Here is a 114733-nt window from a genome sequence, read left to right on the forward strand (position 1 = left end):
CATATCGATCGCCACCGCCCGGCTGAGGCTGAACCGCAGCGCGGACGCGGAATAGCGCAGCTCCCAGTTGCGGTCGTCGGTGGTCACCACGGTGCCGGTGCGCAGCCGCCGCTTGACCTCCGCGCCGGGTAAACCACTCGCCGCCTTCGTCGCGTCGTACAGGGCGCGCTGCACCTCGGCGATATTGGGAATCGGAATGTCCGGCGGCAGTACCGAATCCAGCACGTGGTCGTCGCGCAGGTAGGCGTGCGCCAGCACATAGTCGCCGATCGCCTGGCTCTCCCGCAGCCCGGCGCAGTGGCCGATCATCAGCCAGGCGTGCGGGCGCAGCACCGCGAGATGGTCGCAGATGGTTTTCGCATTGGACGGCCCGACGCCGATATTCACCAGCGTGATACCGCGTTTGCCCGGCGCCATCAGATGCCATGCGGGCATCTGATGCTTCTGCCAGCCGAGATCGCCTGGTACATCGGTGTTTTCGGCGGTGATGACGCCGCCGCCCGCGCAGGACAGCGCATCGTATGGGCTGTCCGGATCGGCGATGCGCTCGCAGGCCCAGCGCACGAATTCGTCGACATAGCGGTTGTAGTTGGTGAACAGCACGAACGGCTGGAAATGTTCGACCGGCGTCCCGGTGTAGTGGCGCAGCCGGGCCAGCGAGAAATCGGTGCGCAGCGCGTCGAAGTGGTTGAGCGGGAACAGATCTCCCGAATTGAATATGCCGTCGGCGGTCTCGTCGCCGATATTCGCCAGGTCGGTGGTCGGGAAGTGCCGCGCGATGGCGGCGCTCAGCGACCGGTCCGGTACCAGCGAATCGTCGATGACGTACGGGAACGGAATCTCCTGCCGCGAGGGCAGCACCTCGATCCGCACCCGGTAGTCCCGTTCGATCGTCGCCAACTGTTCGGCCAGGTAGGAGCGGAACAGGTCAGGGCGGGTGACGGTCGTCGCGTAGCTGCCGGGGCGGGTGAATCGGCCCCATGCGCGCGATCTGTTCTTCGGCTGTTCCGCCCCATCCCAGCTCAGGCGCAGTTCCGGATAGACGAACAGTCCAGCGGCCCGCGCGCTCGGGTCCGGCGGGGTGCCGTGTTCGACGAATTCGGCCAGCGCCTGACGCAATGCGGCGATCGATTGCCGGTACAGCCGGTCGAGGGCGTCCAGCGCTTCGGCTCCGGTCAGCGCGGTGGGCACGGTGGCTCCTTCGGGTCGTTCGAAGTACTAGTCGGTCTGATTCGACCCTATGCGGGTCGCATCGCCGACGCACACCCGTTCGGCTTCGGCCCGAAAATAGGTGGAGAGTCCGGGAATGCCCGGTTATCCTGATCCGTTCTATATTCGGGAAATCCGGAACGGGGAGGTCCGATGGTCAAGGTGAGTGAGCGCGCGCCGAGCGGTGCGACGCTCGAAAATCCAACGGAGCGCGCCGATCTCACCGCCTGGCGGCGGCGGGACGCGCTGCGGCGCAGCAGTGCGGCCCAGCCGCTGCCGAACAAACGGCGGTATCGGCGGGGGAGTAAGCATCGCAAGGCGGCGTTGGAGGCATGAGGGCCCGGTCCGGAGGGACCGGGCCTTTTACGTTGTGGCGCAAGGCGGTTCAGGCACGCGGGCGTAGGGCCGCGAACTCGTCGGTGACCCGGATGCCCGAGTCGGTGTAGCGGTACACGGCGGCCGGTCGCCCGCCCGCGCGGCCGGGGGCGCGCGTCTTGCCAGTGGGGGTTATCACATCACGGCGGGTGAGCACGCGCTGCAGGTTGGTCGTGTCGACGTCGTAACCCAGTGCTGCGCAATAGATTTCGCGCAGTGTCGACATGGTGAAATCGGCGGGAGCCAGTGCGAAGGCGATATTGGTGTACGAGAGTTTGGCCGCGAGGCGGGTGCGGGCGTGCTCGACGACGATGCCGTGGTCGAAGGACATGGCAGGCAGCGCGGAGACCGGATGCCACGCGGTATCGCCGGGGAGTTCCGGCTCGGCGGTGAGCGGGACGAGGCCCAGATAGGCCGACGCGATGCGCCGCGGTCCCGGGACGCGGTCCGGCGCGCTGAAGACCGAGAGTTGCTCGAGGTGTGCCAGCTCGCGCACGTCGACCTTCTCGGCGAGCTGGCGGCGCGCGGAGGTGTCGAGGTCCTCGTCATCGCGCAACCGACCGCCCGGTAGCGACCAGGTGCCCTTCTGTGGGTCGAGCGCGCGCTCCCAGAGCAGTACCGCCAATTCGGGGCGCTGGGTGCGTTGCAATGTCTGCGCCGCCGGGGAGGAAATGTTCTTACCTGCGGTGATGTCGGCGGGGAAGCGGCGAACCTGGAACACCGCGGTGAGCGTTTCGTGGATGGTGCTACTATGGGGCACGTTTTCGATTATAAGTCGAAAACCTGGTTTGGTGCGAATCGGCGCTGTCGCCGACCGCACGAGGAAGGGAGCCATCATGGCGACTTCGGCTACGAAGCAGGCGCCCCCGCTATCGGGGCAGGTGTTCGACGGGCCCGGCGGATACACGGGCGTCGAGGCGACCCCCGAGTGGGCGAACGAGGTCAAGCGACTCGCCCGCGAACGCAACGCGACGATCCTGGCGCACAACTACCAGCTGCCGGAGATCCAGGATGTGGCCGACCATGTGGGCGATTCGCTCGCCCTGTCCCGCATCGCGGCGGACGCCCCCGAGGACACCATCGTGTTCTGCGGCGTGCATTTCATGGCGGAGACGGCGAAGATCCTCAGCCCGGACAAGACCGTCCTCATCCCCGACCAGCGGGCGGGCTGCTCGCTGGCCGACTCCATCACCGCCGCCGAATTGCGGGCCTGGAAGGCCGAATTCCCGGACGCGGTGGTCGTGTCGTATGTCAACACCACCGCGGAGGTGAAGGCGCTCACCGACATCTGCTGCACCTCGTCCAACGCGGTGGACGTCGTCGCGTCCATCGATCCGGATCGCGAGGTGCTGTTCCTGCCCGACCAATTCCTGGGCGCGCACGTCAAACGGGTCACCGGCCGGGAGAATATGCACATCTGGGCGGGCGAATGCCATGTGCACGCGGGCATCAACGGCGACGAACTCACCGAGCAGGCGCGCACCCACCCCGGTGCCGAACTGTTCGTCCACCCCGAATGTGGTTGCGCCACTTCGGCGCTGTACCTGGCGGGGGAGGGCGCGTTCCCTGCCGACCGGGTGCACATCCTCTCGACCGGCGGCATGATCGACGCCGCCAAGGCCGCCAAATCGAATCAGGTGCTGGTGGCCACCGAGATCGGCATGCTGCACCAGCTGCGAAAGGCCGCGCCCGGCATCGACTTCCAGGCCGTCAACGACCGGGCCTCGTGCAAATACATGAAGATGATCACCCCGGCCGCGCTGCTGCGCTGCCTGGCCGAGGGGCGCGACGAGGTGCACGTCGATCCGGAAACCGCTGCGCGCGGCCGTGATTCGGTGCTGCGGATGATCGCGATCGGCAATCCCGGTGGTGGTGAGTGAGATATGGATATCGGGACGATCGCCTGGGAGGCCGAGGCGGATCTGGTGGTGGTCGGCGGCGGCGTCGCCGGCCTCACCGCCGCCCGCACGGCATCGCTGCGCGGCCTGCGGGTGCTCACGCTCAGCAAGGGCGGGCCGAACGACACCTCGACCCAATACGCCCAGGGTGGGATCGCGGTCGTTGCGCCGCACGGGGATTCGGTGGACTCGCATCTGCAGGACACCATGGAGGCCGGGGCCGGGCTCTGTGATGTCGATGCGGTGCGGTCCGTCGTCTCCGGCGGACGCGACGCCGTCGCGGCGCTCACCGATCTGGGCGCCGTCTTCGATCTCGGCCGGGACGGCCGGATTTCGCGCACCCGCGAGGGTGGGCACAGTGCGCGGCGCATCATTCACGCCGGCGGTGACGCCACCGGCGCGGAGGTGCAGCGCGCGCTGAACGCGGCCGGGCTGCCCGTGCTGTTCGGCGCGGCGGTCTGCGAGATCGTCACCGGTGCCGACGGAGTGTGTGGCGTTATCGCGGTGTCCGACAAGGGTTTCGGATTGGTGCACGCCCCCGCGGTGCTGCTGGCCACCGGAGGTCTCGGACAGTTGTACGCGCTGAGCACCAACCCGCCGGGCGCCACCGCCGACGGCATCGCGCTGGCACTGCGGGCCGGGGCGGCCGTCGCCGATCTCGAGTTCCTGCAATTCCATCCGACCGTGCTGTACACGCCGGGCGGGCTGGGCCGACGGCCGCTGATCAGCGAGGCGGTGCGCGGCGAGGGCGCGGTGCTGGTCGACGCCAACGGCGATTCGGTCACCGCGGGTGTGCATCCGCGCGGTGATCTGGCGCCGCGTGACGTGGTGTCGCGAGCCATCGCCGCCCGCATGCGGCTGCTCGGCGTCGACCACGTGTATCTGGACGGGCGCGCGATCGACGGTTTCGCACAACGCTTTCCGACGATCACCGCATCCTGTCTGGCGGCGGGCATCGATCCGAGCGTCGATATGATCCCGATCGCACCGGCCGCGCACTACCAGTGCGGCGGCGTGCTCACCGATACGGACGGACGCACCGAGGTGCCCGGCCTCTACGCCGCCGGTGAGGTGGCACGCACCGGCTTGCACGGCGCGAATCGCCTGGGCTCCAACAGTTTGCTCGAGGGTCTGGTGGTCGGCGAGCGTGCGGGCGCCGCGGCGGCCGAACGGCGCGGGATTCGCGCGCGAGTGACCGAAATCACCTGCACCGCAGGGGATTACGTCGACCGTGCGGACCTGCAGCAGCTGATGAGCTCGCATGCCGCCGTGGTGCGCGAAGGCGACGGGCTCGCGGTGGCGCTCAAGGCCATCGACGCCGCCGCGCGGCCCACCCTCACCCGGCCGGACGACGATGCGGCACACCAGATTTCGGCACTGGAGGACGCCGCGCTCACTCTCACCGCGCGCGCCCTGCTCACCGCGGCGACGGTACGCACCGAAAGCCGCGGCTGCCACACCCGATCCGACTATCCCGGCCGCGAGGATTGGCTGCGCCAGAGCCTGCCCATCCGGCTGACCCGCGAGGGTCGCCCGCAGCTCGCCGCCGCCCGGCCGCCCGCGAAGCCATAGGAGTGCCCCATGACCCTCGATCCGAATATCGACCGCGACGAGGTGCTGCGGCTGATCCGCACCGCACTCGACGAGGACCTGCGCTATGGGCCCGATATCACCACTGCCGCAACGGTTCCCGCCGACGCGGTGGTCAAGGCGGCGGTGGTGCCCCGGCAGCCGGGGACCGTCGCCGGGCTCGATGTCGGGCTGCTGGTGCTCGACGAGGTGATCGGCGCGGGCGAGTACGAGATCACCGACCGCGTTCCCGACGGAACCCGGGTGCGGCCCGGTGAATCGGTGCTCGGGCTCGTCGCGCCGACCCGCGGGTTGCTGACCGCCGAGCGCACCATGCTCAACCTGGTGTGTCACCTGTCCGGCATCGCCACCGCCACTGCCGCCTGGGTGGACGCGGTGGCGGGCACCGGCTGCGCGATCCGCGACAGCCGGAAAACGTTGCCCGGCTTGCGTTCCCTGCAGAAGTACGCGGTGCGGGTCGGCGGCGGCGTCAACCACCGGATGGGGCTCGGCGATGCCGCGCTCATCAAGGACAACCACGTCGTCGCGGCCGGTTCGGTGGTCGCCGCGCTGCGCGCGGTGCGCGAACTGGCGCCGAATCTGCCCTGTGAGGTCGAGGTGGACAGCCTCGAACAACTGGACGCGGTGCTCGCCGAGAACGTGGAACTCGTTCTGCTGGACAACTTTCCGCTCTGGCAGACGCAGGCGGCCGTGCAGCGGCGCAACGCGGTCGCACCCGCGACGAAGCTGGAATCGTCGGGCGGGCTGACCCTGGAATCGGCCGCCGACTACGCCCGCACCGGCGTCGACTATTTCGCCGTCGGCGCGCTCACCCATTCGGTGCGCGTGCTGGATCTCGGTTTGGATATGTAGCACAGCTGGCCGCCTTCGCTGAGAAGTGAAGGCGGCCAGCATGTTTCGTGCTTGTTAGCTGTAGAAGTAGTACCAGCCCGCGCCCTCGGGCTGGTTGGTGAGGTATCGGCAGGTGTAAGCGATGCCGGGGTCGCCGCCGTGGTTGGAGTGGTTCATATCCTCCGCCGTCTGGCACTGCCCCTGGCTCGGTTGCGGTCCGTGCCATGATCCGGCCGCGGCCGCTGTGGCCGCGGTGCCGACCCATATGCCGGACACCATGAGCGCACCGGCGACGATTTTCTTGAACACGGTGAAGCCTCCTTCGATCGAGATCACTGCGGCAACGCTATCGATCTCGACCGGGAGAATCCGTGGTCCTGACAAACAGTGGCAGTAGCTATGGCAGTCTCTGCCTGAAGGGATTTCGCAGATGAGCACCCGCTATGACCGAACCGGCCGCACGTATTCGCGGACCCGCCAACCGGATCCGCGCATCGCCGCCGTGCTCGATGCCGCATTGGACGGTATGGCCTCGGTCGCGAATATCGGCGCGGGCACCGGATCGTACGAACCCGCGACCACGGTGGTCGCGGTCGAGCCGAGTTCGGTGATGATCGCCCAGCGCGGGCCCGGCCTGGCCCCCGCGATCCAGTCGGTGGCCGAAAACCTGCCCATACCAACCGATTCCGTCGACGCGGCGCTGGCGATCCTGACCGTGCACCACTGGTCCGATCTCGCGGGCGGCCTGGCCGAACTGCGCCGGATCGCGCGCCGCCGGATCGTGCTGCTCACCTGGGATCACACCGTCACCCGCGAATTCTGGCTGCTGCGCGAATATCTGCCCGCCGCGGCGGAAACCGATGCGGCCCTTGCCGTTCCGGTGCCGGAGCTGGTCGCGCTGCTTGGCGATGCGACGGTCACGCCGGTCCCGGTTCCGCACGACTGCCTGGACGGGTTCGCCTGCGCGTACTGGCGTCGCCCCGAGGCGTACCTCGACGAGACCGTCCGCGCCGGTGCGTCCATGTTCGCGCTCACTCCAGAATCGCGGATGCGAGACGGCCTGGCGGCCCTGCGCGCGGATCTCGACTCCGGCGTCTGGGCCGCCCGGCACGCCGATCTGCTCGACGCGCAGACCCTCGACCTCGGCTACCGCCTGATCACCGTGGATCTCTGATTCCCTGCCCCGGTATGCGGGACCTACGTCAGGTGTGGACCGGTGCGGGCGATCAGTGGGTCGCGTCGGGCGCGCTGGCGATATCCGCGCTGGCCGCGTCGAAACTCGTTGTCGCACCGCGGTGGACCGGTGCTGCGCATGAGGCGCTGCGGATCGCGACCCTGGTCGTGCTGATCCTGTGCGTGGCCTGATACCTGGTGCTGCTGGTCGCCGAGGTGGCCCGCCCGCGCAACCGCTACGACATTCGCCGCTGGGCCACCGTGTTCCCGCTCGGGATGACCGCCGTGTCCACCCTGAATACCGGTGCGGCAGCGGGTATTCCGGCATTTTGGCCGATCGGCGATGTGCTGCTCGTCATCGCGGTCGGCGCCTGGCTGCTCACCTGCGCCGCACTCTGGAAAGCCCGCAGACCCGCGCGGTCGTGAAATCAGGCGGTGAGTTCCCGCTCCAGCGGGGTGCGGAAGCGCGGGATGGCGCGGATGTCGCCGTACCAGGCGGCCATTCGCTCGGCCTCGGCTTCGATCATCGTTTTCGCTTCGGCGCCGACATCTTCCAGCAGCCGGTAGACGATTTCGCCGTCGGGCCGCTGCGCCCAGCCGCCGACGATACGGCCGTCGGACCAGATGGTGGGGCCGACATTGCCGTTGCGGTCGAAGAGCTGCGGGCCGTGCGGGCCGAGGAACCAATCGCGGGATTGCCAGCCCATCGGCGTCGGGTCGAGGGCGGGCAGCAGCGCGACCCAGGGATCCGGCGGGGCGACCGGTTCCAGGTCGTCGGCCAGTAGCACCCCGGTGTCGCCGTCGAGATCGACTGTCGCCGTGTCGATTCCGGCGAGTGCCTGACGAACCTCGCCGAGCGTCCAGCCGGTCCACCATTTGATATCGGAGATCGGCGCCGGACCGAATGCGTCCAGCCACCGCCGGACCAGCTCGGTCCTTGCCTCCGCCGCGCCGAGCCGCGCAACCCCTTGCGGCAGCCATGATTCGATCGGCGCCCAGGTGTATTGGCTGCTGGCCCAGGTGCCGTTGGGTCTGCCGCGCACGATGCGGCCCTCGACGCCGAGGATGACCAGCACCCAGGTGGTAATGCTCGTCGGGCGCGAATAAGCCTTGCCCGGTGCGGTATTCACCTGCGTGCGCAGCCGCGGCACGTCCTTGCTCAGCTGGGCGCCGGTCGCCGAGCCGCGGGCCAGCAGCGCCTGATGGGTCTCCGCCTCGACCTCGGCCAGCCAGGCGGAAATATCGCCGCTGACGACACCCGCCTCCGCGAGGTAGCGCCCGTATACCCGGCGTTGCTTGTCCGCCAACGCATTCGCGCACGAGGCCTGCAGCACCGGCACCGAATCCGTCGGGACGACGAACATGGTGCGCCGCATGGCGAGCATGCGCAGCAGCGTGCGGTCGTCGTAGAGCGCCTTCTCGACGTGGCCCGGTTCGAGCGCGCGGCTGCGCGCGGCGACCGACAGGTGCACGGTGGCCGGGTCGGTGGCGTGCAGCGCGACCAGCGATGCGGCGATATCGGTCACCGAGTCGGTCCTGGTCGCGGCGGTGAGCCGGTGCCGGATGGCCAGCCGGGCGCGGCGCTCGGCCGCATCAATCGAACGCATAGGCGAATCGTAGTCAGTCGGCGGGTTCCCAGGCGCGAATCAAATCCAGCAGGCCCGGAAATCGTGCGTCGAGATCCTCGATGCGCACCCGGCTGCGCCGTTCCAGGCCGTACTGCTGCTGCCTGGTGACGCCCGCCTCGCGCAACACCTTGAAGTGGTGCGTCATGGTGGATTTCGGCCGGTCGATGCCGAACCAGCCGCAGGTGCGGTCGGCGTCGGGAGATTCGAGCAGCAGGCGCCGCACCATGGCCATCCGCAGCGGATCGCTCAGCGCGCCCATGATGTGTTCGAGCCGCAGGTCGGCGCGCGCGGGCTCGGGCAGCGGGCGGCCGGCCGTGCGGTCCTGGGCGGCGGTGGCGGGCATCGCGTCTCCTGAATTCGTGAACTTCTTGTACGACTTCTATCGTACAAGGTGCTACAGTTCGAATCCTGTCGTACTAGTACGAGAAAATTCGAACTTGTGGAGGATGGAATGACGACGACCCTGGCCCGCCCGTCCGCGGTGGACCTGCCGGCCCGGCGCGGCCTGATCTGGCTGTCCGCGTGGCCGGTGCTCGCGGTGTTCGTGCTGTCCAATGCGGCGACCCCGCTGTACGTCGTGTGGCAGCGCGATATGGGTTTCTCCTCCGGTGTGCTGACCGCGATCTTCGCCTGCTACATCGTCGGCCTGCTCGGCGCGCTGCTGGTGGCGGGCGTGCTTTCGGACCGGATCGGCCGTAAACCGGTGCTGCTGCCCGCGATCGGTCTCGCGGTCCTGGCCTGCGTGCTGTTCGCCACCGCGAATTCCGTTGCGGTATTGGCGCTTGCGCGACTGCTGACCGGCATAGCGGTGGGCGCGACGGTGTCGGCGGGTATGGCCGCGGTGACCGATGTCGGCGGTCCGGCGCGCAAACCGCTTGCCGCACTTGCCGCCTCCTCGGCGATGGTGCTCGGCGCCGGCTCCGGCCCACTGCTCGCCGGGCTGTTCTCGCAGCGGCTGCCGTGGCCGACCACGACCGTCTTCCTGTTCGAAATTGCGCTGCTGATCTCGGCTTTCGCGGTGGTTGCCCGGCTGCCGCTGGCGAAGGGGGCCGGTGGGCGCGGCGCCTGGATCCGCATTCCCGCAGTGCCCGCGCAGGGGCGCACGCCCGTGCTGCTCGGTATCGCGGTGTTCGCGCCGGGCATCACCGCGACCTCCTTCGTCCTCTCCCTCGGCCCATCGGTGCTGGCGCGTCTCGGGGTCGCCGATCGAGTGGTCGCGGGCGCGCTGGCCTTCGTGATGTTCCTGGGCGCCACCGGAATTCAGTTCGCGGTACGGCGCTTCCCGGTGCGCGTCATCCTGCTCGGCGGCGCGGCGGCCGCGGTGGCCGCGATGGCCGCGCTGGTGCTCGCGCTGCAGGCGGGCTCGGTGGCGCTGTTCGCGGTGGCGGCCGTGCTCGCGGGCGTCGGGCAGGGGATGGGACAGCTGGGCGGGCTGACCGCGATCAGTGCCGCGGTGCCGGGGGACCGGCTGGCCGAGGCGAACGCGGCGCAGAACATCGGCGGATACGTGCCGGCCGCAGCGCTGCCGCTGGCGACCGGATTCCTCGGTGACGCAATCGGTTTGCCCGCGGCCGCGACCGTCTTCGGCGGCGTGGTCGGCGTCGCGGCGCTGGCGGGCGCCGGTTTCGTCGCGACGCGCCGGTCGAAATGACCCGATGATTATTCGCGCCGGTGGCGGGCCTGTCTTCGATCTGCCATGCTTCCCGATACATCCGATGAATCGGGCTGGCCGCGGCTAGGAGCGTGACGAAATGCGGTGCAGATCAGTGATATTCGTCGAGCGGCGAGTGGGAATCCGATGAGCACGACGGAATTCGGCTGCCCCTATGGCACGGCGCCCTATGTGAGCTATTCCCAACTGGATGCCCTGCACGAAATGCAGCATCCCACCACCGATTCCCCGCTGGAGATGCAGTTCATCCTGATCACCCAGGTGAAGGAGCTGCTGTTCCGGATGGCATACGTCGATCTGGACGAGGCACGGAATCGGTTGCGCGCCAACGATTGTGCGCAGGCCTGCCGCGCGTTGGCGAGGGTGAGCCGGGTGCAGCGGGTGCTCCAGTCGTCCTGGGATTACCTCAACGGCATGTCGGCATCCGAATTCCTCGGATTCCGGCATGTGCTCGGCAGCGCCTCCGGCAACCAGTCGTTCATGTACCGCGCGCTGGAATTCATCCTGGGTAATAAGGACGACGAAAGTCTGGCCTACATCCGGCAATTCGGCCCATTGGCGCCGATACTCGCCCGCGAGGTCGCCGAACCGAGCCTGGACGACGAGGTGATCGCCTACCTGGGCCGGACATTCGGCGCACTGCCGACACCGAGCCGGCCGGCGCTCGAGCCCGCGGTGGAGGAGGTCTGGCTGGCGGTCTACCGGGACCCGAACCGCTACCCGGAGCAGTATGCGCTGGCCGAGGCGCTGCTGGAGGTGGCATACCAGTTCGCGCACTGGCGCTCGACCCACCTGCTCGTGGTCGAGCGCATGCTCGGCGCCAAACCCGGCACCGGGGGCACCGCGGGGCTCGACTGGCTGCGCCGGATCCGCGACCACCGCTTCTTCCCCGAGCTCTGGGCGGTCCGAACCCGGATGTGACCGCGCGCCGGAACAACGGCCGCGGCATCCGCGGTTGACTCGATGGACGGCGACGATAGGGGAGATATGAGCACACCCGGCTACCACTGGAGCGGTGCGGAGGTGGATCTCGACGCGTACCTGGCCCGGATCGGCTACACCGGTGAGCGTCTGCCGACCGTGCGCACCCTGCGCGAACTACACCGCAGGCACACCACGACGATCCCGTTCGAGAATTTCGAGATCATCCTCGGCCGCGGTATCCCGCTGGACCTGGAGACGGTGCAGGACAAGCTGATCCGCCGCCGCCGGGGCGGTTACTGCTACGAGCACGTCACGCTGTTCGCGGCCGTGCTGGAGCGGCTCGGCTTCGGCGTCACCGGATTCGTCGGCCGGGTGGTCATGGGGGCGCTCGGCGCACCGCGCCCGGCCACCCACGCGCTGTTGCGGGTCACCACCGCCGACGACGACCGGATCTGGCTGTGCGACGTCGGATTCGGCTCCGGGCCGCTGGAGCCGTATCAGCTCTGCGACGATATCCGCGAATTCCGCTCGGGCGATTGGCGGTTCCGGCTGGAATTGACGAAAGGCGAACTGGGCGAAGACTTTTGGTTGCTGCACCAATTCGGGGAGGACGGCTGGATCGTGCGCTATACGTTCACCACCACGCCGCAGTACCCGATCGATTACGCGGTCGGCAACCATTATGTGTCCACCTCGCCGCGCTCGCCGTTCACCACCCGGCCATACGCGCAGCGCTTCCACCCCGACCGGCATGTCGTCGTCGACGGCACCACCCTGACAACCCGATTCCCGGACGGCAGCGCCGAATCGACGACCATCGACCCCGCCGACCTGCCGAAAATCGTGAACGAGTTGTTCGATATCGAACTCGACGCGACCGATGTCGCCGCATTGACGCAGCGCTGGCTGATCCCAAAATGAGGGAATAATGATCGCGGGCGCCGGACGCCCCGTGGGTATGGTCGAGCGCGTGCGCAACCGTATTCGCATCGTGACCGTATTCGCGGCCGCCGCGCTGGTGCTGCCCGGCTGTTCGTCGTCGGGGCCGGATCAGCCCAAGACCGTCGCCCAGCAGTTCGCCGACGCGCTGACCCGCGACGACGTCGCGGGCGCTGCGGCGCTCACCGACGATCCGAAGACCGCGGCGGGCGTGCTCGGCCCGCTCTACGACGGCCTCGGTAAAGATGTGAAATTCGAGGTCCGCGAGATCGGGAAGGATGGCGCGTTCACGTTGTCGGCCGCCTGGAAGCTCGGGCAGGACGGCAAGCAGCAGTGGACATACACCACCTCGGGCGCCGCCGCCGACAAGAACGGCTGGAAGGTGCGCTGGAATCCGGTCACCGTCGCGCCCGGACTCGACCAGGGGCCGCTGAGCTACGGCCCGGCCTATCCCGCGAAGCCCGCGCGCGTCCTCGATTCCGCCGGCGGTGAACTGCTGTCCCAGCAGGTGGTCACCCTGGTGAATGTGGCGCCGGGCACCGACACCGCGGCCGTCGCCGCACTGCTCGCGCCGATCTCCTCGGATGTCACCGCGGCCTCGGTGCAGTCGGATATCGCTGGGGCGCAAGGGAAACCGGCCACCGTGATCACGCTCAGGGAATCGGATATCGGACCGATCCGGGACCGGCTCGCGGCCATCCAGGGCGTCACCCTGGCACCGCAGACCCGGTTGTTGCCCGATAAATCGGTGGCCTCGCAGACGCTGTCCGGACTGTCCGATCTGTGGCAGCAGGAGATGAACGCCGCCGCGGGCTGGGCGGTGCGCGCGAAAACCGCCGACGGCAGCACCGTTCGCATCGCGGGCGCGGACGCCCAACCGACGCCCGACATCACCACCACGCTGGACAGCGGTCTACAGCGGGCCGCCAAGGCCGCGCTCGCGTCGATCGACCAGCCCGCCGCGATCGTCGCGCTGCAACCATCCACCGGAAATGTGCTGGCCATGGCGCAGAACGCGGCGGCGGACGACAAGGGCCCGATCGCGCTGACCGGGCTCTACCCGCCGGGTTCGACATTCAAGACGATCACCGTATCGGCCGCACTGCAGGCGGGCATCGTGACACCGAATTCCACCGTCGGCTGCCCCGGCAAGGCGAATATCGAGGGCCGCACCATCCCGAACGACAACAACTTCGATTTGGGACAGGTCCCGCTGCACACCGCGTTCGCCCGCTCGTGCAATACGACCATGGGCAAGCTGGCCGTGCAGCTGCCGCCGGACGGTCTCACCAAAGCGGCCGCTCAGTTGGGTCTCGGCATCGACTACGTCACGCCGGGCCTCACCACCGTCACCGGCAAGGTGCCGACCGCCGACACCGCCGCCCAGCGTGTCGAGGCCGGAATCGGTCAAGGCCAGGTGACGGCGACACCCTTCGGGATGGCGTTGGTCGCCGCGTCCATCGCGCGCGGCTCGGTGCCGACGCCGACAGTGGTGGCCGGGCAGCCGGGTAAGCCGGACCGCGCACCGGCGCCGCTGCCCGCGAACATTCCCGAACAGATCAAGCCGATGATGCGCGAAACCGTCACCGACGGCACCGCCACCGCATTGCGGGATATCCCAGGGATTTTGGGGAAGACCGGCACCGCCGAGTACATCGATGACAAGCACGCGCACGGCTGGTTCGTCGGGATCGACGGCGATCTCGCCTTCGCCGTCTTCATCAGCGACGCCGGATCGTCGACTCCGGCGGTGGCCGCCGCTGGGCGAATGTTGCGTGCGCCACGCTAGAAAACGCGCCACGCCGGATCCGGCGTGGAGGATGCGCTGAGGCCCGCTACACTCGTTCGCGGACCACGCATGTGGTCAACACGCGGGATGTCACGATTTCGAGAAGGTTCGGAGTAGGCGCCATCGATACCGGTCAGTTGATCGCGGAGCATTACCGCCTGGTCGAGCGGATTGGTAGCGGCGGCACAGGCGTTGTTTGGCGTGCCGTCGACGAACGCCTGCAGCGCTCGGTGGCGGTCAAGCAGATCCACGTCAAAGCCAGTCTCCCCGAGGGGGAGCGCGACGTGTTGCGCCAGCGGGCCATCCGCGAGGCGCGCAACGCGGCGCGATTCCAGCATCCGAACGCCATCGTGGTGTTCGACATCACCGAGCACGACGGCGATCCGTGCCTGGTCATGGAGTACCTCAAGTCGCGCAGCCTGGCCATGGTGCTATCCGCCCAGGGCACGCTGCCGCTCACCCAGGTCGGCCGGATCGGCGAACAGGTCGCCTCGGCGCTCATCGCCGCCCATCAGGCGGGCATCGTGCACCGCGACGTGAAGCCGGGCAATGTGCTGCTCGACGATCACGGCACGGTCAAGATCACCGACTTCGGCATCTCCAGGGCCACCGGCGATGTCACGCTCACCGAGACCGGCCTGATCTGCGGCACCGCCGCCTATCTCGCGCCGGAATGTGCGCGCGGCGCCGATCCGAGCCCGGCCTCCGACGTGTTCTCGTTGGGCGCCACGCTGTTTCACGCGCTCGAGGGCGAACCGCCCTACGGCGCCAACGCCAATCCGCTCGCCGTGCTGTACGCGGCCGCCAACGGTCAGGTCACCGAGCCCAGGAATGCCGGTCCCGCAACGGATTTCCTGCTGCAGCTGCTCAGCCCGGAACCGCAGGATCGGCCGACCATGCGGGCCGCCCGCGACTATCTGGCCGCACTCGCCGACGCGGGCCCGGTGCCCGCCGCGGCCGGATTCGTGCCCGCCAGTGAGGCATTCACGCGCCAGCTGCCCGGCGCGGCGCACGGCGCCACCCGCACCCTGCGCCCCTCCGCCGCGGCGAACAACGGCCAGACCGAACGGATTTCGCGTCCGCTACCCGTCGCGCCACCTCGCCCGCCGCGACGCAACGGCACCGCGCACCCGAACACCGCGACGCACCCCCAGGCCGCGTCCCACCCCAAAACCCAAACCCACCACCGCCCCGCACCCGCCCCCAAATCGGGCGGCAAGCGCAAGGCGGTACTGATCGGCTCGCTGGTCGGCGCCGTCGTCGCGGCGATCGCCATCGCGGTCGCGTCGCTGAACAGCGGCGGCGGTAGCACGCCGACCGTGCAGGCCGGAGTGCCCGCCACCTCGGCAGGCGGTTCGGTCAGCCCGACCACCAAGGCCGCCGTCGGCGATACCAAGAGCGTCGGTTCGGCGGATACGCGGCAGGCGATCGACGACACCAAGCGCTTCTACGACACGTTGACCGAATCCGATCCCAGTAACGCCTGGAATCAGCTGACGCCCGCCGCCCAACAGGTTTACGGCAGCCAGCAGGCATTCCTGACGTACTGGAAGCAGAACCAGGTGAACACCTTCAACACCATCACGCCGGTGAACAGCAGCGGCAGTACCAATTCCGATGGTTCGGTGGAGATCCGGGTCGCCAGCGTGACCTACGAAAACGGGCAGACCAAGTCCGTGGTGCTGCGATTCGTCAAGGCGAGTAACGGCAAGTTGCTCATCGACACCGACACCCGCGTCTGACGATCACCTGGCTCGCCGCGTTGTCGGTCAGCGGTGACGCGTAGGTGCCGTCGAGGACAGCGGAGGCGACGAGCCAACGGGCGACGCGGATCAGCTGTTCGGGCGGACACCTGCTGATCGATAACGACACCCGCTGGCCCGATGGGCTGCGCGGGCGTATCGCCGCGCTTCCTCGAGCGTCGGCTTATCCGTCGGATGTACCGCGGATTCGTAACTCATTGTGCGGCACTCGGATTCCGGTCCAGTCGGCGGTGTGGGCCGTGGTTTCGGTGAGGGTGGTCAGTAGGTGCAGGGCGGTTTCGGTGGCGGAACCGGGTTCGGTGGTGTGCATGATGAGCGCCTGGTCGGGATCGTCTGGGAGGCGCAGGGTTTCGTAGCCGAGGTCGAGTCGGCCGACCACCGGGTGGCGGTAGGTGTAGCGGCCGTGCGTCTTGTCCTTGAGTTCGTGTCTGGCCCACAGGGTGCGGAACTCGGGGAGCGGTCGCTCAATTCCTCGATGAGCGAAGCGATTCCGGCGTCGCCCGGATTGCGGGCCGAATCGAGGCGCAGATATGCGACCACGTCGGCGGCCTTCGCGGGCCAGTCCTCGTACAGCTCACGCATCCCCTCGTCCAAGAAGACGAGTCTGGCCAGATTGCGTTCACGCGGTGGCAGCGCGCCGAAATCGGTGATGATCGCGGCCGCCAACGCATTCCAGGCCAGCACGTTCGTGCCGCGGCCGACGATATAGGCGGGGACGTCGGCGGCCGTGTCGAGCAAACGGCGCAGCCCGGGCCGCACCCGCTGTTCGGACTCGGGTTCGGCGCCGGACCACGGCCGGGCCAGACGGTAGAAGTGTTCGCGCTCAGTGGGATTCAAGCGCAGCGCCTGCGCCACCGCGTCCAGCACCGATTCGGAGAAATGCATGGTGCGGCCCTGTTCCAGCCGCACATAGTGGTCGACGCTCACCCCGGCCAGCATCGCCAGTTCCTCCCGGCGCAGACCCGGCACCCGGCGGCGGGCCCCGTGTTCGGGCAGGCCGACCTCCTTCGGGCTCAGGCGAGCCCGACGGGACCGCAGGAATTCCCCCAATTCGGCGCGACGATCCAAACTCATGATCACCAGTATCCGGGAGCCGCCGATCCGGATCCTGGTCGTGCCGTGCCCAGGCTTACGCGGCGCTGTTCACCACGCTCGAGAGCGCCGAATGTAGTGATCACCGCCGGAACGGTTCCGGCAGATAGGGAGCTGTCACCAATGACCCTGCACGTCGTCGCCGAATTCCGCGCCGCAACCGGCCAGGAGGACCGCCTGCGCACCGCGTTGGAGGCCATGATCGAACCGACGCTGTCCGAGGCGGGTTGCCTGGCGTACCAGCCATATATCGATCCCAATGACGCGGCGCACATGGTTCTCGTCGAGGAATGGACGAGCGAGGCGGCGCTGGACGAACATTTCGCCACCGCACATTTCGCCCATGTGGCGGAGGTGCTGGAGCGGATCCTCGCCGAACCGTTCGTGCTCAGGAAGCTGGTCGCGGCCTGATGGCGACGGGGTCGTCCGTGGTGCGGGCGGCCCCGTCGACATACCCTCGTTGCCATGGAAACCCCGGCGGTCGAGCAGGATATCCACGACATCGCCATGTCACTGCCCGAGGTGACTCGGCTGACCCATGCGGGGGATCTGCCGGTATATCAGGTGAAGCGGAAGTCGTTCGTATTCTTTCGCGGTGCGCGGCCGGACGCGGTCGATCCGGAGACCGGTGAGCGGCTGACGGACGTCGTGTGTTTCTTCGTACCGGATGAACACGAGAAGCGGGCGTTGGTGGACGGAGACGGTCCGTTTTTCACGACACCGCATTTCGACGGGCATGCGTCGGTGTTGGTGCGGTTGTCCGAGTTACATCGGATCAGCCGGGACGAACTATCCGAAATCATCACCGATGGATGGTTGTGCCGTGCGCCGAAACGATTGGCGGCGCGCTGGCTGGCCGAGCATTCCGGAGAATAATTTCGGTACAGGTCCCGCAATCGTTGTCGGCTCGAAGATCTTGGTCCCGGGCCTCCGGACGGCGGTATATGAAGAAATCGGCTGTCGCGAAGTCGGACTTTCCGGTTCGCCCGAAGAAGATGCTCGTCTCCAGGCCGGATCGCCAGCGGTTTTCCGGGTCGTTCGACGTGGCAAGTTCGGCCCATCGGTCGAGACGGCGACGTTCAACGAACGCACCGTCCACCACCCGCACCGGATAACCCCTGGCACCCGCCCGATACTCTGGTACCGGAACCGAGCGGCAAAAACCGACCGTTCGGCGTCGTAACGCCAGTAGACAAGGATCGTGGACCACATGACATCCCGCATCGAGCTCGCCCGCGTCGATCTGCGCGGTCGCACTCCCTCCGTTGCCGAGCTGCGCGCCGCGCTGCCGCGCGGGGGAGTCGACGTCGACTCGGTGCTGCATCAGGTGCGTCCGGTGGTGGAGGCGGTGCGTGAGCGCGGCGCGGCCGCGGCGCTGGAGTTCGGCGAGCGGTTCGACGGGGTGGTCCCGCCCTCGGTGCGGGTGCCCGCGGCGGAGCTGGAAGCGGCGCTGACGCAACTGGATCCGGCGGTGCGCGCGGCGCTGGAGGAGTCGATCGCGCGGGCCCGCAAAGTGCACGCGGATCAGCGCCGCACCGATAAGACCACCGAGGTGGTGCCGGGCGGCACGGTGACCGAGCGCTGGGTGCCGGTGGAACGCGTCGGGCTGTATGTGCCGGGCGGTAACGCCGTGTACCCGTCGAGCGTGGTGATGAACGTGGTGCCCGCGCAGACCGCTGGCGTCGGCTCGCTGGTGGTGGCCTCGCCGCCGCAGGCGCAATTCGGCGGGCTGCCGCATCCGACGATTCTGGCGGCCGCGCGGTTGCTCGGCGTCGAGGAGGTCTGGGCGGTGGGCGGCGCGCAGGCCGTCGCGCTGCTGTCCTACGGCGGCGTCGACACCGACGGGACGCAGTTGGAGCCGGTGGATCTGATCACCGGGCCCGGCAATATCTATGTCACCGCGGCCAAGCGGCTGTGCCGCGGGCTGGTCGGCATCGATGCCGAGGCAGGCCCCACCGAGATCGCGATTCTGGCCGACGCCACCGCCGATCCGGTGCACGTCGCGGCCGACCTGATCAGCCAGGCCGAACACGATGTGCTGGCCGCCAGCGTATTGGTCACCGACAGCGCGGAATTGGCGGATGCGGTCGATGCCGCGCTGAATATCCAACTGGCCGTGGTCAAGCACGCGCACCGGGTGCGAGAGGCGTTGTCCGGCAAACAGTCCGGCACCGTGCTGGTGGACGATATCGAGCAGGGGCTGCGCGTGGTGAACGCCTACGCGGCCGAACACCTGGAGATCCAGACCGCCGATGCGGCGGCCGTCGCGGCCCGGGTGCGCAGTGCCGGTGCGGTTTTCGTCGGCGCGTACGCGCCGGTGAGCCTGGGCGACTACTGCGCGGGCTCCAACCACGTGCTGCCCACCGCCGGATGTGCCAGGCACTCTTCGGGTTTGAGCGTGCAGACCTTCCTGCGCGGCATCCACGTCGTCGAATACACCGAGGCGGCGCTGAAAGATGTTGCCGGGCATGTGGTCGCGCTCGCGAACGCGGAAGATCTGCCCGCGCACGGCCAGGCCGTGACCGCGCGATTCGAGGCCCTCGCATGACACTCACCGTTCCCGGCTCGGGCATCACGCTCGACGACCTACCGCTGCGCGACAACCTGCGCGGCAAAAAGCCGTACGGCGCACCGCAATTGACGGTTCCGGTGCAGTTGAACACCAACGAGAATCCGCACCCGCCGAGCCGGGCGCTCATCGACGACGTCGCCGAATCCATCCGGACCGCCGCCGCCGACCTGCACCGCTATCCGGATCGCGACGCCGTCGCGCTGCGCACCGACCTGGCCGCGTACCTCACCCGCCAGACCGGCGTCACCTTGGACGCGGCCAATGTCTGGGCGGCCAACGGCTCCAACGAGATTCTGCAGCAGCTGCTGCAGGCATTCGGCGGGACCGGCCGCAGTGCACTGGGTTTCGTGCCGTCGTATTCGATGCACCCGATCATTTCCGAGGGCATCGACACCGAATGGATCGAGGCCGAGCGCGGCGCCGACTTCTCCCTCGACATCGACTACGCGGTGGCCGTCATCGCCGAACGCCGCCCCGATGTGGTGTTCGTCACCAGCCCGAACAATCCGACGGGCCACAGCATTTCGCTGGACGAACTGGAACGGATCCTCGCGGCCGCGCCCGGCATCGTCATCGTCGACGAGGCATATGCCGAATTCTCCGGTGTGCCGAGCGCCATCGGCCTGATCGATCGCTATCCGGCCAAGCTGGTGGTCACCCGCACCATGAGCAAGGCGTTCGCCTTCGCCGGCGGACGGCTCGGCTATCTGGCCGCCGCGCCCGCCGTGATCGATGCGCTGCTGCTGGTGCGGTTGCCCTATCACCTGTCGGTGGTCACCCAGGCCGCCGCCAGGGCCGCGCTGCGGCACGCCGACGAAACCCTCGCCAGCGTCGCGGAATTGGCGCGGCAGCGGGACCGGGTGGCGGAAGCGTTGCGCGCCTTGGGTTTCGAGGTGATTCCGAGTGATGCGAACTTCCTGCTGTTCGGCCGCTTCACCGATGCGGCGCAGGCGTGGCAGCACTACCTGGACGGCGGCGTGCTGATCCGCGACGTCGGCATTCCCGGCTTTCTGCGCGCCACCATCGGGCTGGCCGCGGAGAACGACGAATTCCTGCGGGTGAGCGGCACACTCGCCGCCACCGACCTGACCGTTCGATGAATCCGCCTGTGGAGGAATAGATATGAGCCGTACCGCGCGGGTGGAGCGCGTCACCAAGGAATCGAATATCGTCGTCGAACTGGACCTCGACGGCACCGGGCGCACCGAGATCGCCACCGGCGTCCCGTTCTACGACCACATGCTGACCGCGCTCGGCGCGCACGCGAGCTTCGATCTCACGGTGCGAGCCGAGGGCGATATCGATATCGAGGCGCACCACACGGTGGAGGACACCGCCATCGTGCTCGGGCAGGCGCTCGGACAGGCGTTGGGGGACAAGAGCGGTATCCGCCGCTTCGGCGACGCGTACATCCCGATGGACGAGACCTTGGCGCATGCGGTGGTCGACGTCTCCGGACGTCCCTACTGCGTGCACACCGGCGAACCGGATCACCTGCTGCACGCGGTGATCCCCGGATCCGGGCCCGGCGCACCGTATTCCACGGTGCTCAACCGCCACGTCTTCGAATCGATCGCGTTGAACGCGCGCATCGCCCTGCATGTGCGCGTGCTGTACGGCCGCGACCAGCACCACGTCACCGAGGCCGAATTCAAGGCGGTGGCAAGGGCTTTGCGTGCCGCGGTGGAACTCGACCCGCGAGTCAGCGGTATCCCGTCGACGAAGGGCGCACTGTGACAACGAAATCCGTCGTCCTGCTCGACTACGGTTCGGGCAATCTGCACTCGGCCGAGCGCGCGCTGGTCCGGGCGGGCGCTCAGGTCGAGGTCACCGCGGACGCGACCGCGGCCCTGGCCGCCGACGGCCTGGTGGTACCCGGCGTCGGCGCCTACGCGGCCTGCATGGCCGGACTGCGAAAAGTGCGGGGCGAGCGCATCATCGGTCAGCGCCTGGCCGGTGGGCGTCCGGTGCTCGGTATCTGCGTCGGCATGCAGATCCTGTTCGAACGCGGCGTCGAATTCGGGGTGGAAACCGAGGGCTGTGCCGAATGGCCCGGCGTGGTGGAGCGCCTCTCCGCCCCGGTGCTGCCGCATATGGGCTGGAATACGGTGTCCGCGCCGTCCGACAGCGTCCTGTTCGCCGGACTCCCCGCCGACACCCGCTTCTATTTCGTGCACTCCTACGCCGCCCAAACCTGGGACCTCCCACCCAGCGAACACTTCGCCAACCCCAAACTCACCTGGACCGAACACGGCGTCCCGTTCCTCGCCGCCGTCGAAAACGGAGCCCTCTCCGCCACCCAATTCCACCCGGAGAAATCCGGCAACGCCGGAGCCCAGTTGCTGCGCAATTGGATCGAATCGATCTGAGCCGCCCCGCTACGATCTGATCCCGCGCGGATTCGCCATGACCTGTCTTGATTGCGGGTAACACCAACAACCTTCTTGATACATTGGTGCGCATGGAGATCGCGCAGGAGGGTGCGGCGGGCAGGCTGCGCGCGCTGCCCACTCGGCTGGTGAATCAGGTTGCCATCGTGGCGAATCGGGCGACCGACCGGGCGCTGGACGCCACCGGTTCGCGGCGGTACCACTACGCGATCCTGGCCACGCTCGGTGAATTCGGACCGGCCAGCCAGGCCGATCTCGGCAGGCACACCCGCATCGATCGCAGCGATGTGGTGGCCGTGCTGAACGATCTGGCCGTGCGCGGCTATATCGAACGCAGCCCGGACCCGACCGACCGCCGCCGCAATATCGTCACCATCACTCGGGCGGGCACGGAGCACCTGACCGAGATGGATCAGCATCTGCAGGGCGCGCAGGACGAACTGCTCGCCGCGCTGAACCAGGAGGAGCGCGCCCAACTCGTCCGGCTGCTGGTCCGCATCCTCGATGATCATTCCCGCGGCTGAGTTCGATTCCGCCGTGATCACGGTCCGCGAGCTCCTGATCTTCACCCGGCGGCCCGCATCCGGCATTTCCGCAGGCCGGAGGTGGGACGCGCGAGGCGGCCGACTAAGCTGAACAGTCGTGAGTCTTGTGCTGCTACCGGCTGTCGATGTCGCCAATGGAGAGGCCGTGCGCCTCGTGCAAGGGGAGGCGGGTAGCGAAACCAGCTACGGCTCCCCGCGCGAAGCCGCGCTGGCCTGGCAGGAAGCCGGCGCCGAATGGGTGCATCTGGTGGACCTGGACGCGGCGTTCGGTCGCGGCTCGAACCGGGATCTGCTGGCCGAGGTGGTCGGCGAACTCGACGTCAAGGTCGAACTGTCCGGCGGTATCCGGGACGACGAAACGTTGAAGGCCGCGCTGGCCACCGGCTGCGCCAGGGTGAACCTCGGCACCGCGGCGCTGGAGGATCCGCAGTGGTGCGCCCGCGCCATCGGCGAGTACGGCGAGCGCATCGCGGTCGGGCTCGATGTGCGCATCGTGGACGGTGAGCACCGACTGCGCGGCCGCGGCTGGGTCAGCGACGGCGGCGACCTGTGGGAGGTGCTCGAACGCCTGGAGCGCGACGGCTGCTCGCGGTACGTGGTCACCGACGTCACCAAGGACGGCACCCTGACCGGTCCGAACCTGGACCTGCTGCGCGAGGTGTGCGCGGCCACCGACGCGCCGGTCATCGCCTCGGGCGGCGTCTCGACGATCGCCGACCTGGTCGCGATCGCCGAGCTGGTGCCCGACGGCGTCGAGGGCTCGATCGTCGGAAAAGCCTTGTACGCGGGCCGTTTCACGCTGCCCGATGCGCTGGCCGCGGTGCGCTGAACGTCGATGACTGCGGCTTCCGAACTACCGGCGCTGCTCGCCGTCGCGAGCGAAGTCCTCGACGCGGTGCGCCCGCGTTTCCTCGAGGGTGTCGGCGCACCTAGCGCGGTGACCAAGGGCCGCAACGACTTCGCCACCGAATTCGATCTGGAGTTGGAGCGCACCGTCTCCGAGGAACTGGCCCGGCGCACCGGAATCGAGGTGCACGGTGAGGAATTCGGCGGGCCGCAGCTCACCGCGGGCACCGCGTGGGTGCTCGACCCGATCGACGGAACCTTCAATTACTCACAGGGACACCCGCTTTCGGGCATGCTGCTGGCGCTGGTGCGCGACGGCGAACCGGTGCTCGGGCTGACCTGGCTGCCCATGCTCGACCGCAGATACGCCGCGGTGCGCGGCGGTCCGGTGCTGCTGGACGGGCAGGCGCTGCCGCCGCTGCCGCGCGGCAAACTGGCCGAGGCGATGATCGGATTCGGCACCTTCAACGTCGATTCCAAGGGCCGCATCCCCGGACAGTTCCGCTTCGACCTGCTCGGCCCGCTGAGCAGGCTGTCCTCCCGAGTGCGCATGCACGGGTCGACCGGAATCGATCTGGCCTTCACCGCGTCCGGAGTGCTCGGTGGCGCAGTCGTTTTCGGCCATCACCCGTGGGATAACGCCGCCGGTGTCGCGCTGGTGCGGGCCGCGGGCGGCGTTGTCACCGACCTGTCCGGTGAGCCGTGGACCATCACCTCCGGTTCGGTGCTCGCCGCCGCGCCCGGGGTGCACGAAGAACTGCTCGAGCTGATCTGCACGGTCGCAGAGGAAGATTTGAGGAACGACGAATGACACCGCCGCGTGAATGTCAGGCCCGGAGGCGGCAGCTTGCGTAACCACGGAGGGACCATGAACGCGGCAAATCAAACACTGGCAGTGCGGGTGATTCCGTGCCTCGACGTCGACGCGGGCCGGGTGGTCAAGGGCGTCAACTTCGAAAACCTCCGTGACGCGGGCGATCCCGTGGAACTGGCGGCCGCCTACGACGCGCAGGGCGCCGACGAGCTGACCTTCCTCGACGTCACCGCGTCCACCGGCGACCGGGGCACCATGATCGATGTGGTGACCCGTACGGCGGAACAGATTTTCATTCCGCTCACCGTCGGCGGCGGCGTGCGCACGGTCGAGGATGTGGACCGGCTGCTGCGCGCGGGCGCGGACAAGGTTTCGGTGAATACCGCCGCGATCGCCAGGCCCGAGGTTTTGCGCGAGATGTCGGAGCGGTTCGGCTCGCAGTGCATCGTGCTCTCGGTGGACGCGCGCACGGTGCCCGACGGGCAGCCCGATACGCCGTCGGGCTGGGAGGTCACCACGCACGGCGGTAAGCGCGGTACCGGGATCGATGCAGTCGAATGGGCCGTGCGCGGTGCGGAATTGGGTGTCGGCGAGATCCTGCTGAACTCGATGGACGCCGACGGCACCAAGGCGGGTTTCGATCTGCCGATGATCCGCGCCGTGCGCGCCGCGGTGACGGTGCCGGTGATCGCGAGCGGCGGCGCGGGCGCGGTCGAACATTTCGCGCCCGCCGTGCACGCGGGTGCCGACGCGGTGCTGGCGGCGAGCGTCTTCCACTTCGGCGATATGACGATCGGTGAGGTGAAGAACGCGATGCGCGCGGAGGGCATAGTCGTCCGCTAGCGGGAATCGGCCCGGCGGGAATGTCATCGGATCGACGCGGTTACATCAGGGATGACCATCGGAATCGCGTTGTCCCCCTTCACCCTCAACAACTCCGATAACGCCGTCGACGCCGCCGTCGCATTCGGGCGGGAGGCCGTCGCCGCCGGACTGAGCTCGGTTTGGTTCGGTCAGTTGTTCGGCCAGGACAGCATCGCGGTGGCCGGTACCGTCGGTCGTGAGCTGCCCGAGCTGGAGGTGGGTACCTCGGTGGTGCCGATCGGGGGACGGCATCCGCTCGTCGTCGCGGGCCAGGCGCAGACCGCGCAGGCCACCGCGCACGGCCGGTTCACCCTCGGCGTCGGAACCGGCGGGCGGGCCGCGGCCGAATCGGCCTTCGGCATCACATTCGATCGCCCGATCGCCTACCTGCGCGAATTCCTGACCGCGCTGCAACAGCTGCTGGAGACCGGCACCGCCGACCTGCACGGCGAAATCCTCACCGCCGCACCGCCTTTCCCGGCCGATGTGGCGGGCGCGCGGCCGCGGGTTCCGGTGCTGGTCGCCGCGATGGGACCGCAGGCGTTGCGTGTCGCCGGTGAACTCGCCGACGGCACCCTGCCGTATCTGATCGGTCCACAGGTGCTGGCGAAGCATATCGTCGAACCGATCAATGCCGCCGCCGAGCGGGCGGGCCGTCCCCGGCCGCGCATCGCCGTCATGGTCACCGCCGTGGTGACCTCGGATGTCGAGGCGGCCCGCGCACAGGCCGAGCAGTCCATGGCCTTCTACGACGAGGTCCCGTCCTACCGGCGGGTGATCGAATTGTCCGGCGTGCGGCGCGCCGCGGAGCTCGCGGTGATCGGTGACGAGGAAACCGTCGCGGCGCGCATCGCGGAATTCTTCGACGCGGGCGCCACCGACGTCATCGTCGCCAGCACCGACCTGAATGGTGATGCCGACCGGTTGCGGACTTGGCGACTGCTCGGCGAACTGAACAGCAAACCTCGGGCATAGTCCGTGCGGCGTTGTTGTTATAAAGAGCTATGACTTTGGACCCCGCCATCGCCACCCGGCTCAAGCGCAATGACGCGGGCCTGGTCGCCGCCGTCGCACAGGAACGCGGCACCGGTGCGGTGCTGATGGTCGCGTGGATGGACGACGAGGCGCTGGCCCGGACGCTGGAAACCCGTAAGGCGACCTACTATTCGCGTTCGCGTCAGGAATATTGGGTGAAGGGCGAGACCTCCGGGCACACCCAGTACGTGCACGAGGTGCGGTTGGACTGCGACGGCGACACCGTCCTGCTCGTCGTCGACCAGGAGGGCGCGGCCTGCCACACCGGCACGCACACCTGCTTCGACACCGACGTACTGCTGGCCGACCTGAATCCCGCTGTGCAATAAGGGATTTCAGGTTCGTCCGCGGTTTTCCCTGCTGTCCTCGGCGAGCGCGTCGGCCAGTTGCGCGGTGAGCAGCTCGCTGAGGTCGGCCAGCTTCTGCTTCTGGCCGGCGTCCAGACCGTCGAACACCAAGCGGCGCACCGCCTCCAGATAGCCGGGCGCCGCCTCGACCACCTTCAGATAGCCGTCGTCGGTGAGCACCGCCTGGACGCCGCGGCGTCCGGTGGTCGCGGTGCGCTGCGCCCAGCCCATCCGCTCCAATTTCGAAACGACATGCGACAGTCGTGATAGCGATGCATTTGCCTTGTGGGCCAGGTCACTCATCTGCAACCGGTGTCCCGGCTCCTCGGACAGCAGGGTGAGTACCCAGTACTCGAAATGGGTGACCCCGGATTCGCGCTGTAATTGGGTATCCAAAGCGCCTGGTAGACGTGTCATCAGCGCCACGATCGCGCGCCAAGCTCGTTGTTCGATGGGGTCGAGCCATTTCGTCACTGTGTGCCCTCTTTCAAGCCAAGTGACGTGGTTTTGGTCGTCCGCCTAGCGGTTATTGGAATGCATATTCACTGTCACCCGTGGAGACGAGTTTGCCACGGCTTCGCTCGACCGTCATGGAGTTGCTGGCTGACGTGAGGTCACTCACATACCTGCCTGGCGTGTCGCCTCCGTGTCACCGCTGTCGGCGACCGGTGCGGGAGCGGCGACCTGCGCGGGCGGCGGTGCGACCCGCTTCCCGGCACGACGTTTGCGCCAGCGTCGCCGGATCACCAGGAAGGCGGTGAGCAGGAACAGCACCGCGGCGGCGATCGCACCGGCGAGCGAGGCGCCACGGAACGCGGGCGCCTCCACATCCATGATCCGCTTACCGGCCTGGGACGCGCTGCCGGTGCCGAGCACGATGGTGAGCGTCATCAGATTGGGTATCGCGGCGAGTATCGCGATCACCCCGGCCGCGCCCGCCAGCACCTTGCCCGCCCGCCGCCGCCAGATCAGAACCGCGAACAGCAGCAGGAAAAGCGTGATGGCCGTGCCCAATCCGCCGTACGCGAGACCCCACGCGATGCCCTTGCCGAAGCTCTTGCCGACCAGATCGCCGACGCGTTGAGCCCACCATCGCGGGATGAAGGCGGCCAGGATGAAATAGGCAACGAACAGCACTGCGACGAATGCCAGACCCCCGACGATGCGCGCACGCCAGCGGGCCCAGAACGATTTCGGTTCTGCGTAACTGTCGGTCATGGCTTCCAGCGTAGGCTGCTGACCAGCCGAAACGATGCTATCGGCGGCGCGTTTTCAGGCGGCGCGCTCGCGCAGGAAGGTCAGCGCCTCATCGGCGTGCACATTGGCGCGCAGTTCGCCGGTGATGATCTTCAGGATTTTCCGGTCGGCGCCGATGACGAAGGTCTGCCGCTTGACCGGAGCCAACCTGCCCAGCAGGCCGCGCTTGACGCCGAATGCCGCGGCCACCTTCCCGTCGGCATCGGAGAGCACCGGGTAGCCGAGCCGCTGTTTGTCGGCGAATCCGGCCTGGGTGTCGACGCTGTCGGTGCTGATCCCGGCACAGGACGCGCCGAGCGCGGCGAATTCCCCCGACAGATCGCGGAAGTGACAAGCCTCGGCGGTGCATACGGGGGTGTTGGCGGCGGGGTAGAAGAACAGGACGAGCGGACCGTTCGCGAGCAGCGCGTCCAGCGAGCGCACCGTGCCGGTCTGATCCGGTAGCTCGAATTCGGGGGCGAGCTGACCTATCTGCATGAACTGGACAGTACACCCGGATGCGGCGAATGCCGGGCCGTGCGGTGCCGTCGTCGAATCGGGTTGCCGCCGAACGCCTTCGGCGGCAACCCGGTGCCCTCACGCACCGATGAGCGCGGCCACCTCCGGATTCTTGATCTCCATGACATCGAGGATCCCGTGTGCCCGCAGGAACGGCTTGAGCTCGCGAATCCGGTCGCTGTGCGTGGCGTACTCGTCGGGGAAGTGGTTCTTGTCCAACGCTTCCAGTGCCTTCACATAGGTGACGAAGGAGGCCAGGGCATTGACCGTTGTCGTGCCCTGGCCGCCGCCCATCTGGCTGAGCCCGACCATGCGGGGCATCGAGCCTGGGGCGGCGTGCCGAGGGCCCTCCGGGGCCACCGGTTGCGAGGGGTACATCGTTTGTTGACTCCTCTCGTAAGTGGGTACCGCGCGAATTGGAACTGGAGATATCGAACGGAGCGAGTGTAGTGACGCCGGACACAGCGGTGTGCGGGCACGTACGAACCGAGCAGTTGTTTTCACCTGGTCCTGCCTGATTTGCCGCACTCTCGGTGTGTTTGCCACACTCCCTGGTCATCGCCGCTCGCGCGGCGGACCACCCTCGGAGGGTGCGCCGCCCAGCCTGTCGGACCGTACTGGGATGATGGGCCAATGCACGGCGCGTCGACTCCAACCACAACGACCCGCGAACAGTTCCATCAGCTGGCCGCGGAGCACCGGGTGGTCCCGGTGACCCGAAAGGTGCTGGCGGACTCCGAAACTCCGCTCTCGGCCTATCGCAAGCTGGGTGCCGGGCGGGCGGGCACCTTCCTCTTCGAATCTGCGGAGAACGGACGCTCTTGGTCCCGCTGGTCGTTCATCGGCGCGGGCAGTCCGTCGGCGCTCACCGTGGTGAACGGCGAGGCGGCGTGGCTCGGCAATATCCCGGTCGACGCGCCGTCCGGCGGTGACCCGCTGCGCGCGCTGCACGAGACGCTGCAGCTGTTGCGGACCGAGCGGCTGCCCGGTCTGCCCCCGCTGACCGGCGGCATGGTCGGCTACCTCGGCTACGACACGGTGCGCCGGATCGAGCGGCTGCCCGAACTCACCGTCGACGATCTGCACGTGCCCGAAATGGTGCTGCTGCTCGCCACCGATCTGGCCGCCTTCGACCACCACGAGGGCGCGATCACGCTGATCGCCAACGCGGTCAACTGGAATGGCACCGCGGACCACGTCGACGAGGCATACGACGACGCACTGGCCCGGCTGGACCGGATGACCGAAGCCCTTGCCGCCCCGGCGGTTTCGACGGTGTCGGTATTCGAAACGCCGGAACCGGAGTTCCGGCGCAGGCGCACCTCCGACGAGTTCGGCGCCGGGGTGCGGCGGCTGGTCAAGGAGATCGAGGCGGGCGAGGCCTTCCAGGTGGTGCTCTCGCAGCGGTTCGAAATGGATTACGACGGCGATCCGCTCGATCTGTACCGGATGCTGCGGGCGTCCAATCCGAGTCCGTACATGTACCTGATCCACGTCCCGGACGGTGACGGCGGCACCGCCTTCTCCATCGTCGGCTCCAGCCCGGAATCGCTGGTGACCGTGAAAGACGGTGTGGCGACGACACATCCGATCGCGGGCACCCGGTGGCGCGGCGCCACCGAGGAGGACGATCTCCTGCTCGAGAAGGCGCTGCTCGCCGACGAGAAGGAGAACGCCGAACATCTGATGCTCGTCGACCTCGGCCGCAACGATCTGGGCCGGGTCTGCCTGCCCGGCACGGTGCGGGTCACCGAATACCGGCACGTCGAGCGGTACAGCCACGTCATGCATTTGGTGTCGACGGTGTCGGGCAGGCTGGCGCCGGGCAATATCGCGCTGGACGCCGTGAAGGCCTGTTTCCCGGCGGGCACGCTCTCCGGCGCGCCCAAGGTACGCGCGATGGAGCTCATCGAGGAACTGGAACCGACCCGGCGCGGTGTTTACGCCGGAGTGGTCGGCTATCTCGACTTCGCGGGCGACGCCGACACCGCCATCGCCATCCGCACCGCACTGCTGAAAGACGGTGTGGCGTATGTGCAGGCGGGCGGCGGCATCGTGGCCGACTCACAGCCGGAGTACGAGGACAACGAGTCGCGCAACAAGGCCATGGCGGTGCTGAAGGCGGTCGCGGCGGCCAGAACGGTGCGCGCGTACGCCGAGGGCGCGCACGGTGAGTGAGCCCGGTGCGGCGCAGGGCAAGCGCCGCTATCCGGTGGTCCCGGTGCTGCTGCTCGCGGTGGCCGCCGGGCTGATGTGGCTGTCCTCCCGGCTGACCTGGGTGACCATCCACTCCGAGGACGGACTGACCGTCGCGCGCACCAACGATCTCAACGGCGGCACCTGGTTCGGCGCGCTGACCCCGCTGGCACTGGTCCTGCTCGCCGCCATCGCGGCGGTGCTGGCGACGCGCGGCTGGCTGCGCCGGATCTTCGGCGTGCTCATCGGTCTGGTCGCGGCGGTCACCGCGGTGCCCGGATTCGCCCTGCTGCTAGGCAAGGGCGCCACCGCGGACCGGGCCAAGGCGCTGGCCGAATTGCCCGGCCGCGCAATGGTTACCGATGTGCTGACCCATCCGTTCCCGCCGTCGCTGACGCTGCTCGCGACGGTGGCGGCGGGTGCGGCGGCGGTGTTGCTGGCCAGGATGCCGGAGCAGACGGCGCGGCTCTCGGGCAAGTACGACAACCCGGTGTTCCGTCGCGCCGCCGCCACCGCGGAGGTGGCCAAGGGGCAGACGCAGGGCGAGGTCACCGAACGGGTGCTGTGGGATGCGCTGGACGCGGGCGCCGACCCCACCGCGGACGACGCCGGTGTGGATCCGAAACCCCATGGGGGATCGGGCGATTCGGCGGGCGACGGCGATCGTGCCGAACGCTGACCGGTGCGGCTCGGGCCGCCGCGTCGCGGCGGTGAGCAACGTTCGCGCAGGTAAGGCGGGCAAACACAACCCCGCCGTCAGAGCGAGACGGATAGCCATTTATTCTTTGTCAACATCGGTGAGACAGCGCCTGGGGGGACACTCAGGCAGCAAGTCCGTCTCCCCAGAAAGGATTCGAGCCAGATGACGGTCCTCGACTCGATTCTCGACGGGGTCCGCGCGGATGTGGCCGCTCGGGAAGCCCTCCTGGATTTCCAGGCGGTGAAGGCCGCCGCGGCCGCCGCGCCAAGGCCACTCGATGCGCGGGCCGCGCTCCTGGAGGACGGTATCGGCGTCATCGCCGAGGTCAAGCGGGCCAGTCCGTCCAAGGGTTCGCTCGCGGATATCCCGGATCCGGCCAGTCTGGCCAAGGCTTACGAGGACGGCGGCGCGCGCATCGTCAGCGTGCTCACCGAGGGCCGCCGGTTCAACGGTTCGCTGGACGATCTGGACGCGGTCCGCGCCACGATCGATATCCCGATCCTGCGCAAGGATTTCGTGGTCGGGCCCTATCAGATCCACGAGGCGCGCGCACACGGCGCCGATGTCATCCTGCTGATCGTCGCGGCGCTGGAGCAGGACGTGCTGTCCTCGCTCATCGACCGCACCGAATCGCTGGGGATGACGGCGCTGGTCGAGGTGCACACCGAGGAGGAGGCCGATCGTGCGCTGGAGGCGGGCGCGTCGGTGATCGGGGTGAACGCCCGCAACCTGAAGACCCTGGAGGTCGATCGCGACGTGTTCGCGCGCATCGCGCCCGGCCTGCCCACCGAGGTCATCCGGATCGCCGAATCCGGTATCAGCGGCACCGCCGACCTGCTGGCGTACGCGGGTGCGGGCGCGGATGCCGTCCTGGTCGGCGAGAGCCTGGTGATCAGCGGCGATCCGCGGGCGGCCGTCTCCGAACTGGTCACCGCGGGTACGCACCCGTCCTGCCCGCGCCCGGTGCGGCGCGGCCGGTGACCGCGTCGCACGAACGAAATGAGCGAGCTATGAGCACATCCCGTCCGGGTGAGGTGCGCGTGACCGAGCGAAGCGAGGGAACCATGGGCACAGCACCATCGGTCGCGACGCGGCCGAGCGCTAGCGAGGACGCGTCGTGACCGCACTGCCCACCGCGAGTTCCGGCGTTCACGAGCGCAGTGGTCACGAGCCGGATGTCGGCGGCCACTGGGGCCGGTACGGCGGGCGGCATGTGCCGGAGGCGTTGATGGCGGTGATCGAGGAGGTCACCGCCGAGTACGAGAAGTGCCGGCTGGATCCGGCGTTCCTGGACGAGTTGGACCGGTTGCAGCGCGATTACACCGGCCGTCCGTCGCCGATCTTCGAATGCAAGCGGCTGGCCGAACATGCGGGCGGCGCGCGGATCGTGCTCAAGCGCGAGGATCTGAACCACACCGGCTCGCACAAGATCAACAATGTGCTCGGTCAGGCACTGCTGGCCAAGCGGATGGGCAAGAACCGGGTCATCGCCGAGACCGGCGCGGGTCAGCACGGCGTCGCCACCGCCACCGCATGTGCGCTGCTCGGCCTCGACTGCGTGATCTACATGGGCGCGGTCGACACCGCGCGGCAGGCGCTGAACGTCGCGCGCATGAGATTGCTCGGCGCGGAAGTGATTTCGGTGACCACCGGATCGCAGACGCTCAAGGACGCGATCAACGAGGCGCTGCGCGACTGGGTCAGCAACGCCGATGACACCTACTACTGCTTCGGCACCGCGGCGGGCCCGCATCCGTTCCCGATGATGGTGCGCGATTTCCAGCGCGTCGTCGGGCTGGAGGCGCGCGCCCAGATCCAGCAGCTGGTCGGGCGGTTGCCGGATGCGGTGACGGCGTGCGTCGGCGGCGGATCCAATGCCATCGGCATCTTCCACGCCTTCATCGACGATCCCGGCGTCCGGCTGATCGGTTACGAGGCGGCCGGTGACGGTGTCGAAACCGGAAGGCACGCGGCCACTTTCACCGGCGGCTCACCGGGTGCCTTCCAGGGCGCCTACTCGTACCTGCTGCAGGACGAGGACGGCCAGACCATCGAATCCCATTCCATCTCAGCGGGTTTGGACTATCCGGGCGTCGGCCCCGAACACGCCTACCTCAAGGACATCGGCCGCGCCGAATACGCGCCGATCACCGATGCCGAGGCGATGGACGCGCTGCTGCTGCTCTCGCGCACCGAGGGCATCATTCCGGCCATCGAATCCGCGCACGCCGTGGCGGGCGCGCTGAAGCTGGGCCGGGAACTCGGCAAGGGCGCGGTCATCCTGGTGAACCTGTCCGGGCGCGGCGACAAGGATATGGATACGGCGGCGCGCTGGTTCGGGCTGTTCGACGAGCAGAACGGAAGCCACGAGTGAGTCAGCAGTCCCGTCTCGCCAATACCTTCGCCGCCGCGCGAGCCGAGAACCGGGCCGCGCTGATCGGCTACCTGCCCGCGGGCTATCCGGATCTCGCCGGATCCATCGAGGTCTGCCGGACGATGGTCGAATCCGGTTGCGACATAGTGGAAGTCGGTGTCGCCTACTCCGATCCGGTGATGGACGGCCCCACCATCCAGGCGGCCGCCGACCAGGCGCTGCGCGGCGGGGTGCGGGTGCGCGACGTGTTCTCCGTCGTCGAGGCGATCACCGCGGCGGGCGGCCAGGCCGTGGTGATGAGCTACTGGAATCCGGTGCTCAAATACGGTGTTGACCGCTTCGCGCGCGACCTCGCCGCCGCGGGCGGCGCGGGCATCATCACGCCGAACCTGATTCCGGAGGAGGCCGACGACTGGTTCGTCGCCTCGTCAACGCACAATCTGGACCGCATCTTCCTGGTCGCGCCGTCGTCCACCGAGGAGCGCCTCGTCAAGACGCTGGAGGCCAGCCGCGGCTTCATCTACGCCGCGTCCACCATGGGCGTCACCGGCGCCCGCGACATGGTCTCCTCGGCCGCTCCCGCGCTGTGCGCGCGCATCCGGGCACACTCCGATATCCCGATCGGCGTCGGCCTCGGCGTGCGCAGCGGTGCGCAGGCCGCCGAGATCGCCGGGTACGCCGACGGAGTCATCGTCGGCTCGGCGCTGGTGTCCGCGGCGGCATCCGGACTCGACGCGGTGCGCGCGCTCACCGCCGAACTCGCCGAAGGCGTCCGGGCGGCGACAGTACGGAGCTAGGGGTCCGTCTGGCCATCCGACCTCCCAGCGGCAGCCGTCGGCGGGACTCTCGGCTACGGTGGGGCCGTGACTTTTCCAGTCCTGGCAGACAGTGTCCTGACCGACGGCGATGTGCTGGCCTATATACCCAGCCCGTCGCAGGGCGTATGGCATCTCGGGCCGCTCCCGCTACGGGCATACGCGCTGTGCATCATCCTCGGCATCGTCATCGCCATCTGGTGGGGTGAGCGGCGGTGGCGGGCGCGCGGCGGGCAGGCGGGCGCGGTGCTCGACGTCGCGATGTTCGCGGTGCCGTTCGGCCTGATCGGCGGGCGGCTCTACCATGTGGCCACCGACTGGCAGAAGTACTTCGGCGCCAACGGCAATCCGGCCGACATCATCAAGATCTATCAGGGCGGCCTCGGCATCTGGGGCGCGGTATTCCTCGGCGGCATCGGCGCCTGGATCGGCTGCCGGGTGTACCGAATTCCGTTGCCCGCCTTCGCCGATGCGATCGCGCCCGGCATCCTGCTGGCCCAGGCGATCGGCCGGCTCGGCAACTACTTCAACCAGGAGCTGTACGGCCGCGAGACCACCGTGCCGTGGGGTCTGGAGATCTATCGCCGATTCGACGCGAACGGCAAGCTGGATATGCTCAACGGCACCTCCACCGGCATCGTCGACAAGATCGTGCATCCGACCTTCCTGTACGAGCTGATCTGGAATGTGCTCGTGGTGATCGCACTCGTCCAGTTGGACAAGCGATTCCGGATCGGGCACGGCAGGCTGTTCGCGCTCTACGTGGCGGGCTACTGTTTCGGCCGGTTCTGGGTCGAGCTGATGCGCGACGACGAGGCGACGCATATCGCGGGCATCCGCATCAATTCCTTCACATCGGCGCTCGTATTCCTCGCCGCCATCGCCTATTTCGTCTTCGCGACGAAGGGCAGGGAGAAACCGGAGTCGCTGCAGCCCGGTGCGTCCAAGCGGCCGTGGCCGTGGCAGTTCGGCGCACTGCGCGCGGCGGATGCGGCAAGCGAATCGGCGGAAACCGCTGCGGCCGAATCGACGGAAACCGTTGCGGCCGAGGAATCGTCGGATGAAAAGCCGGAACCGGCCGAACCCGATAACGCGGACGTCTCCGAAAAATCATCGGACGAACCCGAGAAGGAACCCGTCAAGCCCGCTGGCGACGAGACCGCGTCGGCCGAAAAGGATTCCGCCAAGGCGGATACCAATCCGACCGGTTAACCCATTCCGGTCGCACCGCGATATCCGGACCGGACAACGGATTTGGCTTCGCCGAAGTGGAAGTAGGTACACACTTCGAGAAGACAAACTCGGTCGATTCCGGCAAGAATGTCCCCTGATCTTCGCGGGGCCGTCTTGCTGCTCGGCAGATCAGTCACGCCGGGGGCCAAGCAGAGGGTTCCTGCACGAATGAGGAGGACATGAGTGACCGACCCTTACCAGCAGAACAATCCGGGATTCGGCGGCCCGCAGTACGGGCCGCCCGGTACGGGGCCGGATCTGAACAAGCAGCCCGATAATTCGGGTGCGCAGTACGGTCAGCCCGCCAACCCGTACGGCCAGCCCGGCTACGGGCAGCAGCCCGGCTACGGGCAGCCCATGGACGGGTACAGCCAGCCACAGCCCGGCTACCCGGCTCCGTACCAGGGCCAGCCCGGGTTCAACCCGAACGATCCGGAGGCGCCCTACGGCCGCAACCAGCAGGGCGAGCCGCTGTCGGATAAGCAGAAGCTCATCGCGGGTCTGCTGGAGATCTTCCTCGGTGCGTTCGGCGCGGGCCGGTTCTACCTCGGCTACACGGGCCTCGGCATCGCGCAGATCGCGGTCGTCTGGCTCACCTGCGGTATCGGCGGCATCTGGCCGTTGATCGACGGCATCATGATGCTCACCGGCAGCGTCCGCGACGTCAACGGGCGTCCGCTACGCGACTGATATCAGGCCGCTACCCGATGGGCACCGCCACCGCGGCGGTGCCCATCGTCGTTTCCGGGGGCCATTACCAGCTCCGGGGAGAATCGCCGGTATTCGGCGCGGCGTGAGCGCAATACTGTTCGACAAAACCGACCAGGCGTACTCTGGGCCGGATTTGTGTGCCGTGTGCGGGACTCGGCCCGCGCACAGAAGAGAGGGATCCCGTGCGTCGCAAGCTGTTCGCCGTCGCCATGCTCGCCATCGTCGCCGCCACCGGGCTAAGTGCCTGCGGCAAGAGCGATCCGAACGTATTGAAGATCGGCACGGAAGGCACCTACAAGCCGTTCAGCTTCCAGGGGCAGGACGGCAAGCTCACCGGATTCGATATCGAGGTGGCCCAGGCGATCGGCGGCAAGCTCGGCAAGAAGGTCGAATTCGTGCAGACGCCGTGGGACGCGATCTTCGCGGGCCTGGAGTCCAAGCGCTTCGATCTGGTGGTCAACCAGGTCTCGATCAATGACGACCGTAAGGCGAAATACGCTCTCTCCCAGCCGTATACGACCTCCGACGGGGTGATCGTCACCCGCGCCGACAACACCAGCATCACTTCGCTCGCCGATCTGAAGGGCAAGACCTGCGCCCAGACCGCGACCAGCAACTGGGGCAAGATCGCGACCGACGCCGGCGCCAAGGTCGAGACGGTCACCGATTTCGGCCCCGGCATCCAGCTGCTGAAGCAGGGCCGGGTGGACGCCGTCATCAACGACACCCTCGCCGTCGGCGAATACACCAAGACCACCGGCGACACCTCGCTGAAGGTGGCGGCCAAGACCGGAACGACCACCCAGCAGGCGGTCGCGGCGCGCAAGGGTGACGCGCTGATCGACAATGTGAACAAGGCGCTGTCCGAGTTGCGCGCCGACGGCACGCTGGCCAAGATCTCGGATAAGTACTTCGGCACCGACGTCACCAAATAACCGGTGGACGACCGCACTCGGGAGCTGATCCTGCACAACCTGTGGCCGATGCTGCAGGCGACGCTGGACAAGACCCTCCCGCTCACCGCGATCAGCTTCGTCATCGGCCTGGCGATCGCCCTGTTCGTCGCGCTGGCCCGGATGTCGCCGATATGGCCGGTGGCCGCCGCCGCCCGGTTCTACATCTCGATCATCCGGGGCACGCCGCTGCTGGTGCAGCTGTTCATCGTGTTCTACGCGCTGCCGCAGTTCCAGATCGTCATCGATCCGTTTCCGGCGGCGGTGATCGCGTTCAGCCTCAACGTCGGCGGTTACGCGGCCGAGGTGGTGCGCGCGGCGATCCTGAGCGTCGCGCACGGTCAGTGGGAGGCGGCGCAGGCTGTCGGCCTGTCGTATCCGCAGACGATGCGGCTGATCATCCTGCCGCAGGCCGCGCGGATCGCGGTGCCACCGCTGTCCAATACGCTCATCTCGCTGGTGAAGGACACCTCACTGGCCTCGACGATTCTGGTGACGGAATTGCTGCGGGTGGCTCAGGTGGCGGCCGCGCCGACGTTCGACTTCTTCGCGCTCTACGGCGTCGCCGCTATTTACTACTGGGTAATTTGTTTGATTCTCGGTTTCGCGCAGACCCGGCTGGAGACGCGTTTGGCCAGGCACGTTGCGCGATGAGCAGCGCTTCGTATGTTCCGACAAAGCGAGTTCGTATTTTTCACCAAGCTTTCACCCAGGCCACGACGGGTCCACTCGAGCACACCGGACTAGGCTCACACCCGTGATGCGACGGACGAAGATTGTGTGCACGCTCGGCCCGGCTACGGCCACCGAGGACCGTATCCGCGAACTCGTCGAGAGCGGCATGGATGTGGCCCGGCTGAATTTCAGTCACGGTGAGCATGCCGACCACGCCGAGAACTACAAGAAGGTGCGGCAGGCCTCGGATCACCTCGGCAGAGCGGTCGGCATCCTGGCCGACCTGCAGGGACCGAAGATCCGGCTGGGCCGGTTCATCGATGGCCGCACCGTATGGGCGACCGGCGAAGAGGTGCGCATCACCGTCGACGATGTCGACGGCACCCACGACCGGGTCTCCACCACCTACAAGGAATTGGCCAAGGACGCCAAGCCGGGCGACCGGCTGCTGGTCGACGACGGCAAGGTCGGGCTGACCGTGCTGCGGGTCGACAAGAACGACGTGGTCTGCCGGGTCACCGAGGGCGGCCCGGTCTCGAACAACAAGGGCGTCTCGCTGCCCGGCATGGATGTCTCGGTGCCCGCGCTGTCCGAAAAGGACATCGAGGACCTGGAATTCGCGCTGAAGCTGGGCGTCGATTTCATCGCACTGTCCTTCGTGCGGTCCCCGTCGGACGTCGAGCTTGTGCACGACGTGATGGACCGGGTGGGCCGCCGGGTGCCGGTGATCGGCAAGCTGGAGAAGCCGGAGGCCATCGACAACCTGGAGGCCGTGGTGCTGGCCTTCGACGCGGTGATGGTCGCGCGCGGCGACCTCGGCGTCGAGCTGCCGCTGGAGCAGGTGCCGATCGTGCAGAAGCGCGCGATCCAAATGGCAAGGGAGAACGCCAAACCGGTCATCGTCGCCACCCAGATGTTGGAGTCGATGATCGAGAACTCGCGCCCGACCAGGGCGGAGGCCTCCGACGTCGCCAACGCGGTGCTCGACGGCGCCGACGCGGTGATGCTCTCCGGTGAGACCTCGGTCGGCAAGTACCCGATCGAGACGGTGCGGACCATGGCCCGCATCGTGCACGCGGTGGAGACCGAATCGACCCGGGTCCCACCGCTGACCCACGTGCCGCGCACCAAGCGCGGCGTCATCTCCTACGCGGCCCGCGATATCGGCGAGCGGCTCAATGCCAAGGCGCTGGTGGCGTTCACCCAATCCGGTGATACGGTGCGCCGCCTGGCCCGGCTGCACACCCCGCTGCCGCTGCTCGCGTTCACCCCGCTGCCGGAGGTGCGCAGCCAGTTGGCCTTGACATGGGGCACGGAAACGTTCATCGTTCCGACGGTGGACAGCACCGACGCCATGATCAGGCAGGTCGATCAGGCGCTGCTGTCGATGGAGCGTTATCAGAAGGGCGATCTGGTCGTGATCGTCGCGGGCTCGCCGCCCGGCACGATCGGCTCCACCAACCTCATCCACGTGCATCGCATCGGCGAGGAGGACCACTGATTTGAGCGGATCCCTAGGCGGTTCGGTCGGCGTCGCGCCGACGGGGAATGCGGATCTCGACGTGCTGCTCGGACTGCTGGACCTGGAGCAGGTCGACGAGGATGTCTTCGTCGGCCTGCATCCGGAGAAGGTGTGGAGCCGCACCTTCGGCGGCCAGCTGGTCGCCCAGGCCATCATGGCCGCGGGTCGCACCGTCGGCGATCGGCCGGTGCACGCGATCAACGCGCATTTCGTGCGCGGCGGCGATGTGAAGCGGCCGATCGAATACCGGGTGGACCGCCACCGGGACGGCCGTTCGCTGGCCAATCGCACGGTGACCGCCACTCAGGACGGGCAGGAGCTGTTCGTCATGCTGGCGGCGTTCCAGGACTGGGGTAAGGGCCTCGAGCATGCGCATGCCCGGCCCGAGGTGCCGGATCCGGAGACGCTGCCCCGGGTGGAGGAGAGCTTCGAAGGCTTGGAGGACAAGCTGGAGATGTTCGTCAACGCCCCGCATCCGATCGATATGCGCTACACCAACGATCCGGCGTGGATCATGAAGGGCACGGGGGAGCGGCTCAACCACAACCGGGTGTGGATGCGCGCGGACGGCAGGCTGCCCGACGATCCGCTGATTCACGTTGCGATGCTTGGTTATTCGTCGGACACCACGGTGCTGGATTCGATCATCACCACGCACGGGCTGTCCTGGGGCCTCGATCGGATCATCGCGGCGACGGTGAACCACTCGATCTGGTTCCACCGGCCGTTCCGCTTCGACGAATGGGCGCTCTACGCAACGGAATCCCCGGTCGCGGCCGGGTCGCGCGGGCTGGCCACCGGCAAATTCTATTCGCGCAGTGGGGATCTGCTGGCGACGACCGTGCAAGAGGGCGTCATCCGGCATTACCCGGCGCGCCGCTGATCCGGCGCTAGTGCGCCAAATACTCGGAGAGACGGGCCGAGTCGTAGGTTTCGCGATGCCTGCAGCGGATGGTCCACGGGATGGTGGTGCTGGGCGGGGGCGGGGTGAGGGCCGAAATGCCAACGGCCAGCTTCTGTTCCAGCGCCGCCACATTCGCCTCGGTGAGCCTGCTGGCCGGACCGACGAGGCTGATGGCGATCTCGTAGGTGCGCCAGCCGTCCGGCGTCGCGCCGGGATGGTCCATCCGCCACTGGGTTTCGAGCAGGACATGGGCGGCGTCGTCGGCGTCGACGGGTAGCGTGAACCGCCACGCGAACACCTCGCGGTTGCGTAGGTGCTGATCGACCACCTCGCGGACCGATTCCACGACGCGGTCCAGGGTTTCCGTTGTCACATAAACATGGAGCGAAACATCCGAAATTCGTTTCGGCATGTCTGATTCCTGTCCTGTGTCGAACCATCCAACGGCGGAAGTTTATCCGCGGGGAGTGTAATCCCTTTTCACCGGAATGCGTCAATCCCACTCTCCGTTGGCGCACAGGGGAACAGCCGACCGCCGGTACCGGAATCTTTCGCCGCGCGGGTATTTCGGCCGGTCAGTACCGGATTCCGGTGCCGCTATCGCATTCCGGCGCGCTGGGCGGCGAGGAATGCCGAGAGCGGCGCCTGCCTGGAGTTCGGTTGGATGACGAGTCCGGGTACTTCGCTGTCCACCAGATGGGTTTGTTCGTGCGGCGCGAGCGCGAGCAGCAGCGGCACCAGCGCATCGGCGATGCGGTCGCCGACCTCGCAATAGGCGGCCTCGGACAGGCCGACCGGATCGGCGATGCCCTCGCGGCCCACCAGCGAGAGATCGTTGCGCGCCCCGTGTAATTCGGCGATGGTGCGCGCGCCGGTCACCTTGGCGATTCTGGCGGCCTCCAACAGCGTGTAGGTGCGTGGGGCGGATCCGAATGCCATATCAATGGATTGGTCGCGCAGCTGCTGGGTCATGGCCAGGACGAGGTCGGCTCGGTCGATCAGTTCCGGCTTCAGCTTGCGCGCCTTGAAGTTTTCCGGGTCGGCGCCGAGACCGGTGATCGCCTGCGCGGCCAGCGGTTCGATCGGAAAGCCAACCAGCGCACGGGTTCCCGCGCTTTCCGCGGTCAGGCCGGGCAGATTGTGTTCGACCGCCAACGCTCGGGTGAGCCGCTCGGCGATCGCCGAACGACAGACATTGCCATTGCAGACGAACAGGACGTGCATACCGATACGGTAAATCGCTCGATACCCAACTCGAAGTCGGATAACCCCGAATCACACGTTCCGTAGGACAATTTCATCTGGCCTTTGCGTGCCGTACACGCGAGACGGGCGGACCGCGGCGGTCTCCGGGGTCTGTATTGCGACACCGGACAATATCATTCGGTGATCATGATCGAATCTACCCGGCGGCATCGCGAATGAAACGTTCCGGTTGAAATTGTGGGTGGCGTCACTCGGAATCGGTTCCGTAATAGGCGGATTCGCTGACCACCGGATCCGCCCTCGCCGGTTCGCCGTGCACCCGGCCGCGGGTGGAGAACATCCGGCCGCGCGAATCCAGGACCGGTGCGAAACGGGCCAGCCCGACCTCCGGGGCCATATCGTCGTACATCGCGTCGATGCCGCCGCGCGCGAAGTAGGCCTCGTGCCACAGGCCGGTGCCGCCGGAGTCGCGCAGGAAGGCCTGCCACCAATCCCGGTGCGGCGCCGACCGAGTCCAACGTTCCAGGCTGTCCAGGTCGCGCCAGTACTGGCGGGCGCCCCAGTGCGGCGGGAACAGCGACCAGATCACGTCCTCATGGTGCAGCAGCCCATCCGGCCGATCCCGGTGCGACCGATAGAACTTCGGCCCGATGCCGAGCAGCCGCAGCATGCCGCGCGGCTTACGCACCCGCATACCGAGATAGATCACCACCAGATCCGGATAGCCCGACAGGTCGACGGTCGTCCTGTTCACTCGCATCGCATAGACCGCCTTTCGCGTACCCGCACACCGTGGCTCCGGCCGGGCGCGGTGAATCGTCCGCAATCGATTGTCGCCGGATCCGGTTGGAGATACGGGCGCGGTGAGGGGCGGGTTCGAGGATTCGGACCCGCCCTTCGAAGCCGGTCAGTGCGCCGGTGGGGTGAAAACCAGGAAGCGGTTGCCGTCCGGGTCGAGCAGGTCGGCGAAGATCAGGCCATTCTGTGTCGTTCTCGGCTCGGACAGCGCCTTGCCGCCCAGTTCGGCGGTGCGGGCGCAGACGGCGGCGACGTCGCGGACCATGACGCCGAAGGTGGCGTGTGGGGTATCCCCTTCCTCGAGCGCGGTGATTCCACCGCTGGGCGCGGCCGAGCCGGGGTATTTGACGGTCCGGTAGTCGGGGCCGCTGCCCGGGTCGGCGGTCGCGGTCCAGCCGAACAGATCACCGTAGAAGCGTTGTGCCGCATCGGGATCGGCGCTGCCGATCTGGAACCAGGTGACCGTGTCGAACGGGGGCGTTGTCATCGAAAGCGTCTCCTCTGCATCGCTGCGCGGCCGGAATGCCTGCGCCCGTTCAGCTTCGGCGCTCATGGCGACAACCCTATGTCGGTGTTTCCGCCGAATTTCCGACTACAGCGCCAGCCTGCTCGCCGCCACATCGGCGGGCAGGTCGTCCGGATACCGGATCGCCCGCGGCGTGAACTTGACGTCCATCAGTTCGGCGGACTGGATCCGGTCCAGCCGGAACAGCCGGGTCTCCTCCCGCAACCGGCACCACCCGATCACATACCACCCTTCCCGCCCCAGCATCAGCACCATCGGTTCCAGCACCCGTTCACTGACCGCCCCGTACCGGTCCACATACGACATCGCCACCGGCCGCTGCTCCGCCACCGCCTGCCGCACCACCCCCGCACACCGCCCCGGCTCCGCAACCACCACCGGCTCCAACATCTGCACCCGCCCCGCCAACTCCCGCGCCGCCCGCACCCCCGCCTCCGGCATGGCCGCCAAAATCTTCCCCAACGCACTGGCCCCCGCCGCATCGAACGGCGTCCCCCGTGTCCGCCCCAGCGCCACCGCGACAGCCACCGTCTCCGCCGCCGAAAAATTCAAGGGCGGCAACGACATCCGCTTATCAATCGCATACCCCCCACCCCGCCCCACATCGGCGTAAATAGGCACCCCAGCCTGCTGCAGCGCCGAAATATCCCGCTCCACCGTCCGCACACTCACCTCGAACCGCCCCGCCAACTCCCGCGCACTCAACCGCCCCGGCGCAACCCCCCGAAGCTCCTCCACCAACGCATAAAGCCGATCAGTCCGGTTCACCCGTCGAGTGTCCCCGGAACCACCGACATCTCAGGAGCCGATGCTCTCCGGTTCCGCGCGGGCCGAGCGAGAATCCGGCCAAAGCCACCAACATTCCAGAGTCCATGCCCCCTACGGTTCCGTGCGAGCCGAGCAAGGAGCCAGCCGAAGCCACCAACATTCCGGAGCCCATGCCCCTGCGGTTCCGTGCGAGCCGAGCAAGGAGCCAGCCGAAGCCACCAACAATCCCGGAGCCCATACCCCCTACGACTCCGTACGGGTCGCTTTCGACAGAGATACCAGTCCGGGGTCTTACCTGAGCAGTGCTGGGCGCGCCGCCTGCCGTACCCGACTTGCTCTACCGCGGCTCAGCCGCATGTTCTCGTCCCGGTGAGGTGAGGACTGGCTGTGGTCCGGTCCAAAGATCCAATCAAGCCCCCCAACCACTTTCACGCAAGCTTCGGAGTGATCGGCCCGTCGGTTGGGCGGTCGCGTCACTACGACGACGTAATCGCCCGAGATAGGCACGTGGCCCGTTGGCATCCGGCGTTCCGATCCCCACTTCGCGCAAGCTTCGGAGTGATCGGCCCGTCGGGTGGGTGGTCGCGTCGCTACGACGACGTAATCGCCCGAGCTGGGCACGTGGCCCGTTGGCATCCGGCGTTCCGATCCCACTACGAATCCCGTTGTTCCCGCACACCTTTCAGCATCTTGCGCACGCAATATCCTGCGCGAGAGGCCAATTGCCACGCGCGAACCTCACCACCGGTATGTCGCCCGCCGACACTCCAATTACCTACGCGCCCAAAGCTAAACAAAAGGTCCCCACACCCTGTGTCAGAAGACACACCGCCCGCCACGCCGCGAACTTTCGCAAACAGGGTGCGCCAGCGACAAACAGGGTGCGCCAGCCACGACCGAGTGCGGCAGCGATGAACGGATGCGCCAGCGATGAACGGATACGGCAGCTATGAACGAATGCGACACCACCCAACAGACAGGCGCACACAGACCCAACGCCAGCCGATCCAACCGAAACCCACAAGCACTCAATACGAGCAACCAACCGCAACCAAGCCCAAGCCCGCATCGAACAGCCAATCGCAACCCCAACAGAAGGGGGTCCGGGGGCAAGCCCCCGGGCGGGGTCTGGGGGTCGCACCCCCAGAAGAAAGGACGAGGCACCACAAAGGTGAGCGATTTGCGCGAACATGCGTCGCCAATGGTGCCGAGTGTGGGACTCGAACCCACACGTCCTTTCGGACAACGGTTTTTGAGACCGTCGCGTCTGCCAGTTCCGCCAACTCGGCGCACCGGGTGACGACTATAGCGGGTGGAGGGCGAAAACACCGAATGGGTTGCGTCGGTGTGCGCCACGGCACGGTTTGCGCAGGGTATATGCGTTCTATGCGCAACTGAAAGGTACTCTTTACATCACTCGATTGCGCGATGACGGGTCGTCGGTCCGTAGGGCTCCAACGGCTTGGCGTTCGGCGTGTCGGGACAGGCATCGGAACCAGAGGGGTCTACCTATGAGTGAGCGGACTACAGCAGGGGGCGCCGGCGTGAAGCGGGAAGCCGGGGCGAAGCGGGTCGTTGTGGCCGAGGACGAGGCGCTCATCCGGATGGATCTGGTGGAGATGTTGACCGAGGAGGGCTATCAGGTTGTCGGTGAGGCGGGTGATGGTCAGCAGGCTGTCGACCTAGCGGTGGAGCACCGGCCGGATCTGGTGATCATGGATGTGAAGATGCCGCGTCGGGACGGTATCGATGCCGCGGCGGAGATCGCGTCGAAACGTGTTGCGCCGGTGGTGATTTTGACGGCGTTCAGCCAGCGTGATCTGGTGGAGCGGGCGCGGGATGCCGGGGCGATGGCGTATCTGGTGAAGCCGTTCACGAAGTCGGATCTGGTGCCGGCGATCGAGTTGGCGGCGAGCCGGTTCCATGAGATCACCGCGTTGGAGAGCGAGGTGGCCAATCTGGCCGATCGTTTGGAGACGCGGAAGTTGGTGGAGCGGGCGAAAGGCGTCTTGATGCAGACGCAGGGGTTGTCGGAGCCGCAGGCGTTCAAGTGGATTCAGCGGACGGCGATGGATCGGCGGACGACGATGAAGGCTGTCGCGGAGGTCGTCTTGGAGAACTTGACGCCACAGTGACAAGTTCCAGCATCACGGCTGGAAATTTTACGTACCGGAAACCTCGCGGCGAAGAACAATTCGTTGCAATGTCATCGACATGATCCGAATGTGATGCGGATCTAACGTGCCAACGCTATGTTCTGACCGGGCCGACAGTGGTCGGTCCCCTCTCGGTGATGCCGGGGGGAGCACAGGACGTAGAGGTGAAACGTGCTTAGTTCGACATGGCGCGGTCGTACGACGCTTGGTGTGCTGGCGGTCGGCGCTGCCGCGGCGCTGGTGCTGACGGGTTGTAGCAGTAAATCGACCGGTAACGACAACAAATCTTCCGGCACCAGCGAGGGCGCTTCGAGCGGCCTGTCGATCCAGCCGGTGGCTCAGGTGGACAAGGACGGTAAGCAGGTCCCGAAGTCCGAGACCGCGAAGGCCGCCGATCCGGCCGGTGATGGCAAGGCCACCTGTGCTCCCGGTGTGACCATCGCGTTCGCCGGCGCGTTGACCGGCCCGAACGCGCAGCTCGGCATCAATATCAACAATGGCGCGAAGCTGGCTATCGATCAGCACAACAAGGCGAATCCGAATTGCAAGATCGAGATCAAGTCGTTCGACACCGAGGGTGATCCGCAGAAGGCCACCCAGGTGATTCCGCAGATCGTCAACGACAAGTCGATCATCGGTCTGGTCGGTCCGGCGTTCTCTGGTGAGACGAAGGCGACCGGCAAGATCCTCAGCGATGCGGGTCTGGCCTCGCTCACCGCGTCGGCCACCAACGCGACGCTCACCCAGAACGGCTGGACCAGCTTCTTCCGTGGTCTGGCCAATGACGACACGCAGGGCCCTTCGGTGGCGAAGTACCTGGTGAACACGGCGAGCTACAAGAAGGTCTGTGTCATCCAGGACAACAGCGATTACGGCACCGGTTTGGCGAAGTCGATCACCGAGGGTCTCGGCAGTGCGGCCGATTCGGCGTGCGCGGCCAGCATCAAGGCCGGTGACAAGGATTTCTCGGCGACGGTGACCAAGGTGAAGGCGGCGAATCCGGATGCCGTCTTCTACTCGGGTTACTACGCGGAGGGCGCGCCGCTGGCCCAGCAGTTGAAGCAGGGTGGCGTGAAGGCCGTGTTCGTCGGCCCGGACGGCACGAACGACCCGCAGTTCATCGCGCAGGCGGGTAGCGCGGCCAAGGGTGCGACGCTGACCTGCCCGTGTGGTCCGGCTCCGGAGAAGTTCGCGAAGGACTACCAGGCGTTCAACAACATGGCGTCGGGTGTGTACTCGGTCGAGGCCTACGATCTGGCGACGATCCTGGCGAAGGGTATCGATGCGGGCAAGGTGACCCGGCCCGATCTGCTCGAGTTCGTGCGCAACTACGAGGGTGACGGACTGGCGCGGCATTACAAGTGGAGTGCCAACGGCGAGCTCGCCAACGCGCTGATCTGGATTTACACGGTCAAGTAGCCAAGTAGCCCGACACGAAATCGCGCAGCACGTATGGGGTCGCGTGAATCCCCATACGTGCTGTTTCGTAAAGGGCGAATAAGCGAGGGCGAATAAAAGAATGTTTTCCACAGCAGTCGGCGGCGTTGTACAACTCGCTGCCGGATCGATCGACTTCAACTATCAAGGGGTGATCGATCAGTTCTGGCGACTGACCGTCGACGGATTGTCCTACGGTGCCATCTACGCACTCGTCGCTGTCGGCTATACCCTGGTCTACGGCGTTTTGCGGCTGATCAATTTCGCCCACTCCGAAATTTTCATGCTCGGTTTGTTCGGGCAGTATGTCGGGCTGATGCTGCTGGGCTTCTCGCCCAGCGGTGATGTCTATTCGCAGGGTGTCATCCTCACCGTCACCTATCTGGCCTTGGCGATGATCATCGGCATGGCCGTATCCGGCGGCGCGGCCGTGGGTTTGGAGCGGGTGGCCTATCGGCCGTTGCGCAAGCGGGGGGCGAAACCGCTGATCTTCCTGATCACCGCGATCGGCGCGTCGTTCGTGATCCAGGAGATCGTGCACTTCGTGATCCCGAAGATCTGGCCGGATCTGGGCGGCACCAACGCGCAGAAGCCGATCATGCTGGTCGAACCGTCGATCCAGTTCAGTTTCGGCGGCGCGGATATCACCAACGTGACCATCGTGATCGTGGTCGCCGCAATCGTTTTGGCGCTGGCCACCGAGATCCTGATCAACCGGACCAAGTTCGGCCGCGGCATCCGGGCCGTGGCACAGGATCCGGATACCGCGACCCTGATGGGTGTTTCGCGGGAGCGGATCATCATGCTGACCTTCCTCATCGGCGGTGTGCTGGCCGGTGCGGCCGCGCTGCTCTATTCGATGAAGATTCCCAACGGCATCATCTACTCGGGTGGGTTCATCCTGGGTATCAAGGCGTTCAGCGCCGCGGTGCTCGGCGGTATCGGCAATCTGCGCGGTGCGCTGCTCGGTGGGTTGCTGCTCGGTCTGGCCGAGAACTACGGCCAGATCCTGTTCGGCACCGAATGGCGTGACGTCGTCGCATTCGTGGTGCTGGTGCTGGTGCTGATGATCCGGCCGACCGGCATCCTCGGCGAAAGTCTCGGGAGGGCACGAGCATGAGTGTGAAAACCGCTGAGCCGCAAGGCAAGAACGCACCGGAGGTGCCGGAGAAGCACGGCGTCGGTGACGCGCTACGCAGCTGGTGGTCGGGTCTGTCGCGGCCCGCGCAGTGGGGGATCGGCGTTCCGGCGATCATCCTGCTGGCCCTGCTACCGCTGTATCCGCCGCCGTTCCTGGACACCCCGGGTACCAGTTTCGGCGGGGTGATGGCCCAGTTCGCGATGTACGCGCTGATCGCCGTCGGTTTGAATGTCGTTGTCGGACAAGCGGGTCTGCTCGATCTCGGCTATGTCGGCTTCTACGCCGTCGGCGCGTACACGGTGGGCCTGCTGACCAGTCCCAACAGTCCGTGGAATCAGACCGACGGCTGGCTGCACAAGGATTGGGCCTGGCTGGCCTGTCTGCCGCTGGCCGCGGCGGTCACCGCGGTATCCGGTTTGATCCTCGGTTCGCCGACGCTGCGGTTGCGCGGCGACTATCTGGCGATCGTGACCCTCGGCTTCGGTGAGATCGTCCGGCTGCTGGCCGACAACCTCGGCGATGTCACCAACGGCAGCCTCGGGCTGTCCGGTATCGCCTATCCGCACGTCGGCGAGTCGGCGACGAAGCAGAACGGCGTGTTCTCCGCGGGTAACGTCGGAAATGCGAACAGCTCCAACATCTTCGATAAGGCGAACTCCGGAATCTGGTGGTACTGGGTCGGTATGGCGCTGGTGATCGTCGCCCTGCTGATCGTCGGGAATCTGGAGCGCAGCCGGGTCGGCCGGGCCTGGGTCGCCATCCGGGAGGACGAGGACGCGGCCGAGATCATGGGGGTGCCCACCTTCAAATTCAAGCTGTGGGCGTTCATGATCGGCGCCGCGATCGGCGGTCTGTCCGGTGCGCTGTACGCGGGGCAGGTGCAGTTCATCAATCCGACCGGCTTCAACGTCATCAACTCGATGCTGTTCCTGTGCGCGGTGGTGATCGGCGGTCAGGGCAACAAGCTCGGTGTGATCGTCGGCGCGTTCATCATCGTGTACCTGCCGAACCGGTTGCTCTCGGTGCAGGCGGTGGGCCAGAGCGTGCTCGGCTATGTGATGCTGATCGTGACGATCGCGGTGATCGTCGCGCTGGTCATGGTGTGGCGCAGGCGGATTCGTGATGCGGAGAACCGGGTCAGGTACGGCTATCTCGGCGGCGTCGCGGTCGTGGTCGTCGTACTGCTGGTGATTCTCGGCAATGTGCTGAAGTTCCACGAGCAGGGCGCGCAGTCGCTCGGCGACTTCAAATACCTCTTCTTCGGCATCACGCTGATGGTGTTGATGATCTTCAAGCCGCAGGGTCTGTTCCCGGTGCGGCAGAAGCTGCTCACCTTCGGGCGTCAGGTGTATCAGGCCGTGCGCAAACCGTTCGGCGCCAAAGCGATTGGAGCGCAGGGATGACCGGGCCTGGCGCGGGTGGCGCGCTGTTCGACAACGAGGATATGGCGGCGGGCTACACCCAGGAGCAGACGGAGTCCAGCGCGGGCGTCGTCGATGTCTCGGCGGTCGCCCCGGAGCTCGCCGATGCCGAAACGGTCGCGGAAGTCGTCGCACCGCATCGGGATATCGAGACCGCGGTCGGTGAGCCGCTGCTGCGCACCGAGGGTCTCACGGTCAAGTTCGGCGGCCTCACCGCGCTCGACGACGTGAGTTTCGAGATCCGCCGCGGTGAGATCCTCGGGCTCATCGGACCCAACGGCGCGGGCAAGACCACCTGCTTCAACGCGATCACCGGCGTGTACCGGCCGTCGGGCGGCACGGTGTACTTCGACGGCAAGCCGCTGACCAAGACCAAGCGCAACGCCATCACCAGGCTCGGTATCGCGCGCACCTTCCAGAACATCCGGTTGTTCGGCGAGATGACGGCGCTGGAGAACGTGGTGGTCGGCACCGACGCCCGGCACCGCACCTCGGTGCCGGGCGCGGTGCTGCGCACCCCGCGACACCGGCGGGAGGAGCGCGACGCCATCGAGCGCGGGATGGCGCTGCTCGAATTCGTCGGCATCGCGCCGCGGGCGGTGGAGAAGGCGCGCAATCTGCCGTACGGCGATCAGCGCAGGCTGGAGATCGCCAGGGCGCTGGCCACCGAACCGAAGCTGCTGTGCCTCGACGAGCCCGCGGCCGGCTTCAACCCCAGCGAGAAATCGGCGCTGATGGATCTGATCCGCAAGATCCGCGACGACGGTTTCACCGTGCTCCTGATCGAGCACGATATGCGACTGGTGATGGGGGTGACCGATCGGATCGTCGTGCTGGAGTTCGGCCGCAAGATCGCCGATGGGCTGCCCGCCGACATCCGGGACAACCCGGATGTCATCGCGGCCTACCTCGGTGTGCCCGACGACGAAATCGAGCAGATCCTCGCCGAGCCGACCGGCGGACAGGAGCAGTGATGGTGCAAACGAAGCCGAACGAGCAGTCCAGCACGTCGCAGTCGCAGTATTTGCTCGAGGTCGACGACATGGTCGTCAACTACGGCAGAATCCAGGCGCTGCACGGGATTTCGCTGCAGGTGGCGCCGGGTGAACTCGTCACCCTGCTCGGCGCGAACGGCGCGGGCAAGACGACGACCATGCGCGCGCTGTCCGGCCTGCTGCCGCTCACCCGGGGGCGAATCCGGTTCGAGGGCCGCGACATCACCAAGATGAAGGCGCATGAGCGGGTGGGTCTCGGGCTCATCCAGGCGCCGGAGGGCCGCGGTGTCTTCCCCGGGATGACCGTGCAGGAAAACCTCGATATGGGTTGCTACTCCAGGGTTTTCAAGGAGAAGGCGGAATACGCGAGAACCCTGGGCTGGGTGCTCCACCTGTTCCCGCGCCTGGCCGAGCGGCGTAGACAGGTCGGCGGCACGCTGTCCGGCGGTGAGCAGCAGATGCTGGCCATCGGACGGGCGCTGATGGCCCGGCCCCGGCTGCTGCTGCTCGACGAACCGTCGATGGGGTTGGCGCCCATGGTGATTCAGCAGATCTTCCGGATCATCAGCGAGATCAACCAGCAGGGCACCACGGTGCTGCTGGTGGAGCAGAACGCGCGCCAGGCGCTGGCGCGCAGCGATCGCGCGTACATCCTGGAGACCGGTGAGGTCACCAAGACGGGATCGGGGCGGGAACTGCTCACCGATCCCGCCGTGAAGTCCGCCTACCTCGGCGTCGCGTAAAGCCGCTGCGGTGACGTCGCCTGCTCGGGCATGATCGGTTTCATGAACGGGCACGACGAATTGATCAGTCTGGCCGATCGCTACTGGGATAGTTTCCTGGAAGCGTTCCCGAGTCAGGCGACGTTGCTGGGGGACCGGCGGTTCGACGACCGCATCGAGGACCCGTCGGAGGCCGCCGAACAGCGGCTGCTCACCGCGCATCGCGGGTTGCTCGCCGAGGTCGACGCCATCGATCCGGCCGGTCTCGACGCCACCGATCGGGTGACGCGCAGCCTGCTGCGCGCCGAGCTGACCGGTTCGGTGGACCATCTCGAGTGGCGGCCGGTGGAGCTGGCCTCCGACCAGATGGACGGTGTACACGCGGAACTGCTGATGATCGCCCCGCAGACCAACGCACCCGAACCGGCGAACGCGCTCGCACTGCTGGAGCGCTACAAGCAGTTCGGGACCATGCTGGATCGGGCCGTGGAGCGATTCCGCGCCGGGCTGGCCGCGGGCCGGACGCCGCCGCGGATCACCATCGAGCGTTCGCTGAATCAGCTGGACGGCTACCTCGCCTCCGATATCGCATCGGATCCCTTTGCCTCCCTTGGCGGTCCGGCGAACTGGGACGGCGAGGCGGCCTGGCGCGACCAGCTCGTGGACGTGGTGCGCGACGGTATCCGTCCCGCCTTCCAGCGCTATCGTGACGCGCTGGCGGCGGATCTGCGCCCGGCCAGCAGGCCGGACGATAAACCGGGCCTGTGCTGGCTCGGCGGCGACGGCGAGGATATCTACCGGCGCGAACTGCGCAGGCACACAACGCTTCCGGATCTCGGTGCGGAGGAGATACACGAACTCGGGCTGTCCGAGCTGAAGCTATTGCGCGACGAGTACGCCGAGGTAGGGCAGCGGCTGTTCGGGACGGGCGATGTCGCGGAGATCTTCCGCAGGCTGCGCCAGGATCCGGCGCTGCGCTACACCAGCGGCGCGGAGATCATGGCCGACGCGCGTGCCGCGCTGGCGGCGGCGAATGCGGAGATGGGCAACTGGTTCGGCAGGCTGCCGCGCGAATCATGCGACATCGTCGAGATTCCCGAATTCCTGGCGGCGGATTCGCCTGCGGCGTACTACTTTCCGCCCGCGGCCGATGGTTCGCGACCCGGAGCGTACTTCGTCAACGTGCACGACCCGGCGAGCAAACACCGTTACGAGACAACGTCCATCGCCTACCACGAGGCCATTCCGGGCCATCATCTGCAACTGACCATCGCCAACGAACTCGACCACCTGCCGCGCTTCCAGCGGCAGTCCTTCGCGAACACCGCGTTCGTCGAGGGTTGGGCGCTGTACACCGAGCGCCTCGCCGACGAAATGGGTTTGTACGCCGACGATCTCGGCCGGGTCGGGATGCTCGCCGGTGATTCGTGGCGGTCCTGCCGCCTGGTGGTGGACACCGGACTGCACGCGAAGGGCTGGACCAGGCAGCAGGCCATCGACTTCATGATCGCCAACGCGCCGGTGGGCGTGCAGGAGATCACCACGGAGGTGGACCGCTACATCGGCATGCCGGGTCAGGCCGTCGGCTACAAGGTCGGGCAGCTCGAGATCCGCCGCCAGCGCAGGCAGGCCGCCGAGCGGCTCGGCGCGGCCTTCGATATCAAGGCGTTCCACGATGTGGTGCTCGGCTCGGGTTCGGTGAGCCTGCCGGTGCTCCGGGAACTCGTGGCGACGCTCTAGCAACTCGGCCGGAGAGACGCCGATCCCAACTCGGTGGTGTCGGCGTCTCCCCTTGTCGGTGCCGGTCCCTAGACTCATGCGCGTGAGTTCACCGACGACTGCTGAGCGTTCCGCCACCGCGTCCGGGACGGACCGGCCGACCCTGCTGCTGCTGGACGGGCATTCGATTGCCTACCGCGCGTTCTTCGCGCTGCCCGCGGAGAACTTCAAAACGGTCACCGGGCAGACCACCAACGCGGTGTACGGCTTCACCGCGATGCTGATCAACCTGCTGCGCGACGAGAAGCCGACGCATATCGCGGCCGCCTTCGACGTGAACCGCAAGACCTTCCGCACCGAGGCGTACCCGGAATACAAGGCGAACCGCAATGCCACCCCCGACGAATTCCGCGGGCAGGTCGAACTCACCAAGGACGTGCTCGGCGCGCTCGGCATCGCGGTGATGGCGATCGAGGGCTTCGAGGCCGACGACATCATCGCCACCATCACCACGCAGGCGGTGGCCGAGGGCTTCCGGATTTTGATCGTCTCCGGTGACCGCGACTCGATCCAGCTGGTCAACGACGATGTCACGGTGCTCTATCCGCGCAAGGGCGTCTCGGATCTCACCCGGTTCACCCCCGAGGAGGTGCAGGCCAAATACGGTCTCACCCCGAATCAGTATCCGGATTACGCGGCGCTGCGCGGCGACCCGAGCGATAACCTGCCCGGCATTCCCGGCGTCGGGGAGAAGACCGCGGCCAAGTGGATTCGCGAATACGGTGATCTGAACACGCTGGTGGACAAGGTCGACGAGGTGAAGGGCAAGGTCGGTGACGCGCTGCGCGCCAACCTGAGCAGCGTGGTGCTGAACCGTCAGCTCACCGAGATGGTGCGCGACGTCCCGCTGCCGTACACGCCGGAGCAGCTGGCGCAGGGCCCGTGGGATCGGGAGAAGATCCACCAGCTGTTCGACGATCTGGAATTCCGGGTGCTGCGCGACCGGTTGTTCGAAACCCTAGCGCCGCCGGAGCCGGAGGCCGAGGCCGGATTCGAGATCAGCGGTGCGGCGCTGGAGGTCGGCGCGGTCGCCGGCTGGCTCGCCGAGCATGCGGAAGCCGGTGTGCGGCACGGCGTTTCGATCGTCGGCACCGGCACTCCCGCGGATGGTGACGTGCGCGCGCTCGCCATCGCCGCCGCCGACGGCGAGAGCGGCTACATCGATGTCAGCGTGCTCACCCCGGAAGATGAGGCGGCGCTGGGCACCTGGCTCGCCGACCCGGCGGTGCCGAAGGCGCTGCACGAGGCCAAGGCCGCCATGCACGCGCTGCGCGGGCGCGGCTGGACCCTCGGCGGGCTCACCAGCGATACCGCGCTGGCCGCCTACCTGGTCCGGCCCGGCCAGCGCAGTTTCAACCTCGACGATCTGTCGCTGCGCTACCTGCGCCGCGAGCTGCGCGCCGAAACCGATGCGGCGCCACAGCTCTCCCTGCTCGACGAGGAGGGCGCGGCCGACGCCGAGCTGGCGCAGGCCGAGATGCTGCGGGCCAGGGCGGTCGTCGATCTGGCCGCCGCGCTCGACACCGAACTGGAGCAGATCGAATCCACCCCGCTGCTCGCCGAGATGGAGCTGCCGCTGCTCGGCGTGCTCGCCACGCTGGAGGAGGCGGGCATCGCGGTCGACACCGATCAGCTGGAGACGCTGCACCGGCAATTCAGCGACCGGGTTAACGCCGCGGCGAACGCCGCATACGACGTGATCGGCAAGCAGATCAACCTGGGCTCGCCCAAACAGTTGCAGGTGGTGCTGTTCGACGAACTCGACATGCCGAAGACCAAGCGCACCAAGACCGGTTACACCACCGACGCCGACGCGCTGGAATCGCTGTTCGAGAAGACCGAGCACCCCTTCCTGGAACATCTGCTCGCGCACCGCGACGCCACCCGCCTGAAGGTGACGGTGGAGGGTCTGCTGAAATCCGTTGCGCCGGACGGCCGGATCCACACCACGTTCAACCAGACCATCGCCGCCACCGGGCGCCTGTCGTCCACCGAGCCGAATCTGCAGAACATCCCGATCCGCACCGATACCGGCAGGCAGATCCGCGACACCTTCGTGGTCGGCTCCGGCTACCAGTCGCTGATGACGGCCGACTACAGCCAGATCGAGATGCGCATCATGGCCCACCTGTCCGGCGACGAGGGCCTGATCGAGGCCTTCAATTCCGGTGAAGACCTGCACACCTTCGTCGCGTCCAAGGCATTCGACATCCCGATCTCCGAGGTGAATCCGGAGATGCGGCGGCGAATCAAGGCCATGTCGTACGGCCTGGCCTACGGCCTGAGCTCCTACGGTCTGTCGGCGCAGCTGAAGATCAGCACGGCCGAGGCGAAGGAGCAGATGGACGTCTACTTCGCCCGGTTCGGCCGCATCCGCGACTACCTCTACGAGGTGGTCGAGCAGGCCCGTAAGGTCGGCTACACCGAAACCCTGTTCGGCCGCAGGCGCTATCTGCCCGATCTGGATTCCAGCAACCGTCAGCGCCGCGAGGCCGCCGAACGCATGGCGCTCAACGCCCCCATCCAGGGCACCGCCGCCGACATCATCAAGGTGGCGATGATCAACGTGCACAAGGCGATCGGCGCGGCGGGCCTGCGCTCCCGGATGCTGCTGCAGATCCACGACGAACTCCTCTTCGAGGTCGCCGATGGTGAGCGCGAGGCATTGGAAACCCTCGCCCGCGAGCAGATGTCCGCCGCCATCGAACTCTCGGTGCCCCTGGAGGTTTCGGTCGGCGTCGGCCGCAGCTGGGACGCCGCCGCGCACTGAGTCTCAGTGCAGGGCTTTCGCCAGCGCGGGCACCACCTTGCCCGCGGCGGTATCCGGCGACTGATCGGTCCAGACGCGGAAGCCCTGCACCGCCGAAACATCGTCTACCACGGCGACTTTCGAATTCGGGTTGTCGACAAGGCCGTGCGGCAGTCCGGCCAGCCCGCCGCCGCCCGCGCTCCGGTCGGCGCGCAGCACCAGTACGACGTCGACCGGCGTGCTCAGCACGAAGCTGCTGAGCGCGAGCAGCCGCGGGGATTTCTCGCCGCCGGTGGCCCGGTATTCGCGGCTGTAGACGAAGCCGATGGCTTGCAGGAATCGCGCCTGATCACTCGGGTCGAGGAAGACCGAGAGATCGGTATCGGTCACCAGGAAGGCGGCGATCTGCTTGTCGGCGAATTCGGGATGTCCGGCCCGAATCTGCGCGGCCCGGTCCGCTGCGGGACCGCTGCCGCCGTGATCGGTGAGGAAATACGTTGCCGCGCCGACCACCAGCGCGATGACCACCCCGAATATCGCGGGCAGCAAGAACTTCCGTAACCGGGACAGGCGCGGCGGCTTGTCCGGCAGGCGCCGAGTCGCCGAATCAGGTTGCGCTGCCCGGGAATCGGCGAAGGCCGCCGCCGCATCCTGCGCCAGCTCCCGGCAACTGGAATACCGGTCGCCGCGATCCTTCGCCATGGCGCGGGCGATCACCGCGTCCAGCGCCGGCGGCAGTTCGGGCCGCACCGCGCTCGGCCGCGGTGGCGGCTCGTTGATATGGCCGAGCACGATCTCGGTGGGCGACGCGTACGGATACGGGCTTTGTCCGGTGAGCAGCTTGTAGAAGGCGCAGCCCAGGCTGTAGATATCCGAGCGGTGATCCAGTTTGTGACCCAGCAGCTGTTCCGGTGACGCGTAGGCGGCGGTGGCGAGGAAGTCGCCCGTTTCGGTGAGTTCCTGGCCGTCCACCATGGGTTTCGCGACACCGAAATCGGTGAGCAGTACCCGTTCCTCCTCGCCGTCGACCTCGGCGAGCAGGAAGTTCCCGGGTTTGATGTCGCGGTGCAACAGTCCGCGCCGATGGGCGTGGTCGATCGCCTTGCCCACCTCGGTGACGATGCGCAGGGCGCGCTGCGGCGTCATGACCGCCGATCCGCGCGCGATTTCCCGCGCCGCGTCGGTGCCGTCGACGTACTGCATGGCGATCCACAGCTGTCCGTCCGCCTCACCGCGGCTGTAGACCGCGACGATATTCGGATGATCCAGCGCGGCGGCCAGATTCGCCTCACGTTCGAAACGCGCTCGGAATTCCGCGTTTTCGCTCAGGTCGGCATTGAGCACCTTCAGCGCGTCCCGGCGCGGCAGAATCGGGTCCTGGGTCAGGTAGACCGTACCCATGCCACCGGCGCCGAGCACGCGAACGATCCGGTAGCCGCCCACGATCGCACCGGGAGGCAACGGCATTCGACTCTCCTACCTGGTAGGGGTTGTCCAGAATTTAGCAACCATCAGTGCCCGGCCGCGAGCAGCTTGTATTGCGCGGCCGCCTCTTGATAGAGGTCCTGCGGCTGTTCGGCCCACACCTGCGCCACATACCGGTCGTAGCCGATGAAACAGGTATAGGTGACGACCGCGGGCCCGACCGGATCATCGAGCTTCTTCAGGCATTTGGCGCCCGGCAATCCGGGCGGTCCGTCGAATGGTCCGTAGTCGCCGGCCAATTGGTCGACGTAGGCGGCCAGCAGCCGGGCCGCGGCCGGCCGGTCCCCGGCCCGGGTGATCGTCGAACGGTCGATCGCTACCAGATCGACCTTCGCGTCGGCGAATATCCGGCTGGTCTGCGCGGGGTAATAGTCGAGATGCAGTGCGGCCCTTGGCGTCAAGATCGCCGGTGTCCAGTCGGACACTTTCGGACTCGGCAGGGTGCGGCCGAGCAGGCCGTCGACATCGGCCGGGAGCGTGGCCAGCCGATCCGGTGCTGTCGGGTGATAGTCGCGGAGCATTTCGAAAAGTTTGTCGTAGATCCGCGCGGTGAATCGACTCAGCGGCACCGGATCCGGCGCCGGAGCGAGGTTGTCCTCGACAATGGTCCACACCAGGTAGGTATCGCGGACGAGCCAGGTCATGACGGACCCGTACTCGTTGATCTCGGCCCTGGCATCCGGATACGCCGGAATCGACGTATCGGTGGTATTCGGTTGCGCCGCTTGGGCTCCGGCGAGGAGGGACAGTGCGTGCCCGGCCTGGTCGGGCGTTCCGAAACGCAGTACGCCGAGTTGGGCCTCCAGCCCGAGCGCGTAGGAGATCCTGCGCTGCCCCCCGGTTCGGAATCCGGCGATCAAACCGGGTGCGGCGGCATTGAAATCGTCGATGTGATAAATGGGTTCGACCGGCGGCGGGTGGTCGGCGGTGAATGCGAAATTGCCGCTGGTGGCGTTGCCGAAAACCATTCGGCTGTCGATATCCAGGATCAGCGGAAGGTGTTTCGCGAGTTCGACCGACTCCTGGATCGCGCCGGTTTGCGCGGTCGGCGCGATGGTGCGCGGCGTGGTGAGGTAGTTGCCGGAGTCCAGCTTCGCCAGGTCGACGGCGGGTGGACCGGAGCCGGAATCGCAGCCCGCCGCGGTGAGCAGCAGCGTGCACGTCAGCATTGCCGTGATCGAATATCGCTGCCGCGCCATCACATTCGCTCCGCCCGAGCCAATATCGCGTACTGCGCGGCGACCCGCTGATAGAACGTCGGGGCCATCCGTTCGCCGAACGCGTACTCCTCGCCGACCACCCCGACGTACCTGCCGACGGCCACCGCGCACAGATACGAATCGTGCCGGATCGGCTCCGGGTCGGCGAGTGCGAGGCAGTGGGCGTCGGTGATTCCGTGCGGCGGATCGATCTCGTCGTCGTTGCGGCCGGGCGCGGTCAACGCCGTCTGCAATTTCACCGCGGAATCGAAATCCCGTGTTCGGTAAACGATTCCGTCATTGTGGGCGACCAGGTCGACGCCGGCGTCGGTGAACGCCCTACCGGCGACGGTGGCGTCGCGTTCGAAATGCAGTTCCCCCGCCGGGGTGTATATGCCGATGGTGGCGTCGAAAAGGCTGAAGCTCGTGCCCGCCTTCTTGGACAGCGGCAGCGCCAGCCGCATCAGCGGTTCGGTGGCCGATGGCAGATCGAGGATATCGTCCACCGGTGTCGGGGTGAGCTGCTCCAGCCGGGCGAACTGCGCTCGGAACATCGTTTCGAACTGCGCCGCAAGCGCATTCGGGTCCGGTCTGGGCACGGCGGCCAAGCTCAGCACGGCGTAGTCGCCGTGCGCGGCGAAGGCGAAACCCTTGACGTCGGTATTCGACCATGCGCTCGCGCCCGCGATATCCGGCAGCGCGATATCGTGCCGGTCGGTGCGGTCGTTGAGCGGTGTTGCCGCGAATTCCATTGCGGCGGCGCGCGCTTCGTCCGCGGATGGAAAGCGCAACAGCACGATCGTCATCGTTTTGCGTTCGCGTGATTTGTTATTCGTGCGGGTGACGAGCGCACCGCAAATGAGATGATGCCGGGTCGCCACCGCCCCGTACTGCTCGGGTAACGGTGCGTACGGTTGCTCGCCGAAGCTCGTCTCGTCGACGATACGGGCGTCGTCGAGCTGGTTCAGCTGCGGATCGACCTCGTGCGGCGAGAGCAGGTATCCCATCATCCGGCGGGCCTCTATATGGAAGACGTCGTCCTTGGTTTGCAGCCGCGGCCGGAAGTCGAAGGGGGCGGCCTGGAATGGGCCGGTGTCGAGCGCCGACAGATCCGCCGGTGTCGGTCCCGGATGGGGCTGCCCGCTCGTCGTCGCGGCACACGCTGCGGCGGCGAGGGCGGCGAGCGCCACCAGCGCCAAGCCGCGGTTTCGGGGAAATCCCATGCGCCGCTCACCTTCTCGTCAGCAACGCGTACTGCGCGCTGACCTTCTGGAACAGGTCCTGCGATTGGCGGCCCGGCGCCTGCACCGTCCATCGGTCGACTTGGAAAATGCATAGGAACACATCGAATTGGCTCTGCTGATTCGGCCGAGCGCAGACGATCTCGCCGTCGATACCCTTCGGCGGATCGATCATCTGCCGGTTCTGGTCGGTGCGCAGTTCGTCGGCCCACTTCTGCCAGATCCGCCGTGCGCCCGCGGCCGATCGGCTGCGGAACACGGTGGTGTCGCCGAAGGCGATCCGGTCGATATCCCCGGTCGTCAGGAAGTCCAGATTCGTGGACTCGAGGCCGAAAACCGCGCCGCGCCCGGTGAATACACCGTCCGGGTCGGGCCGCCAGAGGAAGTCCGGATTGGTCGCCAGCGTGCGCGCCAGGACGTCATCCGGGTCCAGCGCAAGGGATCTCAGCTGATCGGCCGGGGTGGGCCGGAATTGGTCCAGCAGCGGCAGCGCCACGTCCAGCATGTGTTCGGTCCGGCCGATCAGCGCGGGCAGGTCGGGTGCGGCGGTATCGTCGATGATCTTGACGAAGACCACATAGCGGTCGCGGACGGTCCATGACACGAGCGCGGGTGTCGGTGGGCGCCAATGTGCCTTGGTCCCTTGATACTTCGGGAACGACACCGGTTCGCTATCGGCCATGTACCAGGGCAGGTTGGTGCTGTGGTAGGTGAAATCGTCGTGCTCGAGCGTCGCCGCGACGATGCTCGCGGTGGCGGCGTCCGGGAATTCCAGCACCGCGATAGCCAGCGTGCGCCGGGGAGCCTCGGGCGGGCCGCCGGTATCCCAACGGTTCACCCAGCCCGCCACCAGATCCTTCGCCACATCGTCGAAGGTGTCGTTGATGACGAGATTGCCCATACCCTTCGAATCGAGCACGATATGCCGTTGGATCCCGCCGGTGCTGTCCTCGGTGTAGCTCGGATCGGCCTCGAACGGCAGCGCGACATAGTCGGCCAGTCGCTGCGATTCGCGAATCCTGCCCTGTTTCAAGGTCTTCGCCGTGCCGAGGTGGCGCGGGACGGTGGGGTAGTTGCCGACCTCCAGCCGCGACAGATCGGCCTCCTGCCGCACGGGTGTCCCGGAAACCACTGAGCCGCAAGCGATCACCAGCGCGCCGACGAGGCAGAGCAGACTCGCCGCGCGCAACGATGCCCATGGAACGGCCGATTGCACGATTCCCCCGAAGCGTGGTCCTGATCGGATGCTACGCCGCCGTCGGGGTGCGGGCGAGGAGGATCGATCGTGCCGCCGACCGATGCCCTCGGGCTACCAAGCCCATGACGTGCGGCGATGATACTCGCGGGTAGCGAAAACTGTGGCAAAACGGACGCGAAATATCGTTGCCAATACACCGGCGGACGCCTATTGTCGATCGCGTGCCGAATCCGACCGACCGCCACAGTGCGGCAGCGAATGTCGCAGACCGCGACCGCGCCGCGCTAATTCCGCCCACCGCGATGGTGGCGCGTCGGCTAATTCTCGTAGTAACCCGCCGCAGCGGGGCCTGATTCGGACCGGCCCCCTCGCTGCGGGCCGTTGATTGTTGGCTGCTGGTCCCCTCCTCCATCTGTGGAAAGACTTCTCCGGGAAGACCTACGTGCACATGACGATCCTGACACTTGACACGAATAACCTGCTGGCCGCCGCCCCGAAGGGCCTGCGCGCCGAGAGCACGGGCATGACGCCCGCCGAATTCCACCTCCGGTACGGCGAGAACGCGGGCCCGATCCGGCTCGGCGACTGGTCGTCGGTCAATCGGGGCGCGGATTTCATCGCGACCCTCGAATTCGCCGACCGCCTGCGCACCGTCGTCGCGAGCGGCAGCCCGGTCGCGGCGCTCACCTCGGCGCTGTACGACGAGGGCTATCCGGTCGAAATCCTGCAGTTCCATCAGCGCCGCACCGAGGATGGCACCGCCACCTTCGTGCAGTGCGAATGCGACGGCAGGCGCGGCTGGGGTGCGGCCATCGCCGGCGACAGCGCCGAATCGACGGTGCGCGCCATGATCGCCGGCGTGAACCGCCTGGGCGTCTGAACCGCGTCTGAAACAACAAGGGGCCGTTCACATTTCGTGAATGTGAACGGCCCTGAGTTGCTCGGTTACTCGCCCTGGGACTGTTCGGCCAGCTGCTTGCGCACCTCGTCCATGTCCAGCGCCTTCACCTGGGTGACCAGATCCTCCAGCGCGGCGGGCGGCAGCGCACCCGGCTGCGCGAACACCAGCACGCCCTCGCGGAAGGCCATGATGGTCGGGATGGACCGGATATTCGCCGCGGCGGCCAGGCCCTGCTCGGCCTCGGTGTCCACCTTGCCGTGCACCACGTCGGGGTGCGCCTGCGAGGAGGCCTCGAAGGTCGGCGCGAAGCTGCGGCACGGACCGCACCAGGAAGCCCAGAAATCGACGAGTACCACGTCGTTTCCGGTGACTACCTCATCGAAGTTCTGCTGGGTCAGCGTCTGGGTGGCCATGACGTCCTCTCATATTCGGTATGCACCGCTATAACACATCCGGTTCCGCTTATCTTCCACTGCCGATTCCCCACTCACAGTGTCGATCGCCGTCCCAACGGCGGATACCCACCACGGTCGCGGGGAAATCCCGGTCCCGGGCCACCGCGTGCACCGCCTCACCGAGCCGCTGCGCCGCGACCCGCCGGGCCAGCGTAATGTGCGGCGTCCACGCGTCCGGGTGCAGGTTGGCCGGGACGCCGGGGCACGGCGCGACGATCCCGAAGATGGCGCGCTGCACCGCGAGCAGCTGTTCGGACGGCACCACCAGCCGGACCAGGATCGGGTTGCGCGCGCCGAAGATCAGCACCCCGCCCAGCCGGATGGCGAAGGGCCGGAAAACATAGCCGTCCAGGGCATGGTCGATGCGCGGCCAGATCTGCCGCGCCACCGCGACAGTGATATGTGGCCGGTTGGTTTCGGTGGTTTTGGCCGCCGGGCTCGGAATTCCGGCGTCGGCGAGCAACCGCCACTCGCGCCGGATCTCGGCGTCGGCCGCATCGTCCAACAGCAGTTCGACCGATTGCACCATGATCTCCAGAAGGTAGCGGTATCGCCGGGTGGGCGGGTCGGTTCGGGCGTGCCCGCGCGGCGCGGGGAGGATGAACCGGTGAACGATGGGCGCATCAGACTCGGTCTGATCGAAGGTGACGGCATCGGCCCCGAGGTGGTCGGCGCCACCCGGCGGGTGGTGGACGAGGCGCTGGCCGCGGCCGATGCCGCCCCGGTCGAATGGGTGCCGTTGCCGATCGGTCACCGGGCGATCGCCGAATTCGGCACACCGCTGCCGGAATCGACCCTCGACACGCTGGACGAACTCGACGCCTGGATCCTCGGCCCGCACGACAACGCCTCGTACCCGCCGGAGCATCGGGCCGCACCCGGCGGGGCCATCCGGAAACGGTTCGGGCTCTACGCCAATATCCGTCCGGCCAGGGCGTTCGCCGGTGTGCGTTCCGTCGCACCCGATATCGATCTGGTGATCGTCCGGGAGAACAGCGAGGGCTTCTACGCCGACCGCAATATGTTCGCCGGGTCGGGGGAGTTCCGGCCGACGCCGGATGTCGCGCTCGCCGTCGGCGTGGTGACCCGGGACGCGTGCGTCCGGATCGCGCACGAGGCGTTTCGCCTGGCGGTGGCGCGGCGCAAGCGGGTCACCATCGTGCACAAGGCCAATGTGCTGCCGATGACGATGGGACTTTTTCGTGATGTTTGTTACGAAGTGGCTCGCGACTATCCGGGTGTGACGGTCGACGATCAGCACGTGGATGCGATGGCGGCCCATTTGGTCCGCGCCGCACCGCAATTCGATGTGCTGGTGACCGAGAATCTGTTCGGCGACATCCTTTCCGACCTGGCGGGTGAGCTCAGTGGCTCACTCGGTTTGGCCGCATCGCTGAACTGTTCGGCCACCAGGGCGATGGCCCAGGCAGTGCACGGTGCCGCGCCCGCGCTGGCCGGGCATAATCGCGCCAATCCGGCCGCTTTGCAGCTGTCCGCGGCAATGCTGTTGCATTGGTTGGGGACTCGTGACTCAGACGGTGGTTTGCGGCAGGCCGCGGAGCGGATCGAGCGCGCCGTCGCCGCCGCGCTCGCGGCCGGTATCGCCACCGCTGACCTCGGCGGCCTGGCCTCGACCAGCGAATTCACCGAGCAGGTATGTGCTAGGGTGCACCGCCGGTAATCGGAGTGTCGCCGTGGTACGACACAGTACGGATGAATCTTCCGTTACTGTCACGCACGGAGCGGCTCGGTCGCTTAGATTGCCAAACGGGTGGTGACGCCCGGGTTTCAGGTATTCGAAATGTGGAGGGCTGCTGTGTCTGTTCGATCGGTAGTTGGCAGGCGCGCCCTGCAGGCGGTGTGCGTGCTCGCCTGCGGCGCACTGGCGCTGACGGGCTGTACGAAGAACACCGAGGACACCGGGCCGAAGGCCGAGAAGGTCGGCGGTATCGAGAAGGTCGATTCGCTCGCCGCGCAGCTGCCGGACAAGCTGAAGTCGTCCGGCAAGATCGTCGTCGGTGTGAACGTCCCCTACCAGCCGAACGAGTACAAGGACCCGAGCGGCAAGATCGTCGGCTTCGATGTCGATTTGATGGACGCCGTCGCCGCGACCCTCGGCATCAAGGCCGAATACACCGAATCCGCCTTCGAGAAGATCATTCCGACCATCCAGGCGGGCACCTACGACGTCGGTATGTCCTCGATGACCGATTCGAAGGAACGCGAGCAGCAGGTCGACTTCGCCACCTACTTCAAGGCAGGCATCCAGTGGGCGCAGCCGGTCGGCAAGCCGATCGACCCGAACAACGCCTGCGGCAAGCGGGTCGCGGTGCAGGCCAACACCGTCGAGGACACCGACGAGATCCCGGCCAAGAGCAAGAAGTGCACCGATGCGGGCAAGCCCGCCATCGATAAGAAGTCGTTCGACGAGCAGAGCGCCGCGACCAACGCGGTGGTGCTCGGCCAGGTCGACGGCATGTCGGCCGACTCTCCGGTGACCGCCTACGGCATCAAGCAGAGCGGCGGCAAGATCGAGGCCGCCGGTCAGGTATTCGATTCCGCGCCGTACGGCTGGGCGGTGCCGAAGGGTTCGCCGCTGGGCAAACTGCTGTCCGCCGCCGTGCAGCACCTCATCGATTCCGGAAAGTACCTGGAGATCTGCAAGAACTGGGGCGTCCAGGACGGTGCGATCACCAAGTCGGTCGTGAACGGCGCCGAGAGCTGATCGATGCCCTCATCTGATACGACGGCCTTGCCCGGCGACACCGGGCAAGGTGGGGGAGCCACCACCGCAGGCGAACCCACTCCGATCAAGGCAATACCGCTACGCCGCCCCGGCCGCTGGATCGCCGCCGCGATCATCCTCGTGCTGGTCGCACTGTTCGGTTACGGCGCGGCCACCAACTCGGCCTACGGCTGGCGCACCTACTGGAAATATCTGTTCGACAGCCGGATCGAATCCGGTGTGGTGATCACGCTGGAGCTGACCGTCCTGGCCATGGCGCTGGCCGTGGTGCTCGGCACGGTGCTCGCGGTGATGCGCCTATCGCCGAACCCGGTGCTGCGGTCGGCGGCCTGGGTGTATCTCTGGATCTTCCGTGGCACACCGGTTTACGTGCAGTTGGTGTTCTGGGGTCTGTTCCCGTCGCTGTACAAGAACATTCAGCTCGGCGTTCCGTTCGGGCCGCAGTTGCTCCACATCGACGTGCAGCACATGCAGGCCACCTTCCTCTTCGTGGTGATCGGCCTCGGCCTGAACGAGGCCGCGTACATGGCCGAAATCGTCCGCGCCGGAATCAATTCCGTCGGTGAAGGACAGCGCGAGGCGTCCATCGCGCTCGGCATGTCCTGGGGCCAGACCATGCGCCGCACGGTGCTGCCGCAGGCGATGCGGGTGATCATCCCGCCGACCGGTAACGAGCTGATCGGCATGTTGAAGACCACCTCGCTGGCGGCCGCGGTGCCCTACACCGCCGACGTGTACGGCCGGGCCCGCGACATCTTCGCGGTGAACTTCCAGCCGATCCCGCTGCTGCTGGTCGCCGCGACCTGGTATCTGGCGATCACCAGCGTGCTGATGGTCGGCCAGTTCTACCTGGAGCGCTACTACTCCCGCGGCGCGACCAGACAGCTGACCTCCAAGCAGCTGCAGGAGCTGGCGGACGCGCAGACGATTGTGAAGGCGAAATGAGCGGCGAGCAGGACATGACGCAACCGACCGACCCGGCGCAGCCGATGATCGTCGCCGATCGGGTGTGCAAGAGCTTCGGCGCGCTGCAGGTGCTCAAGGGTGTTTCGCTGAATGTCGGGCGGGGCGAGGTGCTTTGTGTCGTCGGGCCGTCCGGTTCCGGCAAGTCCACCTTCCTGCGCTGCATCAACCATCTCGAGGACATCAGCGCGGGCCGCCTGTACGTCGATGGTGATCTGGTGGGCTATCGCGAGCGCAACGGCAAGCTCTACGAGCTGCATCCGCGCGAGGCGGCCAAGCAGCGCCGCGAAATCGGCATGGTGTTCCAGCATTTCAATCTGTTCCCGCACCGCACTGCGCTGGAGAACGTGATCGAGGCGCCGATACAGGTCAAGAAGGTCGACAGGGCGCGCGCGATCGCCAGGGGCAAGGAGCTGCTGGACCGAGTCGGCTTGGCGGAGAAGGCGAATGCCTATCCGGCCCAGCTGTCCGGCGGTCAGCAGCAGCGCGTCGCCATCGCCCGTGCGCTGGCCATGGACCCCAAGCTGATGCTCTTCGACGAGCCGACCTCGGCGCTGGATCCGGAGCTGGTCGGCGAGGTGCTTTCGGTCATGCGGGAACTCGCGCGGTCCGGTATGACGATGGTGGTGGTGACGCACGAAATGGGTTTCGCCCGCGAGGTCGCCGATCAGCTGGTGTTCATGGACGGCGGCGTGGTGGTCGAGGCCGGGGCGCCGCTCGACGTACTGACCAATCCGCAGCACCAGCGCACGAAGGCTTTCCTGTCCCGGATCCTATAGAGTTCCGGCCGTGCTGCCGGACCTGAGCGAGTTGAATTCGGACGCGGCGTACGCGGCGCGCCGCAACGATATCGAGCTGTGGGCGCCTTGGGCCCGGCACGCGCTGGCCTCGGTGGGGCTACCGCAGCCGCGGACCTTGACGGTGCCGGGGCCGAGCACCAATCCGGTGGTCGTCGGCGATAACGGGATGGTGGTGAAGTTCTTCGGCCCGTATTGGTCCGGTCCGGAGAGTCTGGTGTCGGAGACCGAGGCGTATCGGGTGCTCGGCGGGCAACCGCTGCCGGTGCCTCGGCTGCTCGCCCGGGGTGAGCTGCTTCCCGGCGAAAGTGGTTGGCATTGGCCGTTTCTGGTGACATCGGCGGTGGCGGGACGGCCGTGGCGGCAGGTGCTGGCGACCGCGGGCCGGGCCACCGCGCTGCGGTTGGCCAGGAGTGCGGGCGAGCTGCTGGTGGGCCTGCGGGCGGTGCCGCTGGTGGAAACCGGCGTACTCGGTTACGACGCACCGGAATTCGCCGAGATGCTGCGGCCACGGCGCAGCGCGACGGTGGCCGACCATCGAGGGTGGGGCTACCTGTCGCCGGAGCTGCTCGCCGCCGTCGAGGGATTCCTGCCGGATGTCGACGACCTGATCGACGGCGCCGCACCGGTTTTCGTGCACGGCGACCTGAACGCGGACAATCTCTTCGCCGATCCGGAGCGCGGTGAGATCACCGGCCTGATCGACTTCAACGACGTCTACGCGGGCGACTTCCGGTACAGCCTGGTGCAGTTGCATCTCAACGCGTTCCGCGCCGACCGGGAGCTGTTGGGTGTCGCGCTGGCGGCCGCCGAATTCGAGGTGACGCCCGAGTTCCCAAGGGCGATGCTGGCTTTCACCTTCCTGCACGATTTCGAGGTGTTGGAGGAGGTCCCGTTCGACCTGACCGGAATCACCGATATCGATGAACTCGCCGAAACGCTTTGGGGCGTGCACTGATTCGGTTGCACGGCCGAATCGCTACGGCTGTACGTTCCGGGAGTTCTTGTGATGCACGGCTATCCGGAGCTGGCCCAGGAGCACCTTCGCGGCCGGGGCCGGTGGTGGGTCGCGCCGCCAGACGAGCGCGAGCCTGCCGCGCAACGGTGGATCGACGATTTGCAGCGTCCGGACACCGAACGCCGCCGCCTGCTCGGGGGTGAGTTCCGGTACCACCGCGATGCCTAGCCCGCGCGCGGCCAGTCGCAACAGCACCGGCGGAGCGGCGGCCTCGAAGGCGATATCGGGCTCGAATCCGGCCGCCGCGCAGGCGCGTTCGAGCACGCCGCGGACACCGGTGCCCGCGGGCAGACAGATCAGCGGATGCTCGCGCAGCGCGTCGAGCGCGATCCGGTCGGTGTGCGTGTCGTCGGCCGCGGCCACCGCGGCGACGACGGCGGTATCCAGGACGATCTCGGTGTCGATGGCGGGATCCAGTGCGGCGCCGGTCAATCCGACGAGGGCGAGATCGAGTTCGCCGGAGCGCACGGCCGCGAGCATGCGGTCGGAGGTGTCCTCGGTGAGGCTGATGCCGACCTGCGGATGGTCGTCGTGGAAATCGGCGAGCAGCCCCGGTGCGTCGAATTCGTCGGTGGCCGCGCCCGAGATGAGGCCCATCCGGACGTGGCCGCGCAGCAGCCCGGTGAATTCGTCGACCGTCTGGGTGATCCGCTCGGCCGCGTCCAGGGCGGCCCTGGCGTGCGCGAGCACCGCCGCGCCCACCGCGGTGGGGACGACCGAGCGCGGGCCGCGTTCCAGCAGCGGCTGCCCGAGCTCGCGCTCCAGCTGGCGGATCTGTGCGCTCAGGCCGGGCTGGGCCAGGTGGAGCCGGGCCGCGGCCCTGGTGAAATTGGCCTCCTCGACCACCGTGACGAAGTAGCGCAGCTGCCGCAGTTCCATAAACAATCATTCTAGCTATTAGAAGATCTATCTGTTGTACTTCTAGCTCGTGGTCGAGCATCGTATGAGTCATGGGAAATAACGCAACGCAGACCGTCGACACCTTCACCGGCCCGGTCTTCCGCCCCGGCGACGAAGGGTACGAAGCGGAGATCGCCGGATTCCAGACCGCGTATACGCACCGGCCCGCGCTCGTGGTGGGTGCGGTGCACGCCGAGGATGTCCGCAGCGCGGTGGAATACGCGGCGCGGCAAGGACTTCCGGTTGCCGTTCAGGCGACCGGGCACGGGCTCTCGGTCGCGGCCGACGGCGGTGTGCTGATCAGCACCCGCCGGATGACCGCCATCACCATAGATCCGGCCACCCGGATCGCCCGGATCGGTGCGGGCGTGCGGGCGGGTGCGCTGGTCGAGGCGGCGGCACGGCACGGTCTCGCCCCGCTCAACGGGTCCTCGCCATCGGTCGGCGTCGTCGGGTACAGCCTCGGCGGTGGAACCGGCATCCTGGCAAGGCAATTCGGCTACGCGGCCGATCATGTGCGTGCGATCGAACTGGTCACCGCCGACGGCCGGGTGCGCAGGCTGACCCCGGGCGACGAACTGTTCGGCGCGGTGCTCGGCACCGGCGGCAACTTCGGCGTGATCACCGCGCTGGAGGTGGAACTGGTTGAGCTGACGGAGGTTTGGGGCGGTCAGCTGGTGTTCGATACGCCGCTGGTGGACGCCGCGCTCGCGGCGTGGCGGGAATGGACCGCGACGGTGCCCGAGGAACTCACCTCCACCGTCGTCCTGCTCACCTTCCCGGATATCCCGCAGGTGCCCGAGCCGTTGCGCGGCCGGTACGTGGCCTCGTTCCGGATCGCCTTCACCGGATCGGCCGAGGAGGGGGAGCGGCTGGTGGCACCGCTGCGGGCGGTGGGCCCGCGGCTGAAGGACGACCTGCGCACCATGCCGTACACCGAAAACCACACCATTCACAGCGATCCCGAACATCCGCACGGGTACGCCGCGACCAATGCCATGCTCGGCGAGCTGACCCCCGAGACGCTGTCCGCGCTGCTCGCGCTGACCGGTCCGGACGGCCCGCTGCGAGTGGTCGTCGATATCCGCCACCTGGGCGGCGCGCTGCGGCGGCCGGGCCCGAACGGCGTCGCGGTCGATCACCGGGACGCCGCGTATGTGGTGCGGGTGATCGCCATGCCCGAGCCGGCGGACGGCGCCGCGGCGCCGGCGGCGCTGGCACAGGTGCGAGAGGCGTTGGCGCCGTGGACGATCGGCCACAGCCTGAATTTCCTCTACGGTGCGGGCGCGGCCGCCGACGAGGCGCAGACGAGGGCGGGATACGCCGCCGAGACCTACGCCCGGCTCGCGGCCTTGAAGTCGAAGTACGACGCGCACAACATGTTCCGGTTCAACCGCAACATCCGGCCGAATTGACCTGCCGCCCGGCCTGATCGGGCGCGGTGCCGAAATATGTCGGCACCGCGCCCGATTCGTGTGTCACACGAGGATCGCGCCGCCGTCCAGCGGCATGATCGTGCCGGTCGCGTGCCGCTGGGTCAGGTAGAACAGGTACGCCTCGGCGATATCGGTGGTCTCGCCGATCCGGCCCAGCGGTGCGCCGCCGCCGCTGCCGTAGAGCTGTTCGCGCGCATCCTCCGGCAGGAAATCCCACATCGGTGAACGAACGACGCCCGGCATCACCGCATTCACCCGGGTAGGGGCGAGTTCCACGGCCAGCGCCCTGGTCAGACCCTCCAGCGCGCCGCAGACGCTGGAGGTCACCGTCGACCCGGGTATCGGCCGGGGGCTCGCGGTACCGGTGGTGAGGGTGATCGAGCCGCCGGGCGCGATCAGCGGCGCGGCCGCCCGCACCGCGGCGAGCACGCCGAAATACCTGAGCTCGAAGAACTTTCGCGCGGCGGTCAGGTCCAGATCGGCGAGCGGGCCGAGCAGCAGCGCCTCGCCCGCGGTGAATACCAGATGGTCCAGGGCGCCGATCTCGTCGAACAGCGCGGTCACCCGGGCCGGTTCGGTCAGGTCGGCGACCTTGCCCGCGACGCCGTCCGGCAGCTGCGCGACCGCATGCGCCACCCGCTCCGGATCACTGGAAACCACCGTGACTTTCGCCGCCCGCCCGGCCGCGGCGGCGGCCACCGCGAATCCGATTCCCGAGGTACCGCCCAGGACTACGACATGTTGTCCAGTGAGGGACATGGCTTTTCCTTTCGGTCGAAACTGCCTGTCCACCTTCGGTCCGCGAGCCCGCCCGCGTCCAAAACCCTTTTCCGCGTCTGTAATACCCTGAGGGCATCATGGTGGATGTCGACCTGCGCAAGTTGCGCTATTTCGTCGCCGTGGCCGAGCATCTGCACTTCGGCCGGGCGGCTCGGGCGCTGTATATCGCGCAGCCGGTACTGTCCCGGCAGATCCGGGCGCTCGAGGACGAACTCGGCGCGCAGCTGTTCGTCCGGGACCGTCGCTCGACCGAGCTGACCGCGGCGGGGGCACAGCTGCTCGCCGACGCACGTCCGCTGCTGGCCAGCGCGAATGCCTTGCGTCGCAGGGTGATTCGGGCGTCACGCGATGCGGACACGTTCACCGTCGGCTTCATGCCCGGCCTGATCGTCACCGAGCCGGTGCGGGCGCTGCGTGAACGCCATCCCGGGCTCACCGTCGAGTTGGTGCGCACCACCTGGGACGACCAGGTCGAGGTGATCCGCGACGGCCGGGTCGACGCCGGCTTCGTGCGCATGCCGATCGACCGGCACGGCCTGCGCGTGCGCCCGCTGTACACCGAGCCGAGGGTGGTGGTGCTGGCCGCCGAGCACCGGCTCGCGGGCAAGGAGTCGGTCGAGATCGCCGATCTCGCCGACGAGCGGCTGAGTCAGGATCCGGATGCGGTGCCGGAATGGCGGGATATCGCGACGCGTTCGCGCGACGTGGCACCGGTCTTCCGCAGCGTCGAGGAAAAGCTCGAGCATGTGGCCGCCGGATACGGGATCGTCGTGCTGCCGCTCTCGGTGGCGACCTTCTACACCCGGCCGGATATCGCCTATGTGCCGGTGCGCGGGCTCGCACCCAACCAGGTATGCCTGGCCTGGGCGGTCGAGCGGCGCGATCCGCTGTTCGACGAATTCGCCGAGCTCGCGGCCGTGCGCTGAACCGATCGTCATCGAAAATCCGGACTTCCGGGCCGGGGATACTGCTGCTATCTTAGTGATATCACCATGATACTAGGAGGATGTCATGAAGCTTCGGGCTGCCTTTCACGTCAACGGGTTCCCGGTGCTACTGGGGGTGTTCGTGCTGGTCATCGGATTCGGTGCGGCCGCGGCGGCCGGCTATGCCGAGGGGGCCAAGAACGACAACGCGCTGGCAATAGCCGGGGCAATCGTCGGGACGCTCGTCGTGGTCGCGCTACTGCTCTCCGCGACTGGGCTGGTGGTCGTGAATCCCAACGAGGCCAAGGTTATTCAGTTCTTCGGCCGCTATATCGGCTCGGTGAGCGAACCCGGCTTCTACTCGGTGGTCCCGCTCACCGACCGCAAGAGCATCTCGCTGCGGGTGCGTAACTTCGAAACGCAGAAGCTGAAGGTCAACGATGCCGACGGCAATCCGGTCGAGATCGCCGCCGTGGTGGTCTATCGGGTGGTCGACAGCTTCAAGGCCGCCTTCGCCGTCGACGATTACGAGGTGTACGTGGAAACCCAGTCCGAGGCCGCGGTCCGGCATCTGGCCACCACCCACCCGTACGACGCGCACGACACGGAGCGCACCAGCCTGCGCGACGGCGCCGAGGTGGCGGGCGAGCTCACCACCGAATTGCGCGACCGCACCGAGATGGCGGGCATCGAGATCATCGAGGCCAGGATCACCCACCTCGCCTACGCGCCCGAGATCGCGCAGGCCATGTTGGTTCGTCAGCAGGCCGCCCAGGTGGTCGCGGCCCGGACCAAGATCGTCGAGGGCGCGGTCGGTATGGTCGGATTGGCCCTGGACCGGCTGGCGGAGCAGGGCGTGGTGGAACTGGATGAGGAGCGCAAGGCGACGATGGTGTCCAACCTGCTTGTCGTACTGTGTGGCGATCGCGCGACACAGCCCGTCGTCAACGCCGGAACCCTCTACAGCTGAGCCGATCTCATGGTCGAGCGCAAAAAGATACTGCTGCGCCTGGATCCGTCGGTGCACGACGCCATCGCCAAGTGGGCCGCCGACGACCTGCGCAGTATCAACGCCCAGATCGAGTACGCACTGCGGCTGGCGCTGGAGGAGGCGGGCCGCAAACCGAAATCGAAACCTGTGGGGGACTGAGTAGCGCTGAAGCGACGCCGGGCATCGGGTGCGACGCCCGGCGTCGTGCTATCTGGGCATTTGAGGGTTTACCCGCTAGATAGCAGAGAAATTCGCGGAAAATACCAATACGGTGTTCAATGATATCGTTGAAGGGGTCATTTTGTTGTGTAGCAAAGGATTCCGATGACCTCTCCGATATCAGTCTCCGGCCTCGACCTCTCCGCCGCCGCGCTCGCCGATTCGGTACGCACCTTCCTGGACGCCCTCCCGACGCCGCCGTCGCTGCTCGCCCTCGGCGAGCCGACGCACGGCATCGAGGCATTCCCGGAACTGCGCAACGGCCTGCTGCGGGAACTGGTGTCGCGGCACGGTTTTCGCGCCATCGCACTCGAATCGGATTGCCTCGCGGGCATATTGGTCGACGATTACGTGACCACCGGCCGCGGCGATCTCGACGATGTGCTCGCGCGCGGGTTCAGTCACAACTTCGGTACGTTCCGGGCGAATCGTGAATTGATCTGCTGGCTGCGCGATTACAACGCCGGTGTGGCCCCGGCCGATCGCGTCCGCTTCCACGGTTTCGACGGTCCGCTCGAGATAGCGGCGGCGCCGAGCCCCCGCGTCGTCGTGCACTCGGTCCATACCTTTCTGGCCGAACATCTGCCCGCGTCGCGAATCCCGCACACCGCAGGCGAATTGGACGAGCTGATCGGTGACGACGCGGAATGGTCGAATCCGGATGCCATGTGGGAGGCGGCCCGGTCCATCGGCGACACCGACCGGGCCAGGGCATTGCGCTGTGCCGTGGACGACCTACTGGGTTGTTTCGAGGCCGAAGTGCCCATCCTGCGAAAGGCCGTTTCCGACAAGGATTTCGAGCGCGCCAGCATGTTCGCCAGAACCGCGCACGGGCTGCTGCGCTACCACGCCGCGATGGCGAATCCGGTGCCGGACCGGATCTCGATACTGGGCGGCCTGCGCGATGTCATGATGTCGGAGAATCTGCTCGCGATCGCCGAAACCGGCAGGCCTGCCTTGGTATTCGCGAGCAATGCGCATCTACAGCGCAACGAGGCCAACGTGCGGACCACCATCGGACCGGACTGGCGCTGGTGGAGTGCGGGCGCGCTCGCCGCCGCGCACCTGGGCGAGCGCTATGTCTTCATCGCCGCCGACGGCGTCGACGATGTCGACACCCGGGAGGACCGGTCCACCCTGCAAGGTGTGCTCGCGGCGGCGACCGCGGAGCGTGCGCTCTTCCCGCCGCGCGAACTCGCCACCATCCTCGCGGAATATCCCGAGCTGCGGCCCCGGTCCACCGACGACACCCGCTATGCCCCGCTCGATCCGGCGATCGGCATGGATGCCGTCGCCTTCCTCAGGATTCCGGTTTCTCGGTGATGAATATGGCGGTGCCGGGAAATAACTCGCCGCGCAGCGGACTCCACTGACCCCATTCCCGGTCCAGCCATTCCGGCCAATCCGGTTCCACGATGTCCTTCAGGAGCAGACCGGCCGCGACGATTTCGCGCACCCGGTCGCCGATGGTGCGGTGGTGTTCCACATAGGTCGGCAGACCTTCACCGTCCAACTCCACATAGGGCGTTCGGTCGAAATAGGGAATCGATGCGGTCAACCCGGCTGGACCGGGATCGTCGGGGAAGACCCAGCGCATCGGATGGTTCACCGAGAAAACCCAGCGGCCGCCCGGCCGCAGCACCCGGGCCACCTCGCGCATCACCAGGGCCGAATCCGCGACGAACGGCACCGCGCCGAAGGCCGAACAGGCCAGGTCGAACGATTCGTCCCGGAACGGCAGCGCCTCCGCGCCCGCCTGCACCAGCGGTACCCGCGGCCCGCCCCGGTCCATCGCCGCGCGCCCGCGCGCCAGCATCCCCATGGACAGGTCGAGCCCGACCGGATGCGCGCCCTGCCCGGCCAGCCAGCGCGCGCACGGCGCCGAACCGCAGCCGATCTCCAGGATCCGCTTGCCCGCCAGCTCGCCGAGGAAATGCATATCGCCCTCGTGCAGACCCTCTGGGCACCAGATGAATTCGCCCTCGGGGGAGTCGACTCCGAGGAAATCGGCGTGGGTTTCGTGGTACTGCTCGGCGTCGGCGTCCCACCAGCGCCGGCTGGCCTGCTGACTCGCGGCCGAACCGAGCCGGGTCCGCGCCGTTCCCGCGGTTCCGAGCAGTGCGTTTGCCATCGCATGGCGTTCATCCGACACGCCGACAGCGTAATCGGCGCGGCGCGTGGGACCGGTTTGCCCGGCCGGACCAAGGTCGCGTACGCTGAACGCGCGAGTGTCTTCAGTACAACCGTACCGGAGTTCAACCCGTGCTGAGTTTCACATGCGTTGCGTGCGGTACGTTCCTAGTGTCCGTCAATCACACCTGCGCGGTGAGATCGCAGCGTACCGAAAGTTCCAATGTCCGCAACCGACCACAATCCGTCCGGAGCAAACCGACACATGCCCACCACCGTCACCTCGCCGCAGGTAGCCGTCAACGACATCGGCTCCGCCGAGGACTTCCTCGCCGCCATCGACGCCACGATCAAGTACTTCAACGACGGCGACATCGTCGAAGGAACCATCGTCAAGGTCGACCGCGACGAGGTTCTGCTCGACATCGGTTACAAGACCGAAGGCGTCATCCCCTCCCGCGAACTCTCCATCAAGCACGATGTCGACCCGAACGAGGTCGTTTCCGTGGGCGATGAGGTCGAGGCCCTCGTTCTCACCAAGGAGGACAAGGAAGGCCGCCTGATCCTGTCGAAGAAGCGGGCGCAGTACGAGCGTGCGTGGGGCACCATCGAAGAGCTCAAGGAGAAGGACGAGGCCGTCAAGGGCACCGTCATCGAGGTCGTGAAGGGCGGTCTGATCCTGGACATCGGCCTGCGCGGCTTCCTCCCTGCCTCGCTCGTCGAGATGCGCCGCGTCCGCGATCTGCAGCCGTACGTCGGCAAGGAGATCGAGGCCAAGATCATCGAACTGGACAAGAACCGCAACAACGTGGTCCTGTCCCGTCGCGCCTGGCTGGAGCAGACCCAGTCCGAGGTGCGCAGCGAATTCCTGCACCAGCTGCAGAAGGGCCAGGTCCGCAAGGGTGTGGTCTCCTCGATCGTCAACTTCGGCGCCTTCGTCGATCTCGGCGGTGTCGACGGTCTGGTGCACGTCTCCGAGCTGTCCTGGAAGCACATCGACCACCCGTCCGAGGTCGTCGAGGTCGGCAACGAGGTCACCGTCGAGGTGCTCGACGTCGACCTGGATCGCGAGCGGGTTTCGCTCTCGCTCAAGGCGACCCAGGAAGATCCGTGGCGCCAGTTCGCCCGCACCCACGCGATCGGCCAGATCGTGCCGGGCAAGGTCACCAAGCTGGTTCCGTTCGGCGCGTTCGTCCGCGTCGAGGAGGGCATCGAGGGCCTGGTGCACATCTCCGAGCTGGCCGAGCGCCACGTCGAGGTGCCGGATCAGGTTGTCGCCGTCGGCGACGACGCGATGGTCAAGGTCATCGACATCGACCTGGAGCGTCGCCGGATCTCGCTGTCGCTGAAGCAGGCGAACGAGGACTACCACGCCGAGTTCGACCCGTCGAAGTACGGCATGGCCGACAGCTACGACGATCAGGGCAACTACATCTTCCCCGAGGGCTTCGATCCCGAGACCAACGAATGGCTCGAGGGCTTCGACAAGCAGCGCGAGGAGTGGGAAGGCCGCTACGCCGAGGCGGAGCGTCGCCACAAGATGCACACCGCGCAGATGGAGAAGATGGCGGCCGACGCCGCGGCCGAGGCCGCCAACGGTGGCCCGTCCAACTACTCCTCCGAGAGCGGTGCGCAGGCCGCGGCCTCGCAGTCGGAACCCGCCGGCGGTTCGCTCGCGAGCGACGCCCAGCTGGCCGCTCTGCGTGAGAAGCTGTCGGGCAACGGTTAAGCCGCTGCACGAGTAGGAGGCGAGCGCTCGCAAAGAGCGCTCGCCTTTCTCGTTTCGCTCGTATCTTGTGGGGGCGAAGCCCCCACACCCCACCCGGCGGGGCTACGCCCCCGGACCCCCTTCCCGGGTTGCTTTGTGAGCGGATGTTCGGGTTGGTTCGAGCCTCGGGTGAACGAACGCTGCGCCCCAACCGGATTCGGTTGGGGCGCAGTCGTTTTCCGGGGTGTTGTTGGGCGGGTGCTGGTCGGCGTGATCGGTGGGTTGGTCTCGTGGTCGCGTCGCTACGACGGCTGGATCGCCTGAGATAGGCGCGGTGTGCGTTGGTATGCGGCGTTCCGGTTTCGCACCTTAGATGACGCCAATCCGACCCCACGCCGAGGGTGTTCCGGTTTCGTATTCCGGATGCCGTTGTTCCCGCGAAGGTTTCAGTTTCTCGCGCATGCAATAGCTTGTGCGAGAAGCCAATTGCTCCGCGCGAACCGCTTACCTACGTGTTCAAAGGTGAATGAGGGCTGCCGCACCCCGGCTTCGAACCGTGCACACGATGTACGGGGTGTGCACCTTGAAGCCGGGGTGCGGCGGTTATCGACGAACGGGTAACGGCCGACCCGTCCCATTTGGTGGGAACGAGCCCCCCGCTTGCCAGCACCGCGCGCCTGTCTGGGGCGATTCAGCTGGCCTAGGCGGACAAAATCAGCTGGGATATGCGGAAATCCCGCGGAAGTCGTCTGGTTTTGTCCGCTCAGGCCGGATGCTACAGCGCCAGTAGGTATATCGGCCTCACCGAGTGCGAAACCGCACCCCGCATGCCAACGCACTCCGCACCTACCTGGGGCAATCCAGCCGTCGTGGCGGCACACCCACCAGCTGAACGCGCCGATCACCCCAGACAGCACCAGCTCAGACGCCGCTGTTCGGCAACCCCGATGGCCTCGGGGTGACCGGAGCTCCACGCCGAGACGGGAATCCCGTTGTGCCACGCAGGACTTCGGGGGCGCCGCGGGGTGGGACGGCCGCCTCGTGTGGGGCGACCATCTGCGCCGTGGTGAGGGCGACGACCTGGATCTGGTCCAGGCGCAGGCCGAGTCCGGCCAGGCGCGCGATGACACCGAGCCGATGTTCGGCCAGGCCCGGTCGGATCGGCAGTGGGTCGCGGCCGGGGCGGCGCAGCACGTACATGCGCTGCGCGCTGTCGTAGGTGACCGGGACACCGTCGCGGATCGCGCGATAGGCGTCCAGGTCCAGCGTGCTGTGCCGGACCGGGTCGATCATCAGCTGCTCGATGAGGCGTTCGGCCTCGTCGAGGTAGTACCGCTGATCCTCCGGCGCCAGCTCGGACACCCGCTGCGCCACCCGCCACCGGTAGTCGGCGGCGGCGGACCGCAGCAGCGATCGGTGGCGTTCGGCCTCCTCGGCGAGGTCGAGCGCGCGGCGGTGCCGGTTGGACGGCTGCTCGGCAGGCAGGCGCCGGACGGGCAGCGGATCCCGCGGGTCGGGCATCGAAGCATGGACGTCGGGCATGGCCCCTCCTCGGCTCGAGTTGCGAATTACCTTGTCCAGCAACTCGGTCGACGTCCGACCCACTTCGTATTCTGCCGCAGGGGTACGACAAGTTTCGCCGCCCGACGGCTTCGCCGACAGCGCCTGAATCGTCCTCGACTCCTCCGCCGAGTCCTCCCTTCGGCGGATCTCGGATTCAGGGCCGCCTCGTAGTTTTCCAACCGCAGGATGAAAACGGTTGGGAGACGGTATGAGTACGTGGTTGTTGGTGGCCATCATCGTCGGTGTGATCGCGCTGGTGATCAAGCGATTCCGGGGCGAGCCGATGGACGCCCGCGATATCTTCCTCACCCCGCTGATCCTGGTGGCGATCGGCGTGTTCAGCGTCACCAAGGTCAAGGATCTGAGCACCGTCGACATCACCTTCCTGGTGATCGGCGGCGTGATCGGTATCGCCTTCGGCGCGGTGCGCGGGACGACGGTCGACATCTTCGAGCGGGACGGGCATCTCTGGCAGCGCTACACCGTGAAAACCGTTGTGGTGTGGGTGACTTCGTTCGCGGTCGGATTCGGGGTGAGCATGGTCGGCCTCGCGCTCGGCATGCATCACGACGCGCGCCCGACCACGCTGTCGATCGGTATCGGCATGCTGGGGGAGATGTTGACCCTCGGCGTGCGCGCCTTCTCCACCGGCGTGCCGTTCAAACAGGACGGTAAGGAAGGCGGGCGGTCGAATTCGATCATCGATCAAACCTTCGACCGGTTCCTGACGCAGGCGCAGTCGTACGGGAAGCGCGGCGATCAGCCGGATGAGGAGCGCAAATTCGACCGGGGTTCCATCGAGCAGCCGCCGACGTTGCGCGACGGTCTGCAGTGGCTGAATCGCGGGCGGGACAACCGGCGCTGAAGGTCGCGGCCGGACCGTCCCCGCGAACTCTACGCAACCGGCCGATTAATCCTGTCGCACAATCGGACACAGGGAATGGGACAGCCGCCGGCGAGCGGTAGGCTTTCGCGGCAATGCCGCAATTGTGCGCGCTGCCTGATCGAATTCGATGAAGTCGGACGTTTGACCAACTTAACGGTAGTGTCGCTGCGGGAAAGTCAGCTCGGCAGAAAGGCCCTACCGCAAGATGTGCGCAGCGAGCCCGTTCAGCGGCCTCAACCGTAGACAGTTCCTGGCGAAGGCGGCGGCCGCGGGTGCGGTCGGCGCGCTGGCCTCCTGGGCCAACCCGATCATCGAGCGCGCGTACGCCGCCGACCCGGCGGGTATGGGCGGACTCGGCGATATCGAACACTTCGTGCTGCTGATGCAGGAGAATCGCTCGTTCGACCACTACTTCGGCACCTACTCCGGCGTCCGCGGCTTCGACGATCCGTCCGCGTCGTGGCGCCAGTACGGGTGGACACCCGGCGCGGGCCCATCGCCCGACGGTTACGTCAACCCGTTCCGGTTGGACACCACCCGCGGCGCGACCCTCGACGGCGAATGCATCAACGATCCGGACCACACCTGGGGCGGTATGCACCGGGCGTGGAACGGCGGCCGCAACGATCAGTGGATGCCGATGTCCATCGAGAGCGTCGGCCCCGCCAACGCGCCCGCCGCCATGGGTTACTACCTGCGCGAGGACATTCCGATCCACCACGAGCTGGCCGAGGCGTTCACCCTCTGCGACAACTACCACTGCTCGGTGCTCGGCCCGACCGATCCCAACCGGCTCTACTGGATCAGCGCGACCATCGATCCGGACGGCCGCGCGGGCGGTCCGCTGGTCGAGACGCCGACGCTGATTCCGCAGAACGCCTACAGCTGGCGCACTTTCCCGGAGAATCTGTCCGAGGCCGGGGTGAGCTGGAAGGTATACAACAACCGCGATGTCGGCCCGCTGTCCTCGGTGATCCTGGACGGCATGCTCGGCTGTTTCAAACAGTCGCAGGACCCGAACTCCGAACTGCATCGCCGCGGCATCGCGCCGGTGTACCCCAACGACTTCCAGGCCGACGTCGCCAATGACACGCTGCCCGCGGTCTCCTGGGTGATCCCGGCACTGATCAACTGCGAACATCCGGCGCTGCCCGCGGCTTTCGGCGCGTACGGCATCGTGCAGCTGCTCGACATCCTCACCTCGAATCCGAAGGTGTGGGAGAAGACCGCGCTGATCATCAGCTACGACGAGAACGGCGGCTTCTTCGATCACGTCACCCCGCCGACGGCGCCCCCGGGCACGCCGGGTGAATTCCTGACCGTTCCGCTGGACCGGGTCAGCTCGGCGAAGGGTATCGCCGGTCCGATCGGGCTCGGGTATCGCGTTCCGGGACTGGTGATTTCGCCGTACAGCCGGGGCGGGCTGGTGGCCTCGGAGACCTTCGACCACACCTCGCAGCTGCGGCTGCTGGAAACCCGGTTCGGGGTGGAGGTGCCGAATCTGACGAAGTGGCGGCGCGGCGTCACCGGCGATATGACCTCGGCCTTCGATTTCGGTTCCGCGCCGAACGCCGCCAAGCCGGTGCTGAGCGATCCGAAGCCGAAAATGGATGCGGCCGTTGCCCAGTGCGGCCCGAATATCGCGCTCGGCACCGCGACCAAGGGCGTGCCGTATCCGGTACCGCCGAACGAGATGCCGCGCCAGCAGCCGGGCACCCGGCGCAAGCCGAGCGGTCTCGTGCGCGCGTAATCCTTACAGATGTAAGAACATTCGGCTCCGGCCCGAGACAGGCGAGTGGCCCAGCCCCGAAATGGGCTGGGCCACTGCCCAAGTGTGTGTTCAGCCGACGGTGGCGGGCACCCAGCGGACACTCGGGACGACGGCGGAGCGTTTTCGCATGGCCGCGAAGCTGTGCCGGGCCGGGCTGATCAACGCGGTGAACCATGTGCGGCGATGCTCGGCGAGCGCGGCCGCGACGGCGGGGATGTGGATGCAGTGCACTCCGCCCGCCATTCCCAGGCGGTGGCGACCCGTCTGGTCGTGTCTGGTGCCCAATTGTGTTCCTTTGCTTGCTGGTGCTGGCCTGGATCGCCAGGGCGAAGATTAGCCGAACGAAACTGGCGGGCACGGTATTTTGCGCAAGTAATTGCCCCGGCGTGTCGGAAAGTTATCTTCGCCGGTCCGGATTCTCCGGTAATTGTTGCGGATCGGTCTCGGCGATGTCACGGATCGGCCAAATGGTCGGTCGGTATGTGGAATGTGGTGGGCGGCTGGGTATTAGGAGGGTTTGTCCGCCCCCCGGGCCGCGCGGGTCGGTGCGCCGCCGGGATGCGAGACTTGGCCAATGTTGCGGATCGGCCTCACCGGAGGCATGGGAGCGGGCAAGTCGACGGTGGCGCGGACGCTCGCCGAACTCGGCGCGGTGATCATCGACTCCGATGTCATCGCGCGAGAGGTGGTCGCACCGGGTACCGAGGGTTTGGCCGCACTCGTCGCGGCCTTCGGCGCGGAGATACTCGCCGCCGACGGCAGCCTGGATCGGCCCGCGCTCGCCGCCAAGGCATTCGGCTCCGACGCCGCGCGCGCGACCCTGAATTCGATCACCCATCCGCTGGTCGGTAAACGCACCGCGGAACTCATTTCCGCGGCGCCGCCGGATGCGATCGTGGTGCAGGACATTCCATTGTTGGTGGAAAACGGATTGGCGCCGTTGATGAATCTGGTGCTGATCGTCGACGTGCCAGAGGAAACCCGAATTCGGCGCTTGGTGGAATTCCGCGGTATCGCCGAATCCGACGCGCGCGCCCGAATTTCCGCGCAGGCCACCGACGAGCAGCGGCGCGCGGCGGCCGATGTGTTGCTGGACAATTCCGGTCCGGCCGGTGCGGTCGACGCGGTGGTGCGCGACCTGTGGCGGGACCGGCTGGTGCCGTTCGAGCACAATCTGCGCACCGGAACCCGGGCGCGGCGGGCGAATGTCGCACTGGCGCCGCCGAATCCGGAGTGGCCCGCGCAGGCGCAGCGGCTGATCGCGCGGCTGTGGGTGGCCTGCGGTACCTCGGCCTCGCGGATCGATCACATCGGATCCACCTCCGTGCCGGGCCTGCCCGCGAAGGATGTGCTCGACCTGCAGATCACCATCGCCGATCTGGACGTGGCCGACGGGCTGCGCGATGCGCTGGGCGCCGCGGGTTTCCCGGTGATCGCCGAGATCACCGGGGATAATCCGAAGCCCACCCCGCAGGATCCGGCCGGAACCGATAAAGCACTGTGGGCCAAGAGAATTCACGCGAGCGCTGACCCGGGCCGCCTGGCGAACGTGCACATCAGGGTCGACGGCTCGCCCGGCCAGCGGTTCGCGCTCGACTTCCGGGACTGGTTGCGCGCCGATGCCGCGGCCCGTGCCGAATACCTCGAGGTGAAACGCGCGGGCGAGGCCAAGGCCGCCGGGCTGACCGGCACCGAGGCGACGCTGGCCTACCTGGACGTGAAGGAACCGTGGTTCGACGCCGCGTACGAGCGCGTCCGCGCTTGGCATGCGGCGCGATAATCCGATGCGTCAGAACAGCTTTGCCAGCTTGTCGAGGTGCGCCGGGTCGGATCGACGAGGGCCGCGAAGGTCTTACATCCAGGTGAGGGTGATGCCCATGGATTCCATCCAGGATTCCAGGGAGTGGCCGTTCGCGGCGATGCCGTCGATGGCGGTGGCCGCGTTGGCCACCGCCGCCTCGGCCTCGGCCGCGCCGATCAGACCCGCGGCATGGGCCGCGAGCAGCTCGTCGACATCGAGCAGTTCGGTCTCGCGGCCCGAGCGGACCACGATGTCGAGGTAGTGGTCCACCGACTTCCACTGTTTCGGGCCGAGCCGGGTGTACTCGCCGAGATCCAGGTAGTAGTCCTGATCGCGCTGATGTGCCGGGTGATAGTGGAATACGGTCGCGCGCAGGGACAGTTCGGGTAGTAGCCACGACTCGATGTAGTGGAACTGCGGATGGTCCGAGGTGCGCGCCATGTACAGGCCCCACGACTCGACCCGGTACGTCTCCACCGGCCGCACGAATCCCTTCGGATCGGTGTTGGTCAGCCCGGCGAGGTCGAAATATTCGACCTTGGGCCGGTGCACGTGCACCGGCGCCGGGTCGGCGTTGACCAGTCCTCCGTGATTACGCACGCCGCCTCCTCTTCGACCGGACCTTCCCGCCGGGTGTCATGCAGAAAATCTACCGCCACTCGAGCGCTTGGTCGCGGCGGTGCGCGGCCGGTGGAGCGCCGGATTACATCCAGGTCAGGCCGATGCCCTGGGCGGCGAGCCAGCGTTCGACGTCGTGGTCGTGCGCGGCGAGCCCGTCCATGGCGGCGGTGGCGCGTTCGAAGGCCCGGTGCGCCTGCGCGGTGTCGACCACCCCGGCCGCGTGCGCGGCCAGCAATTCGTCGACGCCGCGCAGATCGGCCCGGCGGCCGCCCTGCACCTCGATGTCGAGGTAGTGGTCCACCGCCTTCCAGCGCTTCGGCTCGATGCGGGTGTATTCGCCGATATCCAGGCAGTAATCCCGGCCGTGATGGTCGCCGGCGTGCCGGTGCGCGATGGTCGCGCGGATCGAAAGATCCGGCAGCAGCCAGGATTCCAGGTAGTGGAACTGCGGCCCGTCGACGCAGCGCGCCATATAGAGGCCCCACGGTTCGACGTGGAAGCGTTCGACCGGCCGGACGAAACCCTTGGCATCGGTATTGGTGAACTCGGCGACGTTGAAGTACTCGACTCTTGGTCTGGTGGGCGTTCGCCCCGGCGGCGCGGCGGCCCCGTTGCTGCCGTTGGTCGCGATGGTTCCGTGTGCGAATGCGATTCCACGGATATCCCGGGCCACAAATCCGGCGATCCCGGTGACCGCCGGTGCGGCGACGAGCAATGGCAGCAGTGCGCTCATAGCCTCGTCCCTTCACCAAGTCTGGACAACCAGTTCAGAGTACACCTGGGCAACCCCTCCCTCACCCGGTGTGACAAAGCCGACCCGGCCATGAATACTGTTGCGAGAACAGACCTTTCGAGCCCATTACGGTTATTTGAGCAAGGCTTGAACAAGGGTTGGGTGAACCATTGTGCACACGCCTGGCAACCAGACTGTCCAGTCTTCATAGCGGTGGATTCCGCGGGGCGCGAAGGCGGGCTGTTCTTGTCGGTGCCTGGTTCTAGGCTGGGAGCATGGCTTTCGCAACCGAGATCCCCGCCGGCAACGAGCCGCCGCTCGCCCATTCGGAATTCCGGCCCGTCGGCGAGATCGAGCGCACCGACGGCCGGTTCGAGGTGGTCAGCGAGCACAAGCCCGCGGGCGATCAGCCCGCGGCGATCGCCGAGCTGGAACGCCGGATCCGGGCGGGGGAGCGCGATGTCGTGCTGCTCGGCGCCACCGGCACCGGCAAATCGGCCACCACGGCCTGGCTCATCGAGCGGCTGCAGCGGCCGACGCTGGTGATGGCGCCGAACAAGACGCTCGCCGCGCAGCTGGCCAACGAGTTGCGGGAGATGTTGCCCAACAACGCGGTTGAATATTTCGTCTCGTACTACGACTACTACCAGCCCGAGGCGTATATCGCGCAGACCGACACCTATATCGAGAAGGACAGCTCGATCAACGACGATGTCGAGCGGCTGCGCCATTCGGCGACCTCCAGCCTGCTGTCCCGGCGCGATGTCGTGGTGGTCGCCTCGGTGTCGTGCATCTACGGCCTCGGCACGCCGCAGTCCTACCTGGATCGGTCGGTGCAGCTCGAGGTCGGCGGCGAGATCGACCGCGACGCACTGCTGCGGCTGCTGGTCGACGTGCAGTACACCCGCAACGACATGTCCTTCGTGCGCGGCTCGTTCCGGGTGCGCGGCGACACCGTCGAGATCATCCCGTCCTACGAGGAACTCGCGATCCGCATCGAATTCTTCGGCGACGAGATCGAGGCGCTGTATTACCTGCACCCACTCACCGGTGATGTGGTGCGTCAGGTGGATATGCTGCGCATCTTCCCGGCCACCCACTACGTCGCCGGTCCGGACCGGATGGAGCGCGCGGTTCGCGATATCGAGGAGGAGCTGGCCGAGCGGCTCGCCGAGTTGGAGCGCCAGGGCAAACTGCTGGAGGCGCAGCGGCTGCGCATGCGCACCCAGTACGACCTGGAGATGATCCGCCAGGTCGGATTCTGCTCCGGCATCGAGAACTATTCGCGCCACATCGACGGGCGGCCCGCCGGATCCGCGCCCGCCACGCTGCTCGACTACTTCCCGGAGGATTTCCTGCTCGTCATCGACGAGTCGCATGTGACCGTCCCGCAGATCGGCGGCATGTACGAGGGCGATATGTCGCGCAAGCGCAACCTGGTCGAATACGGTTTCCGGCTGCCTTCGGCGGTGGACAACCGGCCGCTCACCTGGGAGGAGTTCGCGGACCGGATCGGCCAGGCGGTATACCTGTCGGCCACGCCGGGCCCGTACGAGCTGGGGCAGACCGGCGGTGAGGTGGTCGAGCAGGTCATCCGCCCGACCGGCCTGGTCGACCCGCAGGTGGTGGTGAAGCCGACCAAGGGCCAGATCGACGACCTGGTGCACGAGATCCGGGTGCGCGCCGAACGCGACGAGCGGGTGCTGGTCACCACGCTGACCAAGAAGATGGCCGAGGACCTCACCGATTATCTGCTCGGGCTCGGCATCCGGGTGCGCTACCTGCACTCCGAGATCGACACCCTGCGCCGCGTCGAACTGCTGCGCCAGCTGCGGCTCGGTGAATACGACGTGCTCGTCGGCATCAACCTGCTGCGCGAGGGCCTCGACCTGCCGGAGGTTTCGCTGGTCGCCATCCTGGACGCCGACAAGGAGGGCTTCCTGCGCAGCGCGACCAGCCTCATCCAGACCATCGGCCGCGCCGCCCGGAATGTCTCCGGCGAGGTGCACATGTACGCCGACGCGGTCACCGATTCGATGCGGCACGCCATCGAGGAGACCGATCGCCGCCGCGCGAAGCAGATCGCATACAACGAGCAGATGGGCATCGACCCGAAACCGTTGCGCAAGAAGATCGCCGACATCCTGGACCAGGTGTACCGGGAGGTGGACGACGAGGTGGAGATCGGCGGTTCGGGTCGCAATGCCAGCCGCGGCCGCCGGGCACAGGGCGAGCCGGGGCGCGCGGTGAGCGCGGGCGTGTTCGAGGGCCGCGATATCAAGTCGATGCCGCGGGTCGAACTGGCCGACCTGGTCAAGGAACTCACCGACCAGATGATGAACGCGGCCCGCGAGCTGCAATTCGAGCTGGCCGGCCGGTTGCGCGACGAGATCGCGGATCTGAAGAAGGAACTGCGCGGCATGGACGCTGCCGGGCTGAAGTGAGCGCTACCGCCCACTGGTCGAAAGGTGGTATCCGCCAACGGGATTCGTGTCCCGTGGCGGATACCGGCCGGCTCCGGTCAGGACTGGGAGGCCAACCACTCGTTCACCCGGCGCTCGGCCTCCTCCCTCGGTACGTCCTCGACCTTGGTCAGCACCGCCCAGCGGTGCCCGAACGGATCGATCACCACGCCGAAGCGGTCGCCGGTGACGAAGGTCTGCGGCTCCTCGACCTTGCGGGCGCCGTGTTCGGCGGCGCGGGCGATGACGCCGTCGACGTCGGGGCAGTAGTGCACGATCGAGGTGTGCACCCATTCCCCGTTCGGGGCGAGCACGCCGTTGTCCGGGATGGGCATGCCGAGTTGCAGGGTGGAATCGCCGAATTTCAGTTCCGCGTGCGCGGGTTGACCGTCGGGCAGATCGTTGCGGCTGATCACCTCGGCCCCGAAGACCGCGGAGTAGAAGTCGATGGCCTTGTTGCCGTCGGCGACGGCGAGGAAGCAGGTGATCGAGTGGTAGCCGTCGGCGATGGGATTCACGGTGTTCGTCATGGCGTCCACTCTCGTCGCGGGCGGGCCGCGGGTCTTGTAAGAACGCGACACCGAGCGGTATGAGGTTCGGCGTATTGGACAACACCGGGCAACCCATGGCGCAACCGCCGCGCAATCCCATTGCGCCGCAGGATATGAAGGGCATTCTGCATCCGGACGAGCAGGCCAAGTTCCGCACGCTGCACCGGCTGCCACCCGGGCCGGAGGTGGGCCGGTTCGTCGAGTGGTACTGGTCGGTGCGGTGGGATCTCGGCGGCAGGCCGCCGTACCACGCCGAGGTGCTGCCGTATCCGAGCGTGAACCTGTCGTTCGAGCAAAGCGCAACGCGCAGTGGCGGTTTCGTCAACGGTGTGTGCACGACGAAATATGTGCGCGAGCTCAGCGGGGCCGGGGAAACCTTCGGGGTGCGGTTCCGGGCCGGCGGCTTCGGGGCCTTCACCGGGCTCGATGTCGGCGCCCTGCGGGACCGGGCGGTGCCGCTCGGCGAGGTGCTGCCAGGGACGGACGGGCTGACCGAGCGCGTACTCGCCGAACCGGCCGACACCGGCAGGCGGGCCGTCGTCGAGGACTTCCTGGCGCGCCGCCTCGTCGCCGACGATCCCAACTACGAGCTGGTGCTGCGCATCGTCGCGGCGATGGCCGCCGAACAGGAATTGACCAGGGTCGATCAGGTGACCGATCGGTTCGGCGTCCCGGTGCGCACGCTGCAGCGGCTGTTCCGGCGCTACGTCGGTGCGAGCCCTAAATGGGTGCTGCGGCGCTACCGGTTGCAGGACGGCGCCGATCTGCTCGCCCGCGGCCGAACGGAGGATCTGGCCGCGCTGGCCACCGAATTGGGCTACTTCGATCAGGCGCACTTCTCGCGGGAGTTCGCGGCGGAGATCGGCATGGCCCCACTCGAATACGCCAAGTATTCGCTGCGGTCTCGGAATGAGGTTACATCCAAGGTGATAACGGAAGCGAGATAGTTGCGGATGCCTGCGCCTCGCCTATCCGCCACCTCGGATCAGCTGTCACCGCACCGCTTTTCGGCCTGGTTGCGGCCGATGACGCGTTAATATGGCCCGTCATTCCAGTGCGGAAAGGGTAGGTATGGACAACATCTGGGCGGCGATCATGGGCCTGTTCTTCGCGGGCTACGATCCGACACCCTGGTAAAGCCGGATCGGCCCGCCTCGTCGCCGAAAGTGTGCGCCGGGTCCGGGCCGATACCTTTTCGCTGTGACGAATATCCCAGCACCGCAATCGTGTTCGCCGGATTTGTGCGGAATCACAGCGAGTCGAGCCGGTCTTCGGGTCGCCGCAGGTGGCTTGGGCCCCTCGGTCGGCGGCCGCCGGGATGTGGTGTAAAAAGCCTGGACCATCCCGATGTGATGTGGCGCGATTTCTGTTGTTTCCGCACCGTTTGCCGCTATGGTCGGTCCCAGTCGCCGCGCCGGTACACCCGTACACCGGAGTTGCGCCGGGCGCGGCACCCGACCCACGCATAGTTGGAGGACACATGACCGCCTACCGGACCATTGTCGTCGGTACCGATGGCTCGGACTCGTCGTATGTCGCCGTCGAGAAGGCCGCGGCGCTGGCGGCGGATTCGGGCGCGACCCTCGTTGTCGCCTGTGCGTACTACCCGACCGACGATCGCGATGTCGCCGCCGCGGCCGATGTGCTCAAGGAGGAGGCCTACCAGGTCCGCGGGTCCGCGCCGACCAACGATATCCTGCGCACCGCCCGGGACAAGGCCGTCGCCGCCGGCGCGACCGACGTGGTGGAGAAGGCCGTGGTCGGCGAGCCGGTCGAATCGCTGCTGACGCTGGTCAAGGAGGTGGAGGCCGATCTGCTGGTGGTCGGTAACCGCGGCCTCAACACCATCACCGGCCGCCTGCTCGGTTCGGTGCCGTCCGATGTCGCGCGCAAATCGCATTCGGACGTGCTGATCGTGCACACCGTTCGCAAGTAGCCGGTCAGCTCAAAGTGCCCAGCACCTCCGGCAATTCGCCGGTGTGCACCACCGCCAACCGCTGCGTCGCGCGGGTGAGCGCCACATAGAGGTCGTTCAACCCGCGCGGCGATTCGTCGAGAATCCCCTGCGGCTCAACGAGATACACCGCGTCGAACTCCAGCCCCTTCACATCGTGCACGGTGAGCACCCGCACCGATTCGGCGGCCAGCGGGGCGAATTCGCCGATCAGCGCGTGCGGCGTGATCACCGCCGTGGTGCCCGGTCCGTCCTCGGCGCCGACCAATTCCTTTACCGCACCGAGCAATTCGTCCGGCGCGACGCGGTGCGCCCGCGGCGGATTGCCGGATTCGCGCACCGAGCGCGGCGCTTCGGCGGCCGGATCGATGGCGGCGAGCACATCGGCGGCGACCGCCATGATCTCCGCGGGCGTACGGTAGTTCACCGTCAGCTCGGTGAGCTTCCAGCGTTGCGCCACATAGGGTTCCAGCATCCGCCGCCACGACGAGGCGCCCGCCGGGTCGCCGGTCTGCGCCACATCGCCCACCACGGTGATCCAGCGATTCGGGATGCGGCGCATGACCATTCGCCACGCCATCTCCGAAAGTTCCTGCGCCTCGTCGACGATGACGTGTCCGTAGGTCCAGGTGCGGTCGCCCGCGGCGCGTTCGGCGGTGGTCTGTCGGGTGCGCACGTCCTGGCGTTCGGCGAGCTGACTCGCGTCGATCAGGTCGTAGGCCATCAGGATTTCCGGATCCAGTTCGTCCTCCAGATCCTGTGGGGCCGAACCGGTCAGGATGTCGAGCGCGTCCTGCGCCTCGGCCAGCTGGGCCCGCCAGCGGCGGCGCGCCCGCTCCCGTTCCTCGGTGTCGTCGACGCCGAGCAGTTCCGCGAGCTCGTCCAGCAGGGGTGCGTCGGCGGCGGCGAATTCGCCGTTGTCGGGGCGCACCAGCTCGGCGCGATCGGCCGCGGACATACCGCTCGCCGCGCGATCCAGGCGCTTGGGGTCGGCGAGCAGATCGGCGAGCACCTCCTGCGGGGAGAGGATGGGCCACAGCTTGCCGATGGCCGCCTGCACCTCGGGATCGGCGCGCATCTCGTCCCGGATCTCGGTGAGATCGGCCGAGCTGAGCAGGGATTGGCCGCCGGACAGGTCGGCGCCCATGGTCTGGGCCAGCTGATCGGTGAGCGCGTCGATCACCGAGGCGGCGAAGATCGGGCGGGCCAGGTTGTGCGGCCTGCGCGAGGAGCGGGCCCGGCCGCGGGCCTTGGTGACGATCTTGCGGTCCATGACGACCTCGTAGCCGTCGAAGCGCAGCCGGATCGGCTCGGCGGGCACCTCCTGCCGATCGCGCACCGCCTGCTTGAGCACCTCGAGGATGGCCAGTGAACCCTTGATCTCGCCGGCCCGCAGCGAATCCTCGCGGGTGGCCTTCACGCCCGGGTACAGATCGCCGATGGTGGACAGCAGCACACCGGTCTCGCCGAGCGAGGGCAGCACCTGGCCGATGTAGTCGAGGAAGGTGGCATTCGGCCCGATGATCAGCACGCCGGCCTTGGCCAGCTGCTGGCGGTAGGTGTAGAGCAGGTAGGCGGCGCGGTGCAGGGCCACCGCGGTCTTGCCGGTACCCGGGCCGCCCTGCACCACCAGCACGCTCTTGTGCTCGGAGCGGATGATCGCGTCCTGCTCGCTCTGGATGGTCTCCACGATGTCGTTCATGTGGCCGGTGCGGGCCGCGTTGAGCGCGGCGAGCAGCGCGCTCTCACTGCCGACGCCGCCGTCGCCCCCGCTGACTCCGGCCGCGTCGGCGGCCGCCAGATCCAGGTATTCGTCGTTGACGGCGGTGACGCGGCGATTGCGCGAGCGGATATGCCTGCGGCGCGTCACGCCGTCGGGCGCCGCGGTGGTCGCCAGGTAGAACGGCCGGGCCAGCGGCGCCCGCCAGTCGAGCAGCAGGGTGGCGTAATCGTTCGCCTCGTCGAGGATGCCTAGCCTGCCGATATAGCGTGGGCCCTCGCCGTCCTGCTCCGCCTCGAGATCGATGCGGCCGAAGCACAGACCGTGTTCGGCCGCATCGTATTTGGCCAGATCCTCGCTGTAGAGCTGGGTGAACGATTCGCGCTCGCTGCGCGCCTGCGGGGTGCCGCCGGTCTCCAGCAGCACGGTGCGCAGCCGGTTCCTGGCGTAGTCGCGCATGGCGTCGAGCCGGTCGTACAAGACCGATAGGTAGGCCTGCTCCTGGTCCAGCTCGCTCCCGGTGCCGGGCCGCTCGGCGGGATCCACCGCGGCACGGTCCTGACTGAGGTCGGGCAAACTGATCTCCTTGTCACCGCGAATGAGCCGGGCGCGGGCGCGCGCTCGTGAACAGAGTTGTCGAGTTTACTGCCGCTGCGCCGTGCTCGCCGTAACGCCAGGTCGGGCCGTCGGATCCGGCACCGATGACACCGGGTCGAAATGCCAGACCTCCGGGAACGGATCGTAGAAGTGATGCAGCAGTTCTTTCCAGCGCAGATATTCGGGCGATCCGCGGAAGCCTTCCGTGTGATCGCTCAACCGATCCCATTCCACCAGCAGCAGATACGTGCCGGGGCGCTCGACACAGTGCGAAAGTGACAGCCCGCGGAAGCCGGGCATCGCCGAAATGATGTGCCGCGCTTCGGCGAACGCGGCCTCGAAGTCGGCCGTCGCGCCGGGGCGGACCGGGAGCAGAGCGTGTTCGATGATCACCGGACGATCTTCGCAGGATCAGGAGGCGTGGGTGCTGTTCGGCCTGCGCCCGCTGCCGACTGTGCCGTCCCGGTGACCGGACGGCTTTGCGCGGTACATGGCCAGATCGGCGTCGTGCAGCACGGCCTCTGGGGTGCGCTGATCGCCCGGGGTGAGCGCGGTGACCCCGATCGACGCGTTCACCTCGATGCGGTGCCCCCGCGCGATGATCGGGTCGGCCATGGTCGAACGCAGCCGGTGCACCAGCGCGTCGATATCGACGAGCCGGGACCGGCCGGACAGCAGCACCAGGAATTCGTCGCCGCCCAGCCGCCCGACCAGATCGTCGGCGCGGAGGGCGCGTTGTAGGCGCTGGGCCACGATCTGTAGCACCGTATCGCCGATGGCGTGGCCGAGGGTGTCGTTGATCGCCTTGAAACCGTCCAGGTCGATGAACAGGACGGTGGAAACGGGTAGATCGGCGCTGCTGGCCAGCGCGGCGGCCAGCTGGGAGAGGATGAGCGAGCGGTTGGCCAGCCCGGTGAGCGAATCGTGCGTCGCCTGGTACTCCAATTGCCTACGGCTGGCCCGGAATTCGGTGATGTCGGCGAATGACGACACCGCCGAGGAGCCCGGGTCGTCCGGGTTGAGCAGCCTGCTGCTGCCCGACAGCCACCGGCGCTGGCCGTCGGCCCGGTCGACGCCGAAGACATATCCGGTGACGGTCTCGCCGGTGGCCAGGGTGCGCGCCATCGGGTGCCGGGAGGGCGGCAGCGCCTGAGCGTTGGCGTCGAGCAGGGTCAGCGGCAGCGTTTGGATGGCCCGGCCGATCAGATCGGCGTCATCGATGTCCTCGGTGCCGAAGATGCGTTTGGCGGCCGGGTTGATCGATTCGATCCTGCCCTCGGTGTCGACCACCACCACACCCTCTTCCAGCTGCGACACCACGGTGGTGAAGTGCTGTTCGGCGCGCTGCTGCGCGGCCTCGGCCAATCGCTGCGCCGTCAGGTCGTGGATGACCACCTGGTAGGCGAGGTGGTCGTGCCATGCTGTGAGCACCGATACCGTCTCCACCTGGATCTTCACCCCGTCCAGCCGCAGCAGCGTCATCTCGGTGGGCTCGGAGGCGGCGCCCTTGGTGGTCAGCCTGCTGATCCGGTCCAACATGCCCGGGATGGATGCGGAGTCGACGAATTTGGTGAGCGGCTGCCCGACGAGCTCGTCGGCGGAGGCGGCGCGGAACATGCGGACGGTAGCCGGGTTGACGTAGACGACGATGCCGCGCTCATGGACGCAGATACCGTCCGGGGTGTGCTCGACCAGGGATCGGTAGCGTTCGGCCAGCTGCTCCGCGGCGCCGACGGTGGCCGCCGCATCGTCCTCTCCCACTTCAACCCCCGATCGTCGACCCGGTCATGGCCATTGGAACACGGGATTATTCTTGTATCGACGTGTACAAGATCACGCCGTCGACGTTATCGCCTCGATCACACTCCGGGCACTTCATCGGGCTCCGTCTGGTGATCATTACAAGGACCCGGATCTTCTAGTAGATGATGTCGGATCGGTCCACGATCGGTCCATTGGAGCCGGCGAAGGAGCGAGGCCATGCCGGGCGCCATCCCGAAAAGCGAACTCAACCATCAAGATCATATGACGATTACCGGCATCGGTGTCGTCAGCGGTTACGGCTGGGGACGGGACGCGCTGTGGCAGGGTTTGCTGAGCGGTAAGTCGGCGGCGGCGGTGCAGCCGGGCTACGGTCCGGGGCGCGACGAGAACGCCTGGGTGGCGCTGGTTCCGGACGGCGGCGACCCGGCGGTGAGCCCCAGTCGCTACGGGCGGGCAATGCACGAATCGGCGCGCGAGGCGATCGATGACGCGCTGGCGCGCGGCTGGCGGCCCGGCCGCACCGTCGGACTGGTGCACGCGATCGTGCTCGGTGACGTGGTGAATTGGCGCGACTTCTACCTCGTCGACAACGGCCACCGCCGCTCCCGCGACTACCTGCGGCTGCTGCCATCCACTCCGATCTCGGTGTTGTTGCAGGAGTACGGTTTTCACGGCCCGGCGATCAATATCTCGGCCGCGTGCAGCTCCGGCAACGTCGCGCTGATCACCGCGAAGATGTGGCTGGACGCGGGTATCGCCGACGATGTGGTGTGCCTGGCCACCGATATGTCGGCGACACCGGACATGGTCGAGCACTTCGTCCGGCTCGGCGCGTCGGTCGCCGATGTCGAACCGCTGGACGGATGCCGCCCCTTCCAGCTGGGGAGCCGCGGATTCGGCATGGGGGAGGCGTCGGTGGCGTTCGTGCTGAGCCGCGACACCGCGCAACCGTATGTGCGGGTGCTCGGGGGAGCCATGACCAACGATGCCTATCACGTGGTTTCGGTCGATCCGGCGCACACCCAGATCTTCGAATGCGCGAGCCGAGCGCTGGCCGCCGCGCGGGTCGACGTCGAGGATGTGCGCTACTTCAACGCGCACGGTACCGGAACCCGGCAGTGCGATCTCGCCGAACGGGACCTGATGGCAAATTTCTTTCATGAGCGCCCGCATGTGTACGCGCTGAAACCCCTTGCGGGACACTGCCAGGGCGCGGCCGCCGGAGTGGAGGTCGCCGCCGCCGCGCTCGGCTACGACCGCGGCATCGTGCCCGCGGCGCCGATCGTCGCGCCCGCGCATCCGCGGCTGCTCGACGGCCCGTCCCCGTTCGAGGGCGGGATCACGGCCAAGTTGTCGCTGGGGATGGGCGGCAATAATTCGATGGTCGTGCTGGGACCTGTTTAGGGCGCATTCCATGGCCGGATTCAGTCCGGCTCGCCCGTCGGCAGCGGCACCGACCAGCGCAGCCGGGTGCCGGGGAAGCCCTCCAGATCCTGGGCGCCGGGCCCGAGAGTGAAAGTGCCGTCGGCCTTTTCGGCGCGCTGCTCCAGATTGCGCAGGCCGCTGCGGATGACGTGGTTCGGGATGCCCCAGCCGTTGTCGGTGACCACGATGGTCAGATCGTCGGCGACGGAGATCTCCACCGAGACGGTGTCCGCGCCGGAGTGCCGTACGGCATTGCTCACCGCCTCGCGGACCACGGCCTCGGCGTGGTCGGCCAGTTCCGGATCGAGCACCGACAGCGGGCCGTTGACCTGGATGGTGGCGCGCAGCGCGGTGTCGGCGGTCTGCTGCTTGATCGCGTATTCGAGGCGCTGCTGCAGCCCGCCCTGTCCGTCGTTGCCGCCGTGCAGATCGAAGATCGAGGTGCGGATATCCTGCACCACATCCTGCAGATCGGTGATTACCGTCGAAAGTCGTTGGCGCACTTCGGGAACGCGTGCCTTGGGCAGCGCGCCCTGCAGGGTGAGCCCGATCGCGAACAGCCGCTGGATGACATGGTCGTGCAGATCGCGGGCGATGCGGTCGCGGTCGGCGATGATATCGATATCGCGCATCCGGCGCTGGGCGGTGGCCAGCTGCATCGCCAGCGCCGCCTGATCGGTGAAAGCCGCGGTGAGCTCCAGCATTTCATCGGAGTAGGGTGCCGAGCCCGCGGGCCGCACGGTGACGAGCACGCCGAGCGTCGCATCCGGCGTGCACAGCGGCAGGATCAGCGCTGGGCCGGTATCATCAAGGGGCACACCGAGATTCAGCGATTCGACGGTATCCGAGCGCAGTGGGGTGCGCCGGGTGAACGCCTCGCCGAGCACCGTGCCGCCGATGCGCACCGCGTCGAGTGCCCGCGGGGTCTCGGGGCCGGACCACTGGGTTATCGTCAAGTGGGTCACCGGATCCGGCTCGGTGGCGCTGGCCAGGAACGACTGATAGGACCCGGTCAGCGTGCGGGCGTGCTCGACGACGTGCGCGAGCACCCGGTCCGGATCGGGTTCGGCGAGGAATTCGGTGGCGATATCGCGGGTCGCCTCGATCCACGCCTGCCTGGTGCGGGCGGATTCGTATAGTCGCGCATTGTCCACCGCGATACCGGCCGCGGCGGCCAAGGCCTGCACCAGCACCTCGTCGTCCTCGGTAAACGGTTGTCCGCCTGCCTTTTCCGTGAGATAGATGGCGCCGAACACCTCGTCGCGGATGCGCACCGGGACGCCGAGGAAACTGTGCATCGGCGGATGATGCGGCGGAAAGCCAACGGAGGCAGGGTGTTTCGTCAGGTCGTCGAGGCGCAGCAGCGTCGGCTCGTCGAAGACGACCCCGAGTACGCCGTGTCCCTGCGGCGCCGCGCCGATCCGCTCCCGGATCCGGTCGTCCATCCCCTCGTCGATGAACTGGACCACCTGCCGGTCGTGTCCGAGCTCCGCGAGCGCGCCGTACCGCGCGTCGACCAAATTCGTTGCGGTGCGCACGATCGCGGAGAGCGTCTCGTCCAGATCCAGGCCGGAGGTGACCGTCAGCATCGCCTCGACGAGACCGGCCATCCGGTCGCGCGAATCGATGATGATCTCGACGCGTTCCTTGACCTCGGTGAGCAATTCGCGCAGGCGCAGTTGCGAGAGCGTTTCGCGCACCGAGTAGGGACCGGTGTTGTACTCCTCGGTCATGTCGGATCCCCTGCATAGCCGACGCTGAACAGCGCCTCCGCCAGTCTAGTTCGCCGATCGGGGACTTTCGGCCCTGTTCGCGGTGGCATTGCGGTGATGGCATGGGCGCATGATTTCGACGCGGGCGCTGGAACCCGAACTAGCCGTCACCACCCGGGGCGCGGTGCCGCCGCGGGATGTCACCAGGGCGGTGCGCGCGATCGGCTTGATCCTGCGTCGTCACCGGCTCGACAGTTCGGTGCGGGTCCGCGTCACCGCGCCCGATGGGGCCGACGAACATACCTTGGTACAGGCCAACATTCGCTTCCGCGGCGCGCCGAGCCGGGTGCAGGTGAGCGGTCCGCGCGGCTTCGCGGTGACCTTCGCCGCCGAACGGCTGGACCGGCAGATCGCCAGGCTGGCCACCGCGAAGTCGCGGGAGTGGCCGGATCCGGCGCGGCCGCCGCTGGCCAGGATCACCGAACCGCGCCCGATCACCCGCCGCAAGACCTGTGCGCTGCTCACCGGAACGCCCGCCGAGGCCACCTCGGTGCTCGACGCGATGGATTACGACGCTTATCTTTTCACCGACGCCGAAACCGGCGAGGACGCCGTCGTGCACTGGGGGGATCCGCTGGGTGTGCGGTTGATCCGTCAGCGCGACACCTCGGCGCCGCACGCGGTGCCGAATTCCCTTCCGGTCACGGTGCATCCGGAATCGGCCCCGACACTGTCCGAGCGGTCCGCGGCGGAGCGCCTGTGCCGAGCGGGTATGCCGTTTCTGTTCTTCACCGACGCCGACAGCGGCCGGGGTCGACTGCTGTATCGCCGCTACGACGGCGATTTGGCCGTCGTAGCGGCGGGCCGCCACACCGTTCGATCATGAATCGCTAGGCCTCACGGAGTTTGGAGGCCAGCACCGCGGCCTGGGTGCGGCGTTCCATGCCCAGTTTGGCCAGCAGCCGGGAGACATAGTTCTTGACGGTCTTTTCGGCCAGGAACATGCGCGCGGCGATCTGGCGGTTCGTCAGGCCCTCGCCGAGCAGGGCGAGCAGTCTGCGTTCTTGATCGGTCAGTCCGGCCAGGGCGCCGTCGCTCTCGGTGCTGCGGCGCAGCCGTTCCCGAAGTGTGATCGCGGCACGGGTATCCAATAACGACCGACCGGTACCGATTTGTTTGATTGCCTCGGCCAGTTCCATACCCTTGATATTTTTTACGACGTAACCGCTGGCGCCCGCCAGGATCGCGTCCATCATGGCCTGTTCATCGGTATAAGAGGTCAGGATCAGGCAACGCAGGCCGTCGAATTCGGCCAGTAGATCCCGGCAGAGTTCGATGCCGTTGCCGTCGGGTAGTCGGACGTCCAATACGGCGACATCGGGCCGCAGTGCGCGAATGCCGGTCATTGCCTGGGCGACATCCCCCGCTTGCCCGATGACATCGAGTTCCGGATCGTTGTCGAGCAGATCGATCAGGCCGCGTCGCACGATTTCGTGGTCGTCCACCAGGAAAACACTGATCACGCCCGGCCTCCCGCCTTTTGTCTTTTCGCACGTCCGGCGGCCGACTTCGCCGCGCTGCATTGTTTTGCCGGACCGCACTCCGTTCAAAGTAGTCGTCGCGGGGTATCCGCACCACTGAAAAGTCCGGAAAGCCGAAGCCGACCAGGAGGTTCCGAGTATGATTGCAATGAAGTCGATCAGAGAGGGCTTTGGGGCAGTGCGGCCAGACGGGCCCGTGAACGAGGTTCCTCCCATGAAGTATTCAGCTACTTTGGATTTCGGCGCGGTCTTCGGATTTTCGCAAATCTGTCCGGGTTGTGGATCCGCCGCCATTCGCCGTTCCCCCTATCGGGAGTTGTTGCACTGCACCGTTTGCGGTGCGGAATGGGGCCCTCCGAGTGCGGTTTCGGAGGACGTCGACGACGAGCCACCCCGATGAGGATCGGGCTGATCGTCCCACCCTGGGTCCCGGTACCCCCGCCTGCCTACGGCGGTACCGAAGCGGTGGTTGGAAATCTGGCGGAGGGTTTGAAAACCCTCGGGCACGATGTACACCTCTTCACCGTCGGTGATTCCACCTGTCCGGTGCACCGGTATCACATCTTCGACCACCCGACGGCGCAAATCGGCGTCGGGGAGGCGGAATTGATGCATGTGCTCGCCGCCTACGACGCGCTCGCGGATATGGACATCATTCACGACCACACCTCGCTCGGCCCGTTCATCGGGGCGGGCGCGGACGGTCCGCCGGTGGTGGTGACAAATCACGGGCCCTTTACACCGATGCGTCAGGAATTATTCCGGTCGATGGCGCGGACCGCGCATATCATCGCGATCTCCGAGTCGCAACGGCAGGCGGCGGGCACCGTGCCCATCTCGGCCGTCATCCATCACGGAATCGATTTGAACGCATATAAATACGGGCCCGGTGGCGGCGGCTACCTGGTGTTCGTCGGCCGGATGAACCCGGAGAAAGGGGTGCACCGCGCCGTGCAGGTGGCGCGGCTGGCGCGGCGGAAACTGGTGTTGATCACCAAGATCCGCGAACCCGCCGAGCGGGCCTACTACACTGAGCGCGTGCGTCCACTCATGGGACCTGACGACCCCGAACCCCGCGAACTGCCGCTGGAGCCACGCGTCGAGGTAGTGCGGCACGCCGATGCGCTGATCAACCCGATCGAATGGCCCGAACCATTCGGTCTGGTGATGGCGGAGTCATTGGCTTGCGGCACACCGATACTCGCCTTCCCCAACGGCGCGGCGCCCGAGATCGTCGAGCACGGGCGCACCGGATTCCTGTGCCGCGATGCCGACGCCATGGTCGACGCGCTGGATCAGGTGCACCTGCTCGATCGGCGCGACTGCCGCGACGCGGCCGAACGCCGATTCGGGCGGCTGCGGATGGCGCGCGATCACGAACGGCTATACCGAACGATCCTGACGGGCGAACGGACGAGCCGGGCGGTCGAGCCCGCACCGGTTTCGTGACGCGGCCGTGGGGTGACGGCGCGGATACCGGGGTACCGGCCGCGCTCGGCGGTGGCGTGACGCTGGTGGAGGGTTCCACCTTCTGCATCAGCGAAACCGGCGGCACCGTCAGCGCGGACCGGCCCGAGGGTCTGTTCGTGCGCGACACCAGGGTGCTTTCGCACTGGCGGCTGACGGTGGACGGTCAAGTGCCGCAAGCGCTTACCGTGCAATACGCCGCGCCGTACAGTGCGACCCTGCTGGCCAGGACCATGCCGAGGGCGGGCCGGGCCGACAGCACGGCGCTGGTCATCGTCGGACGGCACGTCGGCGACGGGATGCGCGAAGACCTGATCGTGCGCAACCTGTCCGCCGAGCCGATGCACTCCACGGTGGTGCTCGCGGTGGACGCCGATTTCGCCGACCTGTTCGAGGTGAAGGAGGGTCGCGCGGGCGAAGGCGTGCACACCGACACCAGGAGCGGTGCGGGCGCGGTGCAGATCAGCAGGCCGGAGCTGCAGCTGGCGGTGACCGTCAGCGGATCGGGCGCGCATGCGCACGACCGCGAACTGCGTTGGGAGATAGAGCTTCCCGGGCGCGGTGAGTGGACGGCCTGCATCGAGTACCTGCCCGCGTTCGACGCCGACTCGCATGAGCCGCGCTATCCGTGCGGCTCCCCGGTGAGCCGCAGCGCACCCGCGCAACGGCTGCGGGAGTGGTACGAGAATTCGCCGACCGTGCACACCGAGGACGAGACGCTGGCCGCGGTGCTGCAGCGCACCGTCGTCGACCTCGGCGCGCTGCGGATCTTCGATCCGGATCATCCGGAGCGCGCGGTGGTCGCCGCGGGCGCGCCGTGGTTCATGGCGCTGTTCGGCCGCGACTCGCTGCTCACCTCGTGGATGGTGCTGCCGCTGGACCGCCGGTTGGCGGTCGGCACGCTGCAGAGCCTCGCGGGCTTGCAGGGCAACAGGATTCGCACCGCCACCGAGGAGGAGCCGGGACGCATCCCGCACGAGGTGCGGTTCGGCCGGGCGGCGACGCTGCTGCTCGGCGGCGACACCGTGTACTACGGAACCGCCGATGCCACACCGCTTTTCGTCATGCTGCTCGGCGAGCTGCATCGCTGGGGCCTGGATGCGAAGACCCGCGACGAACTGCTCCCGCACGCCGATCGGGCGCTGGAATGGATCGAGAAGTACGGCGACGTGGACGGCGACGGATTCGTCGAATACGCCCGCGCCGCCGAACACGGGCTGGCCAACCAGGGCTGGAAGGACTCCTGGGACGGCGTGAATTTCGCGGACGGCACCATCGCGACCGCGCCCATCGCCCTGGCCGAGGTGCAGGGTTACGTATACGCCGCGTACATGGCGCGCGCGACGCTGGCCTCCGGCGTCGGCGACCACACGCTGGCCGAGCGGTGGCGGGCCAAGGCCGCCGCGCTGAAGACGGCATTCAACGAAACCTTCTGGCTGCCGGAAAAGGGTTGGTACGCAATCGGTTTGGATCGTGACAAGCGGCCGATCGACGCGCTCACCTCGAATATCGGGCACTGCCTGTGGACCGGGATCGTCGACGGTGACAAGGCGGGCCAGGTCGCAGACCGGCTGCTCTCCCCGGAAATGTTCAGCGGCTGGGGAATTCGCACACTGGCCACATCGATGGGCGCGTACAACCCGGTCAGCTACCACAACGGGTCGGTATGGCCGCACGACAACGCGATCTGCGCCGCCGGGCTCATGCGCTACGGATACACCGAGCACGCCACCCGGGTGGTCGACGCGGTACTCGACGCCTCCACCCGGTTCGGGTACCGGCTCCCGGAATTGTTCTGCGGTTTCGATCGCGCCGAATTCGATGTGCCGGTGCCATATCCCACCTCCTGTTCACCGCAGGCGTGGGCCGCCGCCGCGCCGCTGCTGTTCCTGCGGACGCTGCTGCGGCTGGAACCGAGCGTGCCCGAGGGGGTGCTCTCGGTGGCACCGGTGGTGCCGGAGCGGTATCTGCCGTTGAGCGTCAGCGGGTTGCGGGTCGGGTCGAACGCGTTGACGGTGTACGTGGATACCGAGGGATGGCATGTGCGCGGGTTGTCCGGTGATCTGCGGCGCGCCGACCATTGAATCGGACTGACAGGACACGTCGAATCGGACCGATAGGACACGGTCGTGTCATCTGAGGCGTAGCCGGTCGCGCCCGTCGTAGTGCTCCGATAGCCTCGTCGCATGGGGAAAGACGAGGAGTTCGAGGCGCGCATCAGCGCATTGGAAGGGGAGGTCGCGATGCTTCGGCGAGTGGAGGAGGAGATTCCGGCGCTGCGGCGGGAAACCGTGGAGGCCGTACGCAATGCGTCGGCGGCGCAAGTTCTGGCTCAGGCCGCCGATCGTGATGCGGCGGATGTGCGTGTCGTGTTGCGCGGTCAGCAGCGGTTGCTGAACGCGTTGCGCGAGACACAGGTGGAACAGGGTCAGCAGATATCGGAACAGGGTCGGCAGATAGACAGCTTGCGGTCGGAGATGCGTGCCGGTTTCGCCGAGGTCCGGTCGGAGCTGCGCGAAGCCTTCACCAAGGTGAATCTCGGTATGTCGCAGATCGTCGCACTGCTGGCGGCCAAGGAGCGGGAGGAGGGCGCGCCCGATTCGGCGGCTGAATGAATCTGCGCTGGTAGAAAGCCCGTGACCACTTCGCCGGGCGTTGTGGCGGTCACCTCGTCGCGGCGCCCGGCGAAACTTGTCGGTGGGTCGGCCTAGCATGGCGCGCGGGGGACTGTCCGGACGATGAACACGATTGGGAAGGGACGGCCGGTGGCGGAACGCCTCACTGTGCGCGGAGCTCGGGAACACAACCTGAAGGGGGTCGATCTCGATCTGCCCCGCGACAGCCTCATCGTGTTCACCGGGCTGTCCGGCTCGGGCAAATCCAGCCTCGCCTTCGACACCATCTTCGCCGAGGGCCAGCGCCGCTACGTCGAATCGCTGTCCGCGTACGCCCGCCAGTTCCTCGGCCAGATGGACAAACCGGATGTCGACTTCATCGAGGGTCTGTCGCCCGCGGTCTCCATCGATCAGAAATCGACCAACCGGAACCCGCGCTCCACCGTCGGCACCATCACCGAGGTCTACGACTACCTGCGCCTGCTCTACGCGCGCGCGGGCACGCCGCATTGCCCGGTGTGCGGCGAGTTCATCGCCAAGCAAACCCCGCAGCAGATCGTCGACCAGGTGCTCGCCATGGAGGAGGGCATCAAGTTCCAGGTGCTCGCGCCGGTGGTGCGCACCCGCAAGGGCGAATTCGTCGACCTGTTCGATCAGCTGAATTCACAAGGTTATTCGCGCGTGCGGGTGGACGGCGTCGTCTACCCGCTGACCGATCCGCCCAAGCTGAAGAAGCAGGAGAAGCACGACGTCGAGGTGGTGGTGGACCGCCTCCAGGTGAAGCCGAATTCCAAACAGCGCCTGACGGATTCGATCGAAACCGCGCTGCGGCTCGCCGACGGCATCGTGGTGCTCGACTTCGTCGACCGCGACGAGCACGCACACGATCGTGAGCGCCGCTTCTCCGAGCGTCTGGCCTGCCCGAACGGCCACCCACTCGATATCGAGGATCTGGAACCGCGTTCGTTCTCCTTCAACTCGCCATACGGCGCCTGCCCGGACTGCACCGGCCTCGGCATCCGCAAGGAGGTGGACCCGGATCTGGTGGTCCCCGATCCGGAGCTCAGCCTGAACGATGGCGCGATCGCGCCGTGGTCGCGCGGGCAGACCGCCGAATACTTCACTCGCCTGCTGTCCGGACTCGCCGAATCGATCGGGTTCTCCATGGATACGCCGTGGCAGGATCTGCCCGCCAAGGCGCGCAAGGCCGTGCTGGAGGGCAGTTCCGATCAGGTGCACGTCTCCTACACCAACCGCTACGGCCGGAAGCGTTCGTACTACGCCGATTTCGAGGGCGTGATGCCGTTCCTGCAGCGGCGCATGGAGAGCACCGAATCCGAGCAGATGAAGGAGCACTACGACGGGTACATGCGGGATATCCCGTGCCCCGTCTGCAAGGGTGCGCGGCTGCGGCCGGAGATCCTCGCGGTGACGCTGTCCGCCGACGGTGGCCGCAAATCCATTGCCGACGTGAGCGATCTGTCCATCGGCGACTGTTCGAAATTCCTCAACGCGCTCACCCTCGACGATCGGCAGGCCGCCATCGCGGGTCAGGTGCTCAAGGAGATCCAGGCCCGGCTCGGCTTCCTGCTCGACGTCGGCCTGGAATACCTGTCGCTGTCCCGGGCCGCCGCCACCCTGTCCGGCGGTGAGGCGCAACGCATCCGGCTGGCCACCCAGATCGGCTCGGGCCTGGTCGGTGTGCTGTATGTGCTGGACGAGCCATCGATCGGCCTGCATCAGCGGGATAACCGCCGCCTCATCGAAACCCTCACCCGGCTACGCAATCTCGGCAATACGCTGATCGTCGTCGAACACGACGAGGACACCATCCGCGCCTCCGACTGGGTGGTCGATATCGGTCCGCTGGCCGGCGAGCACGGCGGCCAGGTGGTGCACAGCGGGACGTATCAGGATCTGCTCACTCACCCGAATTCGCTTACCGGCGCCTATCTTTCGGGTCGGGAGCGGATCGAGGTGCCGCTGGTGCGCCGCCCGGTGAACAAGAAGCGGCAGCTCACCGTCGTCGGCGCCAACGAGCACAACCTGCGGGGCATCGATGTCGCGTTCCCGCTCGGCGTGCTCACCTCGGTCACCGGTGTTTCCGGCTCCGGTAAGTCGACGCTGGTCAACGACATCCTGGCCACCGTGCTGGCCAACCGGCTCAACGGCGCGCGTCAGGTGCCGGGGCGGCACACCAGGGTGAACGGCCTCGACCACCTGGACAAGCTGGTACAGGTGGACCAGTCGCCGATCGGCCGCACCCCCCGCTCGAATCCGGCCACCTACACCGGCGTGTTCGACAAGATCCGCACCCTGTTCGCGGCCACCACCGAGGCCAAGGTACGCGGCTATCAGCCGGGGCGGTTCTCGTTCAACGTGAAAGGCGGCCGCTGCGAGGCATGTTCGGGTGACGGCACGCTGAAGATCGAGATGAACTTCCTGCCGGACGTCTACGTGCCGTGCGAGGTGTGCCACGGCGCCCGGTACAACCGGGAGACCCTCGAGGTGCACTACAAGGGCAAAACCATCGCCGAGGTGCTCGATATGCCCATCGAGGAGGCGGCCGAATTCTTCGAGCCGGTCACCTCGATCCATCGCTACCTCAAGACGCTGGTCGATGTCGGGCTCGGTTACGTGCGGCTCGGCCAGAGCGCGCCGACGCTGTCGGGCGGTGAGGCGCAGCGGGTGAAGTTGGCCGCGGAACTACAGAAGCGATCCACCGGACGCACCGTCTACATCCTCGACGAGCCGACCACCGGCCTGCACTTCGAGGACATCCGCAAACTGCTCACCGTGATCAACGGCCTGGTCGACAAGGGCAATACGGTCATCGTGATCGAACACAACCTGGACGTCATCAAAACCTCCGACTGGGTGATCGATATGGGGCCGGAGGGCGGCTCCGGCGGCGGCACCGTGGTGGCCGAGGGCACCCCGGAGGATGTCGGCGAGAACGCGTCCAGCTACACCGGACAGTTCCTGCGCGAGGTGCTGGCCCAGCCCGCCGCGCCGAAGAAGGTTGCGGCCAAGTCGGCTACGGCGAAGAAGGTCGCGGCCAAGAAGGTTGCGTCCGCGGCCGAGGAGACGCCCGACGCCGCGGCCGCGGCCAAGGCGGCCAAGCGCGCGTCACGAAAGGCGGCCGCGCTGCGCTGATTCGGTTGACGGCGCCGTCCGGTGCGGGCGGCGCCACCGTATTCTCAGCGGTTGGTGACCTGGTCGATCAGCTCGGCGAGCTCCTTCGGCCGGGAGAACTGTGGCCAGTGGCCGGTGGGTAGTTCGAGGTAGTCGGCGTCGATCCGCCGCAATTCGTCGAACAGCCAGGACGGTTCGCTCGATTGCAGTTCCCGCCGTACCTGTTCCGGGGTGAACGTGCAGCAGATGACCGTCGACGGGATCGTCAACCGGTCGGCGTGTTCGCTCAACTTGAGCGGGACGGCCGCGATGGTGGCCGGTTCGGATATCGCGTTGGCGCGCAAGCGTGCGAGCATCGCCTCGTCGAGTCCGTCGAGCACACCGGGCATCCGCTCGGTGAATTCGGCCCAGCTCGGCAGCTCCCATTCGCGCAGCGCCGGATCCAGTGCCGGATTCACCGCGAAACCCTCGTGCGCGGGCGCGGTATCGACATAGACGACGCGCAGGAACCGCTCGGGGGCGATATCCGTTGCGAGATAACCGGTTACGGCCGCGCCGCTGTGCAATACCAGGATCACCTGCTCGTCTTCGGATACCGCGTCGACGATGCCCTGCGCCTGTTCGTCCAGCGTGACGGTGAGCCGGTCCGGATCGGCCGGGTCCATACCGCGCGGTGTATGCGCGATCACCTCGTGCCCGCGGGCCCGCAGTTCGGCGGCCACCTCGTCCCACGCCCACGCGCCGAGCCAGAAACCTGGCACGAGCAGTATCCGAATTGTCATGATACCCCTGTCATTTCGGTTGATCCCTGCCTTGACCGGCTTATCTGCGGCGCCGAAATCGACGGGACGGGCGCGGTTCGCGGCCCACCGGCACAACTCGCGATGCACAACGAAACCTCAACCATGACACCGTTCATGGCGGACATCGTCGTCGCGGATAGCTCTCGAACCCACATATTTCCATCGATTGCCAAGTGCCGCAGGAATTTCGATGGACATAGCCGGTTCAGCGCGAGGGTATTTCGTGGCTATCACGACCTCGGCACGAACTGTTCGAAATGCGGGCGCGGGCTTATCAGTAGACGGGGCCGGTGTACTTCTCGCCGGGGCCCTTGCCGGGCTCGTCCGGATGCGCGGAGGCCTCGCGGAACGCGCGCTGCAGCGATTGCAGCCCCTCGCGGATGGGTCCGGCGTGCGGCCCGAGGTATTCCACCGACGCGGTGACCAGTCCGGCCAGCGCCGTGATGACCCGGCGGGCCTCGTCGAGGTCGCGGTGCGGGCTGTTGTCCGGATCCGGATCGGCCAGGCCGAGCTTCTCCGCCGCCGAACTCATCAGCATCACCGCGGCCCGGCTGATCACCTCGACCGAGGGGATATCGGCAAGTTCGCGAACATCGGCGTCACTCATGTCCATGAGCATGGCAAAAGGGTGCGCGGACGGCGTGGCCGGGCCGCCGATTCGGCGATAGCGGACGTGAATGTTAGACTATCCGGCGACGACCGCCCCAGGCCTGGCTTGGGGCACATAAGTGGAGCCCGACTCCCACCGTTGCCGACGAGCGATCGTACAGGTCAAACGGTCCGGTCACCCGCCCTTCCGGGGGCGGGTTTCTTGTGCGAGGGATTCTCGATGGAGATCCGCGACGCGCGAGGATCGCGAATGCGGTCGGCCGGTCGACATCGGGCCCCGAGGCGGTGAAATACCGCACCGGGGCCTTTGTGTTGAACAAGGGGTTGCAGTTATTGCGTGCGGTCGTTAGACGACACCGCTTGACCTAGGAGGCCCCATCAGCACTGAGACCCGCATCAACGATCGCATCCGCGTTCCCGAGGTTCGACTCATCGGACCTGGCGGCGAGCAGGTTGGGATCGTGCGTGTTGAAGATGCACTACGCGTCGCCATGGAGGCGGATCTCGACCTGGTCGAGGTCGCTCCGGATGCACGTCCACCGGTCTGCAAGATCATGGACTACGGCAAGTTCAAGTACGAGACGGCGCAGAAGGCGCGCGAATCGCGAAAGAACCAGCAGCAGACCGTGATCAAGGAGCAGAAGCTCCGCCCGAAGATCGACGACCACGACTACGAGACCAAGAAGGGCCATGTGCTGCGCTTCTTGGAGGCCGGGTCGAAGGTCAAGGTGACGATCATGTTCCGCGGTCGTGAGCAGTCCCGGCCCGAACTCGGGTTCCGGTTGTTGCAGCGACTGGCCTCCGACGTCGCCGAACTGGGTTTCGTCGAAACTTCGGCCAAGCAGGACGGCCGAAACATGACCATGGTCCTCGCACCGCACAAGGGTGCGAAGACGCGGGTGAAGGCGCAGCAGGCGGCCACGACCCGGCCGGGTTCCGCGCCCGCCGCGGCGGAGGCCCCGGCCACCGAGGCCGAGTCGGCCACCCCGCAGTAATACCGATCAGCACCGGCGGTCGGCGACGACCGCCGGCACGACAGATATGAGGAATCCATGCCGAAGATGAAGAGCCACAGCGGCGCCTCGAAGCGTTTCAAGGTTTCGGGCCGTGGCAAGCTGCTGCGCCAGCAGGCGAACCGTCGCCACCTGTTCGAGCACAAGCCAAGCCGCCGGACTCGTCGTCTGGACGGCACGGAGGTCGTCGCGAAGGCCGACGTCTCCCGCGTGAAGAAGCTGCTCGGTATCTGACGCGCACAGCGCGGCACCACCGAACAGCACACCGCGCCGGAACTTCCGGCATTCCCGACCAACTCTCGGGCGCCCAGCGCCCCCAGATCGACAGGACTGACCAGTGGCACGCGTCAAAAGGGCCGTGAACGCTCAGAAGAAGCGCCGTTCCATCCTCGAGGCCTCCAAGGGCTACCGCGGGCAGCGCTCGCGGCTGTACCGCAAGGCCAAGGAGCAGCAGCTGCACTCGCTCACCTACGCCTACCGGGACCGCCGGGCGCGCAAGGGTGACTTCCGCAAGCTGTGGATCGCCCGCATCAACGCGGCGGCCCGCACCAACGACATCACCTACAACCGCTTCATCCAGGGCCTGAAGGCCGCGGGTGTCGAGGTCGACCGCAAGATCCTGGCCGAGCTCGCCGTCTCCGACGCCGAGGCGTTCGCCGGCCTGGTCGCGGTGGCCAAGGCGGCGCTGCCGCAGGACGTCAACGCGCCTGCCGCCTGATTCGGCCTGCGTGACGACAAAACATCCGGAACGACCCGCGGACGCGCTCTCCGAGCGCAACCCGCGGGTCGTTTCCGCTGTCAAGCTCCATCGTGCGGCGCAGCGCCGCAAGACCGGCCTCTTTCTCGCCGAGGGCGCGAATTCCGTTGCGGCGGCGCTGGATACCGAGCGGGTCGCGGAGCTGTTCTACACCGTCGGCGCCGCGGCGCGGGAGACCGAGCTGGTGGCGGGCGCCGCGGCGGCGGGGGTGCGTACCACACTGGTGAGCGACCGGGCCGCGCAACAGCTGGGGGAGACGGTGACGCCGCCCGGACTCGTCGCGGTGTGCCATCAGGTGGATGTGCCGCTGGCGCAGGTACTTTCCGGTGCGCCGGACATGCTGGCCGTGCCGGTCGAGATCGCCGACCCGGGTAACGCGGGCACGCTCATCCGGGTGGCCGACGCGGTCGGCGCGAACGGTGTGGTGCTGGCCGGTGATTCGGTGGATCCGCACAATGGGAAGTGCGTAAGGTCTTGCGCCGGAAGCCTTTTCCATGTTCCGGTGGCCCGGGAACGCGATATCGACGCCGTGCTCACCGGTCTGCGTTCGGCGGGGATCACCGTATTGGCCACCACCGCGAAAGGTGAAGTGGATCTCGACGATTCGGACGAGATCCTGCGCGGGCCGGTGGCCTGGCTGTTCGGCAACGAGGCGCACGGTCTCGACCCGGAGGTGGCGGCGCGTGCCGATCATCGAGTGCGGATCCCGATTCACGGGCGCGCCGAAAGTTTGAATCTGGCCGCCGCCGCGGCCATCTGCCTGTACGCGAGCGCACGGGTCCAGCACGCCGAATAGTTCCGCGGTTCGTTCGCGGGATGCGGTGCCATGCCGACTATGTTGTGCGGATGGACAGGCGTCGCGTGTTCGGCATCGCCCGGGTCGGTGGGCATGCGTTTTGGTGGGTCTTCGTGGTGGCGATGATGATCGGCGGCGGGTTCACCTGGCTCGGCACCGAGGCGCGGCGGGCCGGATTCGCCGGTGTGGGGCGTGAATGCGGTTGGTGGACAAGCGGGTTCGTGACCGGTGTGCCGCGCCGATACGCCGACTACCTGCCGAATGATTCGATCAATGTGCTGACCGAGCCCGCCACCTATGCGTTGATCGCCTTCGGTCTCGTGGTGCTGGCGGCGGTGGTCGAAGCGGTGCTGTGCCGTCGACTGGTGGCCGGACTGGTCACGGTCGCGGTGCCATTGGTTTCCGGGGTGGGGATCGCCTTCGCCGCGCATGGATTGGACGCGAGTGTGGAATTCACGCCGATCCTCACCTTGGTGATCGTGCTCGCGGCGGTCGCGCTGCGCGAGGTATGGATGCGGGCCTTCGCACCTGCGGTACCGATGCCCGTACCGGGGCGCGGTGGCGAAGGCGAATCGCCGGAGGGCGCGTAGGCGCATCGCCGCGACCGCTCGGGCCGTGCGCGGGTAGGGGCGGTGCTGTTCATTCGGCACGCTGGTGATCGGCCGTCCGCGGAGGGTGGATTTCGCCGACAACGGCACGGGGACAAATCGTGCGACCGTCGATGACCTGCGGTGTCGCGGTGGATTGTGGCGCGGATACCGGTGATTCGGCGCGCCGTTGGGCGGCGCGGGGGTAATCGGTGTGAATCGGGTACCGCCCATCCAATAGGATTCCACCAGCAGCAATGTGGGTCGGCGATGCGGCCCGCGAACCGATCCCCAGGGGAGAGACGAACGATCGTGGCCGACAACGACGGAGCCGGAAACGGCGCAGCCGAGCAGAACGCGGTGCTGACCGAGTCGGCGCTGGCCGCCGCGGCGGCGGAGGCCGAGAAGGCGTTCGCGGCGGCCGCCGATCTGGACGCGCTCGCGGTCGCGAAGACCGAACATCTCGGCGGCAAGGCACCGCTCGCGCTGGCCCAGCGCGCACTCGGCGGCCTGCCCAAAGACCAGAAGGCCGACGCGGGCAAGCGGGTGAACGTGACGCGGGCCCGGATCTCCGAGGCCTTCGAGGCTCGCCGCGCCACGCTGCTCGCCGAGCGCGATGCCGCCGTACTGGTGGCCGAGGCCATCGATGTGACGCTGCCCGCCCGCCGCACCGCCGTCGGCGCCCGGCATCCGATCACCGTGATCTCTGAGCAGATCGCCGACGTATTCGTCGCGATGGGCTGGGAGGTCGCCGAGGGTCCCGAGGTGGAGACCGAGCACTTCAACTTCGACGCGCTCAACTTCCTGCCCGATCACCCGGCCCGCACCATGCAGGACACCTTCCACATCGCGCCGGAGGGTTCGCGGCAGGTGCTGCGCACGCACACCTCGCCGGTGCAGGTGCGCTCGATGCTGGAGCGGGAGCTGCCTATCTATGTGGTGTGCCCGGGGCGGACCTTCCGCACCGACGAGCTCGACGCCACCCACACCCCGGTATTCGCCCAGGTGGAGGGTTTGGCCGTGGACAAGGGCCTGACCATGGCGCATCTGCGCGGCACGCTGGACGCGTTCGCCCGCGCACTGTTCGGGCCGGACACCCGAACCAGGATGCGCCCCAACTACTTTCCGTTCACCGAGCCGTCGGCCGAGGTCGATGTGTGGTTCCCGGACAAGAAGGGCGGCGCGGGCTGGGTCGAATGGGGCGGCTGCGGCATGGTGAACCCGAAGGTGCTGATCGCCAGCGGGATCGACCCCGAGGTGTACAGCGGGTTCGCGTTCGGCATGGGTCTGGAGCGCACGCTGCAGTTCCGCAACGGCATTCCGGACATGCGCGACATCGTCGAGGGTGACGTGCGGTTCACGCTGCCCTTCGGTATCCGGTCCTGACCTTCCTTCGATCGAGAGAGCGAAACGTCAAGTGCGAGTAGCGCAGTCCTGGCTGACCGAAATCATCCGGCGCACCACCCCCGACTGGTCGGTGACGCCGGAGGAACTCGACGCCGGCTTCGTCCGGGTCGGCCTGGAGGTCGAGGAGGTCGACAAGCTGCGGCGGGTGCCCGGCAGCGTCCCGAAGCCGCTGGTGGTCGGCCGGGTCGCCGAGATCACCGAGCTGACCGAGTTCAAGAAGCCGATCCGGTTCTGCAAGGTGGATATCGGTAATCCGGAGCTGCAGGAAATCATTTGCGGCGCAAGGAATTTCGCGGTCGGCGACCTGGTGGTCGTGGTGTTGCCCGGCGGCGTGCTGCCCGGCGGGTTCGAGATCACCGCGCGTAAGACCTACGGACACGTCTCCAACGGCATGATCTGCTCGGTCGCCGAACTCGGCATCGGCAAGGACCATTCCGGCATCCTGGTGCTCGAGCCGGGCACCGCCGAACCGGGCGCCGACGCCAACGAACTGCTCGGCCTCGACGACACCGTCATCGAGCTGAACATCACCCCCGACCGCGGCTACTGCTTCTCGGTCCGCGGGCTGGCCCGCGAGCTGACCTGCGGATTCGACCTGGAATACGCCGATCCCGCCGTCCGCTCGCTGCCCGATGCACAGGCCGAGGCCTGGCCGATCAAGGTCGAGCCCAGCTCGCGGTGCACCCGGTTCGGGGCCCGGCGGGTCACCGGCATCGATCCGAAGGCGGTGAGCCCCTGGTGGTTGCAGCGGCGGCTGCTGCTGTCCGGTGTGCGGCCGATCTCGCCCGCCGTCGACGTCACCAACTACGTCATGCTCGAACTGGGCCAGCCGCTGCACGCGTGGGACGCGGGCAAGGTGACCGGGACCCTGGTGGTGCGCACCGCGAACAAGGGGGAGACGCTGCGCACCCTCGACGAGGTCGAGCGCACGCTCGACGCCGAGGACGTGGTGATCGCCGACGATTCGGGCGTGGTCTCGCTGGCCGGTGTGATGGGCGGCGCGAGCACCGAGGTGAGCGCCGAAACCACCGATGTGCTGCTCGAGGCCGCCATCTGGAATCCGCTCGCGGTGTACCGCACCGCGCGCAGGCACAAGCTGGTTTCGGAGGCGGGTAAGCGCTACGAGCGCGTCGTCGATCCGGAGATCAATATCGCCGCGCTCGATCGCGCCGCCACGCTGCTCGCCGAAATCGCCGGTGGCACCGTGGAATCCGAGCTCACCGATATCCGGCTGCCGCTGCCGCCGGTGGAGCCGATCCGGATCGATATCGATCTCGCGGACCGGGTCGCCGGGGTCACCTACCCGACCGGGACGTCGGCGCGGCGGCTGGCGCAGATCGGCTGCCACGTCGAGGTCGGGGTCAACGAGGAGACCGGGCACGGTCAGTTGGTCGTCACCCCGCCGAGCTGGCGGCCCGACCTGGCCCAGCCCGCCGATCTGGTGGAGGAGGTGCTTCGGCTCGAGGGGCTGGAGCAGATTCCGTCGGTGATCCCGACGGCGCCCGCCGGGCGTGGTCTCACCGCGGCGCAACGCCGTCGCCGCGCGGTGAGCCGCGCGCTGGCCTTCTCGGGTGCGATCGAGGTGCCGCCGCCGGTGTTCCTGCCCGCCGGCGTCTTCGATGTGTGGGGTCTGGACGCCGACGATTCGCGCCGCAACACCACCAAGGTGCTGAACCCGCTCGACGCCGAGCGGCCCGAGCTGGCCACCACGCTGCTGCCCGGTCTGCTGGAGGTGGCGCAGCGCAATATCTCCAGGGGCGCAAGGGATCTCACCATCTACGGCATCGCCCAGGTGGTGCTGCCCGGTCCGAACACCCGCCCGGTCGCCGAACTGCCGGTGGACCGCCGCCCGACCGACGCCCAAATCGCGGAACTGCTCGACTCGCTGCCCGCGCAGCCCGTGCACGTCGGCGCGGTGCTCACCGGCCGCCGCGATCCGCGCGGACCGTGGGGCAGGGCCGTGCCGCCGAGGCCGCCGACGCGTTCGCGCTGGCCGACGCGATCGGCGATGCGGCGGGCGTCAGCATCGAGCGCCGCCCCGCCGCGCACCTGCCGTGGCATCCGGGCCGCTGCGCCGAGCTGGTGGTGGACGGCGTCGTCGTCGGATATGCCGGTGAATTGCATCCGGCGGTGCTGGAACGGTCCGGTCTGCCGCCGCGCACCTGCGCGCTCGAACTCGATCTCGACGCCCTGCCGCTGCGCGAATCCCGGCCGGTCCCAACGGTTTCCCCGTTCCCGGCGGTGCTGCAGGACGTCTCGGTGAGCGTTCCGCGCACTATCCCGGCCGCCTCGGTCGAATCGGCACTGCGCGCCGGCGGCGGCGAACTCCTCGAGGACATCGCCCTCTTCGACGTCTACGAGGGCGCTCAGGTGGGTGAGGGCCGCAAGTCCCTCACCTACGCACTGCGCTTCCGCGCGACGGATCGCACCCTGACCGAGGACGAGGCCAGCGCCGCCCGCGACGCCGCGGTCGCCTCGGCCGCGGAATCCGTTGGGGCCGTGCTGCGTTCCTGAAAGCTCACCCGGGCCCGGCGTCGATGCCGGACCCGGGCGAACGGTGCCGGGTTGCTCAGGCGCGGTTTCGCGCGATGGCCCCCTGTCAACCCGGCGGAAAGCCGGAATCCGGCTTCGCACCGATCAGCGGTTCGATCCGGACAACGGCGGATGTATCGCGGTCTGTGTCCCGGCGTTCACCGTGACGGCGTGAGATACGAGTCTCAGTACTCGCGACCTGCCGTGCGGACATAGTGGTCGCGGTCGAGGGGGACCAGGTAGTCGCGACCGGCTGGGGCGAAGTGGTCGCGATCAGCTGGGGCGAAGTGGTCGCGGTCGGCCGGGGCGAGATAGTCGCGACCCACGGGTGCGTAGTGGTCGCGGTCGGTGATTCGGGTGCCGTCGGGTTGGACGGTGATTCGGGTGCCGTCGATCCCGATGCCGGGACTACTGTCGGCTTGGGCTGGTGCGGCGGCGAGCAATAGTCCCGTCAGCACGCCGATGCCGACGAGATACGTTGTGCGAGTTCGGATATTCGTTCTCATGGCTTCCATACTCGGGTCCGGTGCGATCCGGGTGATAGGTCGACGATTCACTGGATGAAACGCGGCCACGGATCGCCTGGGGTGAGCCATCGCCGAGTGTCATTGATCGACCCGCGATGGTTGCTCGTCGACAGTATGTCTGCGAAAACGGTTGGTAGTCCGTTTCGCAGAGGGGGAGCGTTGATTCTCCGCGGCCGTGTCGCACTGTTGACGGTGCCGATGCTGGTGGTGACCGCAGCCTGCGCGCTGTGTCCACAGACGCCCGCCGACACGCTGCGTCGCGACCTCCTCGGCCTGGTGTCCGTAGGGGTATCCGGAGTGCAGGCGCGAGTAGCCCGCGACGATGCGGAATGGGCGGACAGTGCCGGTTATTCGGATCTGGAAACGAAAACACCGGTCGCCCCGGAGGGCTACTTCCGAATCGGAAGTCTCACAAAGACATTCGTTGCGGTACTCGTGCTCCAACTCGTCGGGGAGGGG

General features: G+C 67.2%; 110 protein-coding genes, 1 tRNA gene and 2 pseudogenes (2 of these 113 running past the window's edge). 75 read left to right on the forward strand and 38 right to left on the reverse strand.

The window, feature by feature from the left end:
• Positions 1–1191: the 5' portion of an AMP nucleosidase gene (locus F5544_RS15925; RefSeq protein WP_167473916.1), read on the reverse strand. Its footprint begins 243 nt before the window's first position; 1191 of the gene's 1434 nt are visible here — the first part of the coding sequence; it begins with the start codon at positions 1189–1191; its stop codon lies beyond the left edge, outside the window.
• A 171-nt stretch (positions 1192–1362) separates the two neighbouring features.
• Between F5544_RS15925 and F5544_RS15930 the strand changes: the two genes are divergently transcribed.
• Positions 1363–1545, forward strand: coding sequence for a hypothetical protein (locus F5544_RS15930; RefSeq protein ID WP_167473917.1), 183 nt, complete (start codon positions 1363–1365; stop codon positions 1543–1545).
• Between the two features lie 49 nt (positions 1546–1594).
• Here the strand turns inward: F5544_RS15930 and F5544_RS15935 are convergent, their stop codons facing one another.
• Complete coding sequence (locus tag F5544_RS15935; protein ID WP_167473918.1) at positions 1595–2344, reverse strand: NUDIX hydrolase; 750 nt, start codon at positions 2342–2344, stop codon at positions 1595–1597.
• 76 nt (positions 2345–2420) lie between these two features.
• Here F5544_RS15935 and nadA point away from each other — a divergent pair, with 76 nt between their 5' ends.
• The 3 genes from nadA to nadC are packed head-to-tail and all read left to right on the forward strand — an operon-like array spanning position 2421 to position 5924.
• Positions 2421–3464, forward strand: coding sequence for a quinolinate synthase NadA (gene nadA / locus F5544_RS15940; protein WP_167473919.1), 1044 nt, complete (start codon positions 2421–2423; stop codon positions 3462–3464).
• Positions 3465–3467: 3 nt separating this feature from the next.
• On the forward strand, positions 3468–5054 hold the full coding sequence (locus F5544_RS15945; RefSeq protein WP_167473920.1) for an L-aspartate oxidase: 1587 nt from the start codon (positions 3468–3470) through the stop codon (positions 5052–5054).
• 9 nt (positions 5055–5063) lie between these two features.
• A complete protein-coding gene (gene nadC / locus F5544_RS15950) occupies positions 5064–5924 on the forward strand; it encodes a carboxylating nicotinate-nucleotide diphosphorylase (RefSeq protein WP_167473921.1) in 861 nt (286 codons plus the stop codon).
• 54 nt (positions 5925–5978) lie between these two features.
• Here the strand turns inward: nadC and F5544_RS15955 are convergent, their stop codons facing one another.
• Positions 5979–6212 (reverse strand): hypothetical protein, encoded by a 234-nt coding sequence (locus F5544_RS15955; RefSeq protein ID WP_167473922.1) that lies wholly within the window; start codon positions 6210–6212, stop codon positions 5979–5981.
• A 121-nt stretch (positions 6213–6333) separates the two neighbouring features.
• On the opposite strand from F5544_RS15955, the gene F5544_RS15960 reads away from it, so the two are divergent.
• The 3 genes from F5544_RS15960 to F5544_RS45975 are packed head-to-tail and all read left to right on the forward strand — an operon-like array spanning position 6334 to position 7502.
• A complete protein-coding gene (locus tag F5544_RS15960) occupies positions 6334–7077 on the forward strand; it encodes a class I SAM-dependent methyltransferase (RefSeq protein ID WP_167473923.1) in 744 nt (247 codons plus the stop codon).
• Positions 7078–7091: 14 nt separating this feature from the next.
• The gene (locus F5544_RS45970; RefSeq protein ID WP_203217570.1) at positions 7092–7268 is read left to right on the forward strand and encodes a hypothetical protein; all 177 of its coding nucleotides are present in this window, start codon (positions 7092–7094) and stop codon (positions 7266–7268) included.
• Positions 7269–7274: 6 nt separating this feature from the next.
• Positions 7275–7502 carry a hypothetical protein gene (locus F5544_RS45975; RefSeq protein ID WP_203217571.1) on the forward strand — a complete coding sequence of 76 codons (228 nt, stop codon included), beginning with the start codon at positions 7275–7277 and terminating at the stop codon, positions 7500–7502.
• Positions 7503–7504: 2 nt separating this feature from the next.
• Here F5544_RS45975 and F5544_RS15970 read toward each other — a convergent pair whose 3' ends face one another.
• Together F5544_RS15970 and F5544_RS15975 are read right to left on the reverse strand one after the other, a co-directional pair.
• Positions 7505–8683, reverse strand: a complete 1179-nt coding sequence (locus F5544_RS15970) for a winged helix DNA-binding domain-containing protein (RefSeq protein ID WP_167473924.1) — start codon at positions 8681–8683, stop codon at positions 7505–7507.
• 13 nt (positions 8684–8696) lie between these two features.
• Positions 8697–9047, reverse strand: coding sequence for an ArsR/SmtB family transcription factor (locus F5544_RS15975; protein WP_167473925.1), 351 nt, complete (start codon positions 9045–9047; stop codon positions 8697–8699).
• A 108-nt stretch (positions 9048–9155) separates the two neighbouring features.
• On the opposite strand from F5544_RS15975, the gene F5544_RS15980 reads away from it, so the two are divergent.
• The 5 genes from F5544_RS15980 to F5544_RS16000 all read left to right on the forward strand — a co-directional run bounded on the left by F5544_RS15980 (position 9156) and on the right by F5544_RS16000 (position 15770).
• Positions 9156–10355 carry an MFS transporter gene (locus F5544_RS15980; RefSeq protein ID WP_167473926.1) on the forward strand — a complete coding sequence of 400 codons (1200 nt, stop codon included), beginning with the start codon at positions 9156–9158 and terminating at the stop codon, positions 10353–10355.
• A 147-nt stretch (positions 10356–10502) separates the two neighbouring features.
• Positions 10503–11297 carry a tryptophan 2,3-dioxygenase gene (locus F5544_RS15985; RefSeq protein WP_167473927.1) on the forward strand — a complete coding sequence of 265 codons (795 nt, stop codon included), beginning with the start codon at positions 10503–10505 and terminating at the stop codon, positions 11295–11297.
• A gap of 42 nt (positions 11298–11339) precedes the next feature.
• Positions 11340–12221 carry an arylamine N-acetyltransferase family protein gene (locus F5544_RS15990; RefSeq protein WP_238847268.1) on the forward strand — a complete coding sequence of 294 codons (882 nt, stop codon included), beginning with the start codon at positions 11340–11342 and terminating at the stop codon, positions 12219–12221.
• A 37-nt stretch (positions 12222–12258) separates the two neighbouring features.
• Positions 12259–14028 carry a penicillin-binding transpeptidase domain-containing protein gene (locus F5544_RS15995; protein WP_167479239.1) on the forward strand — a complete coding sequence of 590 codons (1770 nt, stop codon included), beginning with the start codon at positions 12259–12261 and terminating at the stop codon, positions 14026–14028.
• A 71-nt stretch (positions 14029–14099) separates the two neighbouring features.
• Positions 14100–15770 carry a serine/threonine-protein kinase gene (locus F5544_RS16000; protein ID WP_238847269.1) on the forward strand — a complete coding sequence of 557 codons (1671 nt, stop codon included), beginning with the start codon at positions 14100–14102 and terminating at the stop codon, positions 15768–15770.
• Positions 15771–15954: 184 nt separating this feature from the next.
• Here the strand turns inward: F5544_RS16000 and F5544_RS16005 are convergent.
• Positions 15955–16865, reverse strand: a pseudogene (locus tag F5544_RS16005) (helix-turn-helix transcriptional regulator).
• A 141-nt stretch (positions 16866–17006) separates the two neighbouring features.
• Here F5544_RS16005 and F5544_RS16010 point away from each other — a divergent pair.
• The 12 genes from F5544_RS16010 (at position 17007) to hisI (ending at position 26278) form a co-directional block, all read left to right on the forward strand.
• Positions 17007–17294 (forward strand): putative quinol monooxygenase, encoded by a 288-nt coding sequence (locus F5544_RS16010; protein ID WP_167473928.1) that lies wholly within the window; start codon positions 17007–17009, stop codon positions 17292–17294.
• Positions 17295–17348: 54 nt separating this feature from the next.
• Positions 17349–17759, forward strand: coding sequence for an MmcQ/YjbR family DNA-binding protein (locus tag F5544_RS16015; protein ID WP_167473929.1), 411 nt, complete (start codon positions 17349–17351; stop codon positions 17757–17759).
• A 334-nt stretch (positions 17760–18093) separates the two neighbouring features.
• Positions 18094–19431, forward strand: a complete 1338-nt coding sequence (gene hisD / locus F5544_RS16020; RefSeq protein ID WP_167473930.1) for a histidinol dehydrogenase — start codon at positions 18094–18096, stop codon at positions 19429–19431.
• On the forward strand, positions 19428–20555 hold the full coding sequence (locus F5544_RS16025) for a histidinol-phosphate transaminase (protein ID WP_167473931.1): 1128 nt from the start codon (positions 19428–19430) through the stop codon (positions 20553–20555). The genes hisD and F5544_RS16025 overlap by 4 nt, the downstream gene beginning before the upstream one ends.
• Before the next feature lie 22 nt (positions 20556–20577).
• Complete coding sequence (gene hisB, locus F5544_RS16030) at positions 20578–21192, forward strand: imidazoleglycerol-phosphate dehydratase HisB (RefSeq protein ID WP_167473932.1); 615 nt, start codon at positions 20578–20580, stop codon at positions 21190–21192.
• Positions 21189–21824, forward strand: a complete 636-nt coding sequence (gene hisH, locus F5544_RS16035; protein ID WP_167473933.1) for an imidazole glycerol phosphate synthase subunit HisH — start codon at positions 21189–21191, stop codon at positions 21822–21824. The genes hisB and hisH overlap by 4 nt, the downstream gene beginning before the upstream one ends.
• Positions 21825–21916: 92 nt before the next feature.
• Complete coding sequence (locus F5544_RS16040; RefSeq protein ID WP_167473934.1) at positions 21917–22369, forward strand: MarR family winged helix-turn-helix transcriptional regulator; 453 nt, start codon at positions 21917–21919, stop codon at positions 22367–22369.
• A gap of 118 nt (positions 22370–22487) precedes the next feature.
• Entirely contained in the window at positions 22488–23219 is a 732-nt protein-coding gene (gene priA / locus F5544_RS16045) for a bifunctional 1-(5-phosphoribosyl)-5-((5-phosphoribosylamino)methylideneamino)imidazole-4-carboxamide isomerase/phosphoribosylanthranilate isomerase PriA (RefSeq protein WP_167473935.1), read from the forward strand.
• A 6-nt stretch (positions 23220–23225) separates the two neighbouring features.
• A complete protein-coding gene (locus F5544_RS16050; protein WP_167473936.1) occupies positions 23226–24047 on the forward strand; it encodes an inositol monophosphatase family protein in 822 nt (273 codons plus the stop codon).
• Between the two features lie 57 nt (positions 24048–24104).
• Positions 24105–24893: an imidazole glycerol phosphate synthase subunit HisF gene (gene hisF / locus F5544_RS16055; protein WP_167473937.1), complete on the forward strand. Its 789-nt coding sequence runs from the start codon at positions 24105–24107 to the stop codon at positions 24891–24893.
• 51 nt (positions 24894–24944) lie between these two features.
• On the forward strand, positions 24945–25889 hold the full coding sequence (locus F5544_RS16060) for a TIGR03564 family F420-dependent LLM class oxidoreductase (RefSeq protein ID WP_167473938.1): 945 nt from the start codon (positions 24945–24947) through the stop codon (positions 25887–25889).
• A gap of 29 nt (positions 25890–25918) precedes the next feature.
• On the forward strand, positions 25919–26278 hold the full coding sequence (gene hisI / locus F5544_RS16065) for a phosphoribosyl-AMP cyclohydrolase (protein ID WP_167473939.1): 360 nt from the start codon (positions 25919–25921) through the stop codon (positions 26276–26278).
• 6 nt (positions 26279–26284) lie between these two features.
• Here hisI and F5544_RS16070 read toward each other — a convergent pair whose 3' ends face one another.
• The 4 genes from F5544_RS16070 to F5544_RS16085 form a co-directional block, all read right to left on the reverse strand.
• On the reverse strand, positions 26285–26713 hold the full coding sequence (locus tag F5544_RS16070; protein WP_167473940.1) for a MarR family winged helix-turn-helix transcriptional regulator: 429 nt from the start codon (positions 26711–26713) through the stop codon (positions 26285–26287).
• A gap of 201 nt (positions 26714–26914) precedes the next feature.
• Positions 26915–27514, reverse strand: coding sequence for a permease (locus tag F5544_RS16075; RefSeq protein ID WP_174867341.1), 600 nt, complete (start codon positions 27512–27514; stop codon positions 26915–26917).
• Between the two features lie 54 nt (positions 27515–27568).
• On the reverse strand, positions 27569–28030 hold the full coding sequence (locus tag F5544_RS16080) for a peroxiredoxin (protein ID WP_167473941.1): 462 nt from the start codon (positions 28028–28030) through the stop codon (positions 27569–27571).
• Between the two features lie 99 nt (positions 28031–28129).
• Complete coding sequence (locus tag F5544_RS16085) at positions 28130–28429, reverse strand: hypothetical protein (protein ID WP_167473942.1); 300 nt, start codon at positions 28427–28429, stop codon at positions 28130–28132.
• A 255-nt stretch (positions 28430–28684) separates the two neighbouring features.
• Here F5544_RS16085 and F5544_RS16090 point away from each other — a divergent pair, with 255 nt between their 5' ends.
• From F5544_RS16090 to F5544_RS16140, 11 genes are all read left to right on the forward strand, one after another.
• The gene (locus F5544_RS16090) at positions 28685–30229 is read left to right on the forward strand and encodes an anthranilate synthase component I (protein WP_167473943.1); all 1545 of its coding nucleotides are present in this window, start codon (positions 28685–28687) and stop codon (positions 30227–30229) included.
• Complete coding sequence (locus tag F5544_RS16095) at positions 30222–30926, forward strand: TIGR02234 family membrane protein (protein ID WP_238847270.1); 705 nt, start codon at positions 30222–30224, stop codon at positions 30924–30926. The genes F5544_RS16090 and F5544_RS16095 overlap by 8 nt, the downstream gene beginning before the upstream one ends.
• 183 nt (positions 30927–31109) lie before the next feature.
• Complete coding sequence (trpC, locus tag F5544_RS16100; RefSeq protein WP_167473944.1) at positions 31110–31928, forward strand: indole-3-glycerol phosphate synthase TrpC; 819 nt, start codon at positions 31110–31112, stop codon at positions 31926–31928.
• 136 nt (positions 31929–32064) lie between these two features.
• Positions 32065–33321, forward strand: a complete 1257-nt coding sequence (trpB, locus tag F5544_RS16105; protein WP_167473945.1) for a tryptophan synthase subunit beta — start codon at positions 32065–32067, stop codon at positions 33319–33321.
• A complete protein-coding gene (trpA, locus tag F5544_RS16110; RefSeq protein ID WP_167473946.1) occupies positions 33318–34118 on the forward strand; it encodes a tryptophan synthase subunit alpha in 801 nt (266 codons plus the stop codon). The genes trpB and trpA overlap by 4 nt, the downstream gene beginning before the upstream one ends.
• A gap of 66 nt (positions 34119–34184) precedes the next feature.
• Positions 34185–35348 (forward strand): prolipoprotein diacylglyceryl transferase, encoded by a 1164-nt coding sequence (gene lgt, locus F5544_RS16115; protein WP_238847271.1) that lies wholly within the window; start codon positions 34185–34187, stop codon positions 35346–35348.
• Between the two features lie 204 nt (positions 35349–35552).
• Positions 35553–36059, forward strand: coding sequence for a TM2 domain-containing protein (locus F5544_RS16120; RefSeq protein WP_167473947.1), 507 nt, complete (start codon positions 35553–35555; stop codon positions 36057–36059).
• A 203-nt stretch (positions 36060–36262) separates the two neighbouring features.
• The gene (locus F5544_RS16125) at positions 36263–37015 is read left to right on the forward strand and encodes a transporter substrate-binding domain-containing protein (protein WP_174867343.1); all 753 of its coding nucleotides are present in this window, start codon (positions 36263–36265) and stop codon (positions 37013–37015) included.
• A gap of 3 nt (positions 37016–37018) precedes the next feature.
• Positions 37019–37687 carry an amino acid ABC transporter permease gene (locus F5544_RS16130; RefSeq protein ID WP_167473948.1) on the forward strand — a complete coding sequence of 223 codons (669 nt, stop codon included), beginning with the start codon at positions 37019–37021 and terminating at the stop codon, positions 37685–37687.
• Positions 37688–37790: 103 nt separating this feature from the next.
• Positions 37791–39209, forward strand: coding sequence for a pyruvate kinase (pyk, locus tag F5544_RS16135; RefSeq protein ID WP_174867344.1), 1419 nt, complete (start codon positions 37791–37793; stop codon positions 39207–39209).
• Between the two features lies 1 nt (position 39210).
• Positions 39211–40113 carry an acyl-CoA thioesterase gene (locus F5544_RS16140; RefSeq protein ID WP_167473949.1) on the forward strand — a complete coding sequence of 301 codons (903 nt, stop codon included), beginning with the start codon at positions 39211–39213 and terminating at the stop codon, positions 40111–40113.
• Positions 40114–40120: 7 nt separating this feature from the next.
• Here the strand turns inward: F5544_RS16140 and F5544_RS16145 are convergent, their stop codons facing one another.
• The 6 genes from F5544_RS16145 to F5544_RS16170 form a co-directional block, all read right to left on the reverse strand.
• Entirely contained in the window at positions 40121–40546 is a 426-nt protein-coding gene (locus tag F5544_RS16145; protein ID WP_167473950.1) for a hypothetical protein, read from the reverse strand.
• A gap of 185 nt (positions 40547–40731) precedes the next feature.
• Positions 40732–41358 (reverse strand): low molecular weight phosphatase family protein, encoded by a 627-nt coding sequence (locus F5544_RS16150; protein WP_167473951.1) that lies wholly within the window; start codon positions 41356–41358, stop codon positions 40732–40734.
• Positions 41359–41587: 229 nt separating this feature from the next.
• Entirely contained in the window at positions 41588–42100 is a 513-nt protein-coding gene (locus F5544_RS16155) for a monooxygenase family protein (RefSeq protein ID WP_167473952.1), read from the reverse strand.
• A gap of 147 nt (positions 42101–42247) precedes the next feature.
• Positions 42248–42691 (reverse strand): VOC family protein, encoded by a 444-nt coding sequence (locus F5544_RS16160; protein ID WP_203217572.1) that lies wholly within the window; start codon positions 42689–42691, stop codon positions 42248–42250.
• A 39-nt stretch (positions 42692–42730) separates the two neighbouring features.
• A complete protein-coding gene (locus tag F5544_RS16165; RefSeq protein WP_167473953.1) occupies positions 42731–43432 on the reverse strand; it encodes a helix-turn-helix transcriptional regulator in 702 nt (233 codons plus the stop codon).
• A 1202-nt stretch (positions 43433–44634) separates the two neighbouring features.
• Positions 44635–44721 (reverse strand) — tRNA-Leu (locus tag F5544_RS16170).
• 222 nt (positions 44722–44943) lie between these two features.
• On the opposite strand from F5544_RS16170, the gene F5544_RS16175 reads away from it, so the two are divergent.
• From F5544_RS16175 to polA, 8 genes are all read left to right on the forward strand, one after another.
• On the forward strand, positions 44944–45567 hold the full coding sequence (locus F5544_RS16175; protein WP_167473954.1) for an ANTAR domain-containing response regulator: 624 nt from the start codon (positions 44944–44946) through the stop codon (positions 45565–45567).
• Between the two features lie 192 nt (positions 45568–45759).
• Positions 45760–47007: a branched-chain amino acid ABC transporter substrate-binding protein gene (locus F5544_RS16180; protein WP_428847146.1), complete on the forward strand. Its 1248-nt coding sequence runs from the start codon at positions 45760–45762 to the stop codon at positions 47005–47007.
• A 100-nt stretch (positions 47008–47107) separates the two neighbouring features.
• Complete coding sequence (locus F5544_RS16185) at positions 47108–48145, forward strand: branched-chain amino acid ABC transporter permease (RefSeq protein WP_167473955.1); 1038 nt, start codon at positions 47108–47110, stop codon at positions 48143–48145.
• Entirely contained in the window at positions 48142–49569 is a 1428-nt protein-coding gene (locus F5544_RS16190) for a branched-chain amino acid ABC transporter permease (RefSeq protein WP_167473956.1), read from the forward strand. Before F5544_RS16185 ends, F5544_RS16190 begins: the two co-directional genes overlap by 4 nt.
• Positions 49566–50561: an ABC transporter ATP-binding protein gene (locus F5544_RS16195; protein WP_167473957.1), complete on the forward strand. Its 996-nt coding sequence runs from the start codon at positions 49566–49568 to the stop codon at positions 50559–50561. Before F5544_RS16190 ends, F5544_RS16195 begins: the two co-directional genes overlap by 4 nt.
• Entirely contained in the window at positions 50561–51325 is a 765-nt protein-coding gene (locus tag F5544_RS16200) for an ABC transporter ATP-binding protein (RefSeq protein WP_167473958.1), read from the forward strand. Before F5544_RS16195 ends, F5544_RS16200 begins: the two co-directional genes overlap by 1 nt.
• A gap of 42 nt (positions 51326–51367) precedes the next feature.
• Positions 51368–53044 (forward strand): DUF885 domain-containing protein, encoded by a 1677-nt coding sequence (locus tag F5544_RS16205; RefSeq protein ID WP_238847272.1) that lies wholly within the window; start codon positions 51368–51370, stop codon positions 53042–53044.
• 76 nt (positions 53045–53120) lie between these two features.
• Positions 53121–55853 carry a DNA polymerase I gene (gene polA / locus F5544_RS16210; protein ID WP_167473960.1) on the forward strand — a complete coding sequence of 911 codons (2733 nt, stop codon included), beginning with the start codon at positions 53121–53123 and terminating at the stop codon, positions 55851–55853.
• Between the two features lie 3 nt (positions 55854–55856).
• Here the strand turns inward: polA and F5544_RS16215 are convergent, their stop codons facing one another.
• Genes F5544_RS16215 through F5544_RS16230 form a run of 4 tightly spaced genes read right to left on the reverse strand, consistent with a single transcriptional unit; the run spans position 55857 to position 60946 of the window.
• Positions 55857–57299, reverse strand: coding sequence for a serine/threonine-protein kinase (locus F5544_RS16215; protein WP_167473961.1), 1443 nt, complete (start codon positions 57297–57299; stop codon positions 55857–55859).
• 44 nt (positions 57300–57343) lie between these two features.
• Positions 57344–58516, reverse strand: a complete 1173-nt coding sequence (locus F5544_RS16220; protein ID WP_167473962.1) for a DUF7373 family lipoprotein — start codon at positions 58514–58516, stop codon at positions 57344–57346.
• Positions 58516–59739, reverse strand: a complete 1224-nt coding sequence (locus F5544_RS16225; RefSeq protein WP_167473963.1) for a DUF7373 family lipoprotein — start codon at positions 59737–59739, stop codon at positions 58516–58518. The genes F5544_RS16220 and F5544_RS16225 overlap by 1 nt, the downstream gene beginning before the upstream one ends.
• Positions 59740–59746: 7 nt before the next feature.
• Positions 59747–60946, reverse strand: coding sequence for a DUF7373 family lipoprotein (locus F5544_RS16230; protein ID WP_167473964.1), 1200 nt, complete (start codon positions 60944–60946; stop codon positions 59747–59749).
• A gap of 457 nt (positions 60947–61403) precedes the next feature.
• On the opposite strand from F5544_RS16230, the gene F5544_RS16235 reads away from it, so the two are divergent.
• Positions 61404–61835, forward strand: coding sequence for an alpha-isopropylmalate synthase regulatory domain-containing protein (locus F5544_RS16235; protein WP_167473965.1), 432 nt, complete (start codon positions 61404–61406; stop codon positions 61833–61835).
• A gap of 65 nt (positions 61836–61900) precedes the next feature.
• Here the strand turns inward: F5544_RS16235 and trxA are convergent, their stop codons facing one another.
• Together trxA and F5544_RS16245 are read right to left on the reverse strand one after the other, a co-directional pair.
• Positions 61901–62269, reverse strand: a complete 369-nt coding sequence (gene trxA / locus F5544_RS16240; RefSeq protein WP_167473966.1) for a thioredoxin — start codon at positions 62267–62269, stop codon at positions 61901–61903.
• A gap of 49 nt (positions 62270–62318) precedes the next feature.
• Positions 62319–62840: a 2'-5' RNA ligase family protein gene (locus F5544_RS16245; RefSeq protein ID WP_167473967.1), complete on the reverse strand. Its 522-nt coding sequence runs from the start codon at positions 62838–62840 to the stop codon at positions 62319–62321.
• Between the two features lie 78 nt (positions 62841–62918).
• On the opposite strand from F5544_RS16245, the gene F5544_RS16250 reads away from it, so the two are divergent.
• From F5544_RS16250 to F5544_RS16270, 5 genes are all read left to right on the forward strand, one after another.
• A complete protein-coding gene (locus tag F5544_RS16250) occupies positions 62919–63992 on the forward strand; it encodes an isocitrate/isopropylmalate dehydrogenase family protein (RefSeq protein ID WP_167473968.1) in 1074 nt (357 codons plus the stop codon).
• A 120-nt stretch (positions 63993–64112) separates the two neighbouring features.
• On the forward strand, positions 64113–65036 hold the full coding sequence (locus tag F5544_RS16255; protein ID WP_167473969.1) for an ABC transporter substrate-binding protein: 924 nt from the start codon (positions 64113–64115) through the stop codon (positions 65034–65036).
• A 3-nt stretch (positions 65037–65039) separates the two neighbouring features.
• Positions 65040–66002 (forward strand): amino acid ABC transporter permease, encoded by a 963-nt coding sequence (locus F5544_RS16260; RefSeq protein WP_167473970.1) that lies wholly within the window; start codon positions 65040–65042, stop codon positions 66000–66002.
• A 44-nt stretch (positions 66003–66046) separates the two neighbouring features.
• Entirely contained in the window at positions 66047–66799 is a 753-nt protein-coding gene (locus tag F5544_RS16265; protein WP_167479247.1) for an amino acid ABC transporter ATP-binding protein, read from the forward strand.
• Between the two features lie 10 nt (positions 66800–66809).
• A complete protein-coding gene (locus F5544_RS16270) occupies positions 66810–67775 on the forward strand; it encodes a phosphotransferase family protein (protein ID WP_203217573.1) in 966 nt (321 codons plus the stop codon).
• Positions 67776–67796: 21 nt separating this feature from the next.
• Here F5544_RS16270 and F5544_RS16275 read toward each other — a convergent pair whose 3' ends face one another.
• Entirely contained in the window at positions 67797–68714 is a 918-nt protein-coding gene (locus F5544_RS16275; protein WP_167473971.1) for a LysR family transcriptional regulator, read from the reverse strand.
• A 71-nt stretch (positions 68715–68785) separates the two neighbouring features.
• Here F5544_RS16275 and F5544_RS16280 point away from each other — a divergent pair, with 71 nt between their 5' ends.
• On the forward strand, positions 68786–70150 hold the full coding sequence (locus F5544_RS16280; protein WP_167473972.1) for an FAD-binding oxidoreductase: 1365 nt from the start codon (positions 68786–68788) through the stop codon (positions 70148–70150).
• Between the two features lie 63 nt (positions 70151–70213).
• On the opposite strand, the gene F5544_RS16285 is transcribed toward F5544_RS16280, so the two are convergent.
• Positions 70214–70930, reverse strand: coding sequence for an SDR family oxidoreductase (locus F5544_RS16285; RefSeq protein WP_167473973.1), 717 nt, complete (start codon positions 70928–70930; stop codon positions 70214–70216).
• A gap of 98 nt (positions 70931–71028) precedes the next feature.
• Between F5544_RS16285 and F5544_RS16290 the strand changes: the two genes are divergently transcribed.
• From F5544_RS16290 to F5544_RS16305, 4 genes are all read left to right on the forward strand, one after another.
• Entirely contained in the window at positions 71029–71877 is an 849-nt protein-coding gene (locus F5544_RS16290) for a LysR family transcriptional regulator (protein ID WP_203217574.1), read from the forward strand.
• Between the two features lie 85 nt (positions 71878–71962).
• The gene (locus tag F5544_RS16295) at positions 71963–72847 is read left to right on the forward strand and encodes an SPFH domain-containing protein (protein WP_167473974.1); all 885 of its coding nucleotides are present in this window, start codon (positions 71963–71965) and stop codon (positions 72845–72847) included.
• 9 nt (positions 72848–72856) lie between these two features.
• The gene (locus F5544_RS16300; protein ID WP_167473975.1) at positions 72857–73027 is read left to right on the forward strand and encodes a toxin-antitoxin system HicB family antitoxin; all 171 of its coding nucleotides are present in this window, start codon (positions 72857–72859) and stop codon (positions 73025–73027) included.
• Between the two features lie 165 nt (positions 73028–73192).
• Positions 73193–74410: an erythromycin esterase family protein gene (locus F5544_RS16305; RefSeq protein ID WP_167473976.1), complete on the forward strand. Its 1218-nt coding sequence runs from the start codon at positions 73193–73195 to the stop codon at positions 74408–74410.
• Here the strand turns inward: F5544_RS16305 and F5544_RS16310 are convergent.
• A complete protein-coding gene (locus F5544_RS16310; protein ID WP_167473977.1) occupies positions 74388–75239 on the reverse strand; it encodes a class I SAM-dependent methyltransferase in 852 nt (283 codons plus the stop codon). The genes F5544_RS16305 and F5544_RS16310 overlap by 23 nt on opposite strands.
• Positions 75240–75482: 243 nt before the next feature.
• On the opposite strand from F5544_RS16310, the gene rpsA reads away from it, so the two are divergent.
• Positions 75483–76946, forward strand: coding sequence for a 30S ribosomal protein S1 (gene rpsA / locus F5544_RS16315; protein WP_167473978.1), 1464 nt, complete (start codon positions 75483–75485; stop codon positions 76944–76946).
• A gap of 900 nt (positions 76947–77846) precedes the next feature.
• Here the strand turns inward: rpsA and F5544_RS16320 are convergent.
• On the reverse strand, positions 77847–78467 hold the full coding sequence (locus tag F5544_RS16320) for a hypothetical protein (RefSeq protein WP_167473979.1): 621 nt from the start codon (positions 78465–78467) through the stop codon (positions 77847–77849).
• A 229-nt stretch (positions 78468–78696) separates the two neighbouring features.
• On the opposite strand from F5544_RS16320, the gene F5544_RS16325 reads away from it, so the two are divergent.
• Positions 78697–79353 carry a DUF1453 domain-containing protein gene (locus tag F5544_RS16325; RefSeq protein ID WP_174867345.1) on the forward strand — a complete coding sequence of 219 codons (657 nt, stop codon included), beginning with the start codon at positions 78697–78699 and terminating at the stop codon, positions 79351–79353.
• Between the two features lie 226 nt (positions 79354–79579).
• Complete coding sequence (locus F5544_RS16330) at positions 79580–81124, forward strand: phospholipase C (RefSeq protein ID WP_167473980.1); 1545 nt, start codon at positions 79580–79582, stop codon at positions 81122–81124.
• A gap of 90 nt (positions 81125–81214) precedes the next feature.
• Here F5544_RS16330 and F5544_RS16335 read toward each other — a convergent pair whose 3' ends face one another.
• On the reverse strand, positions 81215–81430 hold the full coding sequence (locus F5544_RS16335) for a hypothetical protein (protein WP_167471232.1): 216 nt from the start codon (positions 81428–81430) through the stop codon (positions 81215–81217).
• Positions 81431–81719: 289 nt separating this feature from the next.
• On the opposite strand from F5544_RS16335, the gene coaE reads away from it, so the two are divergent.
• Complete coding sequence (coaE, locus tag F5544_RS16340; protein WP_167473981.1) at positions 81720–82925, forward strand: dephospho-CoA kinase; 1206 nt, start codon at positions 81720–81722, stop codon at positions 82923–82925.
• Between the two features lie 72 nt (positions 82926–82997).
• On the opposite strand, the gene F5544_RS16345 is transcribed toward coaE, so the two are convergent.
• Both F5544_RS16345 and F5544_RS16350 read right to left on the reverse strand, forming a co-directional pair.
• A complete protein-coding gene (locus tag F5544_RS16345; RefSeq protein ID WP_238847273.1) occupies positions 82998–83546 on the reverse strand; it encodes a DUF402 domain-containing protein in 549 nt (182 codons plus the stop codon).
• A 103-nt stretch (positions 83547–83649) separates the two neighbouring features.
• A complete protein-coding gene (locus F5544_RS16350) occupies positions 83650–84300 on the reverse strand; it encodes a DUF402 domain-containing protein (RefSeq protein ID WP_167473982.1) in 651 nt (216 codons plus the stop codon).
• 275 nt (positions 84301–84575) lie between these two features.
• On the opposite strand from F5544_RS16350, the gene uvrB reads away from it, so the two are divergent.
• Positions 84576–86744, forward strand: coding sequence for an excinuclease ABC subunit UvrB (uvrB, locus tag F5544_RS16355; RefSeq protein ID WP_167473983.1), 2169 nt, complete (start codon positions 84576–84578; stop codon positions 86742–86744).
• A 77-nt stretch (positions 86745–86821) separates the two neighbouring features.
• Here the strand turns inward: uvrB and F5544_RS16360 are convergent, their stop codons facing one another.
• A complete protein-coding gene (locus F5544_RS16360; RefSeq protein WP_167473984.1) occupies positions 86822–87292 on the reverse strand; it encodes a VOC family protein in 471 nt (156 codons plus the stop codon).
• A 59-nt stretch (positions 87293–87351) separates the two neighbouring features.
• On the opposite strand from F5544_RS16360, the gene F5544_RS16365 reads away from it, so the two are divergent.
• Positions 87352–88260, forward strand: coding sequence for a helix-turn-helix domain-containing protein (locus tag F5544_RS16365; RefSeq protein WP_238847274.1), 909 nt, complete (start codon positions 87352–87354; stop codon positions 88258–88260).
• 533 nt (positions 88261–88793) lie between these two features.
• On the forward strand, positions 88794–89249 hold the full coding sequence (locus F5544_RS16370; RefSeq protein ID WP_167473985.1) for a universal stress protein: 456 nt from the start codon (positions 88794–88796) through the stop codon (positions 89247–89249).
• Between the two features lie 4 nt (positions 89250–89253).
• On the opposite strand, the gene F5544_RS16375 is transcribed toward F5544_RS16370, so the two are convergent.
• The 3 genes from F5544_RS16375 to F5544_RS16385 all read right to left on the reverse strand — a co-directional run bounded on the left by F5544_RS16375 (position 89254) and on the right by F5544_RS16385 (position 93345).
• Entirely contained in the window at positions 89254–91533 is a 2280-nt protein-coding gene (locus tag F5544_RS16375; protein ID WP_238847460.1) for a HelD family protein, read from the reverse strand.
• Between the two features lie 96 nt (positions 91534–91629).
• On the reverse strand, positions 91630–91977 hold the full coding sequence (locus F5544_RS16380; RefSeq protein ID WP_167473986.1) for an antibiotic biosynthesis monooxygenase family protein: 348 nt from the start codon (positions 91975–91977) through the stop codon (positions 91630–91632).
• Positions 91978–91995: 18 nt separating this feature from the next.
• Positions 91996–93345: a sensor domain-containing diguanylate cyclase gene (locus tag F5544_RS16385; protein WP_167473987.1), complete on the reverse strand. Its 1350-nt coding sequence runs from the start codon at positions 93343–93345 to the stop codon at positions 91996–91998.
• Positions 93346–93564: 219 nt separating this feature from the next.
• Between F5544_RS16385 and F5544_RS16390 the strand changes: the two genes are divergently transcribed.
• Positions 93565–94752: a beta-ketoacyl synthase N-terminal-like domain-containing protein gene (locus tag F5544_RS16390; protein WP_238847275.1), complete on the forward strand. Its 1188-nt coding sequence runs from the start codon at positions 93565–93567 to the stop codon at positions 94750–94752.
• Between the two features lie 20 nt (positions 94753–94772).
• On the opposite strand, the gene F5544_RS16395 is transcribed toward F5544_RS16390, so the two are convergent.
• Entirely contained in the window at positions 94773–96506 is a 1734-nt protein-coding gene (locus F5544_RS16395) for a sensor histidine kinase (protein ID WP_167473988.1), read from the reverse strand.
• A 109-nt stretch (positions 96507–96615) separates the two neighbouring features.
• Here F5544_RS16395 and F5544_RS16400 point away from each other — a divergent pair, with 109 nt between their 5' ends.
• The gene (locus F5544_RS16400) at positions 96616–97371 is read left to right on the forward strand and encodes a sigma 54 modulation/S30EA ribosomal C-terminal domain-containing protein (protein WP_167473989.1); all 756 of its coding nucleotides are present in this window, start codon (positions 96616–96618) and stop codon (positions 97369–97371) included.
• Positions 97372–97375: 4 nt separating this feature from the next.
• Here F5544_RS16400 and F5544_RS16405 read toward each other — a convergent pair whose 3' ends face one another.
• Positions 97376–98008, reverse strand: a complete 633-nt coding sequence (locus F5544_RS16405; protein ID WP_167479254.1) for a response regulator — start codon at positions 98006–98008, stop codon at positions 97376–97378.
• A gap of 414 nt (positions 98009–98422) precedes the next feature.
• Here F5544_RS16405 and F5544_RS16410 point away from each other — a divergent pair, with 414 nt between their 5' ends.
• The 4 genes from F5544_RS16410 to uvrA all read left to right on the forward strand — a co-directional run bounded on the left by F5544_RS16410 (position 98423) and on the right by uvrA (position 105264).
• Positions 98423–99475 (forward strand): glycosyltransferase family 4 protein, encoded by a 1053-nt coding sequence (locus F5544_RS16410; RefSeq protein WP_167473990.1) that lies wholly within the window; start codon positions 98423–98425, stop codon positions 99473–99475.
• A complete protein-coding gene (locus tag F5544_RS16415; RefSeq protein ID WP_167473991.1) occupies positions 99472–101577 on the forward strand; it encodes an amylo-alpha-1,6-glucosidase in 2106 nt (701 codons plus the stop codon). The genes F5544_RS16410 and F5544_RS16415 overlap by 4 nt, the downstream gene beginning before the upstream one ends.
• A 102-nt stretch (positions 101578–101679) precedes the next feature.
• Positions 101680–102108 carry a hypothetical protein gene (locus F5544_RS16420; RefSeq protein ID WP_167473992.1) on the forward strand — a complete coding sequence of 143 codons (429 nt, stop codon included), beginning with the start codon at positions 101680–101682 and terminating at the stop codon, positions 102106–102108.
• 150 nt (positions 102109–102258) lie between these two features.
• Positions 102259–105264 carry an excinuclease ABC subunit UvrA gene (uvrA, locus tag F5544_RS16425; protein ID WP_167479255.1) on the forward strand — a complete coding sequence of 1002 codons (3006 nt, stop codon included), beginning with the start codon at positions 102259–102261 and terminating at the stop codon, positions 105262–105264.
• Between the two features lie 44 nt (positions 105265–105308).
• Here uvrA and F5544_RS16430 read toward each other — a convergent pair whose 3' ends face one another.
• Both F5544_RS16430 and F5544_RS16435 read right to left on the reverse strand, forming a co-directional pair.
• Entirely contained in the window at positions 105309–106025 is a 717-nt protein-coding gene (locus tag F5544_RS16430; protein ID WP_167473993.1) for an alpha/beta fold hydrolase, read from the reverse strand.
• A 295-nt stretch (positions 106026–106320) separates the two neighbouring features.
• Positions 106321–106659, reverse strand: a complete 339-nt coding sequence (locus F5544_RS16435; protein WP_167479256.1) for a DUF1844 domain-containing protein — start codon at positions 106657–106659, stop codon at positions 106321–106323.
• Between the two features lie 373 nt (positions 106660–107032).
• Here F5544_RS16435 and infC point away from each other — a divergent pair, with 373 nt between their 5' ends.
• The 7 genes and pseudogenes from infC (at position 107033) to pheT (ending at position 113729) form a co-directional block, all read left to right on the forward strand.
• Positions 107033–107650, forward strand: a complete 618-nt coding sequence (gene infC, locus F5544_RS16440) for a translation initiation factor IF-3 (protein WP_167479257.1) — start codon at positions 107033–107035, stop codon at positions 107648–107650.
• Positions 107651–107707: 57 nt separating this feature from the next.
• On the forward strand, positions 107708–107902 hold the full coding sequence (gene rpmI / locus F5544_RS16445; RefSeq protein WP_167473994.1) for a 50S ribosomal protein L35: 195 nt from the start codon (positions 107708–107710) through the stop codon (positions 107900–107902).
• Positions 107903–108005: 103 nt separating this feature from the next.
• Positions 108006–108386 (forward strand): 50S ribosomal protein L20, encoded by a 381-nt coding sequence (gene rplT / locus F5544_RS16450; protein ID WP_167473995.1) that lies wholly within the window; start codon positions 108006–108008, stop codon positions 108384–108386.
• Positions 108387–108396: 10 nt separating this feature from the next.
• Entirely contained in the window at positions 108397–109221 is an 825-nt protein-coding gene (locus F5544_RS16455) for a TrmH family RNA methyltransferase (RefSeq protein WP_167473996.1), read from the forward strand.
• A 50-nt stretch (positions 109222–109271) separates the two neighbouring features.
• The gene (locus tag F5544_RS16460; RefSeq protein WP_167473997.1) at positions 109272–109811 is read left to right on the forward strand and encodes a hypothetical protein; all 540 of its coding nucleotides are present in this window, start codon (positions 109272–109274) and stop codon (positions 109809–109811) included.
• A gap of 309 nt (positions 109812–110120) precedes the next feature.
• Positions 110121–111194 carry a phenylalanine--tRNA ligase subunit alpha gene (gene pheS, locus F5544_RS16465; protein ID WP_167473998.1) on the forward strand — a complete coding sequence of 358 codons (1074 nt, stop codon included), beginning with the start codon at positions 110121–110123 and terminating at the stop codon, positions 111192–111194.
• A gap of 31 nt (positions 111195–111225) precedes the next feature.
• Positions 111226–113729: pseudogene (pheT, locus tag F5544_RS16470) on the forward strand (phenylalanine--tRNA ligase subunit beta).
• A 203-nt stretch (positions 113730–113932) separates the two neighbouring features.
• Here pheT and F5544_RS16475 read toward each other — a convergent pair.
• Positions 113933–114253: a hypothetical protein gene (locus F5544_RS16475; protein WP_167473999.1), complete on the reverse strand. Its 321-nt coding sequence runs from the start codon at positions 114251–114253 to the stop codon at positions 113933–113935.
• A gap of 180 nt (positions 114254–114433) precedes the next feature.
• On the opposite strand from F5544_RS16475, the gene F5544_RS16480 reads away from it, so the two are divergent.
• Positions 114434–114733, forward strand: partial view of a serine hydrolase domain-containing protein gene (locus F5544_RS16480; protein WP_167474000.1) — the 5' end (the start) only. Its footprint extends 855 nt past the window's final position; the window shows 300 of its 1155 coding nt (coding positions 1–300); its start codon is at positions 114434–114436; the stop codon falls past the right edge of the window.

This window comes from Nocardia arthritidis (genome assembly GCF_011801145.1).
GTDB lineage: Bacteria > Actinomycetota > Actinomycetes > Mycobacteriales > Mycobacteriaceae > Nocardia > Nocardia arthritidis_A.

Excerpts from the sequence above, each read along its gene's own strand:
- F5544_RS16300 (WP_167473975.1), top strand. The coding sequence starts at position 72,857 with ATGGTCGAGCGCAAAAAGATACTGCTGCGCCTGGATCCGTCGGTGCAC.
- F5544_RS16010 (WP_167473928.1), top strand. The coding sequence starts at position 17,007 with ATGACCCTGCACGTCGTCGCCGAATTCCGCGCCGCAACCGGCCAGGAG.
- F5544_RS16050 (WP_167473936.1), top strand. The coding sequence starts at position 23,226 with ATGACTGCGGCTTCCGAACTACCGGCGCTGCTCGCCGTCGCGAGCGAA.
- rpmI (WP_167473994.1), top strand. The coding sequence starts at position 107,708 with ATGCCGAAGATGAAGAGCCACAGCGGCGCCTCGAAGCGTTTCAAGGTT.
- F5544_RS16195 (WP_167473957.1), top strand. The coding sequence starts at position 49,566 with ATGACCGGGCCTGGCGCGGGTGGCGCGCTGTTCGACAACGAGGATATG.
- F5544_RS16420 (WP_167473992.1), top strand. The coding sequence starts at position 101,680 with ATGGGGAAAGACGAGGAGTTCGAGGCGCGCATCAGCGCATTGGAAGGG.
- trpC (WP_167473944.1), top strand. The coding sequence starts at position 31,110 with ATGACGGTCCTCGACTCGATTCTCGACGGGGTCCGCGCGGATGTGGCC.
- F5544_RS16370 (WP_167473985.1), top strand. The coding sequence starts at position 88,794 with ATGACCGCCTACCGGACCATTGTCGTCGGTACCGATGGCTCGGACTCG.
- F5544_RS16260 (WP_167473970.1), top strand. The coding sequence starts at position 65,040 with ATGCCCTCATCTGATACGACGGCCTTGCCCGGCGACACCGGGCAAGGT.
- hisB (WP_167473932.1), top strand. The coding sequence starts at position 20,578 with ATGAGCCGTACCGCGCGGGTGGAGCGCGTCACCAAGGAATCGAATATC.
- F5544_RS16390 (WP_238847275.1), top strand. The coding sequence starts at position 93,565 with ATGCCGGGCGCCATCCCGAAAAGCGAACTCAACCATCAAGATCATATG.
- F5544_RS45970 (WP_203217570.1), top strand. The coding sequence starts at position 7,092 with ATGCGGGACCTACGTCAGGTGTGGACCGGTGCGGGCGATCAGTGGGTC.
- F5544_RS16365 (WP_238847274.1), top strand. The coding sequence starts at position 87,352 with ATGAGGTTCGGCGTATTGGACAACACCGGGCAACCCATGGCGCAACCG.
- F5544_RS16410 (WP_167473990.1), top strand. The coding sequence starts at position 98,423 with ATGAGGATCGGGCTGATCGTCCCACCCTGGGTCCCGGTACCCCCGCCT.
- F5544_RS16245 (WP_167473967.1), bottom strand. The coding sequence starts at position 62,840 with ATGGTGCAATCGGTCGAACTGCTGTTGGACGATGCGGCCGACGCCGAG.
- F5544_RS16185 (WP_167473955.1), top strand. The coding sequence starts at position 47,108 with ATGTTTTCCACAGCAGTCGGCGGCGTTGTACAACTCGCTGCCGGATCG.
- hisD (WP_167473930.1), top strand. The coding sequence starts at position 18,094 with ATGACATCCCGCATCGAGCTCGCCCGCGTCGATCTGCGCGGTCGCACT.
- F5544_RS16215 (WP_167473961.1), bottom strand. The coding sequence starts at position 57,299 with ATGCCGTTGCCTCCCGGTGCGATCGTGGGCGGCTACCGGATCGTTCGC.
- F5544_RS16350 (WP_167473982.1), bottom strand. The coding sequence starts at position 84,300 with ATGAGCGCACTGCTGCCATTGCTCGTCGCCGCACCGGCGGTCACCGGG.
- F5544_RS16155 (WP_167473952.1), bottom strand. The coding sequence starts at position 42,100 with ATGCGAGTGAACAGGACGACCGTCGACCTGTCGGGCTATCCGGATCTG.
- F5544_RS16090 (WP_167473943.1), top strand. The coding sequence starts at position 28,685 with ATGCACGGCGCGTCGACTCCAACCACAACGACCCGCGAACAGTTCCAT.
- polA (WP_167473960.1), top strand. The coding sequence starts at position 53,121 with ATGCGCGTGAGTTCACCGACGACTGCTGAGCGTTCCGCCACCGCGTCC.
- F5544_RS16255 (WP_167473969.1), top strand. The coding sequence starts at position 64,113 with ATGTGGAGGGCTGCTGTGTCTGTTCGATCGGTAGTTGGCAGGCGCGCC.
- F5544_RS16190 (WP_167473956.1), top strand. The coding sequence starts at position 48,142 with ATGAGTGTGAAAACCGCTGAGCCGCAAGGCAAGAACGCACCGGAGGTG.
- F5544_RS16075 (WP_174867341.1), bottom strand. The coding sequence starts at position 27,514 with ATGACCGACAGTTACGCAGAACCGAAATCGTTCTGGGCCCGCTGGCGT.
- rpsA (WP_167473978.1), top strand. The coding sequence starts at position 75,483 with ATGCCCACCACCGTCACCTCGCCGCAGGTAGCCGTCAACGACATCGGC.
- F5544_RS16225 (WP_167473963.1), bottom strand. The coding sequence starts at position 59,739 with ATGGGATTTCCCCGAAACCGCGGCTTGGCGCTGGTGGCGCTCGCCGCC.
- F5544_RS16040 (WP_167473934.1), top strand. The coding sequence starts at position 21,917 with ATGGAGATCGCGCAGGAGGGTGCGGCGGGCAGGCTGCGCGCGCTGCCC.
- F5544_RS15985 (WP_167473927.1), top strand. The coding sequence starts at position 10,503 with ATGAGCACGACGGAATTCGGCTGCCCCTATGGCACGGCGCCCTATGTG.
- F5544_RS16460 (WP_167473997.1), top strand. The coding sequence starts at position 109,272 with ATGGACAGGCGTCGCGTGTTCGGCATCGCCCGGGTCGGTGGGCATGCG.
- nadC (WP_167473921.1), top strand. The coding sequence starts at position 5,064 with ATGACCCTCGATCCGAATATCGACCGCGACGAGGTGCTGCGGCTGATC.
- hisF (WP_167473937.1), top strand. The coding sequence starts at position 24,105 with ATGAACGCGGCAAATCAAACACTGGCAGTGCGGGTGATTCCGTGCCTC.
- F5544_RS16265 (WP_167479247.1), top strand. The coding sequence starts at position 66,047 with ATGATCGTCGCCGATCGGGTGTGCAAGAGCTTCGGCGCGCTGCAGGTG.
- F5544_RS15970 (WP_167473924.1), bottom strand. The coding sequence starts at position 8,683 with ATGCGTTCGATTGATGCGGCCGAGCGCCGCGCCCGGCTGGCCATCCGG.
- F5544_RS16330 (WP_167473980.1), top strand. The coding sequence starts at position 79,580 with ATGTGCGCAGCGAGCCCGTTCAGCGGCCTCAACCGTAGACAGTTCCTG.
- F5544_RS16400 (WP_167473989.1), top strand. The coding sequence starts at position 96,616 with ATGATTTCGACGCGGGCGCTGGAACCCGAACTAGCCGTCACCACCCGG.
- F5544_RS16360 (WP_167473984.1), bottom strand. The coding sequence starts at position 87,292 with ATGACGAACACCGTGAATCCCATCGCCGACGGCTACCACTCGATCACC.
- F5544_RS16025 (WP_167473931.1), top strand. The coding sequence starts at position 19,428 with ATGACACTCACCGTTCCCGGCTCGGGCATCACGCTCGACGACCTACCG.
- F5544_RS16200 (WP_167473958.1), top strand. The coding sequence starts at position 50,561 with ATGGTGCAAACGAAGCCGAACGAGCAGTCCAGCACGTCGCAGTCGCAG.
- F5544_RS16275 (WP_167473971.1), bottom strand. The coding sequence starts at position 68,714 with ATGGAACTGCGGCAGCTGCGCTACTTCGTCACGGTGGTCGAGGAGGCC.
- F5544_RS16295 (WP_167473974.1), top strand. The coding sequence starts at position 71,963 with ATGAAGCTTCGGGCTGCCTTTCACGTCAACGGGTTCCCGGTGCTACTG.
- F5544_RS16435 (WP_167479256.1), bottom strand. The coding sequence starts at position 106,659 with ATGGACATGAGTGACGCCGATGTTCGCGAACTTGCCGATATCCCCTCG.
- F5544_RS16320 (WP_167473979.1), bottom strand. The coding sequence starts at position 78,467 with ATGCCCGACGTCCATGCTTCGATGCCCGACCCGCGGGATCCGCTGCCC.
- F5544_RS15945 (WP_167473920.1), top strand. The coding sequence starts at position 3,468 with ATGGATATCGGGACGATCGCCTGGGAGGCCGAGGCGGATCTGGTGGTG.
- F5544_RS16080 (WP_167473941.1), bottom strand. The coding sequence starts at position 28,030 with ATGCAGATAGGTCAGCTCGCCCCCGAATTCGAGCTACCGGATCAGACC.
- F5544_RS16325 (WP_174867345.1), top strand. The coding sequence starts at position 78,697 with ATGAGTACGTGGTTGTTGGTGGCCATCATCGTCGGTGTGATCGCGCTG.
- F5544_RS16430 (WP_167473993.1), bottom strand. The coding sequence starts at position 106,025 with ATGACAATTCGGATACTGCTCGTGCCAGGTTTCTGGCTCGGCGCGTGG.
- F5544_RS15930 (WP_167473917.1), top strand. The coding sequence starts at position 1,363 with ATGGTCAAGGTGAGTGAGCGCGCGCCGAGCGGTGCGACGCTCGAAAAT.
- F5544_RS16150 (WP_167473951.1), bottom strand. The coding sequence starts at position 41,358 with ATGCACGTCCTGTTCGTCTGCAATGGCAATGTCTGTCGTTCGGCGATC.
- uvrB (WP_167473983.1), top strand. The coding sequence starts at position 84,576 with ATGGCTTTCGCAACCGAGATCCCCGCCGGCAACGAGCCGCCGCTCGCC.
- F5544_RS16160 (WP_203217572.1), bottom strand. The coding sequence starts at position 42,691 with ATGAGCGCCGAAGCTGAACGGGCGCAGGCATTCCGGCCGCGCAGCGAT.
- F5544_RS16085 (WP_167473942.1), bottom strand. The coding sequence starts at position 28,429 with ATGTACCCCTCGCAACCGGTGGCCCCGGAGGGCCCTCGGCACGCCGCC.
- F5544_RS15980 (WP_167473926.1), top strand. The coding sequence starts at position 9,156 with ATGACGACGACCCTGGCCCGCCCGTCCGCGGTGGACCTGCCGGCCCGG.
- F5544_RS16305 (WP_167473976.1), top strand. The coding sequence starts at position 73,193 with ATGACCTCTCCGATATCAGTCTCCGGCCTCGACCTCTCCGCCGCCGCG.
- F5544_RS16175 (WP_167473954.1), top strand. The coding sequence starts at position 44,944 with ATGAGTGAGCGGACTACAGCAGGGGGCGCCGGCGTGAAGCGGGAAGCC.
- F5544_RS16395 (WP_167473988.1), bottom strand. The coding sequence starts at position 96,506 with ATGACCGAGGAGTACAACACCGGTCCCTACTCGGTGCGCGAAACGCTC.
- F5544_RS16280 (WP_167473972.1), top strand. The coding sequence starts at position 68,786 with ATGGGAAATAACGCAACGCAGACCGTCGACACCTTCACCGGCCCGGTC.
- F5544_RS16235 (WP_167473965.1), top strand. The coding sequence starts at position 61,404 with ATGACGATCCTGACACTTGACACGAATAACCTGCTGGCCGCCGCCCCG.
- F5544_RS15990 (WP_238847268.1), top strand. The coding sequence starts at position 11,340 with ATGGACGGCGACGATAGGGGAGATATGAGCACACCCGGCTACCACTGG.
- F5544_RS15975 (WP_167473925.1), bottom strand. The coding sequence starts at position 9,047 with ATGCCCGCCACCGCCGCCCAGGACCGCACGGCCGGCCGCCCGCTGCCC.
- F5544_RS16070 (WP_167473940.1), bottom strand. The coding sequence starts at position 26,713 with ATGACACGTCTACCAGGCGCTTTGGATACCCAATTACAGCGCGAATCC.
- F5544_RS16220 (WP_167473962.1), bottom strand. The coding sequence starts at position 58,516 with ATGGCGCGGCAGCGATATTCGATCACGGCAATGCTGACGTGCACGCTG.
- coaE (WP_167473981.1), top strand. The coding sequence starts at position 81,720 with ATGTTGCGGATCGGCCTCACCGGAGGCATGGGAGCGGGCAAGTCGACG.
- F5544_RS16145 (WP_167473950.1), bottom strand. The coding sequence starts at position 40,546 with ATGCCGAAACGAATTTCGGATGTTTCGCTCCATGTTTATGTGACAACG.
- nadA (WP_167473919.1), top strand. The coding sequence starts at position 2,421 with ATGGCGACTTCGGCTACGAAGCAGGCGCCCCCGCTATCGGGGCAGGTG.
- F5544_RS16285 (WP_167473973.1), bottom strand. The coding sequence starts at position 70,930 with ATGTCCCTCACTGGACAACATGTCGTAGTCCTGGGCGGTACCTCGGGA.
- hisI (WP_167473939.1), top strand. The coding sequence starts at position 25,919 with ATGACTTTGGACCCCGCCATCGCCACCCGGCTCAAGCGCAATGACGCG.
- trxA (WP_167473966.1), bottom strand. The coding sequence starts at position 62,269 with ATGGCCACCCAGACGCTGACCCAGCAGAACTTCGATGAGGTAGTCACC.
- F5544_RS15960 (WP_167473923.1), top strand. The coding sequence starts at position 6,334 with ATGAGCACCCGCTATGACCGAACCGGCCGCACGTATTCGCGGACCCGC.
- F5544_RS15995 (WP_167479239.1), top strand. The coding sequence starts at position 12,259 with ATGGTCGAGCGCGTGCGCAACCGTATTCGCATCGTGACCGTATTCGCG.
- F5544_RS16475 (WP_167473999.1), bottom strand. The coding sequence starts at position 114,253 with ATGAGAACGAATATCCGAACTCGCACAACGTATCTCGTCGGCATCGGC.
- F5544_RS16290 (WP_203217574.1), top strand. The coding sequence starts at position 71,029 with ATGGTGGATGTCGACCTGCGCAAGTTGCGCTATTTCGTCGCCGTGGCC.
- F5544_RS16205 (WP_238847272.1), top strand. The coding sequence starts at position 51,368 with ATGAACGGGCACGACGAATTGATCAGTCTGGCCGATCGCTACTGGGAT.
- F5544_RS16060 (WP_167473938.1), top strand. The coding sequence starts at position 24,945 with ATGACCATCGGAATCGCGTTGTCCCCCTTCACCCTCAACAACTCCGAT.
- F5544_RS16015 (WP_167473929.1), top strand. The coding sequence starts at position 17,349 with ATGGAAACCCCGGCGGTCGAGCAGGATATCCACGACATCGCCATGTCA.